A 111,465-nucleotide genomic window follows, 5' to 3' on the forward strand; every position below is an offset into this window, starting at 1 on the left:
CCGGCGTGGCCACGCCGCGGCTGCTGGTGTACTTCCACGGCGGCGGCTGGGTGATTGGTTCGACGCAGACGCACCACACCGTCGCGGCCTTGCTCGCGGCCGATACCGGGTGTGCCGTGGCCAGCGTCGATTACCGGCTGGCGCCGGAGCACGCCTTTCCGGCGCCTTGCGACGATGCCGCCGAAGCAGTGCTGTGGCTTGCCGGCCAGCGCCAGGCCTTGGGCCTGGCGTCCGATTTCCTGGCGGTTGCCGGCGACAGCGCCGGCGGCCACCTCGCGGCGCAGGCCGCGCAGCAGCTCAATGCCGGCGACACGGTGCGGGTCGATGCCCAGCTGCTGATCTATCCGGTCGCGGCGCCGGTGCTCAGCACCGAAAGCTATCGCGCCTTCGCCGATGGCCCGGGCCTGACGCGTGACGAGATGGCCTGGTTCTGGACCCAGTTCATCGGCGCCGAGGCGCTGGCGCAGGGCGCTGCCCACGCCGATCCGCGCGTGCACCTGATGGCAGCGCCGCCGGTGCGGCCGCCGGCGACCGTGCTGATGGTGGCGGCGCATGATGTGCTGCGCGACGACGGCCTGGCCTATGCCGACTTCCTGGTGCGCCACGATGCCCCGGTGATCACCATCGAGGCCAGCGGCATGACCCACGGCTTCGCGCGGCTCCAGCCCGAGGCGGAGCGCGCACGGGAATGGATGCGCCGCGCCGCGTCGGCGTTCGCGGGGATGATCGACGACGTCTGAGCGGCATCCGCGCGCGGCCATCCCTTAGAATGGCGGTCTTACGAGGATGACCATGACCGCACTGCAGAACGATACCTTCCTGCGCGCGCTGCGCCGCCAGCCGACCGAATACACGCCGCTGTGGCTGATGCGCCAGGCAGGCCGCTACCTGCCCGAGTACAACGCCACGCGCGCGCGCGCTGGCAGCTTCCTCGGGCTGGCCAAGAACCCGGCCTATGCCACCGAAGTGACACTGCAGCCGCTGGACCGCTATCCGCTCGACGCGGCCATCCTGTTCTCGGACATCCTGACGGTGCCGGATGCGATGGGCCTGGGCCTGTCGTTCGCGCAGGGAGAAGGCCCGCGCTTCGCCCATCCGCTGCGCACCGAGGCCGACGTGCAGAAGCTGGCCGTGCCCGACATGGCATCGCTGCAATACGTGTTTGACGCCGTGCGCGAAATCCGCCGCGCGCTCGTTCAGGATGGCCGCCAGCGCGTGCCGTTGATCGGCTTCTCGGGCAGCCCCTGGACCCTGGCCTGCTACATGGTCGAGGGCGGCGGCTCGGACGACTTCCGCACGGTCAAGGCGATGATGTACGGCCGGCCCGACCTGATGCACCGCATCCTGGACATCAATGCGCAGGCGGTTACCCAGTACCTGAACGCGCAGATCGAGGCGGGCGCGCAGGCGGTGATGATTTTCGACACCTGGGGCGGGGCGCTCGCCGACGGCATGTACCAGGCGTTCTCGCTGGCCTACATGCGCCGCGTGCTGGCCGGCCTGAAGCGCGAGCACGCCGGCCAGCAAGTGCCGGCGATCGTCTTCACCAAGGGCGGCGGCCTGTGGCTGGAAGCGCTGGCCGACACCGGCGCCGATGCCATCGGGCTGGACTGGACCGTCAACCTGGCCGAAGCGCGCCGGCGCACCGGCGGCCGCGTGGCACTGCAGGGCAATATCGACCCGACCGTCCTGTTTGCGCCCGAGGCCGCGATCCGCGAGCAGGTGCGCGGGGTGCTGGACAGCTATGCCGCTGGCGGCGGCAGCGACGGTCATGTCTTCAACCTCGGCCATGGCATTTCTCAGTTCACGCCGCCGGAGAGCGTTTCGGTGCTGGTCGACGAAGTGCACCGGCACAGCCGCCAACTGCGCGCAGTTGGGAAGTGACGGGCGCGGTATGCAGGCCGGGAGGCCGGTTCGGCGCCGCGTCGCGCTGCAGCGTCCCGGCCGCGCCCGTACCCAGTGCTGCGCGAGCCGCGCGGCCGTACCATGTCAAGTTAACTTTTTCGCCATGAACCGCCAAAAAGGTGCACGGAGTTGATTGCCGGCCCTTGACTTATGCACACCGATAGGTTTGCCGCAGTGCGGGACAGGGTTATTCCCTAACCTATCTGGGGGATGTTTGCAAGCCCTTGATTTTTAAGGCTTTGGAAGATTTGCAAAGGAGGGGTCGATGCCAGTGGATCCCTTGTTTTTCGGGGCTTCCGGGCCAGGCAAAGCGACTTTTCAACAAAGTTATCCACAGGGGCGGTGGAATTAGTGGAAAACCAGTCATCTATCATCGACTTAGGGCCACATTTGAAGTTTTACTTTAAGTTGATGCTGCGCCGCACACCAACCCTCCGCCACGGCCTGGCAGGCCCTCAGTGGTCCGGCACCTGCCCCACGGCGATGCACCCTCAAGTCGTGCATGCTGCCCGATAGCGGCGCGCACCTACCCGAGGCCGCGGCGCTAGCCGCCGCAGGGACGACGTTATCCACGCCGCCGATGATCCGGGTTGCCCTCGACACGCCTGCGGACGACTGCTTCGACTACCTCGCCATTGCCGACGTCGCGCCCGGCGACCTAGTAGTGGTGCCGTTCGGCCGCCGCAGCATGGTCGGTGTCGCGGTCGAATTCGCGCAAGACTCGGACGTGCCTGTGGACAAGTTGCGCCCCGTGGCGCAACGGCTGGACTGGCTGCCGCCGCTGCAGCCGGACTGGATCGGGCTGGCAGCCTTTGCCGCGCGCTACTATCAGCGCCGGCTCGGCGAAGTGATGCTGCCGGCATTGCCGCCCGCCCTGCGCGAGGCGGAAAGCTGGCCTAACCTGGCGCAGCGTGCCCGTACCGATGAATACCGCGTGCTGCCGGGCCAGGCCGAGGCCTTGCTGGCGGCCGTGCCGCCCCGCGCCCGCAGTGTGCGGGCCCTGGCCGAGGCGCTGGTCGAGCGCGCTGCCGCGGGCGAGCCGCTGTCCCTGGCGCAGGCGCGTGCCCTCTGTGCCGCGGCACCGTCGCGGCTGGCCGAATGGCAGGCCGCAGGCTTGGTCGAGGCCAGCCGCACCGCGCGCACCTTGTTGCCGACCGACCCCGCCCAGCCGCCATCGGCCGCGCCGCCGCTGCATGAGGAGCAGCGCGCCGCGGTGCAGGCCATCGCCGACGCCGAAGGCTTTGTCCCGTTCCTGCTGCACGGCGTGACTGGCAGCGGCAAGACCGAGGTCTACCTGCATGCGATGGAGGCGGTGCTGGGGCGCGACCCGCAGGCCCAGGTGCTGATGCTGGTGCCGGAAATCAACCTGACCCCGCAGCTGCAAAGCCGCATTGCCGCGCGCTTCCCGCAGTTGCCGCTGGCGGTGCTGCACAGCGGGTTGGCGGACCAGGAGCGCAGCCTGCAATGGCTGGCGGCGCACCGCGGCGAGGCCCGCATCGTGTTGGGCACGCGCATGGCGGTGATGGCGTCGCTGCCGGCGCTGGCACTGATCGTGGTCGACGAGGAGCACGACACCTCCTACAAGCAGCAGGAAGGGCTGCGCTACTCTGCGCGCGACCTGGCCGTGTGGCGCGCCAAGCAGCGCGGCATCGCAGTGGTGCTGGGCTCGGCCACGCCGTCGATGGAAACCTGGTGGCGGGCCGGGCAGGGCACCTATCGCAAGCTGGTGCTGCGCGAGCGCGCCCAGGCCGATGCTGCGCTGCCGGCGGTGCGGCTGGTCGACCTGAACCATGAGCGCCAGCGCCAGCGTGCCTTGTTCGAGGGCCTGTCGGTGCCGTTGCTGGAGGCCATCGATGCGCGCCTGGCGCGCGGCGAGCAGAGCCTGCTGTTCCTGAACCGGCGCGGCTATGCGCCGGTGATCGCCTGCGACAGCTGCGGCTGGCTGTCGGGCTGCCCACGCTGCTCGGCATACCTGGTGCTGCACCGGCCCGAACGGCGCCTGCGCTGCCACCACTGCGGCCTCGAGGCGCCGGTGCCGCACCACTGCCCGGATTGCGGCAATGTCGATATCGCGCCGCTGGGGCGCGGCACCCAGCGCATCGAAGAAGCGCTGGCGGCGCGCTTCCCCCAGGCCCGCATTGCCCGCATCGATGCCGATTCCACGCGCCGCAAGGGCAGCGCCCAGGCCATGTTCGAAGAGGTCCACGCGGGCGAGGTCGACATCCTGGTGGGCACCCAGATGGTGGCCAAGGGGCATGACTTCCAGCGCGTGACCCTGGTCGGCATCGTCCATCCGGACGCGGCCATGTTCAGCCACGACTTCCGCGCCGCCGAGCACCTGTTTGCGTCGCTGATGCAGGTGGCGGGAAGGGCGGGGCGGGCCGGCTTGCCGGGCGAGGTGCTGATCCAGACCCGCTATCCAGATACCCCGGCATTGCAGGCCCTGACGCGCCATGACTATGATGGATTCGCGGCCAGCCAGTTGCGCGAGCGGCGCCAGGCCGGGTTGCCCCCGTTCTGCTTCCAGGTGCTGGTGACGGCGGAACACGGGCAGCTGGCGCGTGCGTTGCAGTTCCTCGAGGCCGCGCGCCGGAATGCCGAACGCTGCACTCTGGCGCCGGAGGTGCAACTGCATGATCCGGTGCCGATGTCGATGGTGCGGGTGTTCAACCGCGAGCGTGCGCAAATGCTGGTCGAAGCTAGCGCACGCCCTGTCCTGCAGCGGTTTGTGGCCGAGTGGGTACAGACTTTTGCAGAGGTTGGCACGGAGGTGAAGGGGGTGCGCTGGCAACTGGAGATCGACCCGTTGCGGATCTAACGGCCGGCGCGGTGGAGAAAAAGTGCAACCCTTGGATTAGGGTTTTCGATAGGGTTGCACAAGGTTGCACCTTGGTGATTTTCGGGAGTAAGATCGCGCCAGCTCACAGGCTGCGGCCGGTCGCGCGCCCCTGCCTGTCGGCACGGACGAGGTAGCACCGGCGGCGGCTCCAGTCTTTCGGAGAATTGCCCGCAATGGCCACTACCACCCTTGGCGTCAAGCTCGATGACGCCTCGCGCGACCGCCTCAAGCGCGTTGCCCAATCCATCGACCGCACCCCGCACTGGCTGATCAAGCAGGCGATCTTCTGTTATCTCGAGCAGATCGAGCGCGGCCACTTGCCGTATGAAGTCGGCGCGGCCGGGGCCGAGGGCGAGGGCAGCGACGGCGCGGAAGCGCTCCATGGCGATGGCGCGCCGCAGCCCTTCCTGGAATTTGCCCAGAGCATCCAGCCGCAGTCGGTGCTGCGTGCCGCCATTACTTCGGCCTATCGCCGCCCTGAAACCGATTGCGTGCCGGTGCTGCTGGAACAGGCGCGGCTGCCGCAACAGCAGGCCGAGGCCGCGATCAAGATGGCCAAGGCACTGGCCACGCGTTTGCGCGAGCAAAAGGTGGGCACCGGTCGCGAAGGCCTGGTGCAGGGACTGATCCAGGAATTCTCGCTGTCTTCACAGGAAGGTGTGGCGCTGATGTGCCTGGCCGAGGCGCTGCTGCGCATTCCCGACAAGGCCACGCGCGACGCGCTGATCCGCGACAAGATCAGCGGCGCCAATTGGCAGTCGCACCTGGGCCAGAGCCCGTCGCTGTTCGTCAACGCCGCCACCTGGGGCCTGCTGCTGACCGGCAAGCTGGTCGCCACCCATACCGAATCGGGCCTGACCAAGGCGCTTACGCGCATCATCGGCAAGGGCGGCGAGCCGCTGATCCGCAAGGGCGTGGACATGGCGATGCGCCTGATGGGCGAGCAGTTCGTCACCGGCGAGACCATTTCCGAGGCGCTGGCCAATGCGCGCCGCTACGAGGCCGAGGGCTTCCGCTACTCCTACGACATGCTGGGCGAGGCGGCCATGACCGAGGCCGATGCCGCGCGCTACCTGGCGTCGTACGAGCAGGCCATCCACGCCATCGGCCAGGCCTCGCGCGGCCGGGGGATTTATGAAGGTCCGGGCATCTCGATCAAGCTGTCGGCGCTGCACCCGCGCTACAGCCGTGCGCAGCACGAGCGGGTGGTGGGCGAACTGTACGAGCGCCTGAAGTCGCTGACGCTGCTGGCGCGCCAGTACGACATCGGCATCAATATCGACGCCGAGGAGGCCGACCGCCTCGAGATCTCTCTGGACCTGCTCGAGCGCCTGTGCTTCGAACCGGAACTGGCCGGCTGGAACGGCATCGGCTTCGTGGTGCAGGGCTACCAGAAGCGCTGCCCGTTCGTGATCGATTACCTGATCGACCTGGCCCGCCGCAGCCGCCACCGCCTGATGATCCGCCTGGTCAAGGGCGCCTACTGGGACAGCGAGATCAAGCGCGCCCAGGTGGAAGGGCTGGAAGGCTATCCGGTCTATACGCGCAAGGTCTACACCGATGTGTCGTACATCGCCTGCGCGCGCAAGCTGCTGTCGGTGCCGGACGCGATCTACCCGCAGTTCGCCACGCACAACGCGCACACGCTGTCGGCCATCTACCAGATCGCCGGGCACAGCTACTACCCCGGCCAGTATGAGTTCCAGTGCCTGCACGGCATGGGCGAGCCGCTCTACGACCAGGTGGTTGGCCCCACCGCCGACGGCAAGTACAACCGGCCCTGCCGCATCTACGCGCCGGTCGGCACGCATGAAACGCTGCTGGCCTACCTGGTGCGCCGGCTGCTGGAGAACGGCGCCAACACCTCGTTCGTCAACCGCATTGCCGACGACACCATCTCGCTGGATGAACTGGTTGCCGATCCGGTGGCCGTGGTCGAGTCCATGCATCGCGATGAAGGCGTGCTCGGCCTGCCGCACCCGCGCATCCCGTCGCCGCGCACGCTGTATGGCAAGAGCCGCCCCAACTCGGCCGGCATCGACCTGGCCAACGAGCATCGGCTGGCCTCGCTGTCGTCGGCGTTGCTGGCCGGCACCGGCGAGCGCCTGGTTGCCGAGCCGATGCTGGGCGCCGAAGTGGCGCGTGCCGCCGATGCCATCACCACGCCGGTACTGAACCCCGCCGATCACCGCGACGTGGTCGGCCAGGTCACCGAAGCCAGCCAGGCCGACGTCGACGCCGCGCTGCAGGCCGCCGTCAATGCGGCGCCGATCTGGCAGGCGACACCGCCGGACGTGCGCGCCGCCGCGCTGGAGCGCGCCGCCGACCTGATGGAAGCCCAGATGCAGTCGCTGATGGGCATCATCATGCGCGAAGCCGGCAAGACCTTTTCCAATGCCATCGCCGAAGTGCGCGAGGCGGTGGACTTCCTGCGCTACTACGCCGCCGAGGTGCGCCGCGGCTTCGACAACGAGACCCATCGCCCGCTGGGCCCGGTGGTCTGCATCAGCCCGTGGAACTTCCCGCTGGCGATCTTCACCGGCCAGGTCGCTGCGGCGCTGGCCGCAGGCAATCCGGTGCTGGCCAAGCCGGCCGAGCAGACCCCGCTGATCGCCGCCGCCGCGGTGAAGCTGCTGCGCGAGGCCGGCGTGCCGGCCGGCGCGGTGCAGCTGCTGCCGGGCCGCGGCGAGACCGTCGGCGCCGCGCTGGTGGGCGATGCCCGCGTCAAGGGCGTGATGTTCACCGGCTCGACCGAGGTCGCGCGCATCCTGCAGCGCAATGTCGCCGGGCGCCTGGACGCAGCCGGCCGCCCGATTCCGCTGATCGCCGAAACCGGCGGCCAGAACGCAATGATCGTCGACTCGTCGGCGCTGGCCGAGCAGGTGGTCGGCGACGTGGTCAACTCCGCCTTCGACTCGGCCGGCCAGCGCTGCTCGGCGCTGCGCGTGCTGTGCCTGCAGGAGGACGTGGCCGAGCGCGTGCTGGAAATGCTCAAGGGCGCGATGCAGGAACTGACCATGGCTAACCCGGATCGCTTGTCGACCGACGTCGGACCGGTGATCGACGAAGAGGCGCGCGCCAACATCGTGCGCCATATTGACGCCATGCGCGCCAAGGGCCGCCGTGTCCACCAGGCCGATCCCAACGCCGCGCAGGGCGCGAGCTGCCGCAACGGCACCTTCGTGCCGCCGACGCTGATCGAGCTGGACAGCATCGAGGAACTGAAGCGCGAGGTCTTCGGCCCCGTGCTGCACGTGGTGCGTTTCCCGCGTGCGGCGCTGGATACCATGGTCAGCCAGATCAACGGCACCGGCTATGGCCTGACGCTGGGCATCCATACCCGCATCGATGAGACCATCTCGTTTATCGTCAGCCGGGCGCAGGTGGGCAACCTGTATGTGAACCGCAATATCGTCGGCGCGGTGGTGGGGGTGCAGCCGTTCGGCGGCGAGGCGCTGTCGGGCACCGGTCCCAAGGCGGGCGGCCCGCTCTACCTGCACCGGCTGCTGTCGGTCTGTCCGCAGGACGCGGTGGCGCGCAGCGTGCGCGCGGCCGACGTCAATGCCGGCGCCGGCGGCGCCCAGACCGTGGGGCCGGACGACGAAGCCGTGCGCGCCACCGAGGCCTTCCGCGAGTGGGCGCGCCGCGAGCTGCCCGAGGTGGCGGCCGCGTGCGAGCGCTTCGCCGAGGCCTCGGCCTCGGGCCTCGCGGTGACGCTGGCCGGGCCCACTGGCGAGCGCAACACCTACACGCTGCTGGCGCGCGAGCGGGTGCTCTGCCTGGCCGCGCAAGAGGCCGACCTGGCCCTGCAGCTGGGCGCCGTGCTGACGGTGGGCGCCGAGGCGGTATGGCCGGAAAACCCTGTCGGCCGGGGGCTGTTTGCGCGCCTGCCTAAGGGCGTACAATCGCGCGTCCGCATGGTGGCCGACTGGACCGCGGCGGACACGGCGATCGATGCGGTGCTGCACCACGGCGACTCGGACCAGTTGCGCACGGTGTGCGAGCAGGTCGCGGCGCGTCCTGGTCCGATCATCGGCGTGCAGGGCCTGGCGCAAGGTGAACGGAACATTGCGCTCGACCGCCTGCTGATCGAGCGCTCGCTCTCGGTCAACACCGCGGCCGCGGGCGGCAATGCCAGTTTGATGACGATCGGCTGAGGCAACCCTCGGACGGCGTCATGTCGAAGCGCGCGGCGATGGCGGTGATCCCGCTCCGCCGCGCGGAGAAAGCACGGCGCGGCACTGCCAGGCCGCGCCGCAATATAACTGCCGGTAACGACACCACATCGGCACCACATCGGCACCATTTGGGACCCAAGGAGATCTGATGAGCTCGACTTTCCACAAGACGGCAATGACCGTTGCCCTGACCCTGGCCGGCCTGACCGCCGCCTCCGCCGCATTCGCGCAGGCGCAGGAAATCAAGCTGGGCTACGCCGGCCCGATGACCGGCGGCCAGGCCCAGTACGGCAAGGACATGCAGAACGGCATCGTCCTCGCGATCGAGGACATGAACGCCACCAAGCCCAAGATCGGCGGCAAGGAAGTCAAGTTCGTGCTGGTTTCCGAAGACGACCAGGCCGATCCCAAGACCGGCTCGGTGGTCGCGCAGAAGCTGGTGGATAACGGCATCCAGGGCATGCTGGGCCACTTCAACTCGGGCACCACCATCCCGGCGTCGATGGTCTACAACCGCGCCGGCATTCCGCAGATCGCCATGGCGACCGCGCCGGAATACACCAAGCAGGGCTTCAAGACCACCTTCCGCATGATGACCTCCGACACCCAGCAGGGTTCGGTGATCGGCGCCTTCGTGGTGAAGAAGCTGGGGGCGAAGAACATCGCCATCGTCGATGACCGCACCGCCTACGGCCAGGGCCTGGCCGACGAGTTCGAGAAGGCCGCCAAGGCCGCCGGCGGCAAGATCGTGCGCCGCGAGTTCACCAACGACAAGGCGGTGGACTTCAAGGCCGTGCTGACCAACATCAAGCGCAGCAACCCGGACATCATCTTCTACGGCGGCGCCGAGACCCAGTCCGCGCCGATGGCCAAGCAGGTCAAGGAACTGGGCATGAAGGCCCCGCTGGTGTCGGGCGAAATGTCCAAGACCGACAACTTCCTGAAGCTGGCCGGCCCGGCCGCCGAAGGCACCGTGGTGTCGCTGGCCGGCCTGCCGCTGGACCAGATGCCCGGCGGCGCCGCGTACGAGAAGAAGTACGAGAAGCGCTTCGGCTCCAAGGTCCAGACCTATTCGCCGTACGCCTACGACGGCGCCACCGCGATGATGACGGCCATGGTCAAGGCAGGCTCGACCGACCCGGCGCGCTACCTGCCGGTGCTGGCTGCAACCAATATGCAGGGCGTGACCACCAAGACGCTGGCGTATGACGCGCGCGGCGACCTGAAGGACGGCGGTATCACGGTCTACAAGGTGGTGGGCGGCAAGTGGACGGTGCTGGAGACGGTTGGCGGCAAGTAAGCCATCGATCCGGCAGTTCTGCGCTACGGGAAACGCCATCCTCGGATGGCGTTTTTTTGCAGCATGATGCCCATGCCTGGGCCGGTGGGTCATGGGGATTGGCTAAGCGAGCGGCTGTTCAGTTTTGCTCGGATATCCGCAACGATGCCGTTCGCTACGGCAGTATTTCCGGGGGCTGATTCAAACCGGTCCAGTCGCTGAAGCGCGTGGTTCACCAAGCCGCGTTCTGTCAGGACTCGCATCACCGGCTCGGACATCGGTGAAGCGGCTACGGCAATAAGGGCGCGAGGATCGGCGTCCGGCAGCATAACTAGCGTGGCAAGCAGGTCCGGTATCGGTTCGCCGGATAGGGCGTGCGTAATGGCGCTGCTGGCACCGGCCCACCGGTTGTACCGAGCCAGCGCCAGGACATCCATATCCAGCAAATCGACGGCAAAGGCCGGTGGGTTGTCAGCGAGAATCCGGCGGATCGTGTGCAGGGAAGCGGGGGCCAGTGACGAAAGCGCATGGGGCAACTGGGCTGTCGTCGCCAGGAGTTCAGCCAACTCCTGGCCGGGCAGCCCCGAATCTTCCATGAGGTCCAACAACTGTTGCTGTTGTGGGGGATCCTGAATGAGAGGAAGGTGAAACCCGATTTCCCTCACATATTCGCTGGCATTGATCAGGCCATTTGCCCTCGCTGTACCCAACTGAGCGAGGCTATCCTGCACTTCGCCAAGCCGCGAATACTGCAATACCGCTTGATGGGCGGTTGCATGGTCGTTGGAATTTGCTGCTTTACGAAGCGCCTTCAGCACCAAGGGGTTGCCCGAAAGCTGGGTTTCTGCAGCGACGGTAATCGATGCATCGTGTTCAAATTGCGCGGAAAGAAGATTGACTAGCGCACGCTTCACGCCGTCGTCATGGGCACCCTGATCCAATGCCGCTGCAACGCGTTCTATGACACGTTTCTTGTTCGTCGGCTTAATGAATTGCATCGAATCCAGCAGATAGCGTGCGACCTCGGGCTCCCGCGCATGGTTTTCAAAGATTCTCCATAATTGATCCGATTTCTCCTCAGCAGTCAGATCGACATTCCCCACGATGTCTCGAATCTTGCTGGGAACGCTATCTGGGTCGGCCGGCTCCGATGGTTCGGGGGCAACAGCGGCGGTATCGGCGATAGTTGATCCGGCGTCTGCTGCCGAAGATCTCAAGGGCTTTGCCGAAGGTGGCGCGGTCAGAGGATTATCATCGTGACCGCCTGAAAAGAAACCGTACGCCATAGCACCGGCAAGCGCTGTTCCGATAACGCTCACAATAGTGGCTATCCTGGTCATGACATCACCCTCCGCTGTGACTCATTTTGGCTGCAGGACGACGCCTCGCTCATTAAAGGAGCTAAAAAGCATGGACGGCCGATTCGTTGCGGACATGACGTTCCACAACGCCAGGTTGACATTCGACAGCGGCGCAAAGGCGTCGACCACAAACTTGTCGCATCGATAGAGGCCGCGTACCGGACGACGATAGCTTGTGCAAGCGGGTGGCGAGCAAGCGGGGCGCGCCGAGATATAGCCGTCCGTAACCGTGTAGTCGGCGCCGATTTGTTTGATGACCAGGGCATTTTGAATAATCGCTTCCTTCATTCCAAGCGACACCAAATAAGAGCAGTTCGCGTCGATGCACATTCGCTGTGATGGCAGTTTTTCCAGCCCGGCAACAAATACAGCACCCCAATAGCGGGTGCGCGACTTGAAATCGAAAAGGGAATTCGTATTGATGGCGTTGCCACCAGTGTTTAATGCTTCGATGACGAGATTCCCGGTCCAGATTCCCACATGACCGACTCCCCCGAGACCGATCATATCCAGGTCTCGTCCCACAATATCAGCAGCACTGACGGGATCCGCGCCAACTTGCATAGGCACCGTCGGCGGGCGTCGCCATTGGGCATGCGCAGGCATAGTCAGTAGCAGGGCGGCGGCCAGTGCAAGATACGTCGGTCTCAGGGAGATGTAGGCTTTCATCGTGACCTCGGTCATTGGAGCGACATGGACGCGCAAGCATCAGCGCTTGCCTTTTGACCGTAGTCGCAGCCAAACCGGGTTTCTGTGGCCGATTTCTTGAATCTCGCCTGAATATTCCGATGGTAGTGTCGAGTCGTCCGAGCCCCGATCCACGCAAGACGTGGCGATGGGCAGTTGAGGGGAGACCTGTCGAATTGCCCTCGATGCTGACGCCCATGCGCTCCAATGGCGCATAATCCCGCACTCGCACTTTTTTCATCCATAGGAGCAGTACGTGTCCGAGCAGGAAGCCAGCTACGACCACGCCATCGGGCTAGCCAACCAGGGGCGCTTCGCCGAAGCGCTGCAGATTGCCGACCAGCTGTCGCTGGCGCGCCCCGAGGTGGTGGATTTCGTCATGCTGCGGGCGCGGCTGCACTTTGACAACGGCGATGCCGGCGCCGCGCTGGCGGTGCTGGACGAGGCGCTGGCGCGGCTCGACACGCTGCCGCTGCAGCCGCCGCACCGCTGGGTCTCGCGCGGGGTGATCGCGCACCGCTACGGCGCCATGCTGATGAGCCTGGGCCGCGATGCCGAGGCCCGTCCGTGGCTGCATGAGTCGGCCCAGCGCAGCGGGCTGCTGACGGGCGAGTGGGCCGCGCACTTCCACGCCGGCCTGGTGGCGCTGCGGCTGGGCGACATCGCCGGCGCCGCGCGCTACTGGTACGACCTGATGGTGCGCAACCCCGACCTGGGTGCCGACGATATCGCGCCGCTGGTAACGGACTACATCGCCCGCACCGAGGCCGCCGGCGTGCCGGCGGAGCCGCTGATGCGCGTCTGCCTGGCCCGGATCGCGCTGGACAACCCGCATCTGCTCGAGCTCGATGCCGCGGCCGGCGATGCCGTCGCCGCCGACCAGGCCGGGCGCGTGCTGGCCGAGCACCCCGACCACCCCGAGGCGCGCCGGCTGCGCGCGCCCCTGCGCCATGGCGTCGGTGACCTGCAAGGCGCGCTCGAAGACCTCGGCGTCTACCTGCGCCAGGTGCCCGACCCGCAGAGCCAGGTACGCGAACTGGCCTGGCGCCACCAGCTGGCGCTGCGCGGCGACGGCACTGCCTCCGCCTCCGCCGAACCCGAGCCGTGGCTGCGCTTCACGCTGACCGACCAGTCCGACGACGGCGCCGGCTACTACCGCGCCGCGATGGCGCTGGGCGAATTCATCGACGACGTGCCCGCCGCCGAGGCCGCGCTGCGTCCGCTGCTGGTGCAGGCCGGGCGCGCGGGCGTGGCGCGCTTCGACCAGTATTTCGCCACGGGCCAGGGCGATGCCGCCGGCCATGGTGGCAATGCCGACCCCCATGTCTATTCGCTGCTGTGCCGGCTGCTGGCGCACAGCCTGCCGGCCGACGCCGCGCATGCCGACGAGCGCATCGCGCTGCACCGCCAGGGCATGGCCGCCAGCGAGTTCATCGAGCAATGGATCGACCTGCTCGACTGCCACGCCGACGCGGGCCAGCACCAGAAGGTGGCTGAGCTGGCCGGCGAGGTGCTCAACCGCTACCCGCTCGAGCGCAACCCGGCCGACGTGACCTGGGCCTTCAGCCGCATGATCGCCGCCTGGAAGGCACTCGGCGGCGCCGAGCCGAGCGAGGCTGCGCGCGCCGCGATGGCGCACATGGATGCGCGCTTGGACGCGCTGCCGGTGGAAGCCCGCAGCGAGGCCGCGCACCCGATGGCGCATGCGCGTGCCTACTATGCCGCGCTGCTGCAGGCCCGCATGGCCGGCATGGACGAGCACGACCGCACCGATGCGCTGGCCGAGATCGAGGCGCAGCAGCGGCGCGCGCTGCTGGTCGAGGATGCCTGGCTGTACAACCGTTTCGGCCAGGTCTGGCGCGACCTGGGCGAGCCCGAGCGCGCCCTGCCGCTGTTCGAGCAGGCGGTGGCGCTGACCGAGGGCGATCCGCAGGACCAGGCCGGCCCGCGCGTGCAGCGTGGCCTGGTGCACAATGCCGCACGCCGCCACGACGCCGCGCTGGCGGACTTCGTCGCGGCCTTCGCCGCGCGTGACGACTGGGACGCCGAGGTGTACCTGCGCGCGGTGCAGTCCGCACTCGGACAGGGCCAGCGTGAAGCCGCGCTCGGCTACTTCGACCAGGCGCGTGCCCGCGGGGCCGCGCAGGGCGCCACGCGCACCCTGTACGGGCAGGTCGAGACGGCATTGAAGGCTACCCGCCCGGTGTGGAAGATGTGGGGCGTCTGAAACGTCTCTCGCCGCCCGCGAATCGGCTGAAGTTGTAAGGGATGTAAAAAACGCCATCCGCAGATGGCGTTTTTTAGATGAAGATAGCCGAAATAAGGCGTGCGTTTGGTGCGGTGTCGGACAATCACTGACATGGATTGTGAAGTGCTTACATTACCATGTCGCCATGAACGGACTGAGCCAACTTTTTCCTAGCCTCCCGCTCGCGCCCGGCGGCCTCTTCTGGGTCGGACTGGCCCTGGTCGGCGCCGGCCTGGCGGGCGAGCTGAGCCGGCGCTGGCTGCGCTGCCCGCGCATCGTAGGCTATGCGGCGGCGGGATTGTGCGCCGGCATGCTGGGCCGCGGCATCGTCGACGAGAACATGATCAACCAGACCCGTATCCTGATCGATATGGCGCTGGCGCTGGCCCTGTTCGAACTTGGGCATCGACTCTCGCTGACCTGGCTGCGCGCCAACCGCTGGCTGCTGCTGACCAGTGCCTTTGAAAGCCTGCTGACGTGGGGGCTGGTGGCGGCGGTGCTGCAGTGGATCGGCGCCTCGCCCGGGGTGGCCATCCTCGCCGGCGGCATCGCGGTCAGCACCTCGCCCACCATCGTGCTGCAGCTCAAGAACGAGCTGCGTGCCGACGGGCAGGTCACCGAGCGGCTGCTGGCCATGGCCGCGCTCAACAGCATCTATGCTGCCGCCATCGTGCAGGTCGCCACCGGCTGGCTGCATTCGGAATACGGCAACCTCGGCGCCGCGCTGCTGCATCCGCTGTACCTGCTGGTGGGCTCGTGCCTGCTGGCCTGGATGGTGGGCAAGCTCGGCCATGCCATCTACGACCGCATGTCGGCCGACGACCACTACAGCTTCCTGGTGCTGGTGGGCCTGGTGCTGTTCACGCTGGCGCTGACCCGGGTACTAAAATTGTCGATGCCGCTGACCTTGATGCTGGCCGGCGTGGTGTTCAAGCACCAGGACAACCAGCCGCACGTGTGGCCGCCGCATTTCGGCAGCGCCGGCAGCCTGCTGATCATCGTCATGGTGGTGTCGCTGGGCCTGCCCCTGACGGCGCAGGACTGGGCCGTGGGCGGTGTCTACGCCATCGCGCTGGTGGTGCTGCGCCACGTTGCCAAGCTGGCCGGGGTGGTGTCGCTGGGTTCGTTCTCGGGCCTGAGCCTGCGCCAGTGCATGGCGCTCGGGCTGGCGCTGGCGCCGATGTCGGGCCTGGCCTACCTGCTGATGCACGATGTCGCGCGCCTGTACCCGGGCACCGGACAGCCGCTGGCAGCCATCATCCTGTGCGCGCTGGCCATCGAACAACTTTTCGGTCCGGTGATCGCGGCCTGGGCGCTGCGCTACGCAGGCGAAGTCCGCGTTGATATCCGGGCCAATGGAGGAGGGCGCTGATGTCGCTCGAACCGTTCAAGCAATCCGAGGCGCTGACCTTCGGCGTCGAGCTGGAACTGCAGCTGGTCAACCGGCATGACTATGACCTGGCGCCGTTCGCGCCCGACCTGCTGCGCGCGCTCAAGGGCGCCGAGCATGCGGGCGACATCAAGCCCGAGATCAGCCCGTCGATGATCGAGATCAGCACGGGCATATGCCACAGCTACCAGCAGGCGCTGGAAGAACTGACCGTGATGCGCGACCTGATGGTGGCGGCCTCGCGTTCGCTGAACCTGGGCATTGCCGGCGGCGGCACGCATCCGTTCCAGCAATGGTCCGACCGCACCATCTCCGATTCGCCGCGCTACCAGTACATCTCCGAGCTGTACGGCTACCTGGCCAAGCAGTTCACCGTGTTCGGCCAGCACGTTCATATCGGCTGCCCCAGTGCCGACGAATCGCTGTTCCTGCTGCACGCCATCGGCCGCTATGTGCCGCACTTCGTCGCGCTGGCGGCGTCCTCGCCCTATGTGCAGGGCGTCGACACCGGCTTTGCCTCGGCGCGGCTGAATTCGGTCGCGGCGTTCCCGATGAGCGGGCGCGCGCCGTTCCTGCTGACGTGGGATGCCTTCACCGCGTACTTCGAGAAGATGCGCAACACCGGCGTGATCGAAAGCATGAAGGACTTCTACTGGGATATCCGACCCAAGCCGGAGTTCGGCACCATCGAGGTCCGCGTGATGGACACGCCGCTGACGGTGCAGCGCGCCTGCGATATCGCCGCGTATATCCAGATGCTGGCGCGCTACCTGCTGCTGTCGCGCCCGTTCATGCCGCAGGAAGACGACTACCTGGTGTACACCTTCAACCGCTTCCAGGCCTGCCGCTTCGGGCTGGAGGGCGAATACGTGCACCCCAACGAACTGACCCGCATGCCGATCGCGGACCATATCCTGTCGATCTGCGACGCGCTGGTGCCGCATGCCGAGGCGCTCGGTTCGCTCGAGGCGCTGGCCAATATCCGCGCCCTGGCCGAGCGCCGCGACGGCGACGCGCACTGGCTGCGCCAGGTCGACGCGGACGCGCGCAGCCAGCGCGAGACGGTGCGCAAGGCGTGTGACCAGTGGGCTGCCTGAGTGGGCTGCCTGAGCGGGCTGCCTGAGTGCGCGTTGAACGCGCCGCTGCCTTACTGGACGCTGTAGCCGCGCCCCTGCATGCAGGCGCCCCAGGCCTGGTAGTACGAGCCCATTGCCTGGCTGGTATTGGCCGCCGCCTGCTGGTTGGCCGCATTCGCCTGGCGGCGTGACTGGCGGTGCGCCATGCCGCCGGCGACCGTACCCGTTGCAGCGCCGATTGCCGCGCCCTTGCCGGCGTCGCCCGCAATCGCGCCCGCCACGGCCCCCGCGGCAGCGCCGCCTGCCGCACCCCGCACGCGCTGGCCGCTTTGCGCCTGGGCCGGCGGCGGCGCGTTGGCGGCCTGGGCAGGATCAACGCCGGTCTGCTGCTTGGCCCAGCTGTAGCACGCGCCGTCGTCGCTGGCCTGCTGCTGCTGGCTCTGGCCCTTGGCCGGATAGGCGACGGGCTTGCTCTGCGCAGTGGCCTGGAACGGCGCCAGCGCGAGGGCCGCGGCCAGCGCGCCGAGGGCGAGATACGGCTTGCGATGCTGGCGTTGCTTCATGATCGTGTACCCCCGCAGTTGTCGGCTACGCAATGCTGGACGCGCCGCCCGGTGCGCGAGCGGCACGCCGTTCCGTGTCCTGTGAAGGCCAGTATTTGCGGCCCGCAGGGCTAAGTCAAATCAGTGTTTTGGCGGCGCGATGTTATTTGTTTGTGGTGGGTGGCGGCGCCAGCAGGAACGCGGTGGCCTTCTGCCACCAGGCCAGGTCGACATGCCCGGTCCAGTCGTTGTGGCCGGCGCCGTCGATCACCACCAGCCGTCGCGGTTCGCCCAGCGACGCATAGAGCGCCTCGCCGAAGCGCGCCGGCACGATGGTGTCGCGCTGCGCCACCGCCACCATCACCGGGCGGCCGAAGCCAGCCAGGCTGGCGACGCTGTCGTAGCGGTCGCGCAGCACCCAGCCGGCCGGTAGCCAGGGATAGTGATGCGAGGCCAGGTGCACCAGCTTGTCCCACGGCGTGATCAGCAGCACGCCGGCAACGCTGTCGCGCTGGCGCGCGGCCGCCGCCGCCGCTACGCCCGCTCCCAGCGATTCGCCGATCAGCAGCAGCGGGCCGTCGAACTGGCGCCGCGCCAGCGCAATCGACTGCTCCGCGTCGGCGACGAAGCTGCGCTCGCCCAGGGTGCCCGGGCGCGGCCCGTATCCCGGGTACTCGGCCAGGATCACGCGCACGCCCAGCGGCGCCAGCGCGCTGGCGTAGTAGTCGCGATGCCCGGCATGTCCGGCGTTACCGTGGAACACCATCGCGGTGGCGCGCACCGGCCCGCGCGGCTCGGCCACCAGGCCGCGGAAATCGTCCGGACCTGGCCACGCGCGCAGCCCGGGCGAAACCATGTCGTCGACCGCAGCGCGTTCGGGGAAATAAAGGAAGTGATCCTGCAGCATGGCGATCGCGGCGAGCCCCGCCAGCGCCGCGGCCAGCCAGCGCCACAGGCGCGCCTGCGCCGTCCATGGCGGCGCCGCGGGTGCCGTTGGGGCGGGCTGCACGCAGGCAGGCATGACCGTGTGGCTGGCGCGGCTAGGCGCCGGCGTACAGCGGTTCGCAGCGCACCTCGGACCTGACCGAGTTGGCAATAAAGCAGGCCTCGTGCGCGGCGTGGTGCAGGGCGTCGAGCTGTTCACGCGTCGGCTCGCGCTCGCCGCCGAACGTGACCTGCGGGCGCAGCGTCACCACCGTCATCGCCATGCGCCCGTCGGCGTTCTTTTCCATCACACCGCTGGCCGTGTCCAGGTAGCGGTCGACCACCAGGCGCTGCTTGGCCGCCAGCGACAGGAACCACAGCATGTGGCAGCTCGACAGCGAGGCGATGAACATCTCTTCCGGGTCGACCGCGCTGGCGTCGGACATCGGCACCGGCACCACGTGCGGCGACGACGAGCCCGGCACTTCGACGCCGCCGTCAAAGCGCAGCACATGCCGGCGGCTGTAGCGGTTGCCGGCGAAATCCTGTCCGTCGCGTTGCCACAGGACTTCAGCGGTGTAGGTGGACATGCAGGGACTCCTGAGGTTGGGAGGATTCAGGCGCCGTGCGGCACGCTCTCGCCGTCGCGCAGGCCCAGGCGCTGGTTGGCCGGCACGGCGACATCGATCAGCCTGGGGCGCGGCAGGTTCAGGTTGCGCATCATCTCGACGAACTGCTCGCGCGTGCGGCCGGCGACGCGGCTGTTGTGTGCGCGTTCATGGCCGATGGTGGACACGGTGCGGCCCTTGTAGTCATGGGCCGGATAGACCAGTGTGTCGTCGGGAAGCGCGAACAGCTTGCGGGTCAGGCTGTCGTACAGCGTGCCGGCGTCGCCGGACTGGAAATCGGTGCGGCCGCAGCCGTCGATCAGCAGCGCATCGCCGGTGAAGATGCGGCGCACGACGCCGTCGGCGCTGGCTTCTTCCCACAGGTAGCTCATGCTGCCGGCGGTGTGCCCGGGGGTATGGATGGCGCGCAGCACCTGCTTGCCGAAGGCAACGGTGTCGCCGTCGATCAGCTGCTTGTGCGCGGGCTTGATGTCGCAGCCGGACGGCGCCGCGGTATGCGCGCCGGTCTGCAGGGCGAGGTGGCCGGCCGAGGTGATGTGGTCGGCATGGGCATGGGTCTCGATCACCCACGCCAGGCGCGCGCCTGTCTCTTGCAGCAGCTTCAGGTCGCGCTCGAGCTGGTGGTCGACCGGATCGATCAGCAGCGCGTCCCCGGTGGCGGCGTCGATCAGCAGGTAGGTGAAGGTGGACGAGGTCTCGTCGAACAGCTGGTGGAAGGTCTGCATGGCCGTCCTCTTGTTGTTTGGCCGGGGAACGCCGCCATGATACGCCGCACCGGCGCTAGCACTCCACGATATTCACCGCCAGGCCGCCGCGCGCGGTTTCCTTGTACTTGGTCTTCATGTCGGCGCCGGTTTCGCGCATGGTCTTGATCACCGAATCGAGCGACACGTAGTGCGTGCCGTCGCCGCGCAGCGCCATGCGCGCCGCGTTGACCGCCTTGACCGACGCCATCGCGTTGCGCTCGATGCACGGGATCTGCACCAGCCCGCCGACCGGGTCGCAGGTCAGGCCCAGGTTGTGCTCCATGCCGATCTCGGCAGCGTTCTCCACCTGCGCCGGGCTGCCGCCGGTGACCGCGGCAAGTGCGCCGGCCGCCATCGAGCAGGCCACGCCGACCTCGCCCTGGCAGCCTACCTCGGCGCCGGAGATCGACGCGTTGAGCTTGTACAGCAGGCCGATCGCGCCCGCGGTCAACAGGAAATCGACCACGCCCTCGCGGTTGGCGCCAGGCACGAAGCGATCGTAGTAGTGCAGCACCGCCGGGATGATGCCGGCCGCGCCATTGGTCGGCGCCGTGACCACGCGTCCGCCGGCGGCGTTTTCTTCATTGACGGCGATGGCGTACAGGTTGACCCAGTCCATTACCGAGAGCGGGTCGGACAGCGTGCGCTCGGCGCGCTCGGTCAGGCTGCGGTACAGCTCGGGCGCGCGCCGCTTTACCCTGAACGGCCCCGGCAGTTCGCCGTCGGTGCGGCAGCCGCGCGCCACGCAGGCCTGCATCACGTCCCAGATATGCAGCAGGCCGTTGACGACCTCGGCCTCGCTGCGCCAGGTCAGTTCGTTTTCCAGCATCAGCCGGGCAATGCTCTTGCCGCTGGCGCTGGCCATCCCGAGCAGCTCCTTGCCGCTGCGGAACGGGTGCGGCAGCTGCTGCGCGGCGTTGAGCACCTGCGTATTGGGTGCGCCCGCGGTGACCACGAAGCCGCCGCCGACCGACAGGTAGCGCGCCTCGCGCAGGGTGGCGCCGGCGCTATCGAAGGCGTGGAACTTCATGCCATTGGGATGCTCGGCCATGGCCTCGCGCCGGTAGAAGGCGATGTGCTCCTTCTCGACGAAGGGCACGAGGTGGCGGCCCAGCAGCGACAGCTCGCGGGTCTTGCGCAGGGCCGCCAGGCGCGTATCGATGGAATCGGGATCGATGGTGTCGGGCGCCTCGCCCATCAGGCCCAGGATCACGCCCTTGTCGGTGCCGTGGCCTTTGCCGGTGGCGCCCAGCGAGCCATACAGCTCCACCCGCACGCCGGCGACTTGCGGCAGCAGCCCGTCGCGCTCCAGCCCCTGCGCGAACATCAGCGCCGCACGCATCGGCCCCACGGTGTGCGAGCTCGACGGGCCGATGCCCACCTTGAACAGATCGAATACGCTGACTGCCACGGACGGCCTCCAGATTGACGCCGGACCAGGCCGGCGGGCGCCGCGTTGCGCGGCGCCCTGAGTACAGCTTAGCTTGTGGCCGGGGTGCCGGCTCAGTCCACCACGTAGTCGCTGACCGGCACGCAGGCGCAGAACAGGTTGCGGTCACCGTACACGTTGTCGGCGCGGCCGACCGGCGGCCAGTACTTCTGCGTGCGCAGCGACGCCACCGGGTAGGCGGCTTCCTCGCGCGTGTACTGGTGGGTCCACTCGTTGGCGGTGACCACCGCGGCGGTGTGCGGGGCGTGCTTGAGCGGGTTGTCGTCGCGGTCGAAGGTGCCGTCGGCAACGCGGCCGATCTCCTGGCGGATCGCGATCATGGCGTCGATGAAGCGGTCCAGCTCATGTAGCGCTTCGGACTCGGTCGGCTCGATCATCAGCGTGCCCGGCACCGGGAAGCTCATGGTCGGCGCGTGGAAGCCGTAGTCCATCAGGCGCTTGGCCACGTCTTCGTTGCTGATGCCGGTTTCCTTCTGCAGCGGGCGCAGGTCCAGGATGCACTCGTGCGCGACCAGGTCGTGCTGGCCGGTGTACAGCACCGGGTAGTACGGCGCCAGGCGCTTGGCGACATAGTTGGCGGCCAGGATCGCGTTCTCGGTCGCCGCGGTGAGGCCGGCCGAGCCCATCATCGCGATATACATCCACGAGATCGGCAGGATGCTGGCCGAGCCGAACGGCGCCGCCGACACGCCGCCGATGCCGCGCTCGTCGCGGCGATAGCCGACGCTGTCCTGGTTGGGCAGGAAATCCGCCAGGTGCGCGCCGACCGCAACCGGGCCCACGCCCGGGCCGCCGCCGCCGTGCGGAATGCAGAAGGTCTTGTGCAGGTTCAGGTGCGATACGTCGCCGCCGAACTGCCCCGGCGCGGCGGTGCCGACCATCGCGTTCATGTTGGCGCCGTCGACGTAGACCTGGCCGCCGTGCTTGTGCACGATCTCGCAGATCTGCTGCACGCCCTGCTCGAACACGCCATGCGTGGACGGGTAGGTGATCATGATCGCAGCCAGGTTCTTGCTGTGCTGCCCGGCCTTCTGCGCCAGGTCTTCCAGGTCGACATTGCCGTTCTCGTCGCAGGCCACCACCACCACCTTCATGCCGGCCATCTGCGCCGACGCCGGGTTGGTGCCGTGCGCCGACGACGGGATCAGGCAGATGTCGCGATGGCTTTCGCCGCGGCTGGCGTGATACGCATGGATGATCAGCAGGCCGGCGTACTCGCCCTGCGAGCCGGCGTTGGGCTGCAGGCTGACCGCGGCGTAGCCGGTGGCGGCGCACAGCATGGCCTCGAGCTGGTCGATCATCTCGCGGTAGCCCACGGTCTGGTCCAGCGGCGCGAACGGGTGGATCTGGCTGAACTCGGGCCAGGTCACCGGGATCATTTCGCTGGTGGCGTTCAGCTTCATCGTGCACGAACCCAGCGGGATCATGGTGCGGTCCAGCGCCAGGTCCTTGTCGGCCAGCATGCGCAGGTAGCGCAGCATCTCGTGCTCGGCGTGGTGCGTGTTGAACACCGGGTGCGTCAGGTAGGCGCTGGTGCGCGCCAGCGCGGACGGAAACGCGTCCTGCGTGGCGGCCTCGAACTGGTCGAAGTCGACCTCGGCGGGCAGCGGCTTGCCCTGGATAAAGATTTCCCACAGCGCGATCACGTCGGCGCGGGTGGCGGTCTCGTCCAGCGAGATGCCGACGCGCGTGGCGCCGGCATGGCGCAGGTTGATGCCGCGCGCGGTGGCGGCGGCGTGGATCGCATCGGTGTTGAAGCCGGTTTCCAGCGTCAGCGTGTCGAAGAAGTTGTCGTTGGTACGCGCGAAGCCCAGCGCCTGCAGGCCCGCGGCCAGCGTCGCGGTCAGGCGATGCACCCGCTGCGCGATGCGCTTCAGGCCCTGCGGGCCATGGTAGACCGCGTACATCGACGCCATCACCGCCAGCAGCACCTGCGCGGTGCAGATATTGGAGGTGGCCTTCTCGCGGCGGATATGCTGCTCGCGCGTCTGCAGTGCCAGGCGGTAGGCCTTATTGCCCTGCGCGTCGATGGTCACGCCGACCAGGCGGCCCGGCATCGAGCGCTTGAACGCATCCTTCACCGCCATGTAGCCCGCATGCGGGCCGCCAAAGCCGAGCGGCACGCCGAAGCGCTGCGAGTTGCCCACCGCGACGTCGGCGCCCCATTCGCCCGGCGCGGCGATCAGCGTCAGCGCCAGCAGATCGGCGGCGGCCACCACCAGGCCGCCGGCGGCGTGCACGGCGTCGGCGATGGCGCGGTAGTCATTGATGTCGCCGTTGACGCCCGGGTACTGCAGCAGCACGCCGAAGGCGCCCGCGGCGGCAGCGTCAGCGGCGGGGCCGACCTTGACCTCGATGCCCAGCGGCAGCGCGCGTGTGCGTACCACTTCCAGCGTCTGCGGCAGCACGTCGTCGGCGACGAAGAAGATATTGGAGTCGTGCTTGTTCACGCGCTGCAGCAGCGTCATCGCCTCGGCCGCGGCGGTGCCTTCATCGAGCATCGAGGCATTGGCGATGTCGAGTCCGGTCAGGTCGGTGACCATCTGCTGGAAATTCAGCATCGCTTCCAGCCGGCCCTGCGAGATCTCGGGCTGGTAGGGCGTGTACGCGGTGTACCAGGCCGGGTTCTCGAAGATATTGCGCAGGATGACGCCGGGCGTGATGGTGTTGAAGTAGCCCTGGCCGATAAAGCTCTTCAGCACCTTGTTCTTGCCCGCCAGCGCGCGCAGCTTTGCCAGCGCGGCCTCTTCGCTCAGCGGCTCGGTGAACTCGCCCATCGGCATGCCGTCGCGGCGGCGGATGGCGGCGGGGATGACGGCGTCGATCAGCGCTGCGCGGCTGTCATAGCCGAGCACCTTCAGCATGTGCTGCTGCTCGGGGGTATCGGGGCCGATATGGCGGGCGGCGAAGGCGTCGCGCGCCTCCAGTTCGGCCAGCGTGGGCCGGGTTGCGTGGGCGGCGTTCATGGGCAGCGGGGCGTTCATGGGCAAGAACCTCGTGGGGGGCGCTGCGGCAGGTGGTCAGCCGTGCCGCGGCGCCGCGAATGCGGTGTGCCGGTCCCTGGCGCGGGACCGGCGGGCGATCAGGCGCCGACGCTGGCCTTGTAGGCGTCGGCCGACATCAGGCCGTTGACGTCGTCGCCGTTGGCCGGCTTGAGCTTGAACAGCCACGCGTCGAAGGCGTTGGCGTTGACGCTTTCCGGCGCCGCGGTGGCGGCTTCGTTGACCGCGATCACTTCGCCGGCCACGGGTGCGTAGATGTCGGAAGCAGCCTTTACCGATTCCACCACGGCCAGCGCGTCGCCGGCACCGACCGACTTGCCCACTTCGGGCAGTTCCAGGAAAACGATGTCGCCCAGCGCATCCTGTGCGTGGTCGGTGATGCCGATGGTGAGCGTGCCGTCGGCTTCGACGCGCACCCACTCATGCGACTCGGTGTACTTGAGGTCAGCGGGGAAATTCATGAAGGTTCTCCGGATTCAGATCTGTTTCTTGTTGGGTGATACCTGCCCGGCAACGCTGCCGGCAGGCGAGGGCGACCGTTGGGTGAGCGGGGCTGTCCCCTTAGCTCACGAGTGCCTTGCCATGACGCACAAACGGCAGTTTAACCACAGTCGCGTTGAGTTTGCGGTCGCGGATCTCCACCTGCACGGTGTCGCCCACGTTCACCCCCTGGGGCAGGCGCGCGAATGCGATCGATTGCGACAGCGAGGGGCTGAAGGTGCCGCTGGTGATTTCGCCGTCACCAGCGGGGGTGATGACTTTCTGGTGGGCGCGCAGCACGCCCCCTTTGTCCCGCAGGATCAGGCCGAGAAACTGCTGGCGCGAACCGGCCGCGGCCAGCGCCGCCTTACCTGTGAAATCGCGCTCGCTCTGCAGGTCGACGGTCCACGCCAGGCCCGCGTCCAGGGGCGAGACCTTGATATCCATGTCCTGGCCGTACAGGTTCATGCCAGCTTCGAGGCGCAGCGTGTCGCGCGCGCCCAGGCCGGCCGGGCGCACGCCCGCGGCATTCAGTTTTTCCCACAGGCCGGCGACGCTGGCGGCCGGCACCACCAGCTCGAAGCCGTCTTCGCCGGTGTAGCCGGTGCGCGCCACCATCACTTCGCCGAGGGCGGGGTCCTGCACCACCACCGCGTTGAACGGCTTGAGCGCATCGGAAGGCTGGGTCGACGGGAAGGTGCTCCACACCTTGGCGCGGGCGTTGGGGCCCTGCACCGCGACGATCGCCAGCGGCTGCACGCCCGCGGGCGCAACGTCCTCACGGCGCGGCGTGATGGTCACGCCGCTGCCGGTGGCGTCGTTGCGGGCGCGGATCCAGTCGATATCGCCGACCGCGGTGCCGGCGTTGACCACCAGGCGGAAACGGTCCTCGGCGAAGAAATAGACGATCAGGTCGTCGATGACGCCGCCGTTCTCGTCGAGCATGCAGGAGTAGAGGGCCTTGCCGGGGGACTGCAGCTTGTCGACGTTGTTGGCCAGCAGGCCGCGCAGGAAGCTGCGGGTATTCGGGCCGGCGAGATCGACCACGCACATGTGGGAGACGTCAAACATGCCGGCATCGTTGCGCACGGCGTTGTGTTCTTCGATCTGGGAGCCATAGTTGACCGGCATGTCCCAGCCGCCGAAGTCGACCATGCGGGCGCCGAGGGCGCGGTGGATAGCGTTGAGGGGCGTGGCCTGGAGCGTCATGGAATCCTCGGGGCAGTCTCGGTTGGCGAAAACAAAAAAGGGCCATCCGCCGCAACCATCGCTACGCCAATATGGCAAGCAATCCGCTGCGGCGGATGACCCCTCTGTCCTCGATACCTGAGAGATTACGAGGCGGATCCCGTGGACCCAATCCTCGTGCGCCCCTTCGGTGGGCACGCTCGCCACGAATGGCGGGTGCCGCTCTCCAGAGTGCGGCATGCATCGTGTGCATGTTGCATGCCGATCCGACCGGTCCGTGGTGCCTGAGAGTTTTCGGGTGATACCCCTTCGGCGGCGCAGGCGATGCGCGCTCTCCCGGTCGGATGCGCGCAATGTACGGGAGGCCCCCGCCTTTGTCAAACCAAGGCGAGGCCGCCGTACCCACCGCTGCGCGGCAGCGCTTACTTCTTCTTGTCGTCGGTAACGACGTTACCGATTACGCCGCCCACTGCCGCCCCGCCCAGCGTACCCAGCGCGCTGCCGTCGGTCAGGACGGCGCCGCCGACCGCGCCGGCACCGGCGCCGATGGCGGTATTACGTTGTTTCGGGGTCATGTCCGCGCAACCGGCAAAGGCCGCGACCGTCATGCCGATCAGGGTCACCTTGGTCAAAGTTTGCAGGGTTTTCATTGTTGGCTCCGATGTGATGATTTGTGCATGCCCAAGCGATCCGACGGACCGGGGGACACACTGTTTAGAGTGTCGCGTCATGTCATTGGCTCCGCGTTTTACGAAGTGTTACGCCAGTGACACAGCCGCGCCCGTGCGCGCGGCTTGCGCTGACTGACCCGCCGCGGCGACCGTGTTAACATCGGCAGCTTTGCCGCAGGCCCGGGTGACGGGATGCCGGCAATTCCCGCCGCATTCCGTCGATTCCGCCGCTGCCCCCACACGCTTGCCCCGCATGACCCATGGCCTGAACCCCGCCCAATCCGAAGCCGTCCGCTACCTGGACGGGCCTTGCCTGGTGCTGGCCGGCGCGGGCTCCGGCAAGACCCGGGTGATCACGCAGAAGATCGCGCATCTGATCGAGGACAAGGGCTTCGAGCCGCGCCATATCGCCGCCGTCACATTTACCAACAAGGCGGCCAAGGAGATGCAGGAGCGCATCGCCAAGCTGATGGAGGGCAAGACCACGCGCGAGGGCAAGCGCATTCCGCTCAAGCAGCTGACGGTCTGTACGTTCCACTCGCTGGGCGTGCAGATCCTGCGCATGGAAGCCGAGCACGTGGGCCTGAAGCCGCAGTTCTCGATCATGGATTCGGACGACTGCTTCGGCCTGATCCAGGAGCAACTGGGCACCACCGACAAGAAGCTGATCCGCGGCGTGCAGAGCACGATCTCGCTGTGGAAGAACGGCATGGTCGACCCCGAGGCCGCGATCGCGCAGGCCGCCAATGCCGACGAGCACCAGGCCGCGCTGGTCTACCGCAACTACGTCGCCACGCTGAACGCCTACCAGGCGGTGGATTTCGACGACCTGATCCGCCTGCCGGCCGAACTGTTCGCGCGCGATGAAGCGGTCCGGCTCAAGTGGCAGAACCGGCTGCGCTACTTCCTGGTCGACGAGTACCAGGACACCAACGCCTGCCAGTACCAGCTGCTCAAGCTGCTGGCGGGTGGCTCGCACCTGCGCGCGCCGGCCTTCACCGCGGTGGGCGACGACGACCAGGCCATCTACGGCTGGCGCGGCGCCACGCTGGACAACCTGCGCGGCCTGCAGACCGACTTCCCCAACCTGAAGGTGATCAAGCTGGAGCAGAACTACCGCTCCACCGTGCGCATCCTGGAAGCGGCCAACGCGGTCATCGCCAACAATCCCAAGCTGTTCGACAAGAAGCTGTGGAGCGAGCATGGCATGGGCGATCCCATCGCCATCCACCCGATGAACGACGAGGAGCACGAGGCCGAGTCGGTGGTGTTTCGCCTGTCGGCGCACAAGTTCGAGCGCCGCGCGCAGTTCCGCGACTATGCCATCCTGTACCGCGGCAACCACCAGGCGCGGCTGTTCGAGCAGATCCTGCGGCGCGAACGCATCCCTTACGTGCTGTCGGGCGGCCAGAGCTTCTTCGACAAGGCCGAGATCAAGGACATCTGCGCCTACCTGCGCCTGATCGCCAACCCCGACGACGATCCCGCCTTTATCCGCGCCATCACCACGCCGCGCCGCGGCGTCGGCAACACCACGCTCGAAGTGCTGGGCACCTTCGCCGGCCAGGCCAAGGTGTCGCTGTTCGAGGCGGCGATGATGGGCGGCATCGAGGGCAAGCTGCAGCCGCGCCAGCTGGAGCCGCTGCGGGTGTTCTGCGAATCGATGGTGCGGCTGGCCGACCGCGCGGCCAAGGACCCGGCCACCGTGGTGCTCGACGACCTGATGGCCGGCATCCACTACGAGGCCTACCTGTACGACAGCTTCGACGAACGGCAGGCGCAGTCGCGCTGGACCAATACCCTGGAATTCCTCGACTGGCTCAAGCGCAAAGGCACCAAGCCGGACGCGGCCGAGGGCGAGGAGGCCACCGGCTTCGACAACGCCGACGGCTTCGGCAGCGAAGGCAAGAACCTGCTCGAGCTGACGCAGACCGTGGCGCTGATGAGCATGCTCGAAGGGCGCGAGGAAGATCCCGACGCGGTGCGGCTGTCGACGCTGCATGCGTCCAAGGGGCTGGAATATCCGCACGTGTTCCTGGTCGGCGTGGAAGAGGGCATCCTGCCTCACTGCCGCGAAGACGACGACATGACCGACGAGAAGATCGAGGAAGAGCGCCGGCTGATGTATGTCGGCATCACGCGCGCGCAGCGCAGCCTGCAGATCAGCTGGTGCAAGAAGCGCAAGCGTGCGCGCGAGACCTATTCGTGCCAGCCGTCGCGCTTTATCGGCGAGATGAAGCTGGAAGAAGCGCCGGCACCCAAGGACGAAACCCCGGCGATGAGCCCCAAGGACCGGCTCGGCGCGCTCAAGGCGCTGCTCGGCAATGGGGGCAAGACGGTCGCCGGCTGAGCGGTCAAGGCGCCGGCGCAACTTCTACCGCGCGCCTGAAACCGCCAGCGTGACGTACCGCGAGCCGCGCTGCCCGCGCGTGAAGTCCAGCGTGAAGTCGCCGACGTCGACGCGCCCCTGCAGCGCCCGCCGCAACTCCGCCGTGCCGCCAGAGCGCACACCCTGCAGCGAACGTGCGAGCCAGGCGGCGCCGATATAGCCGGCCAGCGTCGCCGGCGACGGCGGCTCGTCCAGGTACTGCTTCATGCGCGCCACGTGCTCCTTGACCACCCGCAACGTTGCCTTCTGCGGGCCCGGCGCGACCTGGGTCAGCACCATCCCGCCGGCGTAGCCGCGGCCCAGGATCTCGCGCGCGGCATTGGCGCTGACCGCGGACAGGCCCACCAGGAAGCCGTACCACCCCTGCGCCGCCAGCGCCCGGCCCAGTTGGGCATAGGCCAGCGTGTCGCCGGCGACGATCACCGCGCCCGGGCGTGTTGCCGCAATGCGCCGTGCCGCGGCGTCGCCGCTGCCTTCGAGCAACACCGCGCGGGTGCCGGTCTGCGCTTCCAGCCTGGCCAGCGACGACACCGCAAAGTCCGGCGCCACGGCCAGCGCGATGTGCGCCAGACCGTAGCCGCGCAACTGTTGCGCGGCCGCGTCCAGTTCGGCCTGGTAGTCGGCCCGCGTGAACCAGACATTGTCGGCGGCCAGCGTCAGCCCTGACAGCGGCGCGACGATCTGCATGCCGCGCCGCGCCAGTTCGGATGACGACGCCAGCACGGGCAGCAGCCGGTCGCCGGGGCCGAACAGCAGCCCCGCATGTTCGGTATCGGCCAGCGACACCGCCTGCGCCAGCGCGCGGCGCGGATCCGGGTCCGCATCGCGCACCACATGCTGGATCCGCACCGGGCCGCCGGCGGCGTTGACGGCGTCGAACATGACCTTGGCACCGGCCAGGTAGTCGCGCGCCAGGTCGGACTGCGCGCCGTTGCGGTCGACCAGTTGCGCGACCACCACCGTGCGCGGCGCCTGCGCCCGCGTAGAAAGAGCGGGCAGCGCCAGTGCCATGCCGGTGGCGGCAAGCAGCCGGCGCCGGCTGGCGCGTGCCGGTGAATGGTCGCGCAGCGGTGGGTACGGCGCGGGCGGGTCGGGTGGGCGGGAACTTGGCATGGCTGGGACGGTGACGGATCGCGCGCGGGCGCGGTGGCGCGCAGCGTACCCGGCACCCATGACGCCAATGTGACTTACGCGTGCAGCCCAGCGGCGGCGGCGCCGCTCGGCTCAGGCCAGCACTTGACGGCGGTCAAGCTGCGGGCGCCGGCGCGGTCCTACGATGACGTGTCGCACACCCATTCCCCCGCGCCCCCATGAACCCGTCTGCCCTGATTTCCGCCGCGCTCGACCGCCGCGCCCTCTCTGACTTCCGCGCGCTGGCCGGGCGCATCGACGGCAACGGCCCGCGCTACACCTCGTATCCGACCGCCGACCGCTTCCACAACCGTCCCGACCCGTCGCTGTACCACGACGCGCTGGACGCCTGCCGCGCCGACGCGCCCGCGCCGCTGTCGCTGTACCTGCATATCCCGTTCTGCGAGAACATCTGCTACTACTGCGGCTGCAACAAGATCATCACCCGCGACCACGGCCGCAGCGCGCGCTACGTCAGCTACCTGGGCCGCGAGATGGCGCTGGTGGCCGGGCGGCTGGGCGAGCGCCGGCAGGTGATCCAGTCGCATTGGGGCGGCGGCACGCCGACCTTCCTGAATCCGGAAGAAATGCGTCGCGTGATGGCGCTGCTGAACACGCATTTCGCGCTGGCGGCCGACGGCGAGCACTCGATCGAGATCGATCCGCGCCGCGTCGACCAGGACCGCATGGCGCTGCTGGCCGAACTGGGCTTCAACCGCGTCAGCCTGGGCGTGCAGGATTTCGACCCCGAGGTCCAGCAGGCCATCCACCGCATCCAGCCGTTCGAGGAGACCCGCGCCGTGGTCGATGCCGCGCGCGCGCTGGGCTTCCGCTCGGTCAGCCTGGACCTGATCTACGGGCTGCCGCACCAGACCGCGGCGCGCTTCGGCCGCACCATCGACCAGGTGCTGGCGCTGCGCCCGGACCGGCTTTCGGTCTACAGCTACGCCCACCTGCCGCATGTGTTCAAGCCGCAGCGCCGCATCGACGAAAACGCGCTGCCCCCGGCCGGCGAGAAGCTCGACATCCTGGTCTCGACCATCGAGCGGCTGACCGCCGAGGGCTATGTCTATATCGGCATGGACCACTTCGCGCTGCCCGACGACGACCTTGCCGTGGCCCAGCGCGAGGGCCGGCTGCAGCGCAACTTCCAGGGCTATTCGACGCATGCCGGCTACGACCAGGTCGGGCTCGGCATCTCGGCGATCGGCGCGATCGCGGGGCGCTACGTGCAGAACGCGCGCACGCTCGACGACTACTACGGCGCGCTGGACCAGGGCCGCCTGCCGCTGGCCAGGGGCGTGGCGATGACGGCCGATGACCACCTGCGGCGCGAGCTGATCGGCGACCTGATGTGCAATGGCGTGCTCGAACTGTCGGAGATCGAGGCGCGACATTCCGTCGATTTCAACCGGACGTTCGCCGCAGAGCTGGCCGAGCTCGACCGCCTCGCCGCGGACGGGCTGGTGTGCCGCGAGCCCGGCCGCATCACGGTGACGCCGCTGGGCCGGCTGCTGGTGCGCCGCGTGGCGATGGTGTTCGACCGCTACCTGCGCGACGACGCCGCCAGGCCCGTCGAGAACGGCGCGCGCGGCGCCAGCGACGGCATTCAGCCGATCCGCATCGTGCCGCGGTACTCGCGCGTGGTGTAGCGCGCAAGAGCGGCCCCGGGCCGGACGAAAAAAAACCCGCGCAGGCGCGGGTTTTTTGTTGGCGTCGGCGCCGGCTTACTTGGCGGCGTTGGCCATGTAGTCCGATGCGGCGATCACGTCGGCGTCCGGGCCGGCATAGCCACCCTTGGGCGGCATCACGCCCTTGCCCTTGAGCGCAAAGTTGTGGACCGCATCCATGCCTTCCTTCAGGCGCGGGGCCCAGGCGGCCTTGTCGCCGAACTTGGGCGCACCGGCCACGCCGGCGGCATGGCAGGCAGCGCAGACCTGCTCGTAGACCTTCTTGCCCACTTCGGCCGAGGCAGCTGCCGGCGCGGCAGCTGCGGCGGCAGGTGCGGGTGCGGGTGCGGCAGCGGCTGCCGGAGCCGCAGCGGGGGCCGGCGCTGCGGCGGCAGCCGGGGCGGCCGCTTCAGGGGCTGCGGCCGTAGCAGGCGCGGCAGCGGCCGGGGCCGGCGGCTCGGGGAACTTGGCGCCGCCGGCGTCGGCCAGGTAGACCACGGCGCGTGCCAGTTCATAATCGGTGTAGTCGTCAGGCGTGCTGCCGGCGCGCGGCGGCATCGCGCCCTTGCCGTTGAGCACCGACTTCATCAGGCCGTCGAAGCCCTGGCCGATGCGCGCGGACCAGTCGCCGGCGGTACCGTGCTTGGGCGCACCCGCAGCGCCGGTGGCGTGGCAGGCGGCACAGATTTCCTTGTAGACCTGTTCGCCGGTCTTGAATACGCGCGGCGCGTTGGGATCCTTGATTTCGAGCAACGCGACCGGCTTGATGCGATCGTTGACGGCTTCGGCGGCGGTGCTCGCGCCGGCGCTTTCGGTCGAGCCGTGTCCGACGAAGTTGACCAGCAGGATGATCACGATGATCGGCACCAGGAACGCCGCGATCACGACTGCGATCAACTGCTTCGGGGTTTTGATGGGAGACTCGTGCTCGGGGTGTTCGTTGTGGACGTCGCTCATACAGAACTCTCAGTTTTGCAGGAAACCTTCTGGCCGCTTACGCTCGGCTTGCTTTTTCTGGCCCTGGTGTGGCCCTTCGCTGACCACTATCCGGCCCCATCCGGGCCGCCCGCGCTCCCCTGCGGCCCTTGCCTGACTTGGGTCTGTTGCCATTTGCGTACCTCGGACTGTCTCCCGGACCGGGGCCCGATTGTCGCCGACAACCAGCCGCCCGGATTTGACCCCGGTCGACTCGTTGCGCCGACGGCGCGACGGGCACGATTTGACGCAAATAGCTGGCGATTATAGCGCCAAAGCCCCCCTGTCAGTGCCAAAAAGCGGCGGTTGCGAGACGTTCCCCGGCGCCCGTATCGGCCCCGCATGGACGGCGCCGGGCAAAAGCGGTATCCTATGCGACTTTCCTGCGGCGGCATTCGCCCGCCGCAACCGCTGTACCCGCAAAACCGGTTGCAAAACCGTCCTGTGCGCCCGTAGCTCAATGGATAGAGTACTGCCCTCCGAAGGCAGGGGTTGCTGGTTCGATCCCAGCCGGGCGCGCCAATTTTCCTCCGATGTCCCAAGCAGTGTCCGCGTCCCGGCGGGCAGGCCTTAATTCGCGCGACGAAAACTTTCAGCACGCGATTCGGAGGCGCGCGCGCCGGTGCTGATAGATTCACACACTCCACCGAATCGCGCGCGCCGCTGGCGCCGCGCCGCAGACAGCCATGGCGATTCCGACGAACCTCCTGCGCAGGCTGGCAGCACTGGTGCTCGCCGGCGCTAGCGCCGCAGCCGTTGCCACGCCACTGAGCCTGCCTGGCTCCCTGCCCAACATGGCCGGGCTGGGCGTGGGCTCGACTACGGAGTTCGCCGGCGGCAAGGATCGCATGCTCGGCGTGGTGCCCGGCGTGCGCTATGTGACCGCGGGCGGACGGCTGCTGGAATGGTATGGGCCGTATGCGCAGTTCAATTTCGGCGGACTGACGGGTTTGCAGTGGGGGCCCGCGGTAGGGTTGCGCCTCGGCCGCAACAACGTCGACGATCCGGTCGTGGCGCAGGTGCATGAGATCGACACCACGGTGGAGGCGGGCGGGTACATCGGCTATGAATACCTCAACCCCGGACGTGTCCCGTGGCGGCTGCGCGGCGGCGTCAACGTGATGACCAATGCCGGCATCGTCTACGGCGGCAGCCGCGTCACCGCCACCGGCACCTTCTGGATGCCGTTGCACCAGCGCCTCTACGCAGGCATGGGCCTGGGCGCGACCTGGGTCAGCGGCAGCTTCAACCGTACCTACTTCGGCGTAACGCCGGCGGACTCGGCCGCCAGCGGCCTGCCCGTCTACAGCCCGGGCGGCGGGCTGGAGCAGTTTACAGGCTGGCTGGCGATGATCTACCAGTTCGACAAGCACTGGTATGGCGGCGCGATGGTCTACGCGCAGCGCCTGGCCGGCGACGCGGCCGACAGCCCCATCGTCACGCAGCGCGGCACCCGCAACCAGATCACCTATGGCATCGGCCTGGCTTATTCGTGGCGCTAGCGAGGTCCGGCGGGGGGCCGGCTTGCTATGATGCAGCCATGGTCGACGAGCTGGTCATTCCCCACCACGAATACCTGATTACCGCGATCCGCGCGCAAGGCGCGGGCGGGCAGAACATCAACAAGGTATCCAACGCCGTGCACCTGCGCTACGACGTGCGGGCATCTTCGCTGCCGCCTGACCACAAGGAACGCCTCCTGGCGCTGCATGACCATCGCATCACGCGCGACGGCGTGGTGGTGATCAAGGCGCAGCAGTTCCGCAGCCTGGACCAGAACCGGGACGATGCGGTGCGGCGCCTGCACGAGCTGGTGCGCAGCGTGGCCACGCCGCCGCGCGTGCGCCGGCCGACGCGGCCGACGCTGGCGTCGCGCCAGCGCCGGCTGGAGGGCAAGAGCCAGCGCAGCCAGGTCAAGGCGCTGCGCGGTCGGGTGTTCGACTGAGCTTTTGCCTTTAGCGTGCCGACTGCAGCGCGGCGATGCGCTGCTCGATCGGCGGGTGGCTCGAGAACAGCGCCATCCACGACTTGCCGCCGGCGATGCCCATTGCCTGCATGTTCTGCGGCAGCCCGTCCGGATCCAGCCCGCCCAGGCGGCGCAGGGCCGCGACCATCGGCGTGGGGGTGCCCATCAGGCCGGCGGCGCCGGCATCGGCGCGGAACTCGCGCTGGCGCGAGAACCAGGCCACGATGATGCTGGCCAGGATGCCGAACACGATCTCGCACACGATTACCGTGACCATGTAGCCGATGCCGGGGCCGCTCGATTCCTCGTCGTTCTTGCGCAGCATCGAATCGACGAAGTAGCCCACCACGCGTGCCAGGAAGATCACGAAGGTGTTGACCACGCCCTGGATCAGCGTCAGCGTCACCATGTCGCCGTTGGCGACGTGGGCCACCTCGTGCGCGAGCACGGCCTCGACCTCTTCATGCGACATCGATTGCAGCAGGCCGGTGGACACCGCCACCAGCGAGCTGTTCTTCGTGGCCCCGGTGGCGAAGGCATTGGGTTCGCCCTCGTAGATGGCCACTTCCGGCATCGGCAGGCCGGCGCGCTGCGCCAGCTTTTCGACGGTCTGCACCAGCCACAGCTCGGTGCTGGTGCTGGGGTGGGTGATGACCTGCGCGCCGGTCGACCACTTGGCGATGGTCTTGGACATCAGCAGCGAGATAAAGGCGCCGCCGAAGCCCATCAGCGCGGCAAACGCCAGCAGCATGCCCAGGTTCAGCCCGTTGGCGGTCAGGAAGCGGTTCACCCCGAGCACGCTGGCGGTGATGCTGAGGACAAGCATGACGGCGAGGTTGGTCGCCAGGAAAAGCAGTACGCGTTTCATGTGAGTGTGGAGCAGTGGTAGGTCGCGCCATGCGGCGCAAGGATGCGGTCGGACCGCAGGCGCGCGCCGCACTCGCGCGCGGCACGCGGGTACACGCGGGCGCGGCCGGGCCGCGCCGGTAGGGATCAGGGGCGCGGCGGGCGCGGCAGCCGCGGCAGGTCGGGTTCGGGCAGCGGGGCGCCGGCATAGCGCGGCGGCCCGGCGCGGCCGGCCCAGGGGGCCAGCCGCAGTGGGGCGGCTGGCAGCAATTGCTCGGCCAGGTCGGCGCCGGGCTGCCACTGCGGCTCGGCGGCTTCGGGAAGCGGCAAAGGGTCGCCGGTCGGGTCTCCTGGCACGGCGGCGCGATCCGCATCCTCGGCGCCGAGCGCAGCGGCGGGTACGGCCGTGGCTTCGGTGGTGGACAGCACCGCATGCGCGAATGCGGCCGCCCAGCCCGGCAGGGGCAGGAAGGCCAGCATCATGACCAGCAGGAGCAGCCGCAGGGCGCGCACGAACAGGGGGACGGCTTATCGGTGGAAGTGGAAGGAATTCTACAGGATGCCGCAAGACGCTGGCGCCGCCCGTGGCGGCGGTAGCACACGGCCGGTTGCAGGCGTTTCGCCACCTTCTGCACGATGCGGCAGACTGGCCTACACTATGGCCAACCCTGTAGTGGTTACAGGGTATGGCAAGGAACAGGCTCATGCGTATCGGCGAACTGTCACGGTCCAGCGGCTGCGATGTCGAGACCATCCGCTATTACGAGCGCGAAGGGCTGCTCGACGCGCCCCGGCGCGAGGCCAACGGCTACCGCAGCTATGACGAGGGCCATGTGGTGCAGCTGAATTTCGTGCGCCATTGCCGTTCGCTCGGGATGAGCCTGTCGGACGTCAGGCGGCTGCGCGAGTTCGAGCGCAACCCGTCGCAGGACTGCGACGACATCAACACGTTGCTGGACCGCCAGATCGCCCAGATCCATGCGCAGCGCGTGGCGCTGGAGGCGCTCGAGGACCAGCTGCGCGCATTGCGCGAGACCTGCCGCCATCACCAGCCCGCCAGTGCGTGCGGCATCCTGCAGAACCTGCAGCAGGCGGCGGTGGGGGCGGGCTGTGAGTGCCATGCCACCAACGGGTGACGACCCCGAACCCGACGCTGTGCTACGATGGTTGCTCCGGCTTCGCACCAGCGCGGTGCACGGACCGAGGCAGCAAGGCATGTGAGCCGACACTTCCGGGCTCGCCATTGCAGCAAGCCATGCGCTGCCGCTTATCCTTTTCCGCAATGACCATGACCGATCGCCTGACGCCGATGCCCGATGCGCCTGTCCGCCCGCTGCGGACCGGCCGCGCGCATGCGTCCGCGGTCGCCCTGGCTCCCAGTCTGCCCCAGCGCGCCAAGCGCGCGATCTCTCCCCGCCGGATCGGCGCACCGCCTGATTCCGCCCGGTTCCCAGCCTGATTCGTCTCCCATAGCGGGGCCCGGGCCGAACCGGGCCCGAGCCAGCGTTTCCGTTGTTGCCGGCGATCGCCGCAACGCTTTTGCCGATCCGTTGATGCGCGCGCCGCTGCGCGGCACGCCAACCCGCAAGACCTGACCGCCGCCGCCCGCCATGCAGGCCGGCCGCGCCCACCCACGACTGCCGGAGGACCCGCCATGACGGCCACCAAGACCCAGACCGCCACCCTGTACCTGACCGAACTCGACGTCACCCGTCTGGAGCGCATCGCCAGCCGCGCCGGCTCGGCCCAGCTCGAGGACATGCTCGACAGCCTTTTGGCGCGCGCCACCATCGTCGCGCCCGAGGAAATTCCGACCGATGTGGTCACTATGAACACCCGCGTGGTGTGCACGCTGCCGGGCGAGCAGGCGCCGCGCGACTGGACCCTGGTGTATCCCGACGCGGCCGACTTCGACGCCGGCCGGCTGTCGGTGCTGTCACCAGTGGGCCAGGCGTTGCTGGGCGCGCGCGCCGGCGAGACCGTCAGTTACCGCCTGCCCGATGGCCGCGAGCAGCAGGTAAGCATCGCCGAGATCGCATTCCAGCCCGAAGCCGCCGGCCAGTACACGCTCTGAGCCCGCCCCTCGCGGGTGCGGCCGCCGCCGCGCGCCCCCTCCGTGGCGGCGTGTCGCCGGCGATCCGCGGACACCATTCATCGGCAAGCGAGTCGTTTCACGACTCGCAACGCACCATTCGTCGCAGCGGTATTTCTGCTGGCGCGGGCTGTGACTAATCTTCAGTCCGTGCTCGCATCGCAACATAGATTGCAGAGCGGCCGGAGTCTTATCCCGGACCTACAAGAAAGAACGACGAAATCAGTTGAAGGAGTCCCAAATGATCGCCAGACGTATCCTTGGCGGCGCGCTCGTGTTCGCGGCAGTGGCCGCGTCCGCTACGGCGATGGCTGCCCCCGCTGCCAGCAAGGTTGGCAAGTTCGATGTGTATGCCGACGCGCTGCGGGTCGGCAAGTACGATGTGTATACGGACGGCGCCAAGCAAGGCAAGTTCGACACCTACACCGACGGCGCCCGCACCGGCCGCTTCGATCCGTACTCGGAAGGCTCGCGCCGCGACGGCAAGTTCGACACCTTCAGCGAAGGGGCGCGCAGCTTCAGCGGCGAGATCTCGCAGCGCGGCAAGTTCGATACCTTCAGCGAAGGCACGCACACGTTCACCGGTGACGTGGCCGAACGCGCGCTCGACAACTCGCGCTCCGGCGACGGTTCGCTGTACGGCTATCGCGTCTGATCCTGCGGGTCTTCTCCAGACCTGACGCGGCCACTGCGGTGGCCGCAAGTTTTCTCTCCCGCCTGCCCGGCCGACCTCCTCCTCCTTCTCTCTTCGCCTGGCAGGCGTTTTTCTATTCCGCAGACGCGGCTGCCGCGGGTTCCGGCGCCGGTTGCGCGCGCGGCAACCGGCGCGCGATGGCCGCGTACAGCAGCGGCACCGCCAGCGTGCCCAGCACCGTCGCGCCCAGCATGCCGCCCAGCACGCCGGTGCCGACCGCCTGTTGCGCGCCCGCGCCCGGGCCAGTGCTGATCGCCAGTGGCACCACGCCCAGCACGAACGCCAGCGAGGTCATCACCACCGGCCGCAGCCGCTGGCGCGCCGCGCGCGTGGCGGCCTCGACCACGTCCATCGCCCCCCCGGCGCCGCGCCGCAACTGTTCGGCATATTCGACGATCAGGATGGCGTTCTTGGCCGCCAGGCCCATGATCACCACCACGCCCACCTTGAAGTAGACGTCGTTGGGCATGCCGCGCAGCCCGATCGCGGCGGCCGCGCCCATCAGGCCGGTGGGCACGATCGCGATCACCGCCAGCGGCAAGGTCCAGCTTTCATACAGCGCCACCAGGCACAGGAAGATAAACAGCAGCGACAGCGCGAACAGCCACGGCGCCTGCGTGCCGGTCTGCTCCTGCTCGTAGGCGCGGCCGGTCCAGCGCACGTCGAATTCCGGTCCTAGCTCTCGCACCAATTCGGCCAGGCGCGTCATCGCCGCGCCGGTGGTGTAGCCGGGCGCCACTTCGGCATTGATGCGCACCGAGCTGAAGCCGTCGAAGCGCTCCAGCGTGACCTCGCCGCGTCCCCATTCCAGCGACGCGAACGCGGCCAGCGATACCATCGCGCCCTGTGCGTTGCGCACGTGCACGCGGGCAAGCTGGTCCGGGTGCATGCGGAACGGGGCGTCGGCCTGCAGGATCACGCGCCGCACCCGGCCTTCGCGCGCGACTTCGTCGATATAGCGCGAGCCCAGCGTCGCCGACAGCGTATGGTGTACGGCTTCGGCGTCGACGCCGAAGGCCTCGGCCTTGCGGTAGTCGATCTTCAGGTCCAGCGCCGGCACGGGCTGGCCGGTGGTGGCGCGCACCTCGCCCAGCACCGGGTCCTGCCGGGCGCGCTCGATCAGCTTGTCGCGCGCGGCGAACAGCGCCTCGCGCCCCACCGGCTGGCGCGCCACCAGGCGCATGTCCAGGCCGCCGATGCTGCCCAGTTCCGGCAGCGCCGAGCTGTTGTAGGCGAACAGTTGCGCGGCGCCGCGGCCGGGCCAGTTTTCCAGGCCGGCCGAGAGCCGCTCCAGCACCGCCTGCGCGGTGTGCTCGCGCCCGCGTGCCTTCCAGTCGGACAGGCCGATGAACAGGCTGGCGCGCTGCTCGCCGCTGCCGCCGCTGGACCAGCCCAGCACGGCAAAGCTGGAACGCACCGGGTAGTGCTGGTCGCGCATCCACTGCTCCAGGCTGGCGACCAGGCGGCGCGTGTCGGCCTGCGTGCTGCCGGCGGGCAATTCCACGTCGACCACGATCTCGCCGGTGTCCTCTTCCGGCAGGAAGCCGCTCGGCATCTTCCACAGCGCATAGCCGCACGCCAGCGTCAGCGCCAGGTACACCGCCAGCCAGCGCAGCCGGCGGCGCTGCAGCGCCTGGGCCAAGCCGGCATAGCGTGCGGTGAACGCGGCAAAGCGCGCATCGAACCACGCCAGCGGCCCGCGCGCCGGTGCCGCGCTGTGGCGCAGCAGGCTGGCGCACATTGCCGGCGCCAGCGTCAGCGCAAAGAACAGCGAGAACGCGATCGACACCGCCAGGGTCACGGCGAAATGCCGGTAGATCACGCCCACCGCGCTGCCGAAGAACGCCATCGGCACGAACACCGCGCACAGCACCAGCGTCACCGCCACCAGCGCGCCGGAGACTTCTCGCATTGAGCGCGCCGCGGCCTGCATCGCGCCCACGCCGTCGCTGCGCATGATGCGCTCGACGTTTTCGACCACCACGATGGCGTCGTCGACCAGGATGCCGATCGCCAGCACCACGCCGAACAGCGTGATCACGTTCAGCGACAAGCCCAGCGCGTACAGGCACGCGACCGTGCCCAGCAGCGACACCGGCACCACGATGCACGGGATCAGCGTGGCGCGCAGGTTGCCGAGGAACAGGTAAAGGATCAGGAACACCAGTACCGTGGCCTCGATCAGCGTCAGCACCACGCGCGAGATCGACGCCTGCACGAAGGTGGCGCCGTCATACGAGATCTCATAGCGCACGTCGCCCGGGAAACCCCGGCTGGCGGCATCCAGCGCGGCGCGCACGGTGCGCGAGGTCTGCAGCACGTTGGCGCCGTCGGCCAGCTTCAGGCCGATCGACGCGGCGTTGCGCGTGTTCAGCGTGGAGCCGTAGCGGTAGTCGCTGGCGGCCAGTTCCACCCGCGCCACATCGCGCAACAGCACCGCCGAGCCGTCGGTGGCGGCGCGCACCACGATGCGCCCGAATGCCTGTGCGTCGCTCATCGGCGCGGGCGGGCGCACGATCGCCTGGAACGGCTGGCCCGGCACCGCGGGCGCACCGCCCAGCTGGCCCGGCGTCACGTTGCCGTTGCGCGCGCGGATCGCGGCTTCGACCTCGGCCGTGGTCAGGTTGAAGGCGTTCAGCTTATCGGGGTCGAACCAGATCCGCAGCGCGTATTCAGCGCCGTAGGGCTCGGCCTTGCCGATGCCGGGCAGGCGCCGCAACAGCGGCAGCACCGAGCCCGCGGCAAAGTCGCCCAGCGCGGTTTCGTCCAGCTGGCCGCTGTCCGAGACCAGCGACACATACATGAAGGCGCTGCTGCTGGCCTGGTCGACAAAGACCCCGCCGCGGCGCACCGCCTCGGGCAGCAGCGGCTCGGCCTGGGCCACGCGGTTGCGCACGTTGACCTGCGCCAGCTGCGGGTCGGTGCCCTGGCGGAAGCCCAGCGTCACCGTGGCGGTGCCGCCCTCGCTGCTGGAATCGAGGTAGAGCAGGCCGGGAATGCCGTGCATCTGCTGCTCCAGCACCGCAGTGACGCGATCCTCGACCGTGCGCGCGGACGCCCCCGGGTAATCGGCATAGATGATCACCGTGGGCGGCGCCACCGCCGGATACTGGGCGATGGGAATGCGGTTCAGGGCCAGCAGGCCCGCCACCACGGTCAGGATGGCCAGCACCCAGGCGAACGCCGGGCGCTTCAGGAAAAACGACGCCATGTCAGGTCAGGGCTGGCACGGGCGCACGGCAAGTGAAGATCGGCCGTGGCTCCGGTGCGGTTGAAACGGAACGGCTTGGGTGCGGAGACGCCGCAACGACTGCGGCAAGTGGCGCGTACCGGGGTACGGGGGTCCGGCGAGGAAGGACCCGGCGCTGCGGCTGGAAAGGATCGGTGAGGATCGACGCCGGCGAGCGGCCGTCATACTGCGGCCTTGCCGGCGATTATAGACAGGGAAGCCGGGCCGGACAACGCAAACGTCACATTGGCGGCCCCCACGGAGGTTGGGGGACGGTGCCGAAAACTACAGGTCGCGCGCGGCGAAGGCGTCGCACTTGCGGATGTCGCCGGACTCGATGCCGCGGCGCAGCCAGCGCACGCGCTGCTCGCTGGAGCCGTGGGTAAACGCTTCGGGCACGACATAGCCCTGCGACTGGCGCTGCAGCCGGTCGTCGCCGACCGCGGCGGCGGCCTTCAGGCCTTCTTCGATATCGCCGGGTTCCAGCAGCTGCTGGTTGGCGCGCTGCGCGGTGGCGGCCCACACCCCGGCGAGGCAGTCGGCCTGCAGCTCCATGCGCACCGACAGCTGGTTGGCCTGGGCCTCGCCCACGCGCCGGCGCGCATTGTCGACCTTGTCCGAAACGCCCAGCAGGTTCTGCACATGGTGGCCGATCTCATGCGCGATCACATAGGCCTGGGCAAAGTCGCCGCCGGCGCCGAAGCGCTGGCGCAATTCGTCATAGAAGGCCAGGTCGATATACACCTTCTGGTCGCCGGGGCAGTAGAACGGGCCCATCGCTGACTGGCCGGTGCCGCATGCCGTCGGCGTGGCGCCGGAGAACAGCACCAGCGTAGGCGGCGCATAGCGGCGGTTGAGCTGGGTTTCGAAGATGTGTTGCCAGGTGCGCTCGGTATTGCCCAGCACCTTGCGCGTGAACACCGTCATCTGGTCCGTCGCCGGCGGCCGGTTGGCCTGTTGCTGTTGCTGCTGCGGGCCTGAGCCCTGCAGCACCGACGCGCCCTGCATGATCAGCATCGGGTCGATGCCGAAGAAATACGACGCCGCCAGCGCGATGATGACCGTGCCGATGCCGATCGACTTGCCGCCAAGGCCACCGAATCCACCGCGGCGGTCTTCAACGTGCTGGCTTTCGGCTTCGTCATCGAGGCGCATGGGGGCTCCGGGCTTGGGGAATAGAGTAAGGGAAGTGGAATTCAGTATAGCAATCCGCGCTTCGGTGCTCGCGCTGGTGCTCATTCCCGCAGCGCGCCGTGGCGGCGGATGCGCACAGCGGCCCGTCAAAAAAAACACCGCCCACTCACCCTGGAGACGGGCAATGCGGGCGGTGTGCGGCAAAGCGAAGAAACCGGGTTTGCACCCGGTTCCGTCATGGCCTGGTCGTTCCGCAGCGGGAACGCGCAGTGCGCTCAGGCCAGTGCGGCCTCGCGTGCGACAGGCGCGGCGGCCAGCGCGCTGGCGCTGACTTCGGCCACGCGCAGCAGGTTGGTGGTGCCACCCTGGCCGAACGGCATGCCGGCGGCGATGGTGATCTGGTCGCCCGGCGCGGCGTAGCCTTCGGCAACGGCGGCGCGCGTGGCGGCTTCGACCATTTCATCGACGCTTTGTACGTCCGGGCTCACGGTGGAGTGGATGCCCCAGGCGATCGCCAGCCGGCGCGCGATTTCCAGGTTGGGCGTGATGCTGACGATGGGCGCGCACGGCCGCTCGCGCGCGGCGCGCAGCGCGGTCGAGCCGGACGAGGTGTAGGTCACCGTCGCCGCCGCGCCGATGATCTGCGTGACCTCGCGCAGCGCGGCGCAGATCGCATCCTGGCGTGTGTTCAGCGGGGTTTCGTGCTGGGCGTCGAGCAGGTTGCGGTACAGCGGGTCGCGCTCGACCTCGGTGACGATGCGGTTCATCATCGACACCGCCTGCACCGGGTAGCGGCCGTTGGCCGACTCGGCCGACAGCATCACCGCATCGGCGCCCTCGTAGATCGCACTGGCCACGTCCGAGGCTTCGGCGCGCGTAGGCACCGGCGAGTCGATCATCGATTCCAGCATCTGCGTGGCGATCACCACCGGCTTGCCCAGCTGGCGGCACACGCGCAGGATGCGCTTCTGCACGCCGGGCACGCGCTCGGGCGGCAGTTCCACGCCGAGGTCGCCGCGCGCCACCATCACCGAATCGGACACGCGTACGATCTCTTCCAGCTGCTGCAGCGCTGCCGGCTTCTCGATCTTGGACAGGATGCCGGCACGGGTGCCGACGATCTCGCGCGCCTCGACGATATCGGACGGACGCTGCACGAACGACAGGCCGATCCAGTCGGCGCCCAGCGACAGCGCGAAGTCCAGGTCCTTGCGGTCCTTCTCGGTCAGCGCCGGGATGGGGATCACCGCGTCGGGCACGTTCACGCCCTTGCGGTCGGACAGCGAGCCGTTGTTGGCCACGCGCGTGGTGATGGTACCGGTGGTGACCGACTCGATCGCCAGGCGCACCTTGCCGTCGTCGATCAGCAGCGACTGTCCCGGCTGAGCGGCCTGGAACAGCTCAGGGTGCGGCAGGTAGACCCGGGTGCCGTCGCCCGGGGTCGGGTCGCTGTCGAGCACGAACACATCGCCGGTGCGCACCGCGACCTTGCCGGCGGCGAAGGTGCCGATGCGCAGCTTGGGGCCCTGCAGGTCGGCCAGCACGGCGATGGGGCGGCCGGTCTCGGCCTCGACCTGGCGCACCGCGTCGTAGCGCGCGCGGTGGTCGTCGTGCGTGCCGTGGCTGAAGTTCAGCCGGAACACGTCCGCGCCGGCCTCGAACAGCGCGCGGATCACCGCGATGTCGGTGCTGGCGGGGCCGAGCGTGGCCACGATCTTCGCTTTGCGCTGGCGTCTCATGATGTCTCCTCTAACGTTCTCGGTGCGGCGCACGGCGCCGCGAGTCAATTGGTACTGCTGTGTTGAATCCATCGTCTCCCCTGCGAACGCGGGGGCCCAGCGTCTTGGCCTTTCTGGTGGCAGAAAGTCACTGGGTCCCCGCGTCCGCGGGGACGACGTTTTGTCAGACGATCAGAATCGCCCGAAAGTCATTCACGTTGGTGCGCGTGGGGCCGGTGACGATCAGGTCGTCCAGGCCGGCGAAGAAGCCGTAGCCGTCGTTGTTTTCCAGGTGCGCGCGCGCCTGCAGCCCGCGCGCGCCGGCGCGGGCCAGCGTATCGGGCGACAGCATGGCGCCGGCGTTATCTTCGGAGCCGTCGATGCCATCGGTATCGCCGGCGATCGCATGCACGCCGGGCAGGCCGTCGAGCGCCACCGCCAGCGCCAGCAGGAATTCGGCATTGCGCCCGCCGCGGCCCTTGCCGCGCACGGTCACGGTGGTCTCGCCGCCGGAAAGGATCACGCACGGCTTGCTGAAGGGCTGGCCGCGCTGCGCGACCTGGCGCGCGATGGCGGCGTGGACCTCGGCCACTTCGCGCGCTTCGCCCTCGATGCAGTCGGACAGGATGTGGGCCTCGAAGCCCAGTTCGCGCGCACGCGCCGCGGCGGCTTCCAGCGATTGCTGCGCGGTCGCCAGCGTCACATTGCGATGGCCGCCGAAGCGAGCATCGCCCGGCTTGGGCGTCTCGCCGGCACCGCTCTCCAGGTGCGCGCGCACGTTGGCGGGCACGTCGATGCCGTACTTGGCGATCACGGCCAGCGCATCGGCGCAGGTGGTCGCATCGGGCAGCGTCGGGCCGCTGGCGATGAGGGTCGGGTCATCGCCGGGAATATCGGAAATCAGCAGCGTTTCCACGCGTGCCGGGGCGCAGTGCAGCGCCAGGCGTCCGCCCTTGAGCGCGGACAGGTGCTTGCGCACGCAGTTCATCTCGCCGATGCTGGCGCCGCTCTTGAGCAGGGCCTTGTTCACGGCTTGCTTGTCGGCCAGCGTCAGACCCGGCGCGGGCGCTGCCAGCAGCGCGGAGCCGCCGCCGGAAATCAGGCACAGCACCAGGTCGTCGGCGGTCAGTCCCTGGACCAGCTCCACCATGCGCTGCGCGGCGCGCGCGCCGGCTTCGTCGGGAACCGGGTGGGCGGCCTCGACCACTTCGATGCGCTTGCAATCGGCGCCGTGGCCGTAGCGTGTCACCACCAGGCCCGACAGCTCGCCTTGCCAGTTCGCCTCGACCGCCTGCGCCATCGCGGCAGCGGCCTTGCCGGCGCCGATCACCACGGTGCGGCCCCTGGGCGGCGCGGGCAGGTGCGGCGGCAGGCAGTGGCTGGCGCTGACGGAGGCGACCGCGGTATCGAACAGGTCGCGCAGCAGCGCGCGCGGTTCAGCGTTGGCTGCGGTGCGCTGGGGCGACAGCAGGGCGGCTTGGGGTTCGGTGACGAGCATGAAGAATCCTGGGTGCTGACGGGTACGCCGGGTACTTCGGGTACGCAGTGGGTACAAAGCGGTACTGCAAAGCGTGTCGTCCCCGCTGGGCGGGGACGACGGGGTTGCTGCTTACTTGGCGTTGGCGATCTGGTGGTTCGACATGATCTCGATCGCGCGGCACAGGGCCGAGTGGTCCTGCTTGCCCAGGCCGTTGGCCGAGCAGGTGTTGAACAGCTCCTGCGCGGTGGCGGTGTTGGGCAGCGCCACGCCCAGCGCCTTGGCACCCTGCAGCGCCAGGTTCAGGTCCTTCTGGTGCAGCTCGATGCGGAAGCCCGGGTCGAAGGTGCGCTTGACCATGCGGTCGCCGTGCACTTCCAGGATGCGCGACGCGGCAAAGCCGCCCATCAGCGCCTCGCGCACCTTGGCCGGATCGGCGCCGGCCTTGGAGGCGAACAGCAGCGCTTCGGACACGGCCTGGATATTCAGCGCGACGATGATCTGGTTGGCCACCTTGGTGGTCTGGCCGTCGCCGTTGCCGCCCACCAGCGTGATGTTCTTGCCCATCAGCTCGAACAGCGGCTTGACCTGGTCGAAGGCCTCCTGCGGGCCGCCGACCATGATCGTCAGCGAGGCGGCCTTGGCGCCGACTTCACCGCCCGACACCGGAGCGTCCAGGTACGAAGCGCCCAGCTTGTTGATGCGCGCGGCGAAATCCTTGGTGGCGATCGGCGAGATCGAGCTCATGTCGACCACGATCTTGCTGTAGCTGGCTTCCTTGCCGGCGGCCTTGAACGCGGCGGCCACGCCCTTCTCGCTGAACAGCACCGCTTCCACGTGCGGCGTGTCCGGCACCATGATGATGATGATGTCGGCACGCTTGGCGACTTCCTCGGCGCTGGTGCAGACGGTCACGCCTGCATCGACCAGCGCCTGCGGGGCCGGGTTGACGTCATGCACGAACAGCGTGTGGCCGGCGGCGCGCAGGTGGCCCGCCATCGGTGCGCCCATGATGCCCAGGCCGATGAAGCCGACGTTGCGAGTGGTTGCCATGTGATGTCTCCTTGCTTGAGATTAAATGTGTCTTGGTTCGTGTAGGTAGTAGCGGGATACGACGGCAGCGCGCAGCGCTTATTGCACGCCGTGGGCGGCGCGCCAGCCCAGGCCGGCTTCGGTGGTGGTCTTCGGCTTGTATTCGCAGCCGATCCAGCCGGTGTAGCCGATCTCGTCCAGGAACTTGAACAGGTACTGGTAATTCAGTTCGCCCGTGCCCGGCTCGTTGCGGCCCGGGTTGTCGGCCAGCTGGATGTGCTTGATCTTCGGCAGGTTGGCCTTGATGGTGCTGGCGATCTCGCCTTCCATTCGCTGCATGTGATAGATGTCGTACTGCACGTACAGGTTGGGCGCGTTGACCTGGGTGATCAGGTCCAGCGCCTGCTGCGTGCGCGACAGGAAGAAGCCCGGGATGTCGAAGGTGTTGATCGGCTCGACCAGCAGGTCGATATGCTCGGCGGCCAGCGCGCCGGCGGCGAAGCGCAGGTTCTCCACCAGCGTTTCCTGGGCCTGCTCGCGCTTGACGTTCTGCGGCAGGATGCCGACCAGGCAGTTCAGCTGGCGCACGCCCAGCACCTTGGCGTACTTGATGGCCTCGCCCACGCCGTCCTGGAACTCGCCGACGCGGTCCGGATGACAGGCAATGCCGCGCTCGCCCGCGTCCCACTTGCCGGCGGGCAGGTTGTGCAGCACCAGGTCCAGCTGGAAGCGGTTCAGGCGGTCAGCGATCTGGTCCGCGTGGAACGCATACGGGAACAGGAATTCCACGCCGCGGAAGCCCGCGCGCGCGGCGGCTTCGAAGCGGTCGAGAAAACCGACTTCGTTGAACAGCATGGTGAGGTTGGCCGCAAGTTTGGTCATTTGTCATCTCCTGTGACTTGGTTTTTCTTGTCGTTCCCGCGCAAGCGGGAACCCAGTGACTTCAGAAGACGCTGGATCCCCGCATGCGCGGGGATGACGTGTCGGACTGCAAAGGGGCGGGAAGGTCTTACGCCGTTTCCACTTCTTCGTTCAGGATGGCCTCGTCGGCATCCTCGATGTCTTCGATCGGCTCGAACTCGTTGATGTTGTCGATCTCGGTGCCCATCGCGATATTGGTCACGCGCTCCAGGATCACCTCGACCACCACCGGCACCGAGAACTCGGCCATCAGGTCGCGCGCTTCGGCAAAGGCCGGGGCGATGTCTTCCGGCTTGAACACGCGGATGGCCTTGCAGCCCAGGCCTTCCACCACCTTGACGTGGTCGACGCCGTAGCCGTTCAGCTCCGGGGCGTTGACGTTGTCGAAGGCCAGTTGCACGCAGTAGTCCATCTCGAAGTTGCGCTGCGCCTGGCGGATCAGGCCGAGGTAGGAGTTGTTCACCACCACGTGGATGTACGGCACCTTGAACTGCGCGGCCACGGCCAGTTCTTCGATCATGAACTGGAAGTCGTAGTCGCCCGAGATCGCCACCACGTCCGAATCCGGCGAGGCGGTCTTCACGCCGATCGCGGCCGGGATGGTCCAGCCCAGCGGGCCGGCCTGGCCGCAGTTGATCCAGTGGCGCGGCTGGTTGACCGACAGGAACTGCGCCGCGGCGATCTGCGACAGGCCGATGGTGCTGACGTAACGCACGTCGCGCGGGAAGTACTGGTTCATCTCGCGGTACACGCGCTGCGGCTTGACCGGCACGTTGTCGAAGTCGCTCTTGCGCTGCATGGTGCGGCGGCGCTTCTGCACGTCGGCGACCCAGCTCTTGCGGCACGGCAGGCGGCCGGCCATCTTCATTTCGCGGGCGACTTCAACGAACAGTTCCAGCGCGGCCTTGGCGTCCGACACAATGCCGAGGTCCGGGCCGAACACGCGGCCGATTTGCGTCGGCTCGATATCGACGTGCACGAACTTGCGGCCCTTGGTGTAGACGTCGACGCTGCCGGTGTGGCGGTTGGCCCAGCGGTTGCCGATGCCCATCACGAAGTCCGAGGCCAGCAGCGTGGCGTTGCCGTAGCGGTGCGAGGTCTGCAGGCCGACCATGCCGGCTTGCAGCGGGTGGTCGTCGGCCAGCACGCCCCAGCCCATCAGGGTCGGAACCACCGGCACGTTGACCAGCTCGGCGAACTCGACCAGCAGCTCGGAAGCATCGGCATTGATCACGCCGCCGCCGCACACGATCAGCGGGCGCTCGGCCGCGTTCAGCATGGCGATGGCCTTCTCGATCTGGGCGCGCGAGGCGGCCGGCTTGTACGGCTGCAGCGACTGGTAGGTGTCGGGATCGAATTCGATCTCGGCGACCTGCACGTCGAACGGCAGGTCGATCAGCACCGGACCCGGGCGGCCCGAGCGCATGATGTGGAACGCCTGCTGGAACACTTGCGGCACCAGCGCCGGCTCGCGCACGGTCACGGCCCACTTGGTCACGGGCTTGGCGATCGACTCGATGTCGACGGCCTGGAAGTCTTCCTTGTACAGGCGCGCGCGCGGGGCCTGGCCGGTGATGCAGAGGATGGGGATCGAATCCGCCCAGGCCGAGTACAGGCCGGTGATCATGTCGGTGCCGGCAGGGCCCGAGGTGCCGACGCAGATGCCGATATTGCCCGGCTCGGCGCGGGTGTAGCCTTCGGCCATGTGCGAGGCGCCCTCGACGTGGCGGGCCAGCACGTGGTTGATGTTGCCCGACTTGCGCATCGCCGAGTAGAACGGGTTGATGGCCGCGCCCGGCACGCCGAACGCGGTGGTCACGCCTTCCTTCTCCAGCACGGCGATTGCCGCGTCGATTGCTCTCATCTTTGCCATGATCTTGTCTCCGGTAATGGTGGGAATTTCGTTGGAGTCGATCCTATTCCCGCAGGCCGGTTGGGATAAACAGAAGAGCGATCAGTTGATTCGATACTTGCAGTACGCAATGAGGGCTGGAAAGCCACGTCGGACGGTCGGCGCGGGTACGCCGATGCATGCCATTGGATATGTGGTGTGACGATACGGACACGCCGCGCAGCACCGGGTACGCCGGCGCGCCGGCGTGCTGCGGCGGCGCGCTGCGGCAAAATGGCGGCATTCCCTGCCATCCGGGCCGACCATGTATTCCAGGCTGCCGTCCACCTACGAATTGCTGGAAGCGCTTGCCGCCGCCTCGCCCGAGGCGGCGTCCACGCCTGCCCCCGCGCCGGAGAGCCGGCTCGGGCGTGCGCTGTGGCTCGGCTTTATCGCGGCACTGGCCGCGACGATCCTGTGCGGCGCCGGCCTGGCGATCTGGCGCCTGGGGCTGAAGCAGGCCGTGCCGCTCTGGTCCCTGCGCGGCTTCGAGGCCCTGCTAGCGCTGGCGGCCGCGTGCTATGTCGGCGCGGGGCTGGCCCGTGCCGGCACGGTGCTGGGGCGGCTGCGCCATCCGCTGCGCTGGCAGGCCGCCGAGCTGGACCGCGACAGCGCCGCCGAAGACGCGCTGCTGCGCCGGCTGGCGCGCATCCCGCCACAGCAATTGCAGGCGCGCCAGCGTCGCGTGGCGCTGCAGCTGCGGCTGTGGGAGGGCGGGGCACGCACGCTGGCGGTGTTGCTGGCACTGGCGCCGGCCGCCGCGGTGATGGCGGCACTGCCGCGCCAGCAGGCCCTGGCCGGTACGCTGCTGTGGCTCTACGGCGTGATGGTGGTGACCGGCGGCGCCGGCTACCTGTACCTGCATCTGCAATGCAGCCGGCCGTTGCGGCGCCTGGCCCATGTGCTGGGCGAGGCGGCCGAGCTGAACGCGCAAATCAGCAAGCGTACGGCGGGCGCAGGCTGAAACCCGCCTGCGTGCCGGGTGCGGCCGCGTGCCCGTGGCGGGGCCCGGCGGCGGCCCTTATGCGCCGGCCTCGATCCGGCCCATCAGCCGCGCAGGGATGCCACAACCCCGGCGATGCCGCACAATGGCGCCCGGGAGACCAATATCCGATGGACAAACTCAAGCAAATCGAAGCCTTTATCGCCGTGGTGGAGCACGGCAGCATGGCGGCCGCAGCGCTGACGCAGAACGTCACGCCGGTGATGATCGGCCGCCGCATCAACGCACTCGAGGCCCGCATCGGCGTCAAGCTGCTGCACCGGTCCACGCGCCGCATTGCCGTGACCGAGCAGGGCGCGGTGTTCATGGAGCAGTGCAAGAAGGCGCTGGCCGACCTCGACCGCGCCGAGATGCTGATCGCCGAGGGCAAGCACAAGGCCACCGGCCACCTGATCGTGTCGGCGCCGGCGGCGTTCGGGCGCAAGCACGTGGCGCCGCACGCGCCGGCGTTCCTGGCCAGCAACCCCGAGGTGCAGATCTCGTTCAACCTGACCGACCGCGTGGTCGACCTGGTGCGCGAGGGCTATGACGTCGGCATCCGCATCGGCGGCGCCATCGATCCGAACTTTGTCGCGATCAAGCTGGCGTCGAACAAGCGCGTGGTGTGCGGCACGCCGGCGTACTTTGCCAAGTACGGCGTGCCGCAGACGCTGGACGACCTGGCCCAGCACAACTGCCTGGCGTTCAACCTGCAGGGCGGCCAGCAGCGCGGCTGGTACTTCAGCCAGAACGGCAAGACCGTGACCGTGCGCGTCAACGGCAACCTGGACTGCAACGACGGCGAGCTGCTGCACCGCTGGACCGGCGAGGGCCTGGGCCTGGGCTGGCGTTCCACCTGGGAGATCCTGCCGCAGCTGGAGAGCGGCGAGCTGATCACGGTGCTGGACGAATACGCGCTGCCCGCCTACGACATCCTCGCCGTGTATCCGCAGCAGCGTCCGGTGCCGGCCAAGATCCGATTTTTCATCGAGCACCTGAAGGCGCAGTTCGCGCGCCCGGGCTACTGGATGGACACCGCGGGCGGCAACTGAGGCCGCAGCCTACGATGCCGATCGCCGCCTGGCTGGCCGACCTCGTGGTCATCGCGCACGCGCTGTTCATCGTGTTCGTGGTGGCGGGCGGCCTGCTGGCATTGCGCTGGCCGCGGGCCGCATGGGGGCACCTGCCCGCGGCGGTGTGGGGCGTGCTGATCGAATGGGCCGGCTGGATCTGCCCGCTGACGCCGCTGGAAAACACGCTGCGCCGGGCTGCCGGGCAGGCCGGCTACAGCGGCGGCTTTGTCGAACGCTACCTGCTGCCGCTGATCTATCCGGCGGAGCTGACGCCGGCGGTGCAGCTGTGGCTGGGCGCGGTGGTACTGGTGGTGAACGTCGCGATCTATGCGCTGTGGTGGCGCCGGCGGCGCCACCACCATGCCAGGCGCTGAGCGACCGGCTTTAGCCTGCCGGCGTGAAGCGCGGCGCGCGTTTTTCCAGGTTGGCCAGCACCGCCTCGCGCTGGTTGGGCGAGCCCACCAGCCGGTCCTGCTCGTCGGACTCGGCCTGCAGGATGGCGGCGTGGTCGCCGCGCTCCGCCACCGCCATCAGCCGCTTGGCGGCGCGGATCGCATCCGGATTCTTCTGCGCGACTTCGCGCGCGGCGGCCAGCGCCGCGGCGCGCGGATCGTCGGCCAGATAGGTGCCCAGTCCCAGCTCGCACGCCTCGCTGCCGCTCAGCACGCGCGCGCTGTAGATCAGCTCGCGCAGCACATCGGGGCGCACCAGCCCGCGCGTCAGCACCATGCCCGCCATATCGGGCACCAGCCCCCACTTCAGCTCCATCACGGACAGCCTGGCATCCGGCGCGACGTAGCGCACGTCCGCGCCCAGCGCCACCTGCAGGCCGCCGCCGAAGGCCACGCCGTGCACGGCGGCAAAGACCGGCACCGGCAGCTCGCGCCAGACCATGCAGGCGTATTGCGGCCGGTTCGAGATGCCATGGGTGCGCTTGCCGAGGCGGCCGGCGCCGATACTGTCGTTGTGGGATTCGCCGCCACCGTCGGACAACATGCCGGCCATGCGGCCCATGTCCAGCCCCGCGCAGAAGGCACGGCCTGCGCCGGACAGCACCACCGCGCGCAGGTCCGGCAGGCGCGCAAGCTGTTCGCCGGTTTCGATCAGGGCATCGAACATGGCCTGGTCGAGCGCGTTCATCTTGTCGGGGCGGTTCAGGCGGACGTCGGCGACGCCGCCTTCGATCGTCACGAGGATACGTTCATTGCTGGCGCTCATGCGCGGGCTCCCTGGAAGTGGCAGTGGTGCGGTCGCCGCGCTCAGCGGCCCTTGAACTGTGGCTTGCGCTTCTCGACGAAGGCGGCCACGCCTTCCTGGCAGTCCTCGCTGCGGCTGGCGCGCGACTGCAGCGTCGCTTCCACCTCCAGCTGCGCGGCGAGGTCGTTGCCGAGGCTCTGGTTGAGGGCCTGCTTGATCATGGCGTAGGCCATGGTCGGCATGGTCGCCAGGTGGCGGGCCAGCTTGCCGGCCTCGTCCTGCAGCGCGGCGTCGTCATGCACCTTCCACACCAGGCCGATGCGGTGGGCTTCTTCGGCGTCGATCTTCTCGGCCAGGATAGCGAGGGCGCGGGCGCGCATCTCGCCGGCATAGCGCGGCAGGAAGTAGGTGCTGCCGGCATCCGGGATCAGACCGATCTTGGAGAACGCCTGCAGGAAGCTGGCCGAGCGCGCTGCCAGCACCACGTCGCCCGCCAGCGCCAGGCTCATGCCGGCACCGGCGGCGACGCCGTTGACCGCGGTGATGACCGGCTTGGGCATCTCGCGCAGCGCCATGATGATCGGGTGGTAGCGCTCGCGCAGCAGCGTGCCGGAATCGGACACGCCGCCGCCCTGGCGCGCGGCCAGATCGGCGCCGGCGCAGAAGCCGCGGCCGGCGCCGGTCAGCAGCACGGCGCGCACTTCGGCATCGGCGGCGGCGCGGTCCACGGCCTCGCGCAGTTCGCGCAGGATGTCGGCGTTCAGTGCATTGAGCACGTCCGGGCGGTTCAGGGTCAGCGTGGCCACGCCTTCGCTGGCTTGGTAGAGGACGGTTGCCGTCATGGTGGTTCTCCTGGTTTCTGGGTCGTTGCGGGTACGGATATCCGGTGCAGCCGGGCTATTGCGGCTTCTTCAGCGCGTCTGCCGAGGCGTCGCCCAGCTTGCTGCCGCCGTCGCAGTCGAGGATGGTGCCGGTGACGTAGTGCGCGTTGTCGCTGCTCAGGTACATCGCTGCATCGGCGATATCGTCCTTGGTGCCGTAGTCGCGCAGCGCCAGGCGCGCCTTGTAGCGGGCCTCCATCTCGGGCGTCGGCGCCAGCCGCGCCATGCCTTCGGTGTCGGCGATCGGGCCGGGCGAGATGCCGTTCACGCGCACGCCGGCCGGGCCCCATTCCATTGCCAGGCACTTGATCAGCATGTTGATGCCGGCCTTGGCGGCACAGGCATGGGCCTGGAACATCATCGCGTTGACTGCCTGCGGCGCGGTGATCGCGATCAGCGACGCGCCCGGCTTGTTGAGGTGGTCGAAGCTGGCGCGGAACACGTTGAAGGTGCCGAGCAGGTCGATATCGACCACGGTCTTGAAGGCATTGGCCGACATGCCGACCACGGGCGCCAGGAAATTGCCGGCCGCGCCGGAGATGACCACGTCGATCGGGCCCAGCTCGTCCTGCGCACGCGCAAAGGCGGCTTCGACCGCGGTGTAGTCGCGCACGTCGGCGGCCATGCCGATGGCGGTGCCGCCGGCCGCGCTGATGGTGTCGGCAGCGGCCTGGATGCGCTCGGCGGTGCGGCTGATCAGCGCCAGCCGGGCGCCGGCGCGCGCGAAGCCGTGCGCGATGCCAAGGTTGATGCCGGACGAGGCGCCGGCGACGAATACGGTCTTGCCGGCAAAGGCGTCGGGGCGGAAGGCACTGGGCATGGGAAGTCCTTTTCGGTCGGGAAGCACGGCGGATTCAGGCGAGGGCTAGCGCCGGCGCGGCGGCGGCACGGCAGGTATCGCGCGATGGCGCATGGCGGTCTCCCTGTGATTGTTCTCGTGTGCGGCTGCCACCGCAGCGTAGCGGGACGGCGCGGGCCTCTGGCGGGCCTGCGGCATCCTAACCCGAAGGCGGGATTCGCTTTTCACGCGGGGCCGCCGCGCATGCGCGCGGGAAACGCGCTCGACGCGGCCATGCGGGTATCCGGAGCGTGGGCGCGGAGCACTGCAACCTGCTGTCGGAAAAGGGAAAAACCGGTGCCGGACGGCACGGGTTAGAGGCCGCCGGGCCGCGCGCCATTCGGCGCCGCGGAACCCCGTCCTCAGAAAAAAGAAAGCCCGCACACCGTTGCAGCGTGCGGGCAGCCTGTCGACGATGAGGTGCCGGCAGGCAAGTGCTCATGAAGTGCGCCCCCGCGTCTTCATGGCGAGATGGAGTTTGCGCGCGGGCGCCCGGGAGGGCTTTGACTCACGTCAAGCGGTCGGCACCAAAGCCAGAGAGCGGGGCAGGCGGAGCCGGCGCCTAGGCCAGCAGCGCGGCGACCAGGTCCTTGCCGCGCGCCACCGGCGCGGTTTCCTCGAAATGCAGGGCGCCTTCGACATGGCCCAGGTGGTCCACCATCAGCGTGACGGCGCGCTCGACATCGCCGGCACGGGCGGCCTCGATGAATTCGCGGTGCTCGTCCGACGAGCAGGCCGCGTCGCGGCGCGACTGGTACAGCATGGTGATGACCGCGCTGCGCGTCGACAGCTCGCGCATCATCTCGGTCAGCACGCCGTTGCCCACCACCTCGGCCAGCACGATATGGAAGTCGCCCAGCAGCCGGGTGCGCACCTGGGCATCGTTGCCCGCCAGCGACTTGCGCTCGGCCGCCAGGTGGCGGTCGATGCGCTTGTAGTCGGCGGCGGTGGCCTTGGCGACAAACTCGCGCGCCAGCGCGGCTTCCAGGATGCGGCGCACGGCGAACACCTCGCGCGCTTCCTCGGCGCTGGGCTTGGCCACAAAGGCCCCCTTGTCCGGCACGATCTGGATGACCTTGTCCTTGGACAGCATCAGCAGCGCCGCGCGCACCTTGGTGCGGCTGACGCGGTAGACGCTGGCCAGCGCCTCCTCGCGCAGCTTGGTGCCGGGCGGCAGGCGGTGCGAAACGATCGCCGCGACGATGTCGTCGGCGATCGCTTCGGCGGTCATGTCAGGATCGATATGCTCGGGCATGGCAGCGCACTTGCGCAGAGGCTGCGCGGTTGGGGAGATGCGTGATTCTAGCGCCCCGCGACCGGGCCCGGCACGATTGCCGGAGCGGCGGCGTCCTGCGCCATCGCGGCCAGGCCGGCGTCCAGGTCCGACGCCTCGATGGTGCCGTTGAGCACCCCATGCGCCCGGGCGCGGTCGATGTCCTTTTCCCATGCGGCCACCACCACGGTGGCGACGCAGTTGCCGATCAGGTTGCCCAGCGCACGCGCGATGCCGATAAACCAGTCCACCGACAGCACCAGCACCAGGCCGATCGCCGGGATCGCCGGGTGTGCCGACAGCGTCGCGGCCAGGATCACGATGGCCGAGCCGGGAATGCCGTGCGCGCCCTTGGAGGTAATCAGCGCCACCGCCAGGATGCCGAGCAGGTCGGCCATCGCCAGCGGCGTGTTGGTCGCCTGCGCGATAAAGACCGCGGCCAGCGTCAGGTAGATCGAGAACGCGTCGAGGTTGAACGAGTAGCCGGTCGGAATCACCAGGCCCACCACCGACTTCTTGATGCCCATGAACTCGAGCTTCTTCATCACCTGCGGCAGCACGCTGTCGGACGAGGCCGTGCCCAGCACCACCAGCAGCTCGGCGCGCAGGTAGCGGATCAGCTTGATCACCGAGAAGCCGCACACACGCATGATCGTGCCCAGCACCCCCAGCACGAAAATGATCACCGCGCCGTAGAACAGGAACACCAGGAAGCCCAGTTGCTTGAGCGAGCCGATGCCGTACTTGCCAACGGTAAAGGCCACCGCGCCCAGCACGCCCAGCGGCGCCAGCTTGATGATGAAGCCCATCATCTTGAACAGCGTGTGCGAGAAGGTATCGATCAGCCTGACCAGCGGCCGGCCCGGCTCGCCCACCAGCGACAGCGCGCAGCCGAACAGGATCGACACCACCAGCACCTGCAGCACGTCGCCGTTGGCGAAGGCGCCGAACACGGTATTGGGGATCAGCTTGAGCAGGAAGTCGACCGTGCCCTGGTCCTTGACCTTGGTCGCGTTGTCGATAAAGCCGGCGATGGCCGAGGCGTCGAGCGAACGGGGATCGACGTTCATGCCCACGCCCGGCTGGAACACGTAGGCCAGCAGGATGCCCAGCGCCAGCGCGATGGTGGTGACGACCTCGAAGTACACCACCGCCTTGATGCCGACGCGGCCGACCTTCTTCAGCTCGCCGGCACCGCAGATTCCGGCCACCACCACGCAGAACACGATCGGGCCGATCAGCATCTTGATCAGCTTGATAAAGGCATCGCCGAGCGGCTTGAGCTTGGCGGCGAACTCGGGGAAGGCCAGGCCGAGCGCCGTGCCGATCACCAGGGCAATCAGCACCTGGCCGAACAGCGAGCGGGTAAAGCGGGTGTGCAGGCGGGGTGCGCCCGGCTGCTGCGAGGGAACTGCGTGCTGCATGGTTGTCTCCGTGCGGGGCCGGTCCTGTGCGCCGGCCCATTTTCGATCCAGGAATCACCGGCGGCCCCGTGCTGCTCTGACGGCTGGGTTGGGCTGCCGGCCTTACGTTCCGGGGCGACTCCCGAGTCGGGAGTACGCCACCGCGCGGACGGCCCCCCTGTTGGGGCGGATTCCACGCCATCCGCTGTCCGGACCGGATTGTCCGCAGCGCATTGTCTGAACGTGGAACCGAATATAGTGCATATCATTTTTGTATGCAATTTTTGAATTCACTGTGCTACCATGAATCGCACAGAATAGAGCTTCGGCCATGGGCGCCCCGCCCGCGCTGGCACCCCGCCAGTCACGCCGCCGCGGCTTTCACGCACTTCCAGCAGGAGACACGCATGGCAGCAAATCCGTCGCCGTCCGCCGCAGAGACTGGCACGCGCATCATGGCCTGGGCCGACGTCCTGGCCGTCCACACCGAGCAGCCCGGCATGCTCACCCGCACCTACCTGACCGAGGCCCACCACGGCGCCGCCGCGCAGCTGACCGAGTGGATGCAGCAGGCCGGCATGACGGTGCGCCGCGACGCCGCCGGCAACGTGATCGGTCGCTACGAGGGCACCACCCCCGACGCGCCGGCGCTGCTCACGGGCTCGCATTTCGACACCGTGCGCGACGCCGGCCGCTATGACGGCAACCTGGGCGTGATCCTGCCGATCGCCTGCGTGGCCGAGTGGAACCGACAGGGCAAGCGCTTCCCGTTCGCGCTCGAGGTGGTCGGTTTTGCGGAGGAAGAGGGCGTGCGCTTCAAGGCCACGCTGCTGGGCAGCCGCGCCATCGCCGGCACCTTCGACAACAACGTGCTGGACAACGTCGACGACAGCGGCAAGACCATGCGCGAGGTGATGCGCGAGGCCGGCTTCGACGCCGCCGCGCTGCCCGCGGCAAAGCATGAGCGCAGCAAGGTCGCGGCCTTTATTGAGGTGCATATCGAGCAGGGCCCGGTGCTGCTGAACGAAGGCCTGCCGGTAGGCGTGGTGACCGCGATCTCCGGCGCGACCCGCTTCCTGGTCGAGCTCGAAGGCCTGGCCGGCCATGCCGGCACCGTGCCGATGGACATGCGCCGCGACGCCGCCATGGCCGGCGCCGAAATCGGCCTCTTTATCGAGAAGCGCTGCGGCGGCAAGCCGGGCCTGGTCGGCACCGTGGGCCAGTTCAACGTGCCTAACGGCGCCACCAACGTGGTGCCGGGCCGCGCCGTGTTCTCCATCGACATTCGCGCCGGCGAGGACGCCGAGCGCGAGGCCGCCGTCAACGACGTGCTGGCCGAGATCGAGCGTGTCTGCGCGCGCCGCAACGTGCGCGCGCAGATCCGCAAGACCCACGAGGCGAAGAGCGTTCCCTGCGCCCCGTGGCTGCAAGAGCAATGGGCCGCCGCCATCGCCCGCCAGGGCGTGCCGGTGCGCCACCTGCCGTCGGGCGCCGGCCACGACGCCATGGCCATTGCCGCCATCGCCGATGTCGCCATGCTGTTCGTGCGCTGCGGCAACGGCGGCATCAGCCACCATCCCACCGAAACCATGACCGCCGAGGATGCCGCACTGTCCGCGCGCGTGTTCAGCGATTTCGTCGAGCACTTCCGGCTGCCGCAGTAAGCCAGCGCGCCCGGAAGCCCCACCCGAACCTCCTTCAGTTGTTACGAGAACAAGTCATGACCGCACGAGACAATATGAACCCCATCGAAACCACGCTGACGCAGTTCATCGACCAGCACCGCCCGCAGCAGGAAGCCTTCCTGGCCGAACTGGTCAAGGTGCCGTCGGACAACCCGGCCGGCGATTGCGACGCGCACGGCAAGCGCGCCAAGGAACTGCTGGAGGGCCTGGGCTTCACGGTGGAGGCCCACAAGGTGCCCGACGAGCAGGTCAAGGCCGCCGGCATGATCAGCGCCACCAACCTGATCGTGCGCAAGCAGTTCGGCACGGGCGGCCCGACCATCGCCATGAACGCCCACGGTGACGTGGTGCCCCCCGGCCTGGGCTGGACCAAGGACCCGTACGGCGGCGAGATCGCCGACAGCGAGCACGGCCCGGTCATGTACGGCCGCGGCGTGGCGGTGTCCAAGTCGGACTTCGCCACCTACACCTATGCCGTGCTGGCGCTGATGGAAGCCGAGAAGCAGGGCGCGAAGATCAACGGCGCGGTCGAGCTGCAGTTCACCTATGACGAGGAAACCGGCGGCGACATCGGCCCGAAGTTCCTGCTCGACAACAACCTGAGCAAGGCCGACTACGCCATCTCGGCCGGCTTCTCGTACGGCATCACCTCGTCGCACAACGGCTGCCTGCACGTCGAGGTGACGGTCAAGGGCAAGCAAGGCCACGCCGCCATGCCGCACACCGGTGTCGACGCGATCGAAGCCGCTACCCACATCCTGCAAGCCATCTACGGCCTGCGTGCCGAGCTGGCCACGCGCAAGTCGAAGGTGCCGGGCATCGACACCGCCACGCTCAACGTCGGCCTGATCAAGGGCGGCATCAACACCAACGTGGTGCCGGACCTGGTGACCTTCCGCGTCGACCGCCGCATGATCCCCGAGGAAATCGGCTTCGACGCCGAAGGCGAGATCCGCGCCGTGGTCGAGAAGGCCGCCAAGGACCGCCCGGGCATCGAAGTGAAGGTCGAGCGCATCATCCTGGCCGAGCCGCTGTCGGAACTGCCGGGCGTGGACAAGCTGATCGGTGCGCTGAAGAGCCGTGCCGAGTCCGTGTTCGGCGTGGAGATCCCGGTGCAGGGCGTGCCGCTCTACACCGACGCCCGCCACTACACCAAGCGCGGCATCCCCACCGTGCTGTACGGTGCCGGCCCGCGCACGCTGATGGAAGCGCGCGGCCACAACTCGGACGAGAACCTGCGCCTGAACGACCTGAACCGTGCCACCAAGGTGGTGGCACTGGCGCTGTCGGATCTGATGAAGTAAGACGAAGACGACGCGCCGCAGGCGCCGAGCTTTGATGGAAAGACGCCACGGAGGTATCCGTGGCGTTTTTTTTTAGGCGGCGATTTGGCCGCGCTTTCGGGCGCTGTGGTCGAGGAACTCGCGCACCAGGTCCTGAAGCGCTTCCGACGGCGTGAGTCCCCGTGCCGCGGCTTCGGCAATGAACGCGTCACCCAGCCGGGCGTCAAGCGTGGATGTGAGTCGGATTTCTTCCGACACAAGCATGTCCGGTGTCCTTGTGATGACAAAGTATAGGCATTGTCGACATCAGGACACCTGCACGGCGATAAGACCCGTCTGAACTTGCCGCAGCCGATTCCGCCTACCCCGGCAGCGTCGTCGCCCCCGCACCCAGCACCCGCTGCATCAGCACCGTATCGATCCACTGCCCATGCTTGAACCCCACCGCTTCCAGCCGGCCGACGGTACGGAAGCCCAGCCGCTCGTGCACGGCCAGCGAGCCCGCGCCTTCACCGGAGGCGGTGCACGCAATCACGGCGACCATCTGGCGCCACGGGCCGGTTTCGCAGCGGGCGATCAACGCGGCCAGCAGCGCCTGGCCCAGGCCTTCGCCGACGCGGCGGTGGTCGATGTAGATCGAGTCCTCGATGGCGAAGCGGTAGGCGCTGCGCGCGCGGTAGGCCGAGGCATAGGCGTAGCCCAGTACCTCGCCGTCGCGCTCTGCGACCAGGCAGGGCAGGCCCTTGCGGTGCACTTCGGCCAGGCGCAGCTGCATCTCGTCGATGCTCGGCGGCACTTCCTCGAACGAGGCGCGGCCGTGCTGCACGTGGTGGGCGTAGATGGCGTGGATGGCGGCAATGTCGGCGCGGGTGGCGTCACGCAGCGTATAGGGCTGGCGCATGCCATCGCCGCGCGGCCCGGTGGTGGAGACAGGAATGGAGGTCATCGAAAATGGTGCCTGGGGCAAGAACCGGTGCAACGCAGGATGCGTGCCGGTGGCGATGCACCACGTCATGCTGCGCGGCCCCCGCGGTCTTGTATATAGTGCGGGTGGATTTGCACCGCATTAGTGCCGCCGCCCCGCCGCGGGGCGCGGCCATGACAAGAAAGGACCTGCCATGATCACCATCTACCACAACCCCCGTTGCTCCAAGTCGCGCGAGACCCTCGCCCTGGTCCAGGCAGCCGCCGAGCGGCTGGGCGAGCCGGTGGAGGTCGTGGAGTACCTGAAGGACCCGCCGTCGCTGTCGACGCTGCGCCAGTTGCACACCCTGCTGGGCGTGCCGGTACGCGAGATGCTGCGCGACAACGAAGCCCCCTATGCCGAACTGGGCCTGGCCGACCCCGGCCTGACCGATGCCGAGCTGCTGGCGGCGGTGGCCGACAATCCTATCCTGCTGCAGCGTCCGGTGGTGGTGCGCAACCGCCGCGCTGCGATCGGCCGCCCGCCCGAGAACGTGGCGCCGCTGCTGGCCTGAAATAGAACCGGCCCCCACGGTGTGTGGGGGCCGGCCGGTCTGCGAGGCAGTCTGCTTCAGGCGGGGTCGTCTAATGAACACCCAGCCAGTGCATGGCCTCCTGACCGAAAGCGATGGCCGCCAGCACCACCAGCAGCACCACCAGCGTCACGGTGCTGATGTAGAGCGTGGCCTTGGCGACTTCGGCGTCCTCATCCGAGGAATGACGATGGGTAATGGGCGTGGCGTCCCGCGTGGCATGCGGCCAATGGATCCGGCCGGCCAAGTCTCTCAAGTGCAGGTCGGTAGGGAAACGCATGATCGACACCTCCTCGGCAGGCGCCGCGCGGTCCGGGCAGGATGGCTCAAACGGCATATGGCGTGGCTGCGCAAGTGCGCCGGTTAGTCATGGCTCGTTTCGCCCGGTAACGCCATATCCGCTTCTACTATAGCCGGGCTGGCGCCGGATGCGAGCGGCGTCCTGCAAGGGACATGCCTCCGCGCTTGACGCGGCGCAACGGGCGATCAGGCCTGGGTCGACGGAGGTGAGTCCACGCTTGCGCCGGCTCCCTCTGCGGGCGTGAGGGTTGCCAGTGCCGCTTCACGTTCCCGCAGCGTCGCCAGCATGTTGCAGAACAGCGCGCCCTGTTCCATCGCATCGTCGAGTGCCACGTGGGTGTGCGGCAGCGGATCCATCCAGCCGGCCGGGAAGGCCGCCTTGACGGTCTTGCGGTAGGGCCGTCCGGTCAGCGCGAAGCCCAGCGTCTTGACGTCGAGCGCGGCCCAGCCGAACGGCGAGCGCCCGGCGAAGCGCATCATGTACCAGAACATCCAGGTGAAATCGAAACCCGCCGGAAAGGCGACGAAGACCGGCTTGCCGGGCAGGGCCTCGACCCATTCGACATAGCGCACCAGGGCGTCCTCGGGGCGCTGCAGGTCGCGCCGACAGGCGCTCCAGGCTTCGGGCTGGGTTTGCCACCACTGCATCTGCACGGGGTGGCCGGCGGCGCCGGGCAAGGTTTCGAGGTTGGCCGAGAAGGTGCCGAGCACGGTCTTGTCGGCCAGCATCGCCACCGAGGCGAAGGACAGCATCGAGTGCGGGCCCGGGATCGGGCCGTCGGCCTCGACGTCGGTGCTGACGTAGATCTCGGGGCGGGTGTCGGGCGCTTGTCGCTTGGCCATGGCCTCAGCCCGCGTCGACCAGGTGATCGGCGACGAACGGATTGTTGCGGCGCTCTTCGCCGAAGGTCGAGACCGGGCCGTGCCCGGGGATAAAGGTCACGTCCTCGCCCAACGGCCACAGCCGCGTGCGGATCGAGCGGATCAGGTCGGCGTGGTTGCCGCGCGGGAAGTCGGTCCGGCCGATCGACCCCGCGAACAGCACGTCGCCGACCACGGCCAGCCGGTTGGGACGCGAGAAGAACACCACGTGGCCCGGGGTATGGCCAGGGCAGTGGTAGACCTCCAGGGTTTCGTTGCCGAACTGCACGGTGTCGCCATTCTCGAGCCAGCGGTCGGGCTCGAAGCTCTCGGCGTGGCCGAAGCCGAAGCGGCGGGTCTGCTCGGGCAACTGCTCGATCCAGAAGCGCTCGTCCTGCTGCGGGCCCTCGATCGGGATGCCGAGTTCGCGCGACAGCGCCGCGGCGCCGGCGCAATGGTCGACGTGGCCGTGCGTCAGGAAGATCTTTTCCAGCGTGACGCCTTGCTCTTTCACCGCCGCGCGGATGCGGTCGAGGTCGCCGCCGGGATCGCAGACGGCGGCGGCGCCGGTGCTTTCATCGATCAGCAAGGAACAGTTCTGCTGGAAGGGCGTGACGGGAATGAGCAGGGCTTTCATGGAGGTCTTGTATGAGCCGGCGGGTACCGGACCCGGCGTCTTGGCGGCGTGATCGGCGCAGTGCCCAGCATTGTAGCGCCGGGGACGTCGGGCACGCCCGGCGGCCTCCATGTGACCAGTGGAGTACCCGTCGCAGGCCGCGCCGCATCGGGCCAAATCCCTTGCCACAAGCGGGCTTCCGGCCAATTAGACCCCGATCGTGCGAAATCGCACAGATTTCGTAACAAATTGAAAGAGATAGTCCCAAACAGTCAATGTTAGACTGCCGCCCATGTTACGGATCTCCGCTCTCACCAAGCGCTGGCAACGGCTGGCCAAGCTCGGCGCATGCACCGCATGCGCCGTGGTGCTGGCCGCTTGTGCCACGCCGCCCGAAAGCGATAGCGCCGGCACCGACGCCGGCGATGCCGTGCCCACGCGCGCGGCAAAAAACGGCAAGCCTGCCCGGACCGAACGCGCCGAGTCCAGGCCCGCCGTGCGCACGCCCGACACCGGCAGCTGGAACCTGTTCGGCTATGACCCCGACGAAGGCCGCAGCGGCAACTCGCTCGAAGGCCTGCGCGCCGACATCGGCACGTTCGAGCAGCGCGGCGTGGCCTCGTGGTACGGCAAGGGCTTCCATGGCCGCAAGACCGCCAACGGCGAGCGCTTCGACATGCGCGCCATGACGGCAGCGCATCCGTCGCTGCCGCTGGACAGCTGGGTGCTGGTGCGCAACCTGCGCAACAACAAGGTCGCGGTGCTGCGCATCAATGACCGCGGCCCGTACCACGGCAGCCGCGTGCTCGATGTGTCCTACGGCGCGGCGCGCCGCCTGGGCTTTGTCGAGCGCGGCGCCACCAACGTCGAGATCCGCCGCCTGACCCGCACCGAAGTCGCCGCGCTGGGCCCGCAAGTCGATGCCGGCGGCACCGAGGCCGGCGACGGTAGCGGCGATGACGACGTGTCGGTGCCGGAGCTGGCCAATTCGCTGGCGCCCGCCAAGGCGCGCAAGGCGGCCAAGACCGGCGGCAAGACCGTCAAGCGCAAGCGCCACTGAGCGCGCCAGCGCCGTCGCATGCCGCCGCGCGCTGACACTTTCTCCTTACATTCTGACCTGCGGGCCCGCGCCGGAGCCCGCGCGCCGGCCGTGCCCTCAATCGCCGGCGTCGCCGGCACGCCGGGCCAGCGCCAGCTGATACAGCGCATCGGTGCCCGCGCCGGTGATCGCGGCCGCCAGCTTGGCGGCGCGCTTGGCCGGCAGCTCGGCCAGCAGCAGCGACAGCACGCGCTGCGCCTCGGCATCCGGCAGGCCCTCGGCGGCGGCGCTGCCGGCGCCTTCCACCACCAGCACGAATTCCCCCTTGGCCCGGTTCGGGTCGGCCGCCAGCCAGGCCGGCGCCTGCGCTACCGGCATCACGGCGATGTCCTCGAACAGCTTGGTCAGTTCGCGCCCGACCAGCAGCCGGCGCTCGCCCGGCAGACCCGCGGCCAGCGCCGCGAGGGTGTCGGCGATGCGGTGCGGCGCCTCGTAGCAGACCCAGGCGTGGTCCAGCGCCGCCAGCCGGGCGATCGCTTCCGCGCGGGCCTTGGGCTTGGGCGGCAGGAAGCCGGCAAAGGTGAAACGGCCCGCGCCGGCCTCGAGCAGGTCGCCCGCCACCGACAGCGCCGCTACCGCCGCGCTGGGACCAGGCAGGGGCACCACCGGATGGCCGGCGGCGCGCACCGCCTCGACCAGCCGCGCGCCAGGGTCGGAGATGCCGGGCGTGCCGGCGTCCGAGACGTAGGCGATGCGCTCGCCCGCCGCCAGGCGTTCGGCGATGCGGCCCGCGGCCTCGCGCTCGTTGTGCTCGTGCACCGCCACCAGCGGCCGCTGCAGGCCAACGCGCGACAGCAGCTGGCCGGTATTGCGGGTGTCTTCGCAGGCCACCGCGTCGGCCAACCCCAGCACATGCAGCGCGCGCAGCGACAGGTCGGCGACATTGCCGATGGGCGTGGCCACGACGTAGAGCGTGCCGGCCGGGTACGACTGGCTTGCCGCCAGGGAGATCCAGTCACTCATGCTTGAGAACTTCCGTTGATGCGATCATTCAAATCCACCACGCAGGTGCCGGGCAGGCAGGCGCCAGGCCGGCAGGCACGCGGGGCGCAGGCAGAGGACCGGGCCCTGGCCCACTTGCGGCGCCAGGGCCTGGAGCCCGTGGTGCGCAATTATCGCTGCAAAGGCGGCGAGATCGACCTGGTGATGCGCGCGCCGGACGGCACGCTGGTGTTCGTCGAGGTGCGCCAGCGCAGCGGGCGGGGCTTCGGCGGCGCCGCGGCCAGCGTCACGCCGGCCAAGCAGCGGCGCGTGCTGCTGGCCGCCGGGCACTACCTGGCCACGCTGACCCGGGTGCCGCCATGCCGCTTCGACGTGGTGGCGTTGGAGCCTGGCCGGCTGGAGTGGCTGCAGCACGCCTTTGACCTGGATGCCGCCGGGGCTGGGTCATAATGCACGGCAAACATGAGGGGCGATTCGCGGATCGCCATGGCAACAAGCGGGCCCCAGAGCCATGAGTATCGACAGTATCCAGCAACAGTTCCTAGACAGTGCCGAAGCCAAGCGACAGGCCGCGGCGGTAATGGCCCCCCATATCGACGCCGCGGTGGAACGCATGGTCGGCGCGCTGACCAGCGGCAACAAGATCCTGGCCTGCGGCAATGGCGGCTCGGCGGCGCAGGCGCAGCATTTCGCCGCCGAGCTGGTCGGGCGCTTCGAGCGCGAACGGCCTGGCCTGGCCGCGATCGCGCTGAGCACCGACGGCTCGATCCTGACCGCGATCGGCAACGACTACGACTTCAGCAAGGTGTTTGCCAAGCAGGTCGAGGCGCTCGGCCAGCCCGGCGACATCCTGCTGGCGATTTCCACGTCGGGCAATTCGGACAACGTGATGGCTGCCGTGGCCGCCGCGCGCCAGCGCGAGATGGCCGTGGTGGCGCTGACCGGCAAGGGCGGCGGGGCCATCGCCGGCCTGCTCGATGAATTCGACATCCACCTGTGCGTGCCGAGCGAGCGCACCGCGCGTATCCAGGAAGTGCACTTGCTGACGCTGCACTGCCTGTGCAACGGCATCGACGAGGCACTGCTCGGGGAAGCGTGATGCCGGGCATCCGACGACCCTCATTTCCAACATACAGCCACAGCAAGGACCGCATGACTCATCTGCCCACTACGCAAGCTTCCCGGAACGGCGCGGAGGCGCGCCATCCCTTCCGCCCCCTGGCCAGTTTCGGCCTGGGCCGCGCCGGCCTGGCCGCTGCCGCGCTGGTGTGCGCCACGCAGCTGGCCGGCTGCTTTCCGGTGATTGCCGGCGCCATGGGCACCGGGGTGGCCATGGCCACCGACCGCCGCCCGGCCGCCACCCAGACCGTCGACCGCGGCCTGCAGCTGGAGGCCGAGAGCACCATCAACTCGCGCTTCAGCGGCCAGGCCCGAGTCAACGTGACCGTCTTCAACCGCAAGGTGCTGCTGACCGGCGAAGCGAAGAACGACAGCGTCAAGCAACAGATCGAGCAGTACGTGCGCGGCCTGCAGAATGCGCGCGTGGTGATCAATGAGCTGGAGGTGGTCAACTCGCCCGGCTTCATGACCCAGAGCCAGGACGCCTACCTGACCAGCAAGGTCAAGACGCTGCTGATGACCGCGGAAGGCGTGCCGTCCAACTCGATCAAGATCACCACGGAAAAGAGCGTGGTCTACCTGCTCGGCGTGGTCACCAGCGCCGAGGGCGACCGGGCCACGGACGTGGCGCGCAATGCCTCGGGCGTGACCAAGGTGGTCAAGGCCTTCGACTACGTCAACGACACCGAGCGCGCGCGCCTGGATGCGGCCTCGACCTCGGAAAACCCGTCGTTCGACGGCAGCGTCGGCACGCCGGCGCCGGTGCAGTCGGTGCCGGGCGTGGGCGGGCCGATCGATGCGCCGGCCGGTGCCGCACCTGGTACCGCGGGCAGCGCGGGCGCCACCACCGCGCCGGTCGCGGCCCCGGTCACTTCGCCGGTGGCGCTGCCGCCCGGCCGCAACCTGCCCTGAAGCGCACCGCCGCAGGTTCCGGGCTGGTCACAACGGCGTCCGCTAATGCGGGCGCCGTTTTTCGTTCTGCGGTTTGCAACGCACACTGGGCCGGCCGATGTGCTACGGTTGCCACGCTGGCTGACTGCGCTGACTGCGATAGCGCTGCGCCGGCCCCAGACGGAGCGAGACCATGACAACAACGATCCCCCGGCCTGCCTGGCGTATTCCGCCCCGACTGGCGCTGCTGGCAGCGATGCTGTGCGCGCCGCCGGCGCTGTCGGCCGAACCCGGCGGCGCGCCAGCCGCCGCGCCTGTCCAGGCCACCGATGCCGCGCTGCGTGCGCGCAGCCAGGCCGCCGCCTGCACCGGCTGTCACGGCCCGGCCGGCCGGGCCCCGGCGGGCAGCACGATCCCGTCGCTTGCCGGGCGCCCGCAGGGCGAGCTGGCCGCGCAGATGCAGGCCTTCAAGGCCGGTACGCGCCCGGCCACGGTGATGCACCAGATTGCCAAGGGTTACAGCGACGACCAGATCGCCGCGATCGCGGCGTGGTTTGCCGCCGTGCGCTGACAGGGAACCACCCATGCACAGAAGAAGCTTCCTCGGCGCCGCGGGCGCCGCAGTACTGGGTACGGCCGGGATCCGGCCGGCGCGCGCCGCATCCCGCGCCCGGGTGGTGGTGGTCGGCGGCGGCTATGGCGGCGCCACGGCCGCCCGCTACCTGCGCGAATGGAGCGGGCAGGCGATCGAGGTGACGCTGGTCGAACCGAATCCGGCCTTTGTCTCGTGCCCGCTGTCGAACCTGGTGATCGGCGGCAGCCGCCAGCTCGGCGACCTGACCCTGCCGTACGACGCACTGGTGCGCCGCCACGGCGTGCGGCTCGCGCGCGACACCGCGGTCGCCATCGACCCGGCCAGGCGGACCGTGCGCCTCGCGGGCGGCAGCGTGCTGCCCTATGACCGCCTGCTGCTGTCGCCCGGCGTCGAGATGATGCGCGAGGCGCTGCCCGGGCTGAAGCGGCCCGGCGGCGACCAGATCCTGCATGCCTGGAAGGCCGGCCCCGAAACCGTCGCGCTGCGCCGCCAGCTCGAGGCGATGCCCGATGGCGGCACCTATGCCATCAGCGTGCCCCTGGCGCCGTACCGCTGCCCGCCGGGCCCGTACGAGCGCGCCTGCCAGGTGGCGCACTATTTCAGGCAGCACAAGCCGCGCAGCAAGGTGCTGATCGTTGACGCCAATGCCGACATTACCTCCAAGGCCGCGTTGTTCCGCCAGGTGTGGGCCACGCAATACCCGGGCATGGTGGAATACCGGCCGCAGCACGAGGTGGCCGATGTCGACCCCGCCACGCGCACGCTCAAGTTCGAGGTGCAGGACGATGTGCGCGCCGACGTGCTCAACCTGCTGCCGCCCCAGCGGGCCGGCGCGATCGCGGTGTCGGCCGGGCTGGCCACGGCCAATGGCAAGTGGTGCGAGGTGGATTTCCTCAGCTTCGAGTCGCGCGCCGCGGCCCATATCCATGTGATCGGCGACGCGATCCAGATCGCGCCGCTGATGCCCAAGTCCGGCCATATGGCCAACCAGCACGGCAAGGTCGCGGCGGCGGCGCTGGTGGCGCTGCTGTCGGGCGGCGCCCCGGACCCGGAGCCGCTGTACAACAACACCTGCTACAGCTTTACCTCCGACCGCGAGGCGGTGCATGTGGCCAGCGTGCATCGCTACGACGCGGCGCAGAAGACCATGGTCACGGTGCCGGGCTCGGGCGGGCTGTCGCCGGCGCCGACGGCGCTCGAGGGCGATTACGCGCTGGCGTGGGCGCGGGGCATCTGGGCGGAGATGCTGGCCTGACGGTGGCGGCGGTGCGGGCGGCACCGCTGCCCGCACAAAACCGCAAGAACGTGCAATGCCGCGCGCGCCGGCGCTGCTACGCTAGGCGTCCCGATCGAACTCGCGCGCCCGCGCACGGCATTCCCCATGCAAGCCAGAGACCGTCTCCTCGCCCTCGCCATCGTCTGCGTCTGGGGCGTCAACTTTGTCGTGATCAAGGTCGGGCTGGCGGGCGTGCCGCCGATGCTGCTGGGGGCGCTGCGCTTCCTGCTGGTGGCGTTCCCGGCCATCTTCCTGGTGCCGCGCCCGCGCGTGCCGTGGCGGCTGCTGCTGGCCTACGGCGCTACCATCAGCCTGGGCCAGTTCGCCTTCCTGTTCTACGCCATGGCGGTCGGCATGCCGGCCGGGCTGGCTTCGCTGGTGCTGCAGTCGCAGGCCTTCTTCACGCTGGCGATCGCCGCGCTATGGCTGGGCGAGCCGGTGCGCTGGCACAATTTCGCCGGCATGGTGGTGGCGGCGGGCGGGCTGGCGCTGATCGGCGCCGGTGCGGGTGGCATGGGCGGCATGAGCGCGGCCGGCTTCGTGCTGACCCTGTGCGCGGCGTTCTGCTGGGCCAGCGGCAATATCGTCAGCAAGAAGATCGGCCCGGTGGACCTGCTTGGGCTGGTAATCTGGGGCGCGCTGGTGCCGATCGTGCCGTTCGCGCTGCTGTCACTGTGGTTCGAGGGGCCGGCGCGCATCGTGCAAAGCGTGACGCAGCTGTCTGGCATGGCGGTGTTCGCCGTGGCGTACCTGGCGTTCGCGGCGACGGTGTTCGGTTACACCATGTGGGGCCGGCTGCTGACGCGCTACCCGGCCAGCCAGGTGGCGCCGCTGACGCTGCTGGTGCCAGTGGTGGGGCTGGTGTCGGCGCACGTGCTGCTCGGCGAGGACCTGTCCGGCGCGCAGTGGATCGGCGCGGCGGTGGTGATGGCGGGGCTGCTGCTCAATGTGTTCGGCCAGCGCTTGTGGGCGGGCAGGGCGCTGGCGCGCCGCTGAGCGCGCGCGGGGCAGCATGTTGTGCTGCATCAATGGGTAAACACTATATGCGCATTCACGCATATACGAATATATTGGACGGCATGGAAGAGCTGGATCGCGTTTTCGAAAAGGTTTCGGGTTACTTCAGCCTGCTGGCGGAGCCGACGCGGCTGAAGATCCTGCACGCCTTGTGCGATGGCGAGAAGCCGGTCAGCACGGTGGTCGAGACGGTGGGTTCGTCGCAGACCAACGTGTCGCGGCATCTCAACGCGATGTACCGCTCGGGCGTGCTGTCGCGCCGCAAGGAGGCGAACCTGGTGTTCTACGCCATTGCGGACGAAAGCGTGATCGAGCTGTGCCGCACGGTCTGCGTGCAGGTGGCGAGCCGGCTGGAGGACAACGCCTTGTCCTCCGGCGTGGTCGACCGCTTCATGGCACAGCCCGCGCCGGAAACCCCGGCGCGCCGGCGGCGCACGGCAAGCTAGCCGCGCCACCACTCTTCCGGCAGCAAACGGCGGCGCCGCACCCGATGCAGCGCCCTGTACAACAGGCACGCCGACCGGTCTGACCGACCAGGGCGAGCGCGCCGGAGGAGACCGCATTGCAGGAACGGAACCGGCCCGGGCGCATCGTGCCCGCACCCGAGCACTTCGTCAGCGCATCGCTGCAGCAGGACATCGGCCGGCACGGCCTGGACGCGCCGCGGCGCGACTTTCTGCGCAAGAGCTTCCTGGGCGCCGCCGCGGGCATCGCCACGGCCGCGGCGGGCCGGCACGCGCTGGCCGCGGACGGCGCGAATGGCGATCCTGCCATCCTGCAGCCGCAGCCCTGGGCCACGTCGCTGGGGCAGCCGGTCGCGGCGCGCCCCTACGGCCAGCCCTCGGTCCATGAGAAAAACCTGATCCGGCGCGAGTCGCCCGGCCTGACCCGGGTGTCGGCGGCCTCGGTCGCATTCGCGCCGCTGCAGGGCTTCTTCGGCATCATCACCCCCAACGGCCTGCACTTCGAGCGCCACCACCAGGGCTGGCACGATATCGACCCGGCGCGCCATCGCCTGATGATCAATGGCCTGGTGCGCACGCCGCGGGTCTACACCATGGACGACCTGATGCGCCTGCCGGCGGTGTCGCGCATGCATTTCATCGAGTGCGGCGCCAACACCGGCATGGAGTGGGGCAACGTCGCGGTGCCGACGGTGCAGTACACCCACGGCATGCTGTCGTGCTGCGAATTCACCGGGGTGCCGCTGCGGGTGCTGCTGGACGACGCCGGCGCCGACCTGCGCCGCGGCCGCTACCTGCTGGCTGAAGGCGGCGACGGCTCGTCGATGACGCGCACCATCCCGATGGAGCTGGCCGACGAGATCATCGTCGCCTGGGGCATGAACGGCGAGATGCTGCGCCCCGAGAACGGCTACCCGCTGCGCCTCGTGGTGCCGGGCGTGCAGGGCGTGTCGTGGGTCAAGTGGCTGCGCCGGCTGGAGCTGGGCGACCAGCCCTGGAATGCCAAGGACGAGACCATCCACTACGTCGACATGATGCCCGACGGCAAGCTGCGCCAGTACACCTCGATCCAGGAGTGCAAGTCGGTCATCACCACGCCGTCGGGTGGCCAGCAACTGGTGGGCAAAGGCTTTTACAACATCAGCGGCCTGGCGTGGTCCGGGCGCGGACGCGTCAAGCGGGTCGATGTCTCGACCGACGGCGGGCGCAACTGGCGCACCGCGCGGCTGGAGGCGCCGGTGCTGTCCAAATGCCTGACGCGCTTCAACCTGGACTGGGTCTGGGACGGCGGCCCGGCGATCCTGCAAAGCCGCGCCATCGACGAGACCGGCTACGTGCAGCCGAAGCTGGGGCAGCTGCGCGCGGTGCGCGGCACGCGCTCGATCTATCACAACAACGCGATCCAGAGCTGGCAGGTGGCGGCGGGCGGCGAGGTGACCAATGTCCATGTGGGTTGAGCTCAGGATCGCCGCCGCGCTGTTGCTGGCGGCCGGCTGCGCCACGCCGGCGGCGGCCGGCACGAGCGAGGCGCGTGCGGCACTCGGCCGCACCGCCACGCCGGCCGAAGTGGCCGCGTGGGATATCGACGTGCGCCCCGACTTCAAGGGCCTGCCGAGGGGCAGCGGCACGGTCGCGCAGGGCCAGAAGGTCTGGGACGGCAAGTGCGCGTCATGCCACGGCGACTTCGGCGAATCCAACGAGGTGTTCACGCCGCTGGTCGGCGGCACCACCGCCGAGGACATCAAGCGCGGACGCGTCGCCGGCATGACCGGCAACCAGCCGTACCGCACCACGCTGATGAAGGTCAGCACCGTCAGCACGCTGTGGGACTACATCCACCGCGCGATGCCGTGGAACGCGCCCAAGAGCCTGAGCGCGAACGAGGTCTATGCGGTCACCGCCTACCTGCTCCACCTGGGCGAAATCGTTCCGGCCGACTTTGCGCTGTCCGACGCCAATATCGCCGAGGTGCAGCGGCGCATGCCCAACCGCGCCGGCATGACCACCGACCACGGCATGTGGCCGGGTCGCGGCCGGCCGGATACCGGCAACACCGCATGCATGTCGCGCTGCATGGAGCAGGTCACGATCGCTTCGTCAATGCCGGACTATGCCCGCGATGCCCATGGCGACCTGGCGCAGCAGCAGCGCGCGTTCGGCCCGGTGCGCGGCATCGCGGCCGCCGGCGCCGCCAGGCCAGGGGCCGCAGCCGTGGCCGCGGCGGCGCCCGCGCCGGGCGCGCGCCTGGCCAGCCAATACCAGTGCGTGGCCTGCCACGCGATGGACCGCAAGCTGGTGGGGCCGTCGTTCGCCGACATCGCGGGCAAGTACAAGGGGCAGGATGCGCATGCGGCACTGGCGCGCAAGGTCAAGGCGGGCGGGCAGGGCGCGTGGGGCGCGGTGCCGATGCCGCCTCAGCCGCAAATCCCGGATTCGGACGTGCAGGCCATGGTGGGCTGGATTCTTGAGGCAAAATAGCGGACTGGCCGCCGCAGTGCCCCCAGGCGGCAGCCAGTGTGTGCCGCCGGCCCATTGCAGCACGGTCGCGCGGCCTTTGCCGTCCCCACGGCTTTACAGAGCTTGGAGAGCTTAACAATGAAGCAGTTTGTCATCGCAGCGCTGATGCTCGGCGCCGCCGCATCGGCTCACGCGGTCGATGCCGCCAAGGCACAGGAGATCGCCAACAAGAACGCCTGCATGGGTTGCCACCAGGTCGACAAGAAGCTGGTCGGCCCGTCCTACAAGGAAGTGGCGGCCAAGTACAAGGGCGACAAGAACGCCCTGGCGACCCTGAGCAAGAAGGTCAAGAGCGGTGGCTCGGGCGTGTGGGGTCCGGTGCCGATGCCGGCCAACGCCGCCCTCAGCGACGCCGACCTGAAGACCGTGGTCGAGTGGGTGCTGGCAGGCGCCCCCGCCAAGTAAGACCGACTGCCATAGCGGGCAGTCCGCCGATGCGCCGGGCCGGGCGGTGATTGCCGCGCGGCCTGGGACAACCAGCGGCCGGCCATGTACCGGCCGCATGCAACACCCCTGAAACGGTCCACGACCGACTGGAACGGAGTAGCCGGAGAGCAAGCAATGAATTCCAAACGACGAGAAGTGCTGCGGGTCACCGCTGTCCTGTCGCTGATGGCCGCCACTGGCCTGATCAGCGAAGCGCAGGCGGCCGAGTGGAACAAGAACGCCTTTGACGGCAAGAGCGTTGCCGACGTGATCAAGGCCCTTGGCGGCAGCGGCACCGAGAAAAGCACCGCCATCACCTTCACCGCCCCCGATATCGCCGAGAACGGCGCCGTGGTGCCGGTGGCCGTGACCAGCACCCTGCCGGATACCGAGCAGATCGCGATCCTGGTGGAAAAGAATCCCAACACCCTGGCCGCCGACTTCATCATCCCGGCAGGCACCGAGCCGTTCGTCTCCACGCGGGTGAAGATGGGCCAGACCTCGGTGGTGCACGCCGCGGTCAAGGCCGGCGGCAAGTGGTACGTGGCATCGAAGGAAATCAAGGTCACGCTGGGCGGCTGCGGCGGCTGACGCCGAGCCCCGGACCCCGGACCTAGATTCCCGCCAAACTGCAACAGGAGAAACACATGGCAGACCCGATGCGCGTACGCGCCACCGAAAACGGCGGCGTGGTGGACGTCAAGATTCTGATGAAGCACGACATGGAAACCGGCCAGCGCAAGGATGCATCCGGCAAGGTCGTCCCGGCCTGGCATATCCAGACCGTGACCGCCCAGTGCAAGGGCAAGGAAGTGTTCCGCGCCCAGTTCGGCCCGGCGGTGTCCAAGGACCCCTTCCTGAACTTCAAGTTCAAGGGCGGCGCCAAGGGCGACAAGGTCGCGGTGACCTGGACCGACAACAAGGGCGACAAGCGCACCGACGAGGCCACCATCGCCTGAAGCCGCCCGCCACGCCTGCATGGCGCCGGCACGCCGCGCCGTCCTCTGCTAAGGTTCGGGGCGGAATGCCGGGACGGACCCGGCCCGAAGGAGCATTATGCGGCGAGCATTTATTCGAGCATCGGCGGCGCTGGCCGCCATCGGCCTGGCGGCAAAGGCCTCGGCCCAGTCCGGTCAGTCGGCGGCGGCCGGGGCGGGCAAGGGCGGGCGCGTGAAGGTGGTGTACCAGCTGTCGGAGGGCATCGACCAGGCGGTGCGCGCGATGGGCAACCTGCGCAACCACCTGAATGGCGCCCCCGGCACCAGGATCGTGGTGGTCGCGTTCGGCTACGGCATCGACTTTTTGGTGGAAGGTGCCAAGGACGCGCGCGGCAACAGCTTCGAGAGCCCGGTGGGCGCGCTGGCCGCCGAAGGCGTGGAGTTCCGCGTGTGCCGCAATACGCTGACCGCGCGCAAGATCAGTGAATCGCAGCTGTTGATGGAAGCCAAGGTGGTCCAGGCCGGCGTGGTCGAGATCGCCCGCCTGCAGGCCGAGGAAGGCTACGCCTATATCAAGCCCTGAGCCGGGCGGCGTAGCTTCCGGCAACAAGAGAGAGAACGGCCCGCCACGGTGCGAGGCCGCGAGGAGAAGCCCCATGAACACCATCCGAAGCCTAGCCCGGCGCGCCGCGCTGGGCGCTGCGGCCACCGCTGCGGTGGCCTCCGCCGCCGCCGTGCACGCGCAGGGCAGCACCGCCGACGAAATCGCCAAGTACCGCCAGATGCTGGCCGAAGGCAATCCCGCCGAGTTGTGGGAAGCCGCCGGCGAAGAACTGTGGAAGAAGCCGGCCGGCCCGAAGAACGCCTCGCTGGAACAATGCGACCTGGGCAAGGGCCCGGGCGTGACCAAGGGCGCCTACGCCGAGCTGCCGCGCTACTTCAAGGACACCAGCAAGGTGATGGACCTGGAGCAGCGGCTCGCCCACTGCCGCATGACGCTGCAGGGGCTGACCAAGGAAGAGGCCACCAAAACCCCGTTCTCGTCGTCGGGCAAGCCGTCCGAGATCGAGCGCCTGGTGGCCTACCTGACCGGCGAGTCGCGCGGCGTGAAGATGAACGTGCAGCTCAGCCATCCGGAAGAAAAGCGCACCTATGCGCTGGGCGAGAAGATGTTCTTCTACCGCGGCGGCGCCTATGACTTTGCCTGCGCCACCTGCCATGCGGTGGACGGCCAGCGCATCCGCCTGCAGGACCTGCCCAACCTGCTGACCGACAAGGGCGCGCAGGCGGCCTACACCACCTGGCCGGCGTACCGCGTGTCGCAGGGCGAGGTGCGCACCATGCAGCACCGACTGTACGACTGCCTGCGCCAGCAGCGCTTTCCCGAACCCGCCTATGGCTCGGACGTGATCACCGCGCTGACCATGTTCCTGGCGAAGAACGCCAACGGCGGCACCTACGACGGCCCGGCGATGAAGCGCTGACCAGTACGGGAGAGACACCATGCAACGACATACCAAGGCAGTGGCCGTCGCGGCCCTGGCCGCCCTGCTGGCAACCGGCGCGTATGCGCAAGACAGCGGGAAGGCCCGCACCGCCAAGGGCAAGCCCGCCGCCGTCAGCGGCGCCGACATGAAGCACCTGATCGAAGACTCGTTCTCTTCGCGCGGCCCGGTCACGGTCGAGGGCGTGCTCAACCAGGATGGCATGCAGCAGGCCTGCAGCCAGTACCCCGACCGCACCCGGGTGCCGGCGAAGGTGGCAAAGAAGATCGAGGCCGCCGAGCTGAAGCAGGTCAAGTATCCAACCGACGACAAATGGCTGGGCGACTGGAAGGAAGGCGAGAAGGTCGCCCAGAACGGCCGCGGCATGCAGTTCACCGACCAGGTCGGCGGCACCAACGGCGGCAACTGCTACGCCTGCCACCAGATGACCAAGGCCGAGATCTCGTTCGGCAATATCGGCCCGTCGCTGTACCAGTACGGCAAGCTGCGCGGCAACTCGCAGGAGGTCATCAAGTACACCTGGGGCAAGATCTGGGACTCCAGCGCCTACGCCGCCTGCTCCAATATGCCGCGCTTCGGCCACAAGGGCATCCTGACCGAGGCCCAGATCCGCGACGTGATGGCGCTGCTGCTCGACCCGGCTTCGCCGGTCAACCAGTAACGCCGATGCGCGCGCCCGCCATGCTGCTGCGCGCGCTGCTGGCCGCGAGCCTGTTCATGGCCGCGGCCGGCGCCGCTGCGCTGGAAGTGGGCGACACGGTGCGCCTGCCCGAGATCCGCACCCTCGACGGCCGCACGCTGAGCGCGGCCGCGCTGGCCGGCAAGCCGCTGGTGGTCGAATACTGGGCCACCTGGTGCCCGTTCTGCGCAATGCAGAACCCGCGCCTGCAGAAGCTGTACGAGCGCACGCGCGGCACGCCGCTGCAGGTGCTGACCATCAGCATCGACAAGGACCCGCGCGAGGCCGCCGATTACATGAAGAAGCGCGGCTACACCTTCGCCGCGACCATGGATTCGCCTGCGCTTCAGGCCGTGTTCGGCAAGCGCAAGGGGCTGCCGGAACTGTACGTGATCGACGCGCGCGGCCGCGTGGTGCAGAAGGAAGTGGGCGAAATGCTCGAAGAAGACGTGGCCGCGCTGGAGCGCTACGCCACGCCATAGCCAGGCCATAGCCATGCGATGCCGGAGGCCCCGCGCCCACCGGCACGCACTTATCCACAGGAAGAGACATGAACCGACGCGAGTTCCTGCAGGTGCTGGCCATCGCCGGCGCCGGCGGCATGACGTTCCCCCACCAGGATGCGCACGCCGCGCAGGCCGCCGACGCCATGTACGACCTGCCGCGCTTCGGCAACGTCCACCTGCTGCATTTCACCGACTGCCATGCGCAGCTGCGGCCGGTGTACTTCCGCGAGCCCAACGTCAACCTCGGCATCGGCGACTATGCCGGCAAGCCGCCGCACCTGGTCGGAGCGGCGCTGCTGCGCCATTACGGCATCCGCCCGGGCACCGCGCAGGCGCATGCGTTCACCTATTTGGATTTCAACGAGGCGGCGCGCCGCTATGGCAAGGTCGGCGGGTTTGCGCACCTGGCGACGCTGGTGAAGCGGCTCAAGGCCGGCCGCCCGGGTGCGCTGTTGCTCGACGGCGGCGACACCTGGCAGGGCTCGGCCACCGCGTTGTGGACCAAGGGCCAGGACATGGTCGATGCCGCGCTGGCGCTGGGCGTGGACGTGATGACTCCGCACTGGGAGATGACCCTCGGGGCCGAACGCGTCAAGGAGATCGTCGACAAGGATTTCAAGGGCAAGGTCGCATTCCTGGCGCAGAACATCAAGACCAACGATTTCGGCGACCCGGTGTTCGATCCTTACGTGATCCGCGAGATCAACGGCGTGCCGGTGGCCATCATCGGCCAGGCGTTCCCCTACACCCCGATCGCCAACCCGCGCTACTTCGTGCCGGACTGGACCTTCGGCATCCAGGAAGAGAACCTGCAGCAGGTCATCGACGCCGCGCGCGGCAAGGGCGCGCAGGCGGTGGTGCTGCTGTCGCACAACGGCATGGACGTCGACCTGAAGCTGGCCTCGCGCGTGCGCGGGCTCGACGCCATCCTCGGCGGCCACACCCATGACGGGGTGCCCGCGCCGGTGGCGGTGAAGAACGCCGGCGGCACGACCCTGGTGACCAATGCCGGCTCCAACGGCAAGTTCCTCGGCGTGCTCGATTTCGACGTGAAGAACGGCAAGGTGGCGGACTTCCGCTACCGGCTGCTGCCGGTCTTCGCCAACTATCTGCCGGCCGATCCGGCCATGGACGCGCTCATCGGCAAGGTACGGGCGCCGTATGAAAAGAAGCTGTCCGAAGTCCTCGCCGTCAACCGTGGCCTGCTGTACCGCCGCGGCAATTTCAACGGCACCTTCGACCAGCTGATCCTGGATGGCCTGATGCAGGTGCAAGGCGCGCAGATCGCGTTCTCGCCCGGTTTCCGCTGGGGCACCACGCTGCTGCCGGGGCAGGCCATCACCATGGAGCACCTGATGGACCAGACCGCCATCACCTACCCGTACACCACGGTGACGCAGATGAGCGGCGCGACCATCAAGACCATCCTCGAAGACGTGGCCGACAACCTGTTCAATCCCGACCCGTACTACCAGCAGGGCGGCGACATGGTGCGCGTCGGCGGCCTGCAGTACACCATCGATCCCGCCGCCGGCATGGGCAAGCGCATCACCGACATGCGCCTGGCGGGCAAGCCGCTGGAGGCCGGCAAGACCTACAAGGTTGCCGGGTGGGCACCGGTGGCGGAGGAAGCGCGCGAATCCGGCGGGGCGCCGGTCTGGGACGTGATGGCGCAGTGGCTGCGCAACACCCGCGAAGTCAGCGCGCGCCCGCTGAACCTGCCGCGCGTGCGCGGCATGGACGACAATGCCGGCATTGCGGCGTGATGTGGCAAACAGCACGCACGATCGCGCGGAGGATTGAAGCGCGCTGCCCAAGTACGCTACAATCCTCCGCGAAGGGCCGATAGCTCAGCTGGGAGAGCGCTGCGTTCGCAATGCAGAGGTCGGGAGTTCGATCCTCCTTCGGTCCACCAGGATTCTTCGCAAGATCCCCGTCATTCGAACGAATGCCCCGGAGCCGCCAGGCTGCCGGGGTTTTTTGTTGTCGGCGTTTCCGCCGTTCCCCCTCACAACGCCGCAGCGACCTGCACCGGCAGCGTTTCCACCCCCAGCAACTCCCTGAACCCCGCCTCGTGATGCCGCAGCGCATGCGGCGCATACCACGCGTGGGCCGCCCGGCCGATGCGCCAGGCGGCATCCAGGTCCGGTGTCATGGCCCGGATCGACGGCAGGTAGTGCCCGGGCGTGATGCCATCGTGCACGCCGCTGCTGCGCGACAGCAGCACCGGGCAGACCGCGTGGGCGCAGTAGGCGGCGAAGACACCGCTCTTGGCCGCATAGTCGACGGGGTAGGCCAGTACGCCATAGGTCGACACCGACAGCAGCCGCGCCGCTTCGATGGCTTCGATGCGGCCGTGCACCACCGCGCCGCGCCGCGCGATGCGGGCGGCGAGCCCGGTATCGCCAAGGGGGGGGCCGACGTCATGCAGCGTGAAGCCGGCATGGCCGACCCAGTCGAACAGGGCCTCGCCCGCCTCCTGGTACGTCTGGGCGCGCAGCGCGGAGCCACCCAGCACCACCACGGTCGCCTGCCGGTCCCGCAGCTGCACGCCGCTTTCCCCCAGGTTGGAAAACACCGGCAGCACCCGGTGCGGCCGCGCCGGCGCGTGGGCGTTGAGCCAGCGCGCCGAACCCTCGCGGTTGGTGACCCAGAAGTCGGCCAGCGCCGCCAGTTCGGCGGCAATGTAGCGCTGCACCGGAGAGAGCCAGAACGCCGAGCGCCATGGCGCGCCGTCGGCATACAGTTCGTGGAAGAAGACACCGAGGCGGCGGAGGTGCGGGCGGGCCTCGCGCAGGCGCCGCAGCAGCCACAGCGGCGTGCCGCGCGGGGCGTAGCCGTAGCCAACGTAATGGAGGATCACGTCGGCGCCGGCCAGCGCGGCTGCCGGCAGGTCGGGCGTCGCCTCGAGCAGCTTTCCCTGCAGCAGCCCGTTGAGCGTCGCGGCATAGTCCCTGACGCCACCTTCGCCGGGCGCGACCAGGCTGATGGGGGCGCCGCTGCCGCGGGCGTTCAGGTCGTGGGCGGATGGATTCGGCATGGGACAGGCTCCTTGCGCATATGGCGAGGTTGTCATGTCCCCGGGCAGGCTATCTGTGCTCCAGCGCACGCGGCGTCACGGCACGGCTGGCGTCTGCCCAATGGAAAAGGCCCGCACGGCGAACCGTGCGGGCCTCGAACAAGCGCTATCAGGGGGAGAAGCTTGCCGGGATCAGCCGGCGCGCTTCAGGCTGACATGGCGCTCAGGGTACATTGCTCTGGGTGAAGTTGAACGGCTTGCCGGCCACCGCATAGGAACCGCCGAACTCGAACTCTTCATTGCCCGACTGGCCCACGCCGATATACATCGGGGTGTTCCCGCCCTGCAGGTTGATCGGCGCATAGCGATAGTTCAGCACCTGCTTGCCGGCATAGTCGGTCACCGAGAACACGCTGGTCAGCAGCGGGCTTTGCTGGGTTTCAGACACCGTGATCGGATCGACCATACGCGAATCCTGCAGCGTCTTTTCGACCGTCAGCGTTGCCATGTCGACCAGCTGGACCTTCTGCTCGCCACGCGACACCACCCACATCTTGGTGTTCGAGTTGCCGAAGCTCTCGCGATTCACCTGGTGGATCATGCTGGTCGGGTTCTTGCCCACTTGCAGGCTGGTCACTTCCTTGATCAGTTCCGGATCGAGGTTGGTACCGGACTGCACACCAGCCACCGAGATCGCGTGGATCACGCCGTCTTCCGTCGCCACCCAGGCCTGGCCGGGGTTGGCCAGCATCGAGACCCTCACCGCGGTCGGCTTTTCGGCCAGGCTCATGGTCTTGACGATGGTCGGAGCGTAGTTGTCCACCGAGAACGTCTGCGGCCATTGCGAGTCTTCCAGGCCGGTATTGTTCAGGGTGTTCTGCAGATCGCTGAAGCTGCCTTCGAAGTAGGTGTTGTTGACCTTGTCGAACAGCGGCTTCAGGTCCAGGAACACCACCTTCTTTTCCGACTTCGAGATCACTGCGGCCACGCCGGCGCGGGAGATCAGGTCGGCGTTGACGCCACCCACGGCGTAGCTCTTCTGGTTGGCTTCGCTCAGGCCAGGCGTCGCTTCGTCGCGACCCAGGCTCGCGCCGCGGTCACCCACCGGGTCACGCATCCAGCCCTGGGTGGTGTTGTCCTGCATGACGCTGAAGTCGGTCACGGCGGAAATCTCCGTCGGGGCCTTCATATCCGGCAGGTCAACGAAGCCCAGCAGCTTCATGAAGACGAAGTTCGACATGTTGCGGAAGCCCGGATAGAGGCCATGCCACGACATATCGCTGGAGTCATACGGACCGCCCACCTGGCTGCCGTCGGCGAGGCTGCCCAGCGCAATCACCGCCACCTGGCCCTTCAGGTTCTTGGTGTCCCAGATGGTCACCAGGGCAAATTCGGAATTCGACGTAATGGCGATGGCCGTGGGCACCTTGCCCTCCGGCAGCTTCACCGAAGCCGAGTGCGAAGCCGTATTCATGCCGACCGAGGCAATCAGGCCGTTCTGGAAAGCCACCAGCGATTGTGCGCAATCGTGCTCGCTGCAGCGGCCCATGGCGATAGGCTGCGTCGGCATCGCGCCACCGTTGGCCGTGACGTGTTCCTTCAGCAGCGGATTGGTGGTGGTATGGCCCCAGAACCACGGGGTCTGCGGCTTTTCTGCAATGGTGCCGGCGCTCAGCGCGAGCGTCAGCAGCGGCGTGACGCCGGAGTCCGACGCGGCGTCCGCGCGGAAAATCACGTCGCCCATGTTGCTGCCGTAGTCGTTGCGGGCGCAATCGAGGTTACCCAGCTGATAGATCACGTTGGTGCTGGTATCCATCGTGGCGCCCGGGTAATCCTGCTGGAAACAGGTATTGCCGTGCGGGTAAAAGGTCTTGTCCTCGGGTTTCCATACCGTACCAACTGCTGCGGGGGCGGAATTACTCGGACCGTAGCGATAAGCCATGGCTTTTTCGCCGGAATAATCCGAGGCAATGGCGACATATTCGTCGGCATTCAAATTGCCGGAGCCGTCGAAAATCTCGTCGGCGACTTGGGTGGATTCGGCCGGGGTGGTCGGGCCGCGCGAAGCTTCGGTCGACGAGGTGCTACCGGAGGTGGCGCCATCGCCACCGCCGCCGCATGCCGTAAGCACCACAGCGGCGCATGCGGCAGCCAGGAAGTTCAGGCTCGGCAGAATGTAAGAATTGCGCGCTCTGCGCAGGTCGGATGGGTTATCGCGAGGTAGATTTTTCCCAGTCATTGATTTTTAAGTGAATGGATAAAAGATGAAAGTGAATAAACATCACCACGCCCGTTCTTGTGCCGGTTTGCAGTGTGCGCGACGATTTGCAGTGGCATAAAAAGCGGATCGGGTTAACCCCTTGGGAAACCCGGCAGCGGCGATACTAGGGGTACCCGTCCGACACCGTACAGGCCGGTAACAATGGGTTACGTGTGATTTTCGGGCGGGGCACCTGTGCACTATTGCAGTGCGTGGTTGCGACGTAACGATTACTCGCCCGTGGATCACATGTAAGGATTTGTTCGATTTGTGGACACTCTTACGTACGCGGCAATATCATCGCGCGCGATTTTCGGGACTAAAACAACGGGTAATTGCGCTGACTTTGGCCAGGCCAGCACCGGCATTTAATGCCGGCGGCACGCCAGCGGCGCGGTGGGTTAAGGCCACCTGAATTCCACATGAATGCCAGCGGCGCGCGGCGTTAAGCGCCACGCCCAGCGGTCGCCCCAGGCCGGCGCCTGTGGCTCGCTTCGGGCGTCGCCATACGTTATCGTTGAGCCCCCTGGAGCCCGGCCCGCGCGCCGGGCGCCGTTGACCGACCGTGCGCACCAAAGCCGTCTCGTCCCATGCAAGCCACCAGGAAATCGTTCGTCGGACGCATCCGCGAACAGCTGGACCAGTTGTCGCCTTCGGAGCGACGGCTGGCGGAGTTCGCGCTGGATTTCCCTGGGGATCTGGCGGGCTATACCGCCTCGGAACTGGCCGGGCTGGCCAATGTGTCGAATGCCACCGTGACGCGCTTCGTGCGGCGCATGGGCTATGCCTCGTATGACGACGCGCGCAAGCATGTGCGCTCGGAGAAGAGCGCGGGCTCGCCGCTGTTGCTGGCCGGCACCGAAAGCGCGGCCGGCGTGGACGCTACCGGCTCGCTCGGCGCGCATCTCCAGCAGGGCCTGGCTAACCTCGGCGCCACTTACCGACGCCTGTCGGAGGCCCAACTGCGGGAAATCGCCGAGGCCATCCTCGGCGCGCGCAAGGTGTGGATCGTCGGCTTCCGCTCGAGCCAGCCGCTGGCCATGTACCTGCGCTGGCAACTGCTGCAGATCGTGCCCAGCGCGCAGGCGGTGCCCGGCGCGGGCGAGACCATGGGCGAACATCTCGCGGGCATGAGCGAAGAAGACGTGGTGATCGTGCTGGCCTTGCGCCGGCGCGTGCGCGAGCTCACGTCAGTGGTGGCGCAGGCGGCGAAGGCTTGTCCCAGGCTGCTCTACATCACGGAGCAGGGCGCCACCGCCAGGGTGCCCGCCAGGTGGGTGCTGCGCTGTGATGTACAGGCCCCCGGTGTGCTGGACAACCATGCCGCCGTGATCGGGCTGTGCCACCTGATCGTCACGCAGGTAATGGAACTGGCCGGCACGCCGGGCCGGCGCCATCTGGGCCTGGTCGAGGCCTTCCACGACGCACTCGACGAGCTCTGAGCGCGAGCGCCGGGAGCCGGCGCGATGCAAACCATTTCGGATTTTTCGCCGCGGTGCTTGACTGCATTAGCCGCCACGCGTCGGTATAAACCCGTATGAAAAATTCTTTTCAAATACTTATCATATGAAAAAATAAAACCATTGCGGCGGGAGCAACTGAATCCCGGACAGCAAAAAAAGCGCCGGCGTGCGCATGGAGGCAAGGCATGGGTGCGGAAGTCATGGTTTCTTCGACGCAGCCGCGGCTGCAGCAACTCGAGCGGGCCCTGGACGATATCGGCGTCACCCCGTCGCACAAGAAAATCCTGGCGCTGATTTTGTTCGGCGTGCTGTTCGACGTGTTCGAGCAGAATGCCGTGGGCCTGGTGGGTCCGCTGCTGCGGGAACACTGGGGCGTGTCGGCGGCGGAAATCGGCTTTCTCAACACCCTGACTTTCGGCGCGGCGGCGCTGGGCCGGCTGGGTTCCGGCTATATCGCCGACCGGTATGGGCGCCGCGCGATGCTGAGCATCAACCTGATGCTGTTCACACTGGGTGCGCTGATCTGCGCGCTGGCGCCGAATTACGCGGTGCTGGCCGCGGGGCGTTTCATTGTCGGCTTCGGGCTGGGCGGCGAGATCTCGATTGCGGTGACCATGCTGGCCGAGTTCTGCTCGTCGCGTTTCCGCGGCGTGGCGGTCGGGGCCATCAACGTGGCGGGCGGAGGGCTGGGCAATATGCTGGCGCCGGCCTTCGGGCTGGCGGTGTTTGCCTTGTTTCCCGGGCCGGACAGTTGGCGCTGGCTGTTCGGCTGCCTGGTGCTGCCGGCGTTTTTCGTGCTGCTGTACCGGCGCTTTATCCCTGAGACTCCGCGCTTCCTGCTGTCGAAGGGGCGCGTCGACGAGGCCAACCACGTGCTCAATATCCTCGCCTCGGGCAAGCTGTCGCGGCGCCCGGCGCAGTCGACGGAATACCTGAGTGCCGCGCGCGAGGGCGATATCCAGCCGGAAAAGGTGCGTCTGAGCGAAGTCTTCACCGGCCGCCTGGCACGCCGCACGATCGCGGTTGGGATTGCCGTGTGCATGACCTATGGCGCGCAGATTTCGGTGCTGACGCTGATGCCGACGATCCTGATGGCGCAGGGCTATACGCTGACCAAAAGCTTCGCCTTCACCATCGTGATGCAGTCCGGCAGCCTGCTGGGTGCCGTGGCGGCGTCTTACTTCGGTTACCGCCTCCCGCGCAAGCGTGTGCTCACATTGGGGGCGCTGCTGGCGTGCGTGATCGGCTTGTGCTTCGGCTTCCTGTCCAGCTCGGCGGCGCTGGTCCTGATGTTCGGCGCGGCCTTCCAGTTCTGCGTGCTGCTACTGAACACCTCGATCTGGATCTACGCGCCGGAGCTGTATCCGACCCGAGTGCGCGCCTTCGGCACCGCCTTCATCCTGGCGCTCGGCACCATGGCCGGCGCGGCCATGCCGCTGATCGCCGGCCGCGTGTTCGACCAGTACGGCATCGGCGGCATGTTCGGCATGATGGCCGGCATGTACGCCGTGTTCGCGCTGGTGCTGCAGTTTGCCCCCGAGACCTTCGGCCGGGCGCTGGATGGCGCCGACGACGAGCCCGGCGACGCACCGCGGCATCCGGCCGGCCAGCCCGCCGCCAGCCAGCACTCTTGAGTTCCGAGACGCGCATGAGCCATATCCTGCTGATCAACCCGAATACTTCCAGCACCACCACGCAGATGATGGTCGGCATCGCGCGCGCCTGGCTGGCGCAGCACGTGGCCGCGCCGCCGGCCGTGGTCGGCGCGACGGTGGCGCGCGGGGCGCCGATGATCGTCGACGATGACGATCTCGCGGTGGCCGCCGGCGCGGTCAGTGACGCGGACATGGTGCGCCTGGCCGGCCTTGCCGGGGGCGTGATCGTCGGCGCCTTCGGAGATCCGGGCCTCGACGCGCTGCGCGCGCGGCTGACAGTGCCGGTGCTCGGCATCGGCGAGGCCGCGATGCGTGCCGCCGCGGCGGGCGCACGGCGCTTCGGCATCGCCACCACCACGCCGCGGCTGGCGGCGTCGATCGCGTCGGGCGTGCGCCGGCATGGGCTGGAGGCCTGGTTTACCGGCGCGCGCTTCACCGACGGCGACCCGCGCGCGCTGGGCAACGCGCCGCAGCAACAGGAAGAACGGCTCGCGAGTGCGGTACAGGCGTGCATCGACGATGGCGCGCAGGCCGTAATCATCGGCGGCGGGCCGCTGGGTGAGGCCGCGCGGGCACTGGGACAGCGCTTTGCGTTACCCGTGATCGGGCCCATCCCGGCCGCATGCGAGGCGCTGGCCCGCGCCTTGGGCCTGCCATTGCGCCAGGGGCCGGCGGACGCGCTCGCGGCGGCCGCGGCAGGCGCTCAAACCACCTGAGACGCGGGCTAGGCCACGCGCGTCGGCCGCCTGGCCTTCATCGCCGACGGGCGTACCTGTTGCAGCGCGCGCAGCGACTGCAGGGCATCCTCGACCGCTTCGATGCCGTCGCGCAGGCGGCCGGTGGCATAGCCCAGGCGGCTTTGCGCGTCGGCATCGGGCGTGGAAAGGTTTTCGAGTGCGTCGACTTCCGCCTGCATCTGTCCGACCAGGCGGCGTAGCTGGGATGTGCTGTGCGAGGCTAGCGAACGGATCGCCATCGTGAGAGCCCTCCTTGCATGACCGGGTGCGCCCCCTGGCGCTGGTCCGCACGCTTCGTGCGATGCCCGTCCTTTCTACGGTAAAGGCGGCGCAATAAGTTAGCCAGCGCTGTTACGAAATCGGCACGAAGGCGCGGCCTAATGTCGGGCCGAGCCCCGCTGCGCCTGCCGCAAGTTCGGCTATAGTCACCCGATGGATTCGCACTCGCCCCGCATGCGCGCAAAACCGGGCAGTCTGCCCGACGACGACGCCACTCCCGCCGCGCAAGCCGAGGCGCGCCATCGCGCCGGCCGCAACAGCACGCTGGTCAGCGTGGCGGTCAATATCGGCCTGACCGCGGTGCAATCGGTCGCGGGCATGATCTCCGGCTCGCAGGCGCTGATCGCCGACGCCGTGCATTCGCTGTCCGACCTGCTATCAGACTTCGTCGTGCTGGCCGCCGGCTGGCAAAGCCGCAAGGACCCGGATGCCGATCACCAGTACGGCCACCTGCGCTTCGAGACCGCCGCCTCGCTCGCCCTGGGCGTGCTGCTGCTGACGGTGGGGGCGGGCATGCTGTGGGCGGCGCTGGGCAAGCTGCAGTCCGCGGGCGGCGCGCAGCCGGTGCGGCCGGTGGCGCTGTGGGTGGCGTTGGCCACGCTGGCGTCCAAGGAACTGCTGTTCCGCTACATGCTGGCCGTGGCGCGGCGGGTGCGCTCGAGCATGCTGGTGGCCAACGCCTGGCATGCACGCTCGGATGCGGCGTCGTCGCTGGTGGTGGCGCTTGGCATCGGCGGCAACCTGCTGGGCTACCACATCCTCGACCCGATCGCGGCCATCGTGGTCGGGCTGATGGTGGCGCGCATGGGGCTGCGCTTCGGCTGGGACGCGCTCAACGACCTGATGGACCGCGCCGCCGACGAACAGACCGTCACCGCCATCCGCGCCACCATGCTGGCGACGCCCGGCGTGCTCGGCCTGCACGACCTGCGCACGCGCAAGATGGGCGACCAGGTGCTGGTCGACGTGCACCTCGAGATCGACGCCACCCTGTCCGTGGCGCAGGGTCATGCCATCGCGGTGGAAGCGCGGCGCCGCGCGCTGGAACACCACCATGTGCTGAACGTGATGACGCACGTCGACCCGGTAAACGTGGCCGCAGCGACTGCCGATGGCTGAACCGGGCTGTGGACAGATCTGCCCAAGCCTGGGGATAACCGGCCGGACAAGCTGTGTCGCGCCTGGGGACGCGCTGTGGGACGTATACGGACAACTCGCGGTGGGCGCGACAGATGTATACGCTGCCGCGGACTTGTCCCGCCAAATCAGGGTTATCCCGGAGCCGTTATCTTTGCTGCAAGTCACTGACCCGGAAGGGAAAAGGTGACTTATCCACGGCCCGGGCCCAGGTTTACCTACTACTACTATGTTTACATACGTAAACAATATAAAGACCACAGCCAGGACTTTTGCGAGGGACGGTGATGTGTGCCGGTACGTATACGCGGCGTCCCGTATACCGGCTAGCGCGGCACCTTGAACGCCTTGCGCGCTACCAGAACCTGCGCGCGCGTGGCGCAGCCCTCCTGGTGGTCGTTGACCAGGCCCATGGCCTGCATCAGCGCATACATCGTGGTAGGGCCGACGAAACGCCAGCCGCGCTTCTTCAGGTCCTTGGACAGCGCGGTTGACTCCGGCGAAATGGCCATGGTGCGCAGCACCTCGGGCGTCAGCACCTTCGGCCGGCTGGCCGGATCGGGCTCGAAGCGCCAGAAGTAGGCCGCCAGCGAGGACTCTGATTCCAGCAGTTCGCGGGCCCGCCGGGCATTGTTGATCGCGGCCTCGATCTTGCCGCGATGGCGCACGATGCCGGCATCGCCCAGCAGGCGCGCGATGTCGCGCTCGGTGAAGCGCGCGACTTTCTCGATGTCGAAATTGGCAAACGCCTTGCGGAAGGCTTCGCGCTTGCGCAGGATGGTCAGCCAGCTGAGCCCGGACTGGAACCCCTCCAGACAAAGCTTCTCGAACAGCCGGCGGTCGTCGGCGACCGGAAAGCCCCACTCGGTATCGTGGTAGTGGCAATAGTCCTCCAGCGTGCCGCACCAGCCGCAGCGCACCGGCGCGGCTGGTGCTTCCTTGTTGCTCGTCATGCGTACCTTTGCAGTGTTGAATAAAGGGGGCGCCGGCCAGCCCCTCGCCGGCCGGCGCATTTGCTGCGATCATGCCCGCACCTGAGAGATTGCGGAAGGCCGAAAATGGACATGCGATTGACCACCCTGGACGAGGACGGATGGGAGCTCGACGACGCCGAGCCCATTGCCGCCGCCCACCCCGACACCTTCTGGCTGCCGCCGCGCGCCGAACGCGACGCGCTTGCCGCGGGCCAGCAGGTCAAGCTGATCTTCCGCATCCTCGTCGCCGACGAGGATGGCAACGAGGAAGTCCATGTCGAGCGGATGTGGGTCAATGTGACCGGGCGCGAAGGCGCGCTCTATACCGGCGAGCTCGACAACCAGCCGTATTGCACCGACGAGATGAATCCTGGCATGCCGCTGTGTTTCGAGGCCCGGCACGTGATCCATATCTATCGGGAAGGCGACGAAGACGCTTGAGCGACCGGCAGCCGGCCATAAAAAAAGCCAGCCTCGCGGCTGGCTTGCTGGATGCAGAGGCGCGGCGCGCTCAGGCCAGATGCTTGCCGGTGCGGTCGTGCATGAACACCAGCGCGACAAAGCTTACCGCGGCAGCGGCGATCACGTAGTAGGCCGGTGCCAGCTTGTTCTGGGTGGACTCGATCAGCCACGTCACGATCAGCGGGGCGAAGCCGCCGAAGATGGTCACGGCGAAGTTATAGGCCAGCGACAGGCCGGTGGAGCGCACTTCGGTCGGGAACTGCTCGGCAAGCACCGCCGGCGCCGGGCCGGTAAAGGCCGCCAGCAGGATGCCCAGCACGATCTGCACCTGCAGCAGCGTCTGCGTGGTCGGCGCTACGTTGAGCCAGTGGAACAGCGGATAGGCGAGCACGCCGATCAGCAGCGCCACCACGCCCAGCATGCGCTTGCGCCCCACGCGGTCCGACAGCATGCCCATCAGCGGGCACAGCACCAGGATGATGGCGCCGCACAGCGCGGTCGACTGGAACGTGGCGCCCAGCGGCAGGCCCAGCTGCTGCTTGGCATACGACGGCATGTAGAACACCAGCACATAGGTGCAGACCGTCCACAGGATGGTCACGCCCAGCTCGGCCAGCACTTCGCGCGGATGGTCGCGCAGCACCTGCGACAGCGGCGAGAATTTCACCTTGGCCGCCTGGCGGGCGGCCTGGCGCGCCTCGAACTCGGGCGGCTCGTGCAGATGCGAGCGGATATACATGCCCACCGGCCCGATCAGCAGGCCGAACAGGAACGGGATGCGCCAGCCCCAGGCGTCGATCTGCTCGGGCGACAGGCCGTTGGTGACCAGCGCGCCCATGGCGGCGCCCAGCATGAACGAGATGCCCTGGCTGGCCTGCTGCCAGCTGGCGTAGGCGCCGCGCTCGGCGTCTGGCGCATGCTCGATCAGGAAGGCGGTGGCACCGCCCACTTCGCCGCCGGCGGAAAAGCCCTGGATCAGGCGCGCGACCACGATCAGCGCCGGTGCCCACAGGCCGATCTGGTCGTAGGTCGGGGCCAGGCCGATGATGGCGGTGCCCAGCGCCATCAGCAGGATGGTCAGCGTCAGCGCTGCCTTGCGGCCGACGCGGTCGGCATAGACGCCCAGCACGATGGCGCCGACCGGGCGCATGAAGAAGCCTACGCCGAAGGTGGCGACGGTGAGCAGGAACGAGGTCAGGTCATTGCCGGTGGGAAAGAACAGCTTGGCAATGATCACGGCGAAGAAGCTGTAGACGGTGAAGTCGAACCACTCCAGGCCATTGCCGATGGTGGCGGCGATGATCGCCTTGCGTCGGGTGGCGTTGGTCAGTTCTGGAACGGGGGCGGTAGTCGCGGTCATGAAGCGTCGGTCATGCGGGGAAACCGCCATATTAAGCGATTCCTTAATCCCGGACCTCCGCGCCGTAGCGCGTGACTTCAGCCTGGAAGTGCAGGTTCAGTCGTCCGGCGGTCAGGCTTTGGCGGGCTCGCGGGGCCGGTCTCGACGGGCGCCGAGGCGGCGGGGGCCGGGCGGCTTCGGGTGAGCCAGAGCAGCAGGGCGCTGGCCACCCAGCCGCCCACGAACACCGTGTCCCCGGCCCGGTTCAGCCAGGCGGCCGCGGCCGGCATACCGGTCACGGACAGCAGCAGGCCGGCTGGCAGCCGCGCCAGGATCCACAGCGCGACGGCGGGCAGGCTGCCGTAGACGCCCGGCTGCCACCATTGGCCCGGGATGCGGTTGTGCCGTCCGGCGCGGCGCGGATTGCGCGATGCCACCTGAGTCTCCTGCCATGCGCGCGGAAAAGCGCCGTGGCGTCTGCGTTGCGGAAATTCTTGCGGAGTGCCTGTAGCGGGCTTCCGGCTGCAGCATAAGCCTCTCGCATCGGCCACGGTGCCGGTGCGGCGCGCGTTGTGTGGGCCGCGCCACGGATCGGCCGCCGGATTCAATTTTTTTGCATGAGGTGTCCGCAAAGCGCGGCCGCGCCCGCCGCCGTTCTTTGCCAAACTGGAAGCCAGTACACAAACCGTTTGAAGGCGGTATTGCCATGCTTCCCTCGCTCTATATCTCCCACGGCTCGCCGATGCTGGCCATCGATCCCGGCCCCACCGGCGCCGCGTTCGAGGCGCTCGGGGCCCGGCTGCGCGCGCAGCGCCCGCGTGCGGTGCTGGTGATTTCGGCGCATTGGATCTACAGCACGCTGGCGGTCACCAGCCGCGAACGCCAGGAGGCCTGGCACGATTTTGGCGGCTTCCCGCGTGAGCTGTACGCGCTGCGCTACGACGCACCGGGTTCGCCGGAACTGGCGGCGCGGGTGAAGGCACTGGTCGAGTCGGTGGCGATTCCCGGCGCGGGCTTTGTCGGCCACGACGACGAGCGCCCGCTCGACCATGGCGCCTGGATGCCGATGCGCCACTTCTTTCCCGATGCCGACATGCCGGTGGTGCAGCTGGCGCTGAATCCATATCTGGCTCCCCAGACGCAGATCGCGATCGGGCGCGCGCTCGCGCCGCTGCGCAACGAAGGCGTGCTGGTGCTGGCCTCCGGCAGCTTCACGCACAACCTGCAGGAAGTGTTTGGCGGCGGCCGGCGCGAACAGCACGGTCCGGCAGCCGAGCCCTATGTCGAAGCGTTCCGCCAGTGGATGGCCGAGGCACTGGACCAGGCCCTGGCCACCGGCGACACCCGCCTGATTGCCGACTACCGTGCCCAGGCGCCCTATGCGCGCCGGGCGCACCCGACCGACGAGCACCTGCTGCCGTTCTATGTGGCGCTGGGCGCGGCCCTCGGCCCGGAGGGCGCGCGCGCGGCGCAGCCAGAGCCGGCCGCGGTGTCTCGGGTCGCCGACGAGGTCACCTATGGCGTGCTGGCGATGGACAGCTTCGTGTTCGAGGGCATGGGCGCCGGGGCGCCGCTGCGGGCCGCGGCCTGAAGGCTTACTGGCCGGCCGGGGTACGCGGCGGCAGGTAGCGCCGCGCCGAGCGCGCTCCCGCCACTGCGATCCAGCCCATGGTCAGCGCCACCAGCGCCAGGCCGGCGCGCAGGCTGGCCAGGTGCGCCACGCCGCCGATCAGCACCGGGCCCAGCAGCAGCCCCACATAGGCGAAGCGCGCCACGCGCGCAATCGCTTCGGCCGGCGCCACGCCGGGCAGCCGCGACGCGGCGACAAAGAAGATCGGCACCATATTGGCCGCGCCCAGCCCCATCAGCGCAAAGCCCGCCAGCGCGGCCAGCGGCAGCGGTACGGCCAGCGCCAGCGCAATGCCGGCAAAGCCCAGCCAGGCGCTGCCGGTCAGCGTGGCGCTGTCGCCCAGGCGCGCGCGCAGGCGGTCGCCGCCGAAGCGCCCGCACGCCATGCCGCCCGAGAACGCGGCATAGCCCAAGCTGATCCAGCCGTCGGGCGCGCGTGCCACATCGCGCATGTAGACGCTGGTCCAGTCGTACATCGCGCCTTCGCCGATCAGCCCGAGAAAGGCCAGCAGCCCCAGCAGCCATAGCGCCCGCACCGCATGGTCGCGATGGTGGGGCGCGGAAAGCGGCACCGGATGGTCGGCCAGCAGCCCCGGCAGCGTGGCCACCGCCACCGCCGCGGTCACGCCGGCCATCATGGCCGCATGCGCCAGCGGCGGTACGTCAAAGGCCAGCATCAGGCCGCCAAAGCCCGCGCCAGCCATCCCGCCCAGGCTGAACATGCCATGCAGCGACGACATCACCGGCCGCGTGCGGCTGGCCTCGACCGTGGCGGCCTGGGCGTTCATGGCGACATCGAACGCCGCGTTGGTCATGCCGAAGACCAGCAGGGCGGGCAGCAGCAGCCAGAACGACGGCATCGCAAGGATCGCCACCGTGGCCAGCGCGAACAGCAGCCCGCCGGCCATCGAGGCGCGCGCGCTGCCGGCGCGCGCCACCCAGCGGCCGACCGGGCCCATCGCCACGATGGCGCCGCCCGCCACCGCCAGCATCGCCAGAGACAGCATTGCGTCGGACAGGCCGAAGCGCGCCTTGATGGTGGGGATATGCACGCCCCAGGTGGCAAAGGTGGCGCCGTTGACGAAGAACAGCGCCATGGTGCCGCGCGTGGCGCGTGCGACCTGGCCGGCAGGCAGCGTGGCGGCGGACACCGGCGAGCCGGTCATGGGCGGTCCGTGCCCACGCGCAGCAGCCCGCGCCGGTGCAGCGCGTAGCCGAACGCCAGCAGCGCGGCCAGCGCCAGCGCCAGCATCACCCACAGCATCAGCCAGTAGCCCCCGGCCGCGCGCCACAGCAGCGCGCCCAGCCACGGCGCCGCCGCCTGCATCAGCAGCACCGGCGTCATCATCAGCCCGTTGAGGGTGGCATAGTGGTGGCGCGAGATCAGCTCCGGCATGGCCATCGCGCGCAGCATGGTGTTGACGCCGTTGGCGCAGCCGTACAGCACGGCCGCAACCATCAGCCACGCGCCATGCCCGAGCGCGAAGCACAGCAGGCCGACACTCATCAGCGCATAGACCGGCAGCGACAGCCGCACCGGGTGGCGCACGCCCGCGCGCATCATCAGCATGCGGCCCGCCACCTGGGCCGGCCCGATTAGCGCCGCAACCGCCAGCTGCTGGGCCACCGGCATGCCCTTCTCCGTCAGCATCGGGATCAGGTGCGCGCCCAGCAGCGACGCCACCACCGCGGTCGCGGTAAAGGCCAGCACCACCGCCCAGAACACCGGCTGGCGCAGCGTGGCGCGGGCAATGTCGCGGCCGCCGGCGGGGGGCCGTGCCGGCGCCGGCGCCGGAGTAAGAGGGATGCAGGGCGTAGCGCATGCGCGCATGCAGCGGCGCGCAGACCAGCAGGTTCAGCAAGGCAAAGCCGACCAGGGTCGGGCGCCAGCCGACATGCAGCACCAGCCATTGCGCCAGTGGCACGAAAATGGTGCTGGCAAAGCCGGCCATCAGCGTGACCGCGACGATCGGCTTCTGGTACTGGTCGCCATAGGCCTGGCGCAGCACCACGAAGGCGGGCTCGTACAGCGTGGTCGCCATGGCCAGGCCGAGCGGCACCCACATCAGCAGGAACACGGACTGCGACGGGGTCCACGCCCACAGCAGCAGGCCCAGCCCGGCCAGCACCGAGCCCGCGCCCATCACCTTGCGCGCCGGGGCGCGGTCCAGCAGCCGCCCGACCGCGAACGAGCACAGCGCCCACACCAGCAGCCCCAGTGAATAGCCGCCCGCCAGGAACGGCTTGGACCAGCCCAGGCTGCGGATCATCGGATCGATGAAGACGGTGAAGGCGAAGAACAGCGTGCCCCAGGAGATGGTCTCGGTCAGACCGAGGATCCACACCAGCCGGCGCGGCGGCGTGGCGGGCTGTGCAGGCCCGGGGCGGGCCGGGCTGGCAGGATGGCGGATGTCGGCAGCGTCCGTGCCGGGGCTGGCTTCGAGTGTGGTCATGGCGGGCCCGGCGGGGGATGGCCGCCACGGAAGCGGCACGCCTGGGGCCAGTCGGAAATTGTAGCGAGGCTGCGCGCCGGCTGCTCGCGACGCGCCGGCCACAACGCGCGTTACTGTGCGGTCACCGGCGTAGGCGGTCCTTTCAGCTCGACCACGTTGCCGTCGGGGTCCTGCACATAGAGCGAGGGTCCCTTGCCTTCGGCGCCGAAGCGCTGCGCCACTTCGCCCACGTCGACGCCATGCCGCGCCAGATGCGCGCGCAGCGCCTGCGCGTCGAACGGGTCGATGCGCAGGCAGAAATGGTCGAGGTTGCGGCCCTGTGCGCCCGGACCGGCGCCGCCAGCGCGGCCCAGCGGGCCATCGAGCGTGACCAGGTCGATCAGGCTGGCACCGGCGCGCAGCTGGGTCAGGCCCAGGTCCTGCTCGCGCTCGACGCTGCAGCCGAGCACGTCGACATAGAAGCGCCGCAGCGCGGCCACATCGGCGCTGCGCAACACCAGGTGGTCGATGCCGAGGATGCGGAAGGTCGCGTCAGTGGTGCAGTCCGTCATAGTCGATGATCTTGAGGTTATCCAGGTCGACATTGTCCAGGCAGCGCACATTGACCGCGGCCATTGGCTTGCCGTCCTTGTCCTGGCCATCTGCATACGGGCCGCAGCCGCACACCGGGCAGAAGCGGTGCGCGATCTTCATGGTGTTGAAGCGGTAGGTGGAGGCGTTGCCCTCGGGCGTGTCCAGCTTGAAGGACGCGCGTGGGACGAACCACAGCAGGTGGCCGCGCCGGCGGCAGATCGAGCAGTTGCAGCGGATCACGCTGGGGATGCTGTCGGCCTCGACCGCGAAGGCGATGTTGCCGCAATGGCAGCTTCCGTTGAAGGTCATGTCACTCTCCTTGCGATGGATACCGTTCGGCCAGAATCACATCGACGCTGCTGCGCCGCAATATGCCGGCACATTGTTTGGTTTTTGACAGTGTAGTCCGGCAACGGGTGCCACAATGCCCGCAAGCTGTGGCAAGACGATGGCGGCACGCCCACGCATCGCCCACAAAAAATCGCCCACAAAAGGAGACCCGCATGAGCGACACCCACGCGCCCGCACGCGCCAACTTCAGCCATATGGAACACGGCACCCGCGAGGACTGGGCCGCCATCTCCGCCGAGTTCATGCCGTTTGCGCGCGCGCTGCCAGACCGCGTGCTCGCGCACCTGCGCCTGCTCGACGGCGATTGCGGCGGCTTCCCGGTGGACCGGCTCACGCATTCCTTGCAGACCGCGACGCTGGCGCACCGCGACGGCCAGGACGAGGAATACGTGGTCTGTGCGCTGCTGCACGATATCGGCGATACGCTGGGCAGCTTCAACCATCCCGACATCGCCGCCGCCATCCTCAAGCCCTTCGTCAGCGCCGAGAACCTGTGGATGGTGGAAAAGCATGGCGTGTTCCAGGGCTACTACTTCTTCCATCATCTTGGCCTGGATCGCAACCTGCGCGAGCAATACCGCAACCAGCCAGAACTGTTCGAGCGCACCGCGGAGTTCTGCCGCAAGTACGACGCCGCCGCCTTCATGACCGACTACGACACGCTGCCGCTGTCGTTCTTCGAGCCAATGGTGCGCCGGGTGCTGTCGCAGCCGAAGCATTCGATGTACGTGAAACCGGGAGAAACGACGCTGGCGCAGGCGTAAGCCGACGACTGACCCAAACCGATGGTGTTCCCCTCTCCCCTCATGGGGAGAGGGCAGGGCGAGGGGTGGTCTGGCAAGGCGTCACGCATCGAGAAACGCCGGCCCTCTCCCCCGGCCCCTCTCCCGCGAGCGGGAGAGGGGAGGAAGAAGCGAGCCTCAAGCCGCCCGCTGCGCCGTCTCCGGATGCCGGAACTGCTCCAGCAGTTTTTGCCAGCGCGCGCGCACCGCCTTCAGGTTGTTTTCCTTCACGTGGCCGAAGCCGCGGACATCGTCCGGCAGGTTGGCCAGCGCCACTGCGATGTCGTGGTTGGCGGCATTCAGGCCCGCCACCAGTTCATCCAGCAGGGCGCGGTACTCGCCGATCAGCGCGCGCTCGGTGCGGCGCTCTTCGGTCTTGCCGAAGATGTCGAAGATGCCGCCGCGCAGTCCCTTCATCTTTGCCAGCACGCGGAACAGCTTCATCGTCGACGGGCCGAACCTGCGCTTGACCAGCTGGCCCTTGTCGTCGCGCTTCGCGTTCAGCGGCGGCGCCAGCCAGAAGTTGAGCTGGTAGTCGCGCCCGGGCTCGCCCTCGAACTGCGCGCGCAGCTTGTCCAGGAAGGCCGGGTCCGTATAGAGGCGCGCGACTTCGTACTCGTCCTTGTACGCCATCAGCCTGGCCAGGTTGCGCGCCGCCGCCTCGGTCAGCGGCAGGGCCTTGCCGCTGCTCAGCAGCGCGCTCTCGGCCGCGCGCACGCGCTCGATCGCTTCGCGGTAGCGGCTGGCATAAGCCGCATCCTGGTACGCCGTCAGGTGTTCCACGCGGCGCGCGATCAGCTTGTCGAGCAGGGCGCCGGTCGACGCCGGCAGCTTGACCACGGCCGCCCCTTCTGCGGTGCTCTTGAGCTTGCCGCTCAGCGACAGCACGTGCTCCGGGTCGTGCGCCATATGGCGGCCCCAGTCGAACGCGGCCTTGTTCTTTTCCACCGCGACCCCGTTCAGCTCGATGGCACGCTCCAGCGCCTGCAGCGTCAGCGGGATCCAGCCCTTCTGCCAGGCGTAGCCCAGCACCAGCGGGTTGGTGTAGATGGCGTCGCCCAGCAGCGCCACGGCCAGCCCGGAGGCATTGATGAAGTCGCACTTCTCGCCCACCGCATTGCGCACGTCCTGCTCGGCCGACAGGCCCGGGAACTGCCACTTCGGGTTCTTGATGAAGTCGGCGGTCGGGGTTTGCGCGGTATTGACCACGGCACGGGTGCGGCCGGCCTGGGTCTTGGAGATGACCTCGTCGGAGGCCGACACGATGGCATCGCAGCCGATCACCAGGTCGGCCTCGCCCATGGCGATACGGGTGGCATGCAGGTCATCCGGGCGCGCGGCCAGCTGCACGTGCGACAGCACCGCGCCGCCTTTCTGTGCCAGCCCGGCCATGTCGAGCACGGTGACGCCCTTGTTCTCCAGGTGCGCGGCCATGCCGAGCAGGCCCCCGATGGTGACCACGCCGGTGCCGCCGACGCCGGTCACGAGGATGCCGTAGGCGCGGCGGATCGCCGGCAGTTGCGGCTCAGGCAGCGCCGGCAGGCTGTCCATCGACACGCCATGCTGCTCGGGCTTGCGCACTTGCGCGCCCTCGGCCGTGACAAAGCTGGGGCAGAAGCCGTTCACGCACGAGAAGTCCTTGTTGCATGACGACTGGTTGATCTGCCGCTTGGTGCCGAACTCGGTTTCCAGCGGTTCCACCGAAAGGCAGTTGGACTTGACCGAGCAGTCGCCGCAGCCCTCGCACACCGCGTCGTTGATAAAGGCGCGGCGCGGCGGGTCTTCCATCGTGCCGCGCTTGCGGCGGCGGCGCTTTTCCGTGGCGCAGGTCTGGTCGTAGATCAGGATGGTGCAGCCGGGCACCTCGCGCAGTTCGCGCTGCACGCGATCGAGCTGGTCGCGGTAATGGATGTCGATGCCTGGCGGCAGCTTGATCGCCGCGTTGTACTTCTCGGGCTGGTCGCTGACGATGACGATCTGCTTCGCGCCCTCGCTGTGAACCTGCCAGGCGATGTCCTGCACCGACAGCTGACCGTCCACCGGCTGGCCGCCGGTCATCGCCACCGCGTCGTTGTACAGGATCTTGTAGGTGATGTTGACGCCCGCGGCGATCGACGCGCGGATCGCCAGCAGGCCGGAGTGGAAGTAGGTGCCGTCGCCCAGGTTGGCGAACACATGCTTGTCGCCGGCAAACGGCGCCTGGCCGATCCACGCCACGCCTTCGCCGCCCATCTGGCTGAAGGTGCTGGTGCTGCGGTCCATCCACACCGTCATGTAGTGGCAGCCGATGCCGGCCAGCGCGCGCGAGCCCTCGGGCACGTTGGTCGAGGTGTTGTGCGGGCAGCCCGAGCAGAACCACGGCTTGCGCTCGGCCTTCGGCTGGTCCTTTCCCTGGCCGACCACGCGCGGCGTGGCCAGCGCCTTTTCCTTGGCCTCGATGATGGCCAGGCGCGCGGTGATGCGCGCACGCACGTCCACCGGCAGGTCGAACTTGTCCAGGCGCGTGGCGATGGCCTTGGCGATGATCGCCGGCGACAGCTCATAATGCGCCGGCAGCAGCCAGTGGCCCTGCGGGATCGACCATTCGCCGCCGGCGTTGTCCTTCTCGTCGAACTTGCCGTAGACCTTGGGGCGGACGTCGTCGCGCCAGTTGTACAACTCTTCCTTGAGCGCGTACTCCATGATCTGGCGCTTCTCTTCGACCACCAGGATTTCCTGCAGGCCCTCGGCAAAGGCACGCGCGCCATGCGCCTCGAGCGGCCACACGCAGCCCACCTTGTACAGCCGGATGCCGATCTGCGCGCAGGTGGCATCGTCCAGGCCCAGGTCGGCCAGCGCCTGGCGCGTGTCCAGATAGGCCTTGCCACCGGTCATGATGCCGAAGCGCGCATGCGGCGAATCGATCTCGATGCGGTCGAGCTTGTTGGCGCGCACGTAGGCGAGCCCGGCGTACCACTTGTAGTCGAGCAGCCGCGCCTCCTGCTCCAGCGGCGGATCGGGCCAGCGGATATTGAGGCCGCCCGGCGGCATGATGAAGTCGCCCGGCAGCGCGATCTGCACGCGATGCGGGTCCAGTTCGACCGAAGCCGACGATTCCACCACGTCGGTCACGCACTTCATCGCCACCCATAGCCCGGAGTAGCGGCTCATGGCCCAGCCGTGCAGGCCGTAGTCGAGGTACTCCTGCACGTTGGACGGATACAGCACCGGCAGGCCGCAGGCCTTGAAGATGTGCTCGGACTGGTGCGCCAGCGTCGAGGACTTGGCCGAGTGGTCGTCGCCGGCCAGCACCAGCACGCCACCGTGCGGCGAGGAGCCCGCCGAGTTGGCGTGCTTGAACACGTCGCCGGTGCGGTCCACGCCCGGCCCCTTGCCGTACCACATGCCGAAGACCCCGTCGAACTTCGCATCAGGGTACATGTTGACCTGCTGCGAGCCCCACACCGAGGTCGCGGCGAGGTCTTCGTTCAGGCCGGCCTGGAACACGATGTTGTGCGCGGCCAGGTGCTTCTTGGCCTTCCACAGCGACTGGTCGAGCGCGCCCAGCGGCGAGCCGCGGTAGCCGGAGATAAAGCCGGCGGTGTTCAGCCCGGCGGCGTGGTCGCGCTCCTGCTGCAGCATCGGCAGGCGCACCAGCGCCTGCGTGCCGCTGATATAGATGCGGCCGCGTTCAAGCGTGTATTTGTCTTCGAGGGAAACGTTGGCGAGCGCCTGGCGGATGGCGTCGCTGACCGGCGAGGTCAGGGGGGCATTCATGCGTGCTCCTCTATGGGCGTGCTGTCGGGATCACCGAAACCTGCAGTTGTGGGCAACCGCCGCGTCGCCTCTTGTGAAGGCTCCGGGTGGCTGTGTCTCTGCGCGGCATGGTAGCACCGCCACAAAAGCGGCGGTACCTTGCAATGCAGCACAAAGCGTGCCGGTTGTGGCCCGGATTTCCCGTATCGACAGGGCCCGGCGTGTACACTGCGTTGCGTCGAGACCGCCCGCGCCGACGCCGGGTGGTCTCCCATGCGTCATATCTGCGTTGCCAGTCTGGTGCAACCCGATCCCTTGTCCGCCCGCGCCGGTGCGCGGCTTGCCAGCGAATATCCGAACATGACCAATTCCCCCCGCCAGGGCACCGCGACCCTGGCCGTGCTGATCGACGCCGACAACGCGGCGCCCGCCATTGTCGAAGGCCTGCTGGCCGAGGTCGCCAAGTACGGCGTGGCCGCCGTCAAGCGCATCTATGGCGACTGGACCCGGCCCAACCTGGCCGGCTGGAAGGAGCGGCTGCTGTCCCACTCGATCCAGCCGATCCAGCAGTTCCGCTACACCGTCGGCAAGAACGCGACCGACAGCGCCATGATCATCGACGCCATGGACCTGCTCTACACCGGGCGCTTCGATGGCTTCTGCATCGTCTCCAGCGACAGCGACTTCACCCGGCTGGCCTCGCGCATCCGCGAGCAGGGCCTGACGGTGTACGGCTTTGGCGAGCGCAAGACGCCCAAGCCGTTCGTCACCGCCTGCGACAAGTTCATCTATTCCGACGTGCTGCGCGCCGAGGTCGACACCGACGGCGCGGATGGTGCCGACGGTGCCGCCGCGCCCACGCGCAAGCGCAGCACCGGCGAGCTGCGCCAGGACTCGCGTCTGGTGCGCCTGCTGCAGAACGCGGCGCAGGCGGTGTCGGACGAAGACGGCTGGCTGACGCTGGGCAGCATGGGCAACCACATCGCCAAGCAGGCGCCGGAATTCGACTCGCGCAACTACGGCTACGGCAAGCTGTCGGAGCTGGTCGCGGCGACCGGCCTGTTCGAGGTCGAGACCCGCAACGGCGGCAACAACAAGACCATCTGGGTGCGGCTGAAGAAGCGCGCCAAGGGCGGCGAGCCGCAGCAGCGCGCGCCGCAGCCGCCGGCCCAGCATGCCGAGCCGGCACGCCGCCAGCCTGCACCCGCGCCGGCGCCGGAACCGGCCCGCGGAGCCGAGCCGGTGCCCACGCCGGAGACGGTTGCGCCCGAGCCGGAAGCCCCGGCGCAAGCCGAGCCGCCGTTCGTCGCGGCCGATGCAGTGCAGGCCGAGCCCGAGCCGCAACCGGTGCCGCCGCTGGAAGCCGCACCGCAGCCGGATCCGCAACCGGAACTTCAGCCTGATGTGCAGCCGAAGGCGGGCAGCCGCACCAGCGCGCGCAAGCGCGCGGCGCGCCGGCCCGAGGTGACGCTGAGCGAGACGCCGTGGCCGATCGACCAGTCGGTGTTCGCGGCGCCGGGAACGACCGTGCTGACGGCGACGGTGGAGGCGGAACCCCAGCCGGCCGCTGCCGAAGCCGAAGCCGCGCCGGCACCGGCTCCTGCACGCAAGACGCGCAAGCGTCCGAGCAAGAAGGCAGAGTAAAACGGCTGCTGGTTTTCTTCCCTCTCCCGCCTGCGGGAGAGGGGCAGGGGGGGTGAGGGCAGGCGCTGGCATACCGACGCGCTGCACTTCGTTGATGCTCCCACCCTCACCCCCACCCCTCTCCCACTTCGCGGGAGAGGGGTGCCTGCACCAGCGGCGTCAGGCAATGCGAGCATTGCTGGTTGCCAGCACAGCGCTCTTACCGCACCAGCTGGTTGATCTCGATGATCGGCATCAGCACCGCCAGCACGATCAGCAGCACCACCACGCCCATGGTCAGGATCAGCAGCGGTTCCAGCAGGCTGGTCAGGAACAGCGTGCGGCGTTCCAGTTCCTGCGCTTCGCCTTGCGCGGCGCGGTCCAGCATCACCGGCAGGTTGCCGGTGGCTTCGCCCGAGCGGATCAGGTGCACCAGCACCGGCGGAAACTGGTTCTGCGCCGCCAGCGCGCGCGCCAGCGAGGCGCCTTCGCGTACGCGGGTGTTGGCGTCTTCGACGTTGGCGCGCAGCGCCTCGTTGGTCAGGGTCTCGCCGGCGGCCTGCAGGCTGCGCAGGATCGGCACCCCCGCGGAAACCAGGATCGCCAGCGTGCCGGCAAAGCGCGCGGTGTTGTAGCCGCGCACCAGCTTGCCCAGCAGCGGCGCGGTCAGCAGCCAGCGGTGCCATTCCAGCCGCACCGCGGGCTGGCGCAGCAGCCGGCGAATGCTGAACGCGGCCACCGCGATCACCGCCAGTGCCGCCCACCACCAGTTGCGCACGAAATCCGACAGCCACAGCATGACGATGGTCAGCGTGGGCAGCTTCTGCTTGGTATTGGCGAACACGCTCACCACCTGCGGCACCACGTACGACAGCAGGAAGATCACGATCGCGAACGCGACCACCGTGACGATGGCCGGATAGGTGAAGGCCAGCCGGATCTTGGAGGTCAGCGTGTTGCGCGACTCGATATAGCCGGCCAGCCGCTCCAGCACCACGCCCAGGTGGCCGGAGTGCTCGCCGGCCGAGACCAGCGCGCGGTAAATGTCCGGAAAATCGCGCGGATGCTGCGCCAGCGCCACCGACAGCGCGCTGCCGCCCATCACTTCGGCGCGGATGCCGGCCAGCAGTTCATGCACGTAGGGCCGCTCGGCCTGGTCGGCCAGCGCGCCCAGCGCTTCGTCCAGCGGCAGGCCGGCCACGATCAGGCTGGCCAGCTGGCGCGTGAACAGCGCCTGCTCCTGCGTCGACAGCTTGCGCGCGAACAGCTGGCTGCCGGCGCGCGGCGCCAGGCCGGCGCCGGCTAGGGTGTCGACGGTGAGCGGCGTCAGCCCGCGCGCGCGCAACTGGGTGCGGGCCTGGCGCGCGCTGTCGGCCTCGATCACGCCACGGTCGGTCTTGCCGGCGGCGTCGGCGGCTTCATAGCGGAAAGCTGGCATCCGGTCGGCTCCGCGTCAGTCGCGCGTAACGCGCAGCACTTCCTCGAGCGAGGTCGCGCCGCTGTCGATCCAGCGCTGCGCGTCGCCGCGCATGGTGTGCATGCCGTGCGCCAGCGCCACCTGCTTGATCTCGGATTCGGGCGCCTGGCGGTGGATCATGGTGCGGATTTCATCGTCGACCGTGAGCAGCTCGTAGACGCCCATGCGCCCCTGGTAGCCCGACTGGCCGCACTTGTCGCAGCCGACCGGATGCCACACGGTCTGCAGCGGCTTGCCCTGCGCGTGCAGCACGTCGGCCTCGGCGGGCGTGACCTCGATCACTTCCTCGCGCTTGCAGTGCGGGCACAGGCGCCGTACCAGTCGCTGCGCCAGCACCCCCAGCAGCGATGACGACAGCAGGAACGGCTCGATGCCCATGTCGACCAGCCGCGTCACCGCCGAGGCCGAGTCGTTGGTGTGCAGCGTGGCCAGCACCAGGTGGCCGGTCAGCGACGCCTGCACCGCGATCTGCGCGGTTTCCAGGTCGCGGATCTCGCCGATCATGACCACGTCCGGGTCCTGGCGCAGGATCGCGCGCAGGGCCTTGCCGAAGGTCATGTCGATGCGCGGGTTGACCTGGGTCTGGCCGATGCCATCCAGGTCATACTCGACCGGGTCTTCCACCGTCATGATGTTGGTGGTGCGCGCATCCAGCCGCGACAGCGCGGCATACAGCGTGGTGGTCTTGCCCGAGCCGGTCGGCCCGGTCACCAGCACGATGCCGTGCGGCTGGCGTATCAGGTGGTCGAAGCCGCGCAGCGTGTCGGGCGCCATGCCCAGCTTGGCCAGGTCCAGCCGGCCGGCTTCCTTGTCGAGCAGGCGCAGCACCGCGCGCTCGCCGTGGCCGGTGGGCAGCGTCGAGACCCGTACGTCGACCGGCCGGCCGCCCACGCGCAGCGTGATGCGGCCGTCCTGCGGCAGGCGCTTCTCGGCAATGTCGAGCTGCGCCATGATCTTGATGCGCGAGATCAGCGCGCCGTGCAGCGCCTTCTTGGGCCGCACCACGTCGCGCAGCGTGCCGTCGACGCGGAAGCGCACCACCGAAGACGATTCGAACGGCTCGATATGGATGTCCGAGGCGCCTTCGCGCGCGGCCTGCGTCAGCAGCGCGTTGATCATTCGGATGATAGGGGCGTCGTCTTCGGATTCCAGCAGGTCTTCCACCGCGGGAATGTCCTGCATCAGGCGCGACAGGTCGACCTCGCCCTCGACCTCGCCGACCACCTGCGCGGCGCTGCCGTCCTGGCGGTTGTAGGCGTCGGACATGGCATGCTCCAGCGCCTCGGGTTCCAGCACGCGCAGGCGCAATGCGCCATGCACGCGCGCCACTTCGGCCAGCGCCGTGGGCGAGGTGGCGCGGCTGACCCACACCTCGAGCCCGTCGGGACGCTGGTGCGCGATCAGCAGCGGCGCCTCGCGCGCAAAGCCGTAGGAAACCAGCCGCGCCGCCATCGGCGACGGTGGCTCGAGCTCGGCCGGCGGGTTGATGCCGGCAATGCCGGCGGCAGGGGCGGAAAGGGCGGTTTGGACTTCGCTGGCCATGACGGGCCTCAGTACGGGAGTGCGGCTTCGCCGCGCGAGTTGAGCGGCTGCGGGCCGCCCACCGGCGCTTGCGGCACGGGTTGGGGCGCGGGTTGCGGGACCGGTTCGGGCGCCGGTTGCGGGACCGCCTGCAGCGGCTGTGGCTGACCCGGCACGCCCGGCTGCGGCGCGCTCTGCGGCAGCGTCTGCGGCAGCGGCAGCGGGCCGGCCACCGGGCCGTTGGTGCGCGGGTTGACGAACGGCGTGCTCGGCGCGTCGGCCGGCGGCAGCAGCGGCGTGTTGGTGTCCCGCACCATGATGTTAGGCGATACGAAGCCCTGCTGCTGCGCGCGCATATAGTCGTAGCGGTCCGCGGTCAGGCGGTCGGTGGCGCCGGCGGTGCGCATCACGTAGGGCCGCAGGAACACCAGCAGGTTGGTCTTCGAGCGGTTCTTGTTCTCGTAGCGGAACAGGCCGCCGATCAGCGGGATGTCGCCCAGCAGCGGCACCTTCTGCACGCCGTCGCCGTAGTTGTCCTCGATCAGGCCGCCCAGCACGATGATCTGGCCGTCGTCGACCAGCACGTTGGTCTCGATCGAACGCACGTTGGTGGTCGGGCCCTGGATCAGGTTGGCGGTCGCCTGCACCACATTCGACGATTCCTGGAAGATCTGCATCTTCACCAGCCCGCCGTCGGTGATCTGCGGCTTGACCCGCAGCGTGATGCCGACGTCCTTGCGGTCGAAGGTCTGGAACGGCGTGACCGACGCCGCGCCGCCGGTCTGGGCGTAGGAGCCGGTGGTGATCGGGATGTTCTGGCCGATCAGGATCTTGGCTTCCTCGTTCTCCAGCGTGATCAGGTTCGGCGTGGACAGCAGGTTGACGCTGCCGTTGGTGCCCAGCGCGCGCAGCAGGGCGCCCAGGCCCATGGCCCGGTTGACGATGCCCAGGTTCAGGCCGCCGATGTCGGGCACCAGTTGCTGCGCGGCAGCGATGCCGGCGGAGCGGTTGGCGTCGGCCAGGGCGCCGGCCAGGGTCAGGTTGAGGATGTTCTGTCCGCCGGTGCCGAAGTTGGTGCCGGCAAAGACGTTGTTGTTGCCGCTCGACGAGCTGATCAGGCCCTGCCACTGGATGCCGAGTTCGCTCGCCTGGGTGGCGGTCACCTCGACGATCATCGACTCGATATAGACCTGCGCGCGGCGCGCGTCGAGGTCGTCGATCACGCCGCGCAGGTTGCGGTAGACCGGTTCGCTGGCGGTGATGATCAGCGAGTTGGTGGACGGGTCCGCCTGGATGATGCCGCCCGTGGTCGGCTGCGTGGTGGTGCCGAACGAGGCCGCGAAGGCCGAGTTGCCATAGGCGCCGCCGGTGCCGCCCCCGGTGCCGGTGCCGCTGCGCATGCCGGTCTGGGGAGTGGTGGCGCCGCCGGTGAACTGGCCGCCGGTCGGCGTCGAGACATTGGTCATGCCCGCCGAGCCGCCGATGCCGCCGGCCTGCCCGCCGGGCTGGGTGGTGGTGGCGAAGCTGCTGTCGGCGGCGACGATGGCGCGCAGCGTCGCGGCCAGCTTGATCGCATCCGCGTTCTTCAGCGGCACTACCCAGATGTTGCCGGGGCGCGCGTAGGGCTGGTCGAGCTTCTCGATCAGCTGGCGCGCCTGCTGCAGGCGCGCGCGGCTGGTGGCGCGGATCATCAGCGAATTGCTGCGCGGCTCGGCCACTACCGAGGTGCGCAGGCTGGCATCGACGGCCGCGGCACCGCCGCCGCCGGTGGCACCCGCGGCGCCGGGGTCCAGCAGGCGCTGCAGCACCGCCGCGGTATCGCTGGCCAGCGCGTGCTTGAGCGGCACCAGCTCGACCTCGCCCGAGGCCGGCGCATCGACCGCGGCGATAATGCGGGCGATGCGGCGCAAGTTGTCGGCGTAGTCGGTGATGACCAGGGTGTTGTTGGCCGGATAGGCGGTGATGGTGTTGTTGGGCGCGATCATCGGCCGCAGCACCGGCACCAGGTTGTTGGCCGACTCGTAGTTCAGCCGGAACACCTGGGTCACCACCTGGTCGCCGCGGCTGGGGCTGCCGCCGATCACGGTGGGCGAGCCCTGCAGCTTGGCGTCGGCCTCGGGCACGACCTTGGTGAAGCCGTTGCTCTCGACTATGGCATAGCCCTGCATGCGCAGCACCGAGCCCAGCGTCTGCAGCGCCTGCGCGCGCGATACCGGCTGCTCGGTGACGAGGTTGACGGTGCCCTTCACGCGCGGGTCGATGACGAAGTTCTTGCCGGTGGCCTGGCCGACCGCCTTGATCACGGAGTCGAGGTCGGCGTTGACGAAGTTCAGCACCACCTGATCGCGATTGGCGGGGGTGACGTCGGGCGGCGCCGGCGGCGTGCCCTGGCTACGCGCGGCCGGCGCCCCGGGCTGGGCCCACAGCGGCGCGGGCGCCAGCAAGGAGAGCCCGCAGAGCAATGCCACGGCGCGGGCGCAGGCGGTCTTGAAAACAGGTCGGTTGGCGTGGGTGGTCATAGTCATTTCCGTGGGCTGTGCGCTCTGCGTGGCATCAGAAACGCAGCCTAGTCACATTGTTGTCTCGTCGTCCCAGCAGGCTCAGCAGGCTGGTCAGCTGCGTCGCAGCCTCGGGTTCGGCATGCGCGGTACCCTCGAAGCGCGCCTGGCGCCCGAGCGTGCCGCTGCCCTCCAGGTGCAGCGGACCATCGATGGTGCTCAGTTGCAGCTTGCCGCCGCCCTCGCCGGTCCAGTCGATGTCGGCGCGGTAGCTGCCCAGCGGGCGCAGCCGGCTGACCGCGGCCGATACCTGCTCGATGCGCAACGTCATATGGCCGGTCATGCCCTGGCCGGAAAACCGGCCCTGCAGCGAGGACCAGTCCACCCGCATCAGGCCGTCCGGGCGCAGCGTGTTGAACGGCGCGCCCACGCCCTCGAGCAGCGACGCGGGCAGGCGCATCGCACCCGACTGCGCGGTCCAGCCGCCCGGCGTCGCGGTGACCGCGACCGGCGCGGCCATGGCCTCCGAATGGGTCAGCACCAGCCGCGCGCGGCCGGTCAGCAGCGGCCAGAACGCCAGCGTCCAGTGAAGCCGGCCGGGCAGCACGGTGGCGGTCTGGCTGCCCGCGCCGGCCGACAGCGCCAGCGTGGCGCTGCCGCGCCACAGCGAGCCGCTGGCATCGGCCAGCAGGACGCGGCCTTGCGTCTGCGTGGCGACGCGCGTGGCGATCCATGTTGCCGGCAGCATCGCCACCGTGGTTACCGCCGCCGTCGCCAGGCCGAGCCCGAGCCAGCGCAGGCGCCGCGCGGCGGCCGGCTGGCGCAGCGCGCGCCGCGGCAGGCGCAGGGTTTCCAGCCGCACCATCAGCTGCGGCCACCTGGACCCTGCAGGGTCGCGGTAACGTTCACCAGCGCCGTGGCGCCGACATAGACCACGCGCGCATCGATCACCTTCATGCGCTGCTGCTGGCGCACGTCCTGCAGCCAGGTGCTGACCGCCCCGAACGGAACCTTGTCCAGCTGCACCTGCACACTGTTGTCGGCGGCGGCGGCCAGCCGGGTCGCTTTGAGGCCGTACTGGCCCAGGCTTTCCTGCAGCGCCTGGGTCAGCGCATCGCCGCGCAGCGACGGCGCCGGCGTGGCCTTGAGGCCGCGAGCTTCCTGCGCCAGCGTTTCCATCTCGGCCAGGTCGGCACGCAGCTGCGGCAGGTTGCGCGCGGCCCGCTCGCGGCCGTCGGCGGCCGGCTCCCACAGCAGCAGGTAGCCGAGCACCAGTGCCAGCACCGCGGTGCCGCCGCCGAGGAGGGCCTGCTCGCGCGGGTTGCGCGCCGACCAGAAGGCGTCGAAGCGTTCCCGCCAGGCCGGCGGCACTGACGGGCGCAGGCGGGCCATGCGCGTGCGCAGCGTGGCGGCGCCGTTGCGGCGGGCGGCGGGCGAAGGGCTGCGGGTGGAGTCTTTCGATGGGTTCATGTCGGGCGTGCGCCGGTCACAGGCCGGGCTTGATGGTCCAGCGCGAGCCGGGTGTCACAGGCGTGCCTGCGCTGGAGCCGGTGCTGCCCGCGGCATTGCCGGCCTTGTCCTCTTCCATCTGCAGCCCGGCCTGGCGCGCCGCGCTGCGCAGGCCGGCGGTGTCGGTGCCGGGCTTGAGCGTCACCACCAGCATGCGGCCGCGATACTCGAGGGCCTGCAGCCCGTCGGGCGGCAGCCGGCGCGCGGCCTGGGCGAAGCGGTCGGCCAGCGGCAGGAAATCATCGGGCGTGCTGCGCCCGCTGGCGATGCGCAGCTGCTCGACCTGCCGGCGCATCTGCAGCGGGGCGTCGATCACCGTCGGCGTCTGCGGGAAGGTGCCGCGCAGCGTCTGCGCCTGCGCGGCTTCGAGCCGTTGCTGTTCGTTGCGCAGCAGCAGCCAGTGGGTGTTCATGCCGATCAGCTGGACCAGCACCAGGCCCGCCACCAGCGTCAGCGGCAGGCGCCACGCCACCAGGTTCCAGCGGTCGGCGCGGCCCTGCGCGAATTCGAACTGCGCCAGGTCGAGCCCCGGCTCGCGCAGGCATTCCTGCGCACCGTCGATCCACAGCCGCCAGCCGGTGCGAGCGGCCTGGCGCAGGCCGGGCACCGGCGCCATCGCAGCGGCGTCGGCATCGGCATACCAGGCGCCTTCAGGCGCCAGCGCCTGCCATGCGGCCAGGGCGTCGTCGCCCAGCAGCAGGCCGTAGCCGGCGTGCGCACCGGTGCGCACGGTCAGCTGCCACTGGCGTGTGGTGCTGCTGGCGGTGTCCGGCAAGGCTTCGCCCAATGCATCGCCGAGCGCACCGCCTTCGGCGAGTGCGCTGGCGGCGGCCTCGACCACCAGCGTGGCCGGCTGCACCGGTGACGGCGCCGCGCCGGGCGGCGCCAGCGTCGGCTCGGCGCCGGCTTCCTCTTCTGCTGGGGCAGCAAGCGGCACGCACAGCTGCGCGGCCAGCACGTGGCGGCGGCGATGGCGGTGCTCGGCAAAAGCATCGAGCACCGCGCGCAGCCAGGCGCGGTCCGCCACCATCAGCAGGCGCTGGCGCGGTCCGCGCCCGGGCGCGGCGCCGTCGAGGGCGGGGCCGATGCCGATGTGGCAGGGCTGCGCGTCGGTGGCGAGGGCGTCCTCGACCAGGTTGGGCAGCGCCTGCTTCAAACGCGCGGGCGGCAGCGGCGGCACGCTGGCGCTGGTCAGCAGTACGTCGCTCGCGGCCAGGATCAGCACCAGCCGCTCCGCCGCGGGCAGGTCGGCGATGCGGGCGTGGCCTTCTCGCAACACTTCCGGTGCGGCACGGGGCAAACCGCGGCGCGCCGGCTCGGCTGCCGCCGTGCGCACCAGCGCAAAAGGCAGGGCGCCGAACTGCCACGGTTGCGGCTGGTCATGCGGCCGGTGCGGCAAGCGCACGTACAGAGTGGTGCTCAAGGTGTCCTTGCTTTGGCTTCAGTAGAACGGCTCGATAAGGCGCATGGCCCTTGAGGGTGCGCCCGGGAGCGCCCCGGCGCAGGAAACTTGCCGGAGTGCGGGGATGCCGGCGGGCGGCCTGGGAGGCCGATCAGCGGCGAGCGGGCTGGTGCCAGGCTCGCGCCAGCGCCGCAGCATACCTTGCCTGCGTGACAAAACCGCGTCAATACCATTCTCCCCGGTTGCTACGGTGTGCTGTTTTCATATGTGTGCCAGGCCGCCTTGCCATGCTCAGCGCAGGTCCGGCAGCCGGTCCGCCTCCTGGATCCAGACCACGCGGGTGGTGTTGGCCGCACCGAGCGGTTCGCCGCGGTAGATCAGCGACACCTGCAGCCGGCTGGCGCGCTCGTGCCGCACCAGCCCGTAGACCAGGAAGTAATGCGAGCGCACGTCGAGCAGGTTGCCCAGGTTGCCGCTGCTCGCTTGCGGCGCCAGCGCGGACAGCTGCGTCTGCAGGTTGCCGATGTTGTTGAAGTAGGCGCGGTCGCGCTGGCGCACCAGCTCGCGCGCGCGTTCCAGCGGCAGCTTGTCGATCATCGCGGCCAGCACCTCGGCCTCGGCGGTGTTGGCATTGACCAGGGTGCGCTCGGGCAGCACGATCAAGAAGGGCTCCAGCACCGCCACCATCTCGGGCGTATAGCCGGGCAGCGCCAGCAGGCCCTGCACGCTGTCGAGCGGGCGCGGCGCCTGCCGGCCCGAGCCCTCGCCGCCGTGGCCACCCTGCGCGGCCTGCAGCATGTGGCGCGCGGTGGACTCGGCCAGCGCCGGGTTCAGGCCCACGGTGCGCAGCAGCCGGCCATAGGCGGCCTGCGCCGACTGGTCGATGTTGGCAACGCGCCCGACCGGCGCGCCCTGGCCGCCGGTGGCGGACCATGTCACCAGGTTGGCAAGGTTGAAGCGCGCCT

The 111,465-nt window shown here is 68.7% G+C and carries 97 protein-coding genes, 2 tRNA genes, 1 pseudogene and 2 riboswitches (2 of these 102 cut by a window edge); of the genes and pseudogenes, 49 read left to right on the top strand and 51 right to left on the bottom strand.

Annotation, left to right across the window (positions count from 1 at the left end):
• From MKD50_RS16790 to MKD50_RS16810, 5 genes are all read left to right on the top strand, one after another.
• Positions 1 to 740 carry the 3' portion of an alpha/beta hydrolase gene (locus MKD50_RS16790; RefSeq protein ID WP_252667809.1) on the top strand. Its footprint begins 211 nt before the window's first position, so 740 of the gene's 951 nt are visible here — the last part of the coding sequence; its start codon lies beyond the left edge, outside the window; it ends in the stop codon at positions 738 to 740.
• Positions 741 to 792: 52 nt separating this feature from the next.
• The gene (gene hemE / locus MKD50_RS16795; protein ID WP_252667811.1) at positions 793 to 1,884 is read left to right on the top strand and encodes a uroporphyrinogen decarboxylase; all 1,092 of its coding nucleotides are present in this window, start codon (positions 793 to 795) and stop codon (positions 1,882 to 1,884) included.
• 523 nt (positions 1,885 to 2,407) lie between these two features.
• Positions 2,408 to 4,723, top strand: a complete 2,316-nt coding sequence (locus tag MKD50_RS16800) for a primosomal protein N' (protein WP_371925361.1) — start codon at positions 2,408 to 2,410, stop codon at positions 4,721 to 4,723.
• Positions 4,724 to 4,917: 194 nt separating this feature from the next.
• Positions 4,918 to 8,901 (top strand): trifunctional transcriptional regulator/proline dehydrogenase/L-glutamate gamma-semialdehyde dehydrogenase, encoded by a 3,984-nt coding sequence (putA, locus tag MKD50_RS16805; RefSeq protein WP_252667813.1) that lies wholly within the window; start codon positions 4,918 to 4,920, stop codon positions 8,899 to 8,901.
• Between the two features lie 169 nt (positions 8,902 to 9,070).
• A complete protein-coding gene (locus MKD50_RS16810) occupies positions 9,071 to 10,222 on the top strand; it encodes a branched-chain amino acid ABC transporter substrate-binding protein (protein WP_115705390.1) in 1,152 nt (383 codons plus the stop codon).
• A gap of 89 nt (positions 10,223 to 10,311) precedes the next feature.
• On the opposite strand, the gene MKD50_RS16815 is transcribed toward MKD50_RS16810, so the two are convergent.
• Positions 10,312 to 11,541, bottom strand: a complete 1,230-nt coding sequence (locus tag MKD50_RS16815) for a hypothetical protein (protein WP_252667814.1) — start codon at positions 11,539 to 11,541, stop codon at positions 10,312 to 10,314.
• Positions 11,542 to 11,562: 21 nt separating this feature from the next.
• Complete coding sequence (locus MKD50_RS16820) at positions 11,563 to 12,231, bottom strand: hypothetical protein (protein WP_252667815.1); 669 nt, start codon at positions 12,229 to 12,231, stop codon at positions 11,563 to 11,565.
• A 274-nt stretch (positions 12,232 to 12,505) separates the two neighbouring features.
• On the opposite strand from MKD50_RS16820, the gene MKD50_RS16825 reads away from it, so the two are divergent.
• From MKD50_RS16825 to MKD50_RS16835, 3 genes are all read left to right on the top strand, one after another.
• Positions 12,506 to 14,476, top strand: a complete 1,971-nt coding sequence (locus MKD50_RS16825) for a tetratricopeptide repeat protein (RefSeq protein WP_252667816.1) — start codon at positions 12,506 to 12,508, stop codon at positions 14,474 to 14,476.
• Positions 14,477 to 14,642: 166 nt separating this feature from the next.
• Positions 14,643 to 15,869, top strand: coding sequence for a cation:proton antiporter (locus MKD50_RS16830; RefSeq protein ID WP_252667817.1), 1,227 nt, complete (start codon positions 14,643 to 14,645; stop codon positions 15,867 to 15,869).
• Positions 15,869 to 16,984 (top strand): YbdK family carboxylate-amine ligase, encoded by a 1,116-nt coding sequence (locus MKD50_RS16835; RefSeq protein ID WP_115705384.1) that lies wholly within the window; start codon positions 15,869 to 15,871, stop codon positions 16,982 to 16,984. The genes MKD50_RS16830 and MKD50_RS16835 overlap by 1 nt, the downstream gene beginning before the upstream one ends.
• 50 nt (positions 16,985 to 17,034) lie before the next feature.
• Here MKD50_RS16835 and MKD50_RS16840 read toward each other — a convergent pair whose 3' ends face one another.
• The 9 genes from MKD50_RS16840 to MKD50_RS16880 all read right to left on the bottom strand — a co-directional run bounded on the left by MKD50_RS16840 (position 17,035) and on the right by MKD50_RS16880 (position 26,574).
• Positions 17,035 to 17,526 (bottom strand): glycine zipper family protein, encoded by a 492-nt coding sequence (locus tag MKD50_RS16840; RefSeq protein ID WP_115678914.1) that lies wholly within the window; start codon positions 17,524 to 17,526, stop codon positions 17,035 to 17,037.
• A gap of 142 nt (positions 17,527 to 17,668) precedes the next feature.
• The gene (locus MKD50_RS16845) at positions 17,669 to 18,526 is read right to left on the bottom strand and encodes an alpha/beta hydrolase (protein WP_252667818.1); all 858 of its coding nucleotides are present in this window, start codon (positions 18,524 to 18,526) and stop codon (positions 17,669 to 17,671) included.
• Positions 18,527 to 18,545: 19 nt separating this feature from the next.
• Positions 18,546 to 19,019 carry an OsmC family protein gene (locus tag MKD50_RS16850; RefSeq protein WP_252667819.1) on the bottom strand — a complete coding sequence of 158 codons (474 nt, stop codon included), beginning with the start codon at positions 19,017 to 19,019 and terminating at the stop codon, positions 18,546 to 18,548.
• Between the two features lie 26 nt (positions 19,020 to 19,045).
• The gene (locus MKD50_RS16855; protein ID WP_252667820.1) at positions 19,046 to 19,783 is read right to left on the bottom strand and encodes an MBL fold metallo-hydrolase; all 738 of its coding nucleotides are present in this window, start codon (positions 19,781 to 19,783) and stop codon (positions 19,046 to 19,048) included.
• Between the two features lie 55 nt (positions 19,784 to 19,838).
• The gene (locus MKD50_RS16860; protein WP_252667821.1) at positions 19,839 to 21,215 is read right to left on the bottom strand and encodes an L-serine ammonia-lyase; all 1,377 of its coding nucleotides are present in this window, start codon (positions 21,213 to 21,215) and stop codon (positions 19,839 to 19,841) included.
• A 92-nt stretch (positions 21,216 to 21,307) separates the two neighbouring features.
• On the bottom strand, positions 21,308 to 24,238 hold the full coding sequence (gene gcvP / locus MKD50_RS16865; protein WP_252667823.1) for an aminomethyl-transferring glycine dehydrogenase: 2,931 nt from the start codon (positions 24,236 to 24,238) through the stop codon (positions 21,308 to 21,310).
• Between the two features lie 98 nt (positions 24,239 to 24,336).
• A complete protein-coding gene (gcvH, locus tag MKD50_RS16870; RefSeq protein ID WP_018006183.1) occupies positions 24,337 to 24,717 on the bottom strand; it encodes a glycine cleavage system protein GcvH in 381 nt (126 codons plus the stop codon).
• A 100-nt stretch (positions 24,718 to 24,817) separates the two neighbouring features.
• The gene (gene gcvT / locus MKD50_RS16875) at positions 24,818 to 25,945 is read right to left on the bottom strand and encodes a glycine cleavage system aminomethyltransferase GcvT (RefSeq protein ID WP_115705376.1); all 1,128 of its coding nucleotides are present in this window, start codon (positions 25,943 to 25,945) and stop codon (positions 24,818 to 24,820) included.
• Between the two features lie 94 nt (positions 25,946 to 26,039).
• Positions 26,040 to 26,164: riboswitch (glycine riboswitch) on the bottom strand.
• A 21-nt stretch (positions 26,165 to 26,185) separates the two neighbouring features.
• Positions 26,186 to 26,273, bottom strand: a riboswitch (glycine riboswitch).
• 73 nt (positions 26,274 to 26,346) lie between these two features.
• Entirely contained in the window at positions 26,347 to 26,574 is a 228-nt protein-coding gene (locus MKD50_RS16880; RefSeq protein ID WP_012354259.1) for a YMGG-like glycine zipper-containing protein, read from the bottom strand.
• Between the two features lie 274 nt (positions 26,575 to 26,848).
• Between MKD50_RS16880 and MKD50_RS16885 the strand changes: the two genes are divergently transcribed.
• On the top strand, positions 26,849 to 28,945 hold the full coding sequence (locus MKD50_RS16885) for a UvrD-helicase domain-containing protein (protein ID WP_240073042.1): 2,097 nt from the start codon (positions 26,849 to 26,851) through the stop codon (positions 28,943 to 28,945).
• Between the two features lie 24 nt (positions 28,946 to 28,969).
• Here the strand turns inward: MKD50_RS16885 and MKD50_RS16890 are convergent, their stop codons facing one another.
• The gene (locus tag MKD50_RS16890; RefSeq protein ID WP_252667825.1) at positions 28,970 to 30,097 is read right to left on the bottom strand and encodes an ABC transporter substrate-binding protein; all 1,128 of its coding nucleotides are present in this window, start codon (positions 30,095 to 30,097) and stop codon (positions 28,970 to 28,972) included.
• A 197-nt stretch (positions 30,098 to 30,294) separates the two neighbouring features.
• On the opposite strand from MKD50_RS16890, the gene hemN reads away from it, so the two are divergent.
• Positions 30,295 to 31,767, top strand: coding sequence for an oxygen-independent coproporphyrinogen III oxidase (gene hemN / locus MKD50_RS16895; protein WP_252667827.1), 1,473 nt, complete (start codon positions 30,295 to 30,297; stop codon positions 31,765 to 31,767).
• A 75-nt stretch (positions 31,768 to 31,842) separates the two neighbouring features.
• Here hemN and MKD50_RS16900 read toward each other — a convergent pair whose 3' ends face one another.
• Positions 31,843 to 32,742: a c-type cytochrome gene (locus MKD50_RS16900; RefSeq protein WP_252667829.1), complete on the bottom strand. Its 900-nt coding sequence runs from the start codon at positions 32,740 to 32,742 to the stop codon at positions 31,843 to 31,845.
• 464 nt (positions 32,743 to 33,206) lie between these two features.
• Between MKD50_RS16900 and MKD50_RS16905 the strand changes: the two genes are divergently transcribed.
• The 3 genes from MKD50_RS16905 to arfB all read left to right on the top strand — a co-directional run bounded on the left by MKD50_RS16905 (position 33,207) and on the right by arfB (position 34,705).
• Positions 33,207 to 33,282, top strand: a tRNA-Arg gene (locus tag MKD50_RS16905).
• A 164-nt stretch (positions 33,283 to 33,446) separates the two neighbouring features.
• Complete coding sequence (locus MKD50_RS16910; RefSeq protein WP_252667831.1) at positions 33,447 to 34,262, top strand: MipA/OmpV family protein; 816 nt, start codon at positions 33,447 to 33,449, stop codon at positions 34,260 to 34,262.
• Between the two features lie 38 nt (positions 34,263 to 34,300).
• Positions 34,301 to 34,705 carry an alternative ribosome rescue aminoacyl-tRNA hydrolase ArfB gene (arfB, locus tag MKD50_RS16915; protein ID WP_115678901.1) on the top strand — a complete coding sequence of 135 codons (405 nt, stop codon included), beginning with the start codon at positions 34,301 to 34,303 and terminating at the stop codon, positions 34,703 to 34,705.
• Positions 34,706 to 34,715: 10 nt separating this feature from the next.
• Here arfB and htpX read toward each other — a convergent pair whose 3' ends face one another.
• Both htpX and MKD50_RS16925 read right to left on the bottom strand, forming a co-directional pair.
• A complete protein-coding gene (gene htpX / locus MKD50_RS16920; protein WP_252667833.1) occupies positions 34,716 to 35,594 on the bottom strand; it encodes a protease HtpX in 879 nt (292 codons plus the stop codon).
• 125 nt (positions 35,595 to 35,719) lie between these two features.
• Positions 35,720 to 36,055: a hypothetical protein gene (locus tag MKD50_RS16925; protein ID WP_252667835.1), complete on the bottom strand. Its 336-nt coding sequence runs from the start codon at positions 36,053 to 36,055 to the stop codon at positions 35,720 to 35,722.
• Positions 36,056 to 36,276: 221 nt separating this feature from the next.
• On the opposite strand from MKD50_RS16925, the gene MKD50_RS16930 reads away from it, so the two are divergent.
• From MKD50_RS16930 to MKD50_RS16940, 3 genes are all read left to right on the top strand, one after another.
• Positions 36,277 to 36,708, top strand: coding sequence for a Cd(II)/Pb(II)-responsive transcriptional regulator (locus MKD50_RS16930; protein ID WP_240073032.1), 432 nt, complete (start codon positions 36,277 to 36,279; stop codon positions 36,706 to 36,708).
• A gap of 518 nt (positions 36,709 to 37,226) precedes the next feature.
• Positions 37,227 to 37,646, top strand: a complete 420-nt coding sequence (gene rnk, locus MKD50_RS16935) for a nucleoside diphosphate kinase regulator (RefSeq protein WP_115705367.1) — start codon at positions 37,227 to 37,229, stop codon at positions 37,644 to 37,646.
• 259 nt (positions 37,647 to 37,905) lie between these two features.
• Positions 37,906 to 38,319, top strand: a complete 414-nt coding sequence (locus MKD50_RS16940) for a hypothetical protein (RefSeq protein WP_115705366.1) — start codon at positions 37,906 to 37,908, stop codon at positions 38,317 to 38,319.
• Positions 38,320 to 38,431: 112 nt separating this feature from the next.
• Here MKD50_RS16940 and MKD50_RS16945 read toward each other — a convergent pair whose 3' ends face one another.
• From MKD50_RS16945 to gcl, 7 genes are all read right to left on the bottom strand, one after another.
• Complete coding sequence (locus tag MKD50_RS16945; RefSeq protein WP_252667837.1) at positions 38,432 to 41,569, bottom strand: multidrug efflux RND transporter permease subunit; 3,138 nt, start codon at positions 41,567 to 41,569, stop codon at positions 38,432 to 38,434.
• A gap of 303 nt (positions 41,570 to 41,872) precedes the next feature.
• Positions 41,873 to 42,742: a KPN_02809 family neutral zinc metallopeptidase gene (gene ypfJ / locus MKD50_RS16950; RefSeq protein WP_115705364.1), complete on the bottom strand. Its 870-nt coding sequence runs from the start codon at positions 42,740 to 42,742 to the stop codon at positions 41,873 to 41,875.
• Positions 42,743 to 42,996: 254 nt separating this feature from the next.
• On the bottom strand, positions 42,997 to 44,460 hold the full coding sequence (pyk, locus tag MKD50_RS16955) for a pyruvate kinase (protein ID WP_115705363.1): 1,464 nt from the start codon (positions 44,458 to 44,460) through the stop codon (positions 42,997 to 42,999).
• Between the two features lie 163 nt (positions 44,461 to 44,623).
• Positions 44,624 to 45,937, bottom strand: coding sequence for a glycerate kinase type-2 family protein (locus tag MKD50_RS16960; RefSeq protein ID WP_252667839.1), 1,314 nt, complete (start codon positions 45,935 to 45,937; stop codon positions 44,624 to 44,626).
• Positions 45,938 to 46,048: 111 nt separating this feature from the next.
• Complete coding sequence (locus tag MKD50_RS16965) at positions 46,049 to 46,969, bottom strand: 2-hydroxy-3-oxopropionate reductase (RefSeq protein WP_018006167.1); 921 nt, start codon at positions 46,967 to 46,969, stop codon at positions 46,049 to 46,051.
• A gap of 78 nt (positions 46,970 to 47,047) precedes the next feature.
• Entirely contained in the window at positions 47,048 to 47,830 is a 783-nt protein-coding gene (gene hyi / locus MKD50_RS16970) for a hydroxypyruvate isomerase (RefSeq protein ID WP_252667841.1), read from the bottom strand.
• Between the two features lie 127 nt (positions 47,831 to 47,957).
• A complete protein-coding gene (gene gcl / locus MKD50_RS16975) occupies positions 47,958 to 49,742 on the bottom strand; it encodes a glyoxylate carboligase (RefSeq protein ID WP_252667843.1) in 1,785 nt (594 codons plus the stop codon).
• A 283-nt stretch (positions 49,743 to 50,025) separates the two neighbouring features.
• Here gcl and MKD50_RS16980 point away from each other — a divergent pair, with 283 nt between their 5' ends.
• From MKD50_RS16980 to MKD50_RS16990, 3 genes are all read left to right on the top strand, one after another.
• Entirely contained in the window at positions 50,026 to 50,724 is a 699-nt protein-coding gene (locus tag MKD50_RS16980) for a hypothetical protein (RefSeq protein ID WP_115705354.1), read from the top strand.
• A 149-nt stretch (positions 50,725 to 50,873) separates the two neighbouring features.
• Positions 50,874 to 51,794, top strand: coding sequence for a LysR family transcriptional regulator (locus MKD50_RS16985; RefSeq protein WP_025586057.1), 921 nt, complete (start codon positions 50,874 to 50,876; stop codon positions 51,792 to 51,794).
• Positions 51,795 to 51,808: 14 nt separating this feature from the next.
• Positions 51,809 to 52,189 carry a DUF2784 domain-containing protein gene (locus MKD50_RS16990; RefSeq protein ID WP_252667845.1) on the top strand — a complete coding sequence of 127 codons (381 nt, stop codon included), beginning with the start codon at positions 51,809 to 51,811 and terminating at the stop codon, positions 52,187 to 52,189.
• Positions 52,190 to 52,199: 10 nt separating this feature from the next.
• Here the strand turns inward: MKD50_RS16990 and MKD50_RS16995 are convergent, their stop codons facing one another.
• The 5 genes from MKD50_RS16995 to MKD50_RS17015 form a co-directional block, all read right to left on the bottom strand.
• Positions 52,200 to 53,033, bottom strand: a complete 834-nt coding sequence (locus MKD50_RS16995; protein WP_252667848.1) for a crotonase/enoyl-CoA hydratase family protein — start codon at positions 53,031 to 53,033, stop codon at positions 52,200 to 52,202.
• Between the two features lie 41 nt (positions 53,034 to 53,074).
• Positions 53,075 to 53,854: an enoyl-CoA hydratase-related protein gene (locus tag MKD50_RS17000; RefSeq protein ID WP_115705346.1), complete on the bottom strand. Its 780-nt coding sequence runs from the start codon at positions 53,852 to 53,854 to the stop codon at positions 53,075 to 53,077.
• A gap of 55 nt (positions 53,855 to 53,909) precedes the next feature.
• Entirely contained in the window at positions 53,910 to 54,713 is an 804-nt protein-coding gene (locus tag MKD50_RS17005; RefSeq protein WP_115705344.1) for an SDR family oxidoreductase, read from the bottom strand.
• A gap of 580 nt (positions 54,714 to 55,293) precedes the next feature.
• Complete coding sequence (locus MKD50_RS17010; protein ID WP_092316683.1) at positions 55,294 to 55,986, bottom strand: GntR family transcriptional regulator; 693 nt, start codon at positions 55,984 to 55,986, stop codon at positions 55,294 to 55,296.
• 47 nt (positions 55,987 to 56,033) lie between these two features.
• Positions 56,034 to 57,428 (bottom strand): C4-dicarboxylate transporter DctA, encoded by a 1,395-nt coding sequence (locus MKD50_RS17015; protein WP_115705342.1) that lies wholly within the window; start codon positions 57,426 to 57,428, stop codon positions 56,034 to 56,036.
• A 386-nt stretch (positions 57,429 to 57,814) separates the two neighbouring features.
• On the opposite strand from MKD50_RS17015, the gene MKD50_RS17020 reads away from it, so the two are divergent.
• Both MKD50_RS17020 and MKD50_RS17025 read left to right on the top strand, forming a co-directional pair.
• On the top strand, positions 57,815 to 59,071 hold the full coding sequence (locus MKD50_RS17020) for an allantoate amidohydrolase (protein WP_115705340.1): 1,257 nt from the start codon (positions 57,815 to 57,817) through the stop codon (positions 59,069 to 59,071).
• 56 nt (positions 59,072 to 59,127) lie between these two features.
• Entirely contained in the window at positions 59,128 to 60,396 is a 1,269-nt protein-coding gene (locus MKD50_RS17025) for a M20/M25/M40 family metallo-hydrolase (RefSeq protein WP_115705338.1), read from the top strand.
• Between the two features lie 72 nt (positions 60,397 to 60,468).
• Here MKD50_RS17025 and MKD50_RS17030 read toward each other — a convergent pair whose 3' ends face one another.
• Positions 60,469 to 60,639, bottom strand: coding sequence for a hypothetical protein (locus MKD50_RS17030; protein WP_252667850.1), 171 nt, complete (start codon positions 60,637 to 60,639; stop codon positions 60,469 to 60,471).
• Between the two features lie 97 nt (positions 60,640 to 60,736).
• A complete protein-coding gene (locus tag MKD50_RS17035) occupies positions 60,737 to 61,321 on the bottom strand; it encodes a GNAT family N-acetyltransferase (RefSeq protein WP_252667852.1) in 585 nt (194 codons plus the stop codon).
• 172 nt (positions 61,322 to 61,493) lie between these two features.
• On the opposite strand from MKD50_RS17035, the gene arsC reads away from it, so the two are divergent.
• A complete protein-coding gene (gene arsC / locus MKD50_RS17040) occupies positions 61,494 to 61,853 on the top strand; it encodes an arsenate reductase (glutaredoxin) (protein ID WP_115705333.1) in 360 nt (119 codons plus the stop codon).
• A 70-nt stretch (positions 61,854 to 61,923) separates the two neighbouring features.
• On the opposite strand, the gene MKD50_RS17045 is transcribed toward arsC, so the two are convergent.
• The 3 genes from MKD50_RS17045 to MKD50_RS17055 all read right to left on the bottom strand — a co-directional run bounded on the left by MKD50_RS17045 (position 61,924) and on the right by MKD50_RS17055 (position 63,669).
• Positions 61,924 to 62,151, bottom strand: coding sequence for a hypothetical protein (locus MKD50_RS17045; RefSeq protein WP_115705439.1), 228 nt, complete (start codon positions 62,149 to 62,151; stop codon positions 61,924 to 61,926).
• Positions 62,152 to 62,357: 206 nt separating this feature from the next.
• Complete coding sequence (locus tag MKD50_RS17050) at positions 62,358 to 63,014, bottom strand: 3'-5' exonuclease family protein (protein ID WP_252667854.1); 657 nt, start codon at positions 63,012 to 63,014, stop codon at positions 62,358 to 62,360.
• A 4-nt stretch (positions 63,015 to 63,018) separates the two neighbouring features.
• The gene (locus tag MKD50_RS17055) at positions 63,019 to 63,669 is read right to left on the bottom strand and encodes an MBL fold metallo-hydrolase (RefSeq protein ID WP_115705330.1); all 651 of its coding nucleotides are present in this window, start codon (positions 63,667 to 63,669) and stop codon (positions 63,019 to 63,021) included.
• A gap of 271 nt (positions 63,670 to 63,940) precedes the next feature.
• Here MKD50_RS17055 and MKD50_RS17060 point away from each other — a divergent pair, with 271 nt between their 5' ends.
• Complete coding sequence (locus MKD50_RS17060; RefSeq protein WP_252667856.1) at positions 63,941 to 64,708, top strand: septal ring lytic transglycosylase RlpA family protein; 768 nt, start codon at positions 63,941 to 63,943, stop codon at positions 64,706 to 64,708.
• 96 nt (positions 64,709 to 64,804) lie between these two features.
• Here MKD50_RS17060 and rsmI read toward each other — a convergent pair whose 3' ends face one another.
• Positions 64,805 to 65,710, bottom strand: a complete 906-nt coding sequence (gene rsmI / locus MKD50_RS17065; RefSeq protein ID WP_252667858.1) for a 16S rRNA (cytidine(1402)-2'-O)-methyltransferase — start codon at positions 65,708 to 65,710, stop codon at positions 64,805 to 64,807.
• Between the two features lie 18 nt (positions 65,711 to 65,728).
• Here rsmI and MKD50_RS17070 point away from each other — a divergent pair, with 18 nt between their 5' ends.
• From MKD50_RS17070 to MKD50_RS17155, 18 genes are all read left to right on the top strand, one after another.
• Positions 65,729 to 66,139, top strand: coding sequence for a YraN family protein (locus tag MKD50_RS17070; protein ID WP_252667860.1), 411 nt, complete (start codon positions 65,729 to 65,731; stop codon positions 66,137 to 66,139).
• Positions 66,140 to 66,200: 61 nt separating this feature from the next.
• Entirely contained in the window at positions 66,201 to 66,788 is a 588-nt protein-coding gene (locus MKD50_RS17075; RefSeq protein WP_240072997.1) for a phosphoheptose isomerase, read from the top strand.
• Positions 66,789 to 66,841: 53 nt separating this feature from the next.
• Complete coding sequence (locus tag MKD50_RS17080; RefSeq protein WP_252667862.1) at positions 66,842 to 67,720, top strand: BON domain-containing protein; 879 nt, start codon at positions 66,842 to 66,844, stop codon at positions 67,718 to 67,720.
• Positions 67,721 to 67,892: 172 nt separating this feature from the next.
• Positions 67,893 to 68,270, top strand: a complete 378-nt coding sequence (locus tag MKD50_RS17085) for a c-type cytochrome (protein WP_115705320.1) — start codon at positions 67,893 to 67,895, stop codon at positions 68,268 to 68,270.
• A gap of 13 nt (positions 68,271 to 68,283) precedes the next feature.
• Positions 68,284 to 69,549: an NAD(P)/FAD-dependent oxidoreductase gene (locus tag MKD50_RS17090; RefSeq protein ID WP_252667864.1), complete on the top strand. Its 1,266-nt coding sequence runs from the start codon at positions 68,284 to 68,286 to the stop codon at positions 69,547 to 69,549.
• A 126-nt stretch (positions 69,550 to 69,675) separates the two neighbouring features.
• Complete coding sequence (locus tag MKD50_RS17095; protein ID WP_240072991.1) at positions 69,676 to 70,566, top strand: EamA family transporter; 891 nt, start codon at positions 69,676 to 69,678, stop codon at positions 70,564 to 70,566.
• Between the two features lie 47 nt (positions 70,567 to 70,613).
• Entirely contained in the window at positions 70,614 to 71,033 is a 420-nt protein-coding gene (locus MKD50_RS17100) for an ArsR/SmtB family transcription factor (protein ID WP_115705314.1), read from the top strand.
• 116 nt (positions 71,034 to 71,149) lie between these two features.
• Positions 71,150 to 72,508, top strand: a complete 1,359-nt coding sequence (gene soxC, locus MKD50_RS17105; protein WP_252667866.1) for a sulfite dehydrogenase — start codon at positions 71,150 to 71,152, stop codon at positions 72,506 to 72,508.
• A complete protein-coding gene (locus tag MKD50_RS17110; protein ID WP_252667868.1) occupies positions 72,492 to 73,529 on the top strand; it encodes a c-type cytochrome in 1,038 nt (345 codons plus the stop codon). The genes soxC and MKD50_RS17110 overlap by 17 nt, the downstream gene beginning before the upstream one ends.
• A 117-nt stretch (positions 73,530 to 73,646) precedes the next feature.
• Entirely contained in the window at positions 73,647 to 73,973 is a 327-nt protein-coding gene (locus tag MKD50_RS17115) for a c-type cytochrome (protein WP_025586035.1), read from the top strand.
• A 156-nt stretch (positions 73,974 to 74,129) separates the two neighbouring features.
• On the top strand, positions 74,130 to 74,585 hold the full coding sequence (soxY, locus tag MKD50_RS17120) for a thiosulfate oxidation carrier protein SoxY (protein WP_018006136.1): 456 nt from the start codon (positions 74,130 to 74,132) through the stop codon (positions 74,583 to 74,585).
• Between the two features lie 56 nt (positions 74,586 to 74,641).
• Complete coding sequence (soxZ, locus tag MKD50_RS17125; protein WP_025586032.1) at positions 74,642 to 74,953, top strand: thiosulfate oxidation carrier complex protein SoxZ; 312 nt, start codon at positions 74,642 to 74,644, stop codon at positions 74,951 to 74,953.
• A gap of 97 nt (positions 74,954 to 75,050) precedes the next feature.
• Positions 75,051 to 75,515 (top strand): DsrE family protein, encoded by a 465-nt coding sequence (locus tag MKD50_RS17130; RefSeq protein ID WP_240072987.1) that lies wholly within the window; start codon positions 75,051 to 75,053, stop codon positions 75,513 to 75,515.
• A gap of 73 nt (positions 75,516 to 75,588) precedes the next feature.
• On the top strand, positions 75,589 to 76,416 hold the full coding sequence (gene soxA, locus MKD50_RS17135) for a sulfur oxidation c-type cytochrome SoxA (RefSeq protein ID WP_240072985.1): 828 nt from the start codon (positions 75,589 to 75,591) through the stop codon (positions 76,414 to 76,416).
• A gap of 19 nt (positions 76,417 to 76,435) precedes the next feature.
• Entirely contained in the window at positions 76,436 to 77,098 is a 663-nt protein-coding gene (gene soxX, locus MKD50_RS17140) for a sulfur oxidation c-type cytochrome SoxX (protein WP_115705301.1), read from the top strand.
• A gap of 5 nt (positions 77,099 to 77,103) precedes the next feature.
• Entirely contained in the window at positions 77,104 to 77,598 is a 495-nt protein-coding gene (locus tag MKD50_RS17145; RefSeq protein WP_115705299.1) for a TlpA family protein disulfide reductase, read from the top strand.
• A 68-nt stretch (positions 77,599 to 77,666) separates the two neighbouring features.
• Positions 77,667 to 79,388: a thiosulfohydrolase SoxB gene (gene soxB, locus MKD50_RS17150; RefSeq protein WP_115705297.1), complete on the top strand. Its 1,722-nt coding sequence runs from the start codon at positions 77,667 to 77,669 to the stop codon at positions 79,386 to 79,388.
• A 73-nt stretch (positions 79,389 to 79,461) separates the two neighbouring features.
• Positions 79,462 to 79,537: transfer RNA gene (locus MKD50_RS17155), tRNA-Ala, on the top strand.
• Between the two features lie 93 nt (positions 79,538 to 79,630).
• On the opposite strand, the gene MKD50_RS17160 is transcribed toward MKD50_RS17155, so the two are convergent.
• A complete protein-coding gene (locus MKD50_RS17160) occupies positions 79,631 to 80,662 on the bottom strand; it encodes a hypothetical protein (protein WP_252667870.1) in 1,032 nt (343 codons plus the stop codon).
• Positions 80,663 to 80,864: 202 nt separating this feature from the next.
• The gene (locus tag MKD50_RS17165; protein ID WP_240987572.1) at positions 80,865 to 82,772 is read right to left on the bottom strand and encodes a hypothetical protein; all 1,908 of its coding nucleotides are present in this window, start codon (positions 82,770 to 82,772) and stop codon (positions 80,865 to 80,867) included.
• Positions 82,773 to 83,491: 719 nt separating this feature from the next.
• On the opposite strand from MKD50_RS17165, the gene MKD50_RS17170 reads away from it, so the two are divergent.
• The 3 genes from MKD50_RS17170 to MKD50_RS17180 all read left to right on the top strand — a co-directional run bounded on the left by MKD50_RS17170 (position 83,492) and on the right by MKD50_RS17180 (position 86,735).
• The gene (locus MKD50_RS17170; protein ID WP_252667872.1) at positions 83,492 to 84,343 is read left to right on the top strand and encodes a MurR/RpiR family transcriptional regulator; all 852 of its coding nucleotides are present in this window, start codon (positions 83,492 to 83,494) and stop codon (positions 84,341 to 84,343) included.
• 206 nt (positions 84,344 to 84,549) lie between these two features.
• Positions 84,550 to 85,998 carry an MFS transporter gene (locus MKD50_RS17175; protein ID WP_252667874.1) on the top strand — a complete coding sequence of 483 codons (1,449 nt, stop codon included), beginning with the start codon at positions 84,550 to 84,552 and terminating at the stop codon, positions 85,996 to 85,998.
• Between the two features lie 14 nt (positions 85,999 to 86,012).
• Positions 86,013 to 86,735 carry an aspartate/glutamate racemase family protein gene (locus tag MKD50_RS17180; RefSeq protein ID WP_252667876.1) on the top strand — a complete coding sequence of 241 codons (723 nt, stop codon included), beginning with the start codon at positions 86,013 to 86,015 and terminating at the stop codon, positions 86,733 to 86,735.
• A gap of 8 nt (positions 86,736 to 86,743) precedes the next feature.
• On the opposite strand, the gene MKD50_RS17185 is transcribed toward MKD50_RS17180, so the two are convergent.
• Positions 86,744 to 86,995 carry a hypothetical protein gene (locus tag MKD50_RS17185; protein WP_018006124.1) on the bottom strand — a complete coding sequence of 84 codons (252 nt, stop codon included), beginning with the start codon at positions 86,993 to 86,995 and terminating at the stop codon, positions 86,744 to 86,746.
• A 214-nt stretch (positions 86,996 to 87,209) separates the two neighbouring features.
• On the opposite strand from MKD50_RS17185, the gene MKD50_RS17190 reads away from it, so the two are divergent.
• A complete protein-coding gene (locus tag MKD50_RS17190) occupies positions 87,210 to 88,154 on the top strand; it encodes a cation diffusion facilitator family transporter (RefSeq protein ID WP_252667878.1) in 945 nt (314 codons plus the stop codon).
• Positions 88,155 to 88,498: 344 nt separating this feature from the next.
• Here MKD50_RS17190 and MKD50_RS17195 read toward each other — a convergent pair whose 3' ends face one another.
• Positions 88,499 to 89,125 carry a DNA-3-methyladenine glycosylase I gene (locus tag MKD50_RS17195; protein WP_252667880.1) on the bottom strand — a complete coding sequence of 209 codons (627 nt, stop codon included), beginning with the start codon at positions 89,123 to 89,125 and terminating at the stop codon, positions 88,499 to 88,501.
• Between the two features lie 105 nt (positions 89,126 to 89,230).
• Between MKD50_RS17195 and MKD50_RS17200 the strand changes: the two genes are divergently transcribed.
• Complete coding sequence (locus tag MKD50_RS17200; protein ID WP_115678860.1) at positions 89,231 to 89,587, top strand: DUF2314 domain-containing protein; 357 nt, start codon at positions 89,231 to 89,233, stop codon at positions 89,585 to 89,587.
• Between the two features lie 70 nt (positions 89,588 to 89,657).
• Here MKD50_RS17200 and MKD50_RS17205 read toward each other — a convergent pair whose 3' ends face one another.
• Entirely contained in the window at positions 89,658 to 90,968 is a 1,311-nt protein-coding gene (locus MKD50_RS17205; RefSeq protein WP_252667882.1) for an MFS transporter, read from the bottom strand.
• Between the two features lie 77 nt (positions 90,969 to 91,045).
• Positions 91,046 to 91,384, bottom strand: a complete 339-nt coding sequence (locus tag MKD50_RS17210; protein WP_252667884.1) for a hypothetical protein — start codon at positions 91,382 to 91,384, stop codon at positions 91,046 to 91,048.
• 269 nt (positions 91,385 to 91,653) lie between these two features.
• Between MKD50_RS17210 and MKD50_RS17215 the strand changes: the two genes are divergently transcribed.
• Positions 91,654 to 92,538 carry a DODA-type extradiol aromatic ring-opening family dioxygenase gene (locus MKD50_RS17215; RefSeq protein ID WP_252667886.1) on the top strand — a complete coding sequence of 295 codons (885 nt, stop codon included), beginning with the start codon at positions 91,654 to 91,656 and terminating at the stop codon, positions 92,536 to 92,538.
• A 4-nt stretch (positions 92,539 to 92,542) separates the two neighbouring features.
• On the opposite strand, the gene MKD50_RS17220 is transcribed toward MKD50_RS17215, so the two are convergent.
• The 4 genes and pseudogenes from MKD50_RS17220 to MKD50_RS17235 form a co-directional block, all read right to left on the bottom strand.
• Entirely contained in the window at positions 92,543 to 93,742 is a 1,200-nt protein-coding gene (locus MKD50_RS17220) for an MFS transporter (RefSeq protein WP_115705282.1), read from the bottom strand.
• A pseudogene (locus tag MKD50_RS17225) lies at positions 93,739 to 95,029 on the bottom strand (MFS transporter). Before MKD50_RS17225 ends, MKD50_RS17220 begins: the two are co-directional and overlap by 4 nt.
• A gap of 110 nt (positions 95,030 to 95,139) precedes the next feature.
• Positions 95,140 to 95,580, bottom strand: a complete 441-nt coding sequence (locus tag MKD50_RS17230) for a VOC family protein (RefSeq protein WP_252667889.1) — start codon at positions 95,578 to 95,580, stop codon at positions 95,140 to 95,142.
• Positions 95,561 to 95,911, bottom strand: coding sequence for a GFA family protein (locus MKD50_RS17235; protein WP_092316607.1), 351 nt, complete (start codon positions 95,909 to 95,911; stop codon positions 95,561 to 95,563). Before MKD50_RS17235 ends, MKD50_RS17230 begins: the two co-directional genes overlap by 20 nt.
• 194 nt (positions 95,912 to 96,105) lie before the next feature.
• Here MKD50_RS17235 and MKD50_RS17240 point away from each other — a divergent pair, with 194 nt between their 5' ends.
• Positions 96,106 to 96,717, top strand: a complete 612-nt coding sequence (locus MKD50_RS17240; protein WP_115705279.1) for an HD domain-containing protein — start codon at positions 96,106 to 96,108, stop codon at positions 96,715 to 96,717.
• A 156-nt stretch (positions 96,718 to 96,873) separates the two neighbouring features.
• On the opposite strand, the gene MKD50_RS17245 is transcribed toward MKD50_RS17240, so the two are convergent.
• A complete protein-coding gene (locus tag MKD50_RS17245) occupies positions 96,874 to 100,491 on the bottom strand; it encodes an indolepyruvate ferredoxin oxidoreductase family protein (protein WP_252667891.1) in 3,618 nt (1,205 codons plus the stop codon).
• A gap of 339 nt (positions 100,492 to 100,830) precedes the next feature.
• Here MKD50_RS17245 and MKD50_RS17250 point away from each other — a divergent pair, with 339 nt between their 5' ends.
• Positions 100,831 to 102,114 (top strand): NYN domain-containing protein, encoded by a 1,284-nt coding sequence (locus MKD50_RS17250; RefSeq protein WP_240072956.1) that lies wholly within the window; start codon positions 100,831 to 100,833, stop codon positions 102,112 to 102,114.
• A 199-nt stretch (positions 102,115 to 102,313) separates the two neighbouring features.
• Here the strand turns inward: MKD50_RS17250 and gspF are convergent, their stop codons facing one another.
• The 7 genes from gspF to gspK form a co-directional block, all read right to left on the bottom strand.
• A complete protein-coding gene (gene gspF / locus MKD50_RS17255; protein ID WP_240072955.1) occupies positions 102,314 to 103,531 on the bottom strand; it encodes a type II secretion system inner membrane protein GspF in 1,218 nt (405 codons plus the stop codon).
• A 15-nt stretch (positions 103,532 to 103,546) separates the two neighbouring features.
• Positions 103,547 to 105,022, bottom strand: coding sequence for a type II secretion system ATPase GspE (gene gspE, locus MKD50_RS17260; protein ID WP_050976489.1), 1,476 nt, complete (start codon positions 105,020 to 105,022; stop codon positions 103,547 to 103,549).
• Between the two features lie 98 nt (positions 105,023 to 105,120).
• Positions 105,121 to 107,610 (bottom strand): type II secretion system secretin GspD, encoded by a 2,490-nt coding sequence (gspD, locus tag MKD50_RS17265; RefSeq protein WP_252667893.1) that lies wholly within the window; start codon positions 107,608 to 107,610, stop codon positions 105,121 to 105,123.
• Positions 107,611 to 107,644: 34 nt separating this feature from the next.
• Positions 107,645 to 108,454, bottom strand: a complete 810-nt coding sequence (locus MKD50_RS17270) for a type II secretion system protein N (RefSeq protein WP_252667895.1) — start codon at positions 108,452 to 108,454, stop codon at positions 107,645 to 107,647.
• A complete protein-coding gene (locus MKD50_RS17275) occupies positions 108,454 to 109,059 on the bottom strand; it encodes a type II secretion system protein M (RefSeq protein ID WP_115705271.1) in 606 nt (201 codons plus the stop codon). The genes MKD50_RS17270 and MKD50_RS17275 overlap by 1 nt, the downstream gene beginning before the upstream one ends.
• Positions 109,060 to 109,075: 16 nt before the next feature.
• The gene (gene gspL, locus MKD50_RS17280; RefSeq protein ID WP_252667897.1) at positions 109,076 to 110,521 is read right to left on the bottom strand and encodes a type II secretion system protein GspL; all 1,446 of its coding nucleotides are present in this window, start codon (positions 110,519 to 110,521) and stop codon (positions 109,076 to 109,078) included.
• Positions 110,522 to 110,791: 270 nt separating this feature from the next.
• Positions 110,792 to 111,465, bottom strand: partial view of a type II secretion system minor pseudopilin GspK gene (gene gspK, locus MKD50_RS17285; protein WP_115705267.1) — the 3' portion only. The gene runs 382 nt beyond the window's last position; only the last 674 of its 1,056 coding nucleotides appear in the window; its start codon lies off the right edge, out of view; the stop codon is at positions 110,792 to 110,794.

It is taken from the genome of Cupriavidus mimosae, assembly GCF_023952485.1.
Classification (GTDB): domain Bacteria; phylum Pseudomonadota; class Gammaproteobacteria; order Burkholderiales; family Burkholderiaceae; genus Cupriavidus; species Cupriavidus taiwanensis_C.

What these genes read in the sequence shown, in the direction of transcription:
- hemE (WP_252667811.1), top strand. Translation starts at nt 793, where the DNA reads ATGACCGCACTGCAGAACGATACCTTCCTGCGCGCGCTGCGCCGCCAG.
- MKD50_RS16800 (WP_371925361.1), top strand. Translation starts at nt 2,408, where the DNA reads ATGCTGCCCGATAGCGGCGCGCACCTACCCGAGGCCGCGGCGCTAGCC.
- putA (WP_252667813.1), top strand. Translation starts at nt 4,918, where the DNA reads ATGGCCACTACCACCCTTGGCGTCAAGCTCGATGACGCCTCGCGCGAC.
- MKD50_RS16810 (WP_115705390.1), top strand. Translation starts at nt 9,071, where the DNA reads ATGAGCTCGACTTTCCACAAGACGGCAATGACCGTTGCCCTGACCCTG.
- MKD50_RS16815 (WP_252667814.1), bottom strand. Translation starts at nt 11,541, where the DNA reads ATGACCAGGATAGCCACTATTGTGAGCGTTATCGGAACAGCGCTTGCC.
- MKD50_RS16820 (WP_252667815.1), bottom strand. Translation starts at nt 12,231, where the DNA reads ATGAAAGCCTACATCTCCCTGAGACCGACGTATCTTGCACTGGCCGCC.
- MKD50_RS16830 (WP_252667817.1), top strand. Translation starts at nt 14,643, where the DNA reads ATGAACGGACTGAGCCAACTTTTTCCTAGCCTCCCGCTCGCGCCCGGC.
- MKD50_RS16835 (WP_115705384.1), top strand. Translation starts at nt 15,869, where the DNA reads ATGTCGCTCGAACCGTTCAAGCAATCCGAGGCGCTGACCTTCGGCGTC.
- MKD50_RS16840 (WP_115678914.1), bottom strand. Translation starts at nt 17,526, where the DNA reads ATGAAGCAACGCCAGCATCGCAAGCCGTATCTCGCCCTCGGCGCGCTG.
- MKD50_RS16845 (WP_252667818.1), bottom strand. Translation starts at nt 18,526, where the DNA reads ATGCCTGCCTGCGTGCAGCCCGCCCCAACGGCACCCGCGGCGCCGCCA.
- MKD50_RS16850 (WP_252667819.1), bottom strand. Translation starts at nt 19,019, where the DNA reads ATGTCCACCTACACCGCTGAAGTCCTGTGGCAACGCGACGGACAGGAT.
- MKD50_RS16855 (WP_252667820.1), bottom strand. Translation starts at nt 19,783, where the DNA reads ATGCAGACCTTCCACCAGCTGTTCGACGAGACCTCGTCCACCTTCACC.
- gcvP (WP_252667823.1), bottom strand. Translation starts at nt 24,238, where the DNA reads ATGAACGCCCCGCTGCCCATGAACGCCGCCCACGCAACCCGGCCCACG.
- gcvH (WP_018006183.1), bottom strand. Translation starts at nt 24,717, where the DNA reads ATGAATTTCCCCGCTGACCTCAAGTACACCGAGTCGCATGAGTGGGTG.
- gcvT (WP_115705376.1), bottom strand. Translation starts at nt 25,945, where the DNA reads ATGACGCTCCAGGCCACGCCCCTCAACGCTATCCACCGCGCCCTCGGC.
- MKD50_RS16880 (WP_012354259.1), bottom strand. Translation starts at nt 26,574, where the DNA reads ATGAAAACCCTGCAAACTTTGACCAAGGTGACCCTGATCGGCATGACG.
- MKD50_RS16885 (WP_240073042.1), top strand. Translation starts at nt 26,849, where the DNA reads ATGACCCATGGCCTGAACCCCGCCCAATCCGAAGCCGTCCGCTACCTG.
- MKD50_RS16890 (WP_252667825.1), bottom strand. Translation starts at nt 30,097, where the DNA reads ATGCCAAGTTCCCGCCCACCCGACCCGCCCGCGCCGTACCCACCGCTG.
- hemN (WP_252667827.1), top strand. Translation starts at nt 30,295, where the DNA reads ATGAACCCGTCTGCCCTGATTTCCGCCGCGCTCGACCGCCGCGCCCTC.
- MKD50_RS16900 (WP_252667829.1), bottom strand. Translation starts at nt 32,742, where the DNA reads ATGAGCGACGTCCACAACGAACACCCCGAGCACGAGTCTCCCATCAAA.
- MKD50_RS16910 (WP_252667831.1), top strand. Translation starts at nt 33,447, where the DNA reads ATGGCGATTCCGACGAACCTCCTGCGCAGGCTGGCAGCACTGGTGCTC.
- arfB (WP_115678901.1), top strand. Translation starts at nt 34,301, where the DNA reads ATGGTCGACGAGCTGGTCATTCCCCACCACGAATACCTGATTACCGCG.
- htpX (WP_252667833.1), bottom strand. Translation starts at nt 35,594, where the DNA reads ATGAAACGCGTACTGCTTTTCCTGGCGACCAACCTCGCCGTCATGCTT.
- MKD50_RS16925 (WP_252667835.1), bottom strand. Translation starts at nt 36,055, where the DNA reads ATGATGCTGGCCTTCCTGCCCCTGCCGGGCTGGGCGGCCGCATTCGCG.
- MKD50_RS16930 (WP_240073032.1), top strand. Translation starts at nt 36,277, where the DNA reads ATGCGTATCGGCGAACTGTCACGGTCCAGCGGCTGCGATGTCGAGACC.
- rnk (WP_115705367.1), top strand. Translation starts at nt 37,227, where the DNA reads ATGACGGCCACCAAGACCCAGACCGCCACCCTGTACCTGACCGAACTC.
- MKD50_RS16940 (WP_115705366.1), top strand. Translation starts at nt 37,906, where the DNA reads ATGATCGCCAGACGTATCCTTGGCGGCGCGCTCGTGTTCGCGGCAGTG.
- MKD50_RS16945 (WP_252667837.1), bottom strand. Translation starts at nt 41,569, where the DNA reads ATGGCGTCGTTTTTCCTGAAGCGCCCGGCGTTCGCCTGGGTGCTGGCC.
- ypfJ (WP_115705364.1), bottom strand. Translation starts at nt 42,742, where the DNA reads ATGCGCCTCGATGACGAAGCCGAAAGCCAGCACGTTGAAGACCGCCGC.
- pyk (WP_115705363.1), bottom strand. Translation starts at nt 44,460, where the DNA reads ATGAGACGCCAGCGCAAAGCGAAGATCGTGGCCACGCTCGGCCCCGCC.
- MKD50_RS16960 (WP_252667839.1), bottom strand. Translation starts at nt 45,937, where the DNA reads ATGCTCGTCACCGAACCCCAAGCCGCCCTGCTGTCGCCCCAGCGCACC.
- MKD50_RS16965 (WP_018006167.1), bottom strand. Translation starts at nt 46,969, where the DNA reads ATGGCAACCACTCGCAACGTCGGCTTCATCGGCCTGGGCATCATGGGC.
- hyi (WP_252667841.1), bottom strand. Translation starts at nt 47,830, where the DNA reads ATGACCAAACTTGCGGCCAACCTCACCATGCTGTTCAACGAAGTCGGT.
- gcl (WP_252667843.1), bottom strand. Translation starts at nt 49,742, where the DNA reads ATGGCAAAGATGAGAGCAATCGACGCGGCAATCGCCGTGCTGGAGAAG.
- MKD50_RS16980 (WP_115705354.1), top strand. Translation starts at nt 50,026, where the DNA reads ATGTATTCCAGGCTGCCGTCCACCTACGAATTGCTGGAAGCGCTTGCC.
- MKD50_RS16985 (WP_025586057.1), top strand. Translation starts at nt 50,874, where the DNA reads ATGGACAAACTCAAGCAAATCGAAGCCTTTATCGCCGTGGTGGAGCAC.
- MKD50_RS16990 (WP_252667845.1), top strand. Translation starts at nt 51,809, where the DNA reads ATGCCGATCGCCGCCTGGCTGGCCGACCTCGTGGTCATCGCGCACGCG.
- MKD50_RS16995 (WP_252667848.1), bottom strand. Translation starts at nt 53,033, where the DNA reads ATGAGCGCCAGCAATGAACGTATCCTCGTGACGATCGAAGGCGGCGTC.
- MKD50_RS17000 (WP_115705346.1), bottom strand. Translation starts at nt 53,854, where the DNA reads ATGACGGCAACCGTCCTCTACCAAGCCAGCGAAGGCGTGGCCACGCTG.
- MKD50_RS17005 (WP_115705344.1), bottom strand. Translation starts at nt 54,713, where the DNA reads ATGCCCAGTGCCTTCCGCCCCGACGCCTTTGCCGGCAAGACCGTATTC.
- MKD50_RS17010 (WP_092316683.1), bottom strand. Translation starts at nt 55,986, where the DNA reads ATGCCCGAGCATATCGATCCTGACATGACCGCCGAAGCGATCGCCGAC.
- MKD50_RS17015 (WP_115705342.1), bottom strand. Translation starts at nt 57,428, where the DNA reads ATGCAGCACGCAGTTCCCTCGCAGCAGCCGGGCGCACCCCGCCTGCAC.
- MKD50_RS17020 (WP_115705340.1), top strand. Translation starts at nt 57,815, where the DNA reads ATGGCAGCAAATCCGTCGCCGTCCGCCGCAGAGACTGGCACGCGCATC.
- MKD50_RS17025 (WP_115705338.1), top strand. Translation starts at nt 59,128, where the DNA reads ATGACCGCACGAGACAATATGAACCCCATCGAAACCACGCTGACGCAG.
- MKD50_RS17030 (WP_252667850.1), bottom strand. Translation starts at nt 60,639, where the DNA reads ATGCTTGTGTCGGAAGAAATCCGACTCACATCCACGCTTGACGCCCGG.
- MKD50_RS17035 (WP_252667852.1), bottom strand. Translation starts at nt 61,321, where the DNA reads ATGACCTCCATTCCTGTCTCCACCACCGGGCCGCGCGGCGATGGCATG.
- arsC (WP_115705333.1), top strand. Translation starts at nt 61,494, where the DNA reads ATGATCACCATCTACCACAACCCCCGTTGCTCCAAGTCGCGCGAGACC.
- MKD50_RS17045 (WP_115705439.1), bottom strand. Translation starts at nt 62,151, where the DNA reads ATGCGTTTCCCTACCGACCTGCACTTGAGAGACTTGGCCGGCCGGATC.
- MKD50_RS17050 (WP_252667854.1), bottom strand. Translation starts at nt 63,014, where the DNA reads ATGGCCAAGCGACAAGCGCCCGACACCCGCCCCGAGATCTACGTCAGC.
- MKD50_RS17055 (WP_115705330.1), bottom strand. Translation starts at nt 63,669, where the DNA reads ATGAAAGCCCTGCTCATTCCCGTCACGCCCTTCCAGCAGAACTGTTCC.
- MKD50_RS17060 (WP_252667856.1), top strand. Translation starts at nt 63,941, where the DNA reads ATGTTACGGATCTCCGCTCTCACCAAGCGCTGGCAACGGCTGGCCAAG.
- rsmI (WP_252667858.1), bottom strand. Translation starts at nt 65,710, where the DNA reads ATGAGTGACTGGATCTCCCTGGCGGCAAGCCAGTCGTACCCGGCCGGC.
- MKD50_RS17070 (WP_252667860.1), top strand. Translation starts at nt 65,729, where the DNA reads ATGCGATCATTCAAATCCACCACGCAGGTGCCGGGCAGGCAGGCGCCA.
- MKD50_RS17075 (WP_240072997.1), top strand. Translation starts at nt 66,201, where the DNA reads ATGAGTATCGACAGTATCCAGCAACAGTTCCTAGACAGTGCCGAAGCC.
- MKD50_RS17080 (WP_252667862.1), top strand. Translation starts at nt 66,842, where the DNA reads ATGACTCATCTGCCCACTACGCAAGCTTCCCGGAACGGCGCGGAGGCG.
- MKD50_RS17085 (WP_115705320.1), top strand. Translation starts at nt 67,893, where the DNA reads ATGACAACAACGATCCCCCGGCCTGCCTGGCGTATTCCGCCCCGACTG.
- MKD50_RS17090 (WP_252667864.1), top strand. Translation starts at nt 68,284, where the DNA reads ATGCACAGAAGAAGCTTCCTCGGCGCCGCGGGCGCCGCAGTACTGGGT.
- MKD50_RS17095 (WP_240072991.1), top strand. Translation starts at nt 69,676, where the DNA reads ATGCAAGCCAGAGACCGTCTCCTCGCCCTCGCCATCGTCTGCGTCTGG.
- MKD50_RS17100 (WP_115705314.1), top strand. Translation starts at nt 70,614, where the DNA reads ATGCGCATTCACGCATATACGAATATATTGGACGGCATGGAAGAGCTG.
- MKD50_RS17110 (WP_252667868.1), top strand. Translation starts at nt 72,492, where the DNA reads ATGTCCATGTGGGTTGAGCTCAGGATCGCCGCCGCGCTGTTGCTGGCG.
- MKD50_RS17115 (WP_025586035.1), top strand. Translation starts at nt 73,647, where the DNA reads ATGAAGCAGTTTGTCATCGCAGCGCTGATGCTCGGCGCCGCCGCATCG.
- soxY (WP_018006136.1), top strand. Translation starts at nt 74,130, where the DNA reads ATGAATTCCAAACGACGAGAAGTGCTGCGGGTCACCGCTGTCCTGTCG.
- soxZ (WP_025586032.1), top strand. Translation starts at nt 74,642, where the DNA reads ATGGCAGACCCGATGCGCGTACGCGCCACCGAAAACGGCGGCGTGGTG.
- MKD50_RS17130 (WP_240072987.1), top strand. Translation starts at nt 75,051, where the DNA reads ATGCGGCGAGCATTTATTCGAGCATCGGCGGCGCTGGCCGCCATCGGC.
- soxA (WP_240072985.1), top strand. Translation starts at nt 75,589, where the DNA reads ATGAACACCATCCGAAGCCTAGCCCGGCGCGCCGCGCTGGGCGCTGCG.
- soxX (WP_115705301.1), top strand. Translation starts at nt 76,436, where the DNA reads ATGCAACGACATACCAAGGCAGTGGCCGTCGCGGCCCTGGCCGCCCTG.
- MKD50_RS17145 (WP_115705299.1), top strand. Translation starts at nt 77,104, where the DNA reads ATGCGCGCGCCCGCCATGCTGCTGCGCGCGCTGCTGGCCGCGAGCCTG.
- soxB (WP_115705297.1), top strand. Translation starts at nt 77,667, where the DNA reads ATGAACCGACGCGAGTTCCTGCAGGTGCTGGCCATCGCCGGCGCCGGC.
- MKD50_RS17160 (WP_252667870.1), bottom strand. Translation starts at nt 80,662, where the DNA reads ATGCCGAATCCATCCGCCCACGACCTGAACGCCCGCGGCAGCGGCGCC.
- MKD50_RS17170 (WP_252667872.1), top strand. Translation starts at nt 83,492, where the DNA reads ATGCAAGCCACCAGGAAATCGTTCGTCGGACGCATCCGCGAACAGCTG.
- MKD50_RS17175 (WP_252667874.1), top strand. Translation starts at nt 84,550, where the DNA reads ATGGGTGCGGAAGTCATGGTTTCTTCGACGCAGCCGCGGCTGCAGCAA.
- MKD50_RS17180 (WP_252667876.1), top strand. Translation starts at nt 86,013, where the DNA reads ATGAGCCATATCCTGCTGATCAACCCGAATACTTCCAGCACCACCACG.
- MKD50_RS17185 (WP_018006124.1), bottom strand. Translation starts at nt 86,995, where the DNA reads ATGGCGATCCGTTCGCTAGCCTCGCACAGCACATCCCAGCTACGCCGC.
- MKD50_RS17190 (WP_252667878.1), top strand. Translation starts at nt 87,210, where the DNA reads ATGCGCGCAAAACCGGGCAGTCTGCCCGACGACGACGCCACTCCCGCC.
- MKD50_RS17195 (WP_252667880.1), bottom strand. Translation starts at nt 89,125, where the DNA reads ATGACGAGCAACAAGGAAGCACCAGCCGCGCCGGTGCGCTGCGGCTGG.
- MKD50_RS17200 (WP_115678860.1), top strand. Translation starts at nt 89,231, where the DNA reads ATGGACATGCGATTGACCACCCTGGACGAGGACGGATGGGAGCTCGAC.
- MKD50_RS17205 (WP_252667882.1), bottom strand. Translation starts at nt 90,968, where the DNA reads ATGACCGCGACTACCGCCCCCGTTCCAGAACTGACCAACGCCACCCGA.
- MKD50_RS17215 (WP_252667886.1), top strand. Translation starts at nt 91,654, where the DNA reads ATGCTTCCCTCGCTCTATATCTCCCACGGCTCGCCGATGCTGGCCATC.
- MKD50_RS17220 (WP_115705282.1), bottom strand. Translation starts at nt 93,742, where the DNA reads ATGACCGGCTCGCCGGTGTCCGCCGCCACGCTGCCTGCCGGCCAGGTC.
- MKD50_RS17230 (WP_252667889.1), bottom strand. Translation starts at nt 95,580, where the DNA reads ATGACGGACTGCACCACTGACGCGACCTTCCGCATCCTCGGCATCGAC.
- MKD50_RS17235 (WP_092316607.1), bottom strand. Translation starts at nt 95,911, where the DNA reads ATGACCTTCAACGGAAGCTGCCATTGCGGCAACATCGCCTTCGCGGTC.
- MKD50_RS17240 (WP_115705279.1), top strand. Translation starts at nt 96,106, where the DNA reads ATGAGCGACACCCACGCGCCCGCACGCGCCAACTTCAGCCATATGGAA.
- MKD50_RS17245 (WP_252667891.1), bottom strand. Translation starts at nt 100,491, where the DNA reads ATGAATGCCCCCCTGACCTCGCCGGTCAGCGACGCCATCCGCCAGGCG.
- MKD50_RS17250 (WP_240072956.1), top strand. Translation starts at nt 100,831, where the DNA reads ATGACCAATTCCCCCCGCCAGGGCACCGCGACCCTGGCCGTGCTGATC.
- gspF (WP_240072955.1), bottom strand. Translation starts at nt 103,531, where the DNA reads ATGCCAGCTTTCCGCTATGAAGCCGCCGACGCCGCCGGCAAGACCGAC.
- gspE (WP_050976489.1), bottom strand. Translation starts at nt 105,022, where the DNA reads ATGGCGGCGCGGCTGGTTTCCTACGGCTTTGCGCGCGAGGCGCCGCTG.
- gspD (WP_252667893.1), bottom strand. Translation starts at nt 107,610, where the DNA reads ATGACCACCCACGCCAACCGACCTGTTTTCAAGACCGCCTGCGCCCGC.
- MKD50_RS17270 (WP_252667895.1), bottom strand. Translation starts at nt 108,454, where the DNA reads ATGGTGCGGCTGGAAACCCTGCGCCTGCCGCGGCGCGCGCTGCGCCAG.
- MKD50_RS17275 (WP_115705271.1), bottom strand. Translation starts at nt 109,059, where the DNA reads ATGAACCCATCGAAAGACTCCACCCGCAGCCCTTCGCCCGCCGCCCGC.